The organism is Pseudoalteromonas sp. SR44-2 (assembly GCF_014163745.1).
Lineage (GTDB): Bacteria > Pseudomonadota > Gammaproteobacteria > Enterobacterales > Alteromonadaceae > Pseudoalteromonas > Pseudoalteromonas distincta.
The window spans coordinates 1-89,824 of sequence record NZ_JACJDW010000019.1; the positions used below are offsets into that span (position 1 = coordinate 1).

Sequence of the window (89,824 nt, forward strand, 5' to 3'; positions counted from 1 at the left end):
TTTATTCACTTATTAGGTTTGTTTTTATCGTTTGTGGTAATTGAGCTAACACTCTAAAGTTTAGTTGTCGGCAACAAGTACGACTTAATTAATTAGGAATATAATCATGAAATTTACGCTTTTAAAAACCATCGCTCTTGGCTCATTATTAACTTGCTCAGCTGCTGCAATGGCTAAACAAGGTGATTATAAACTAATGGTTATTGAAGACTCTGTAACTGCAGCGCCTGCATTTGAAAAATCATTTAATAGCTGTGCTTTAAATGTTGAATCAAGAAACTACGAAGAAGCAGAAGCTATTTGTACACAAGCAATTGCATTGCTTAAGCAAAGCCATGGTCCGCGTTTAAAAGTACGTGAACTTACATCGTTTGCATTAAGTAACCGTGGTGTAGCACGTATTAAGGCTCAAAAAGACACTGCTGGTATTTCTGATTTATATGAAGCAGTTCAAATTTCTAAAAACTCACTTGTAACACATAACTTAACTCGCGCTAAAAAAGAGTTATCTTTATAAGAATGCTTGTATAAAGCGCCTATAATTTAGCGAGAGTGTAAAAGCCCATATTAGGTAGCACCTAATATGGGCTTTTTTGTATGTTTGAATAACCGTAGTTACCTATAAACACACTTCTTTTAATAAAACAGTTTTACTGAATAATAGTGTTTTTAAAGGTGATTTTTAGAGCCTTACGTTATTAATTTATATTGGTAAGTACTTGTTACCTAAAACATAGATCTATAAATATAGAAATATAGGTAAAAATATAGTTTTTTAGCATGATTTAACTGTGCAGTAAAACGGGATTGTTTTATTTAAGTTGTTGTTTTTAATTGATAATAAAACCTAATGTCTTTGACTTTAGTCTGTTTTTATTTGAAAATCGAAGTAATATATATTTTATAGCATTGACGCCACGTGGGTGCTAATCACTGTTTTGTGATGAATAGCTAGATATGACTTTTGTTTTAATTTTTAGTCCCACCTCAATATTACTAAAAATTAAACAGGGAATAGAGTAGTTATTAACTTGCGCAATAAAAATAAAAAGCGCAAATAAAGGGATTTAAAAATGCAATTTAAACTAAAAAAAATAGCTGCCTTGTTATTCGGGGTAGGTATTAGCGTTTCTGTATTTGCCGAAGATATAGAACTATACGTAAACCATAATGTTGAAACCGACGAAAACCCTCGTGTACTTATTATTTTTGATACTTCAGGAAGTATGAAGACTAAGTTGCCTAATGGTGGACCTAGAAAAATCGATGCTGGTATAAGCGCAATGAGTCAGTTAGTTACCGATAATAGCTCTATCGATTTTGGTTTGATGCGTTTTAAAAATGATAATGGCGGCTATATTATGGCTGGCCTTGGATCTCCCCATTCTACAATTCTAAGCCAAATTTACAATTTACCAGCAGCTGGTAGTACCCCAGTTACAGAAACCCTATGGGAAGCCTACTTGTATTTAACAGGTCAGAAAGTGTACTACGGGCAAAACTCAAATGAGCGCGATTTTTCTGCTGAAACTGGTTCTCTATACTACGACAATAACTCTCGATACATATCACCATTTACCCAAGCAGTTGGTGCCGACGTACGTTGTGATAACTCAATCAATTTAATTTTGATGACTGACGGTGATCCTCAAAATGATACTAACCGAAACAATGATATCAAATCATTATACAAATCTACTTTTGGCTCAAACCCTACTAAAACAAGTAGTAGTTATTTAGCCGCTTTAGCTCAGATAATACATGGTACAAGAGATGTAGAGGTGGATTTGTACGACACTACGCCAGAGGTTGCCGATACCGGACGCGTTTTTACTATCGGTTTTGGTAGTGGCATGAGTACAAATGGTAAAAAGTTATTAGAAAAAACCGCTTTATTGGGCGGCGGCGAGTACTTACATGCAGATACATCCACTGAACTTTCTGAAGCGCTTAATAATACAATATCGAAAATACGCGAAGTTAACGATAGTTTTTCATCCCCTACGGTAGCTAGTAATAATGTTGACCAAACACGTAGCCGAGAGTCAATTTACTTTGCGATGTTTTACCCAGAAACTGGCGCACGTTGGAGCGGGAATTTAAAAAAGCTTAAAGTGTCTGGTGCAAATATAGTCGATTCAACTGATAAAATAGCCCTTGATGAAAATGGGTTAATTGATGAGAAAGCGCGAACATTTTGGTTGCCAACTAATAAGCCTGCAGATGGGAATTTAGTAGCTCAGGGTGGCGTAAATTTACTTTTATCAACTTTAGACCCCGATAGCCGTAAAATTTATATAGATAAAACGGGCAGTATTATTGATTTTACTTTTGATAAAGTACAAACCATTTTAAATTTAGCGACAAGTACAGTTACCGATCTTGCTCCTGATTTGATTCCTAATATTGGGTTAACTTTACAGGAAAGTGATATTAGCTGGGCACGAGGAATTGATGTTGATAATGAAGACGGTGATAACTCATCAGTAGATCAACGAATCAATATTTTTGGCGACCCTTTGCATTCAAAGCCGGTATCTATAGATTACGGCGATGGAAGTATTCATATACTCGTTGGTACTAATGCCGGCTTTTTACATATGTTCGAAGACAAAGGCGATACTGTTGAAGAAAAGTGGGCTTTTACACCTGCTGCCTTATTAAAAAATATTCCTGCTTTGCGTAGTAATCTTGCAAATACAAAAGTGTATGGCATGGATGGGCCTATAAGTGTGTTCTTTAATAATAAAGGCTCAAATAGCGAAGGGTTAAATGATGGTGTTATTAGAGCAAGTGATAATGATGAAGTGTGGGCATTTGCAGGCATGCGCAGAGGCGGTAAAAATTACTACGCGCTTGATATAAGTGACCCCAACGAACCTAAAAAGCTATGGAATAAGCCTATTGTTGGTGGCTCAGAAGAATTTAAATATTTAGCGCAAACATGGTCTAAACCTCAAATTGCATACATTAAAGCTTTTGGTGAGGATCCATTGCTAATATTTGGCGCAGGCTACGATACAAACAAAGATAATGCGATTAGAACAACAGATGAAACCGGGCTGGGTATTTACATTGTTAATGCTAAAACTGGCGAAAAGGTATGGGCGCTGACTCCAGATGAACATGGTTTTACCGGTGAGCACAGTATTGCAGCGGATGTAACTACGCTTGACTCAGATTACGACGGGTATATTGACCGAATTTATGCAACCGATACTGGCGGTAATATTTGGCGAGTAGATATTCCTAGTGACGATGAAGATGATATTACTCATTTTAAACTTGCGGAGCTTGGCAGTACATTAGCATCGCAAGACAGACGTTTTTTTTATAAACCGTTAGTTGCGAGAACGCTTTTTAGTAAAGTCACTAAAACCAATTATGGTGGTGAAATGATCACGACGCGTTTAGATACCCCGTACGACGCAATAGTAATAGGTAGCGGAAATCGTTCAAACCCACTAGCTACTAATGAGCAAGATCAGTTGTATATGATCCGTGATGAAAATACCGTAACAAAAATATTTACTGAATTTCCAGCCCCAATAGTGCCAGATGATTTAATGAAAATGAATGAAGACCCATTCGGTAATGCACTTGATGACGTAAATAAATTTGTTGATCTTGAAGTTGATTTAGCGGAATTTAAAGGGTGGCGATATGAATTAGGGACAGGCGAAAAATCCCTTGCTGCAGCAACCGTCGTTGGTGGGGTTGCTTACTTTACTTCCTTTACGCCTGCATCTTCATCATCAACACAAAACCAATGTTCGTTAACGGGGGGCGGTGGTTCGCTTTATGCTTTTCATTTGCATTATGGAACAAAGGTTTATGACGATGTGAAATTTGCAACAAGTAATGATGTACCAGATACACCGCAGCTATTTTTTGGGGAAGGCCCGTCGTGTGCAGATAATGATGCAGATGGTAAGTGCGATTGGGATGACGAAACGGATGTAACGCAAGTTAGTCAGTTTTATTTAATAGGCCCTGGCATTGAGGGTTCTGATAAGCCAATAAAAGCGATTGAAATACTTGGACCAAATTTAAATATTGAAGATGGAAAAGTTAAGCTAGTAAATGGCGCTGAACCAATTGGTTTTGGCTTCAAAACTCAACAAATGTATATTTATAAACGCGAAGAAAACGATAGTAATTAATATTTAAAACTAAGCTCAAAAATAAGCTTAAAAATAAGTAGTTATAAAACGGCTGCCCTAATCAGGTGGCTTTTTTATTAATATAAACCTACTTTTCGATGCTCAGTATAATTTCAGCTTTAAATTTATTCGTGATTATTTAATCTGTTTTTTGCTTGGGTTTAATGTAAAATCATCGGCTTAACAAATTTGTATCAATTTTTACAAGTGTTATTACTGATAAATATTCTAACCAATTTAAGTAGATCTTATGATTATTTATATTATTGGGCTAAGTTTACTTGTTATTATTTTATGCGTTGCACTTTATGTAATTTACAGCAACGTACATAAAAGTCGGGTAAGAAAATCCAAGGAATACAACGTACTGTTTGATAAAGACACGATAGTTGATGAACTAATCACTCAACTAACAGAAAAAAATCAAACACAAGAAAACCAAGATAAAACAGCTAAAGGTAAAGAAGAAATCCTTGCAACATTTGTTGAGTTACATCGCTCTGGTAGCTTTTGCGCACATTTGAGTGAACAGGAAATTATTTACTTTGTTAAAAAGAAATTAAACATGGAGAGTAATATAAATGGATAGCGAAAAAGCAGTCCCAGCAGTAAAAAGTGACTCATTTATGAGTCGATTTGGTCGTCGTAATGTAATTATAGTGTCATCAATTGTTGTTGTATTGGCAGTAATAGCAACCCTTACATCGCAAGTTGTTTCGTGGAATGAAGCAGATGAGCGTTTAGTACATCAATCAGCTTTTACAGGTAACTTAACCGTAATAAATCAAGCCGGCCCTTACTTAAAAGCATTTGGTAGTACATCCGCTTATAAAAAAGTAATTTCGATTAACTTTACGGGCGATGCCGGTGCAACAGCAAGCGCAATTGTACCGCTAATACCAATTCGATTTTTAGATACCACAACAGGTGGCGCACGAGGTGTCTCTCGTTTTAGATTACCAGGCAATGTACCAGCAGCAGAGTCGGGTGCTCTACGTGGTTTACTTAAAATACACGAAGAGTTTGGTTCACAAGAAACATTAATATCTAATTTATTAATGCGTGCAACCACCGAAAATGTAAAAGCGTCGGCGCGAATGATGTCGGTAGAGCAACATTACTCTGGTGGTAATGGTCAATTAAGCCAAGATTTTGCTGATCAATTAACCAACGGTATTTTTGTTACTGAACAAATTATTAGTACGGGTGAGCGCGATAAATCTGACGATTTAGGTAATTTAAGTAAACAGCAACGTGTCACTATTAATATTAAAATGGACGATGAAGGTAATTCGCTACGCAACGCTCCTATTTTAGGCGCATATGGTATTACAGTCGTTGATGCCAGCATTATTGATATTGATTATGAGAGCAAAGTAAATGCTCGCCTTGAAGCCCAAAAGCAAGCAGCTGCTGATGAAGCACTAGCGCGTCAAAACCTTAAAAAAGCTGAGCAACAAGCACGTACCGAAGTGGCTTTAGGTGAACAAGCAATTGCTAAGCAACGTGCTGAATCTGAAAAGCTAAAAATTAAAGAGCAAATTGATGCTGAACGAATTAAGGCCAATGCCATTATTTCTGCACAGCAACGAGTGGCTGTAAAAGCGGAGCTTGCAAAAGAGCAAGAAGAGATTTTAAAGCAACAACGTTTAGAAGCATTAGGTATGGATGTTTTAGCTGAGGCTCGTTTAAGAGCTAAGTCTGCTGCACTTGATCCAAAGTATGTATTTGATGAAACCCTAAAAGCAGAAGTTAAAATTCAAACTGCTTTATTTACAAGCTTAGGTAATAGCCGTTTAGTGCCTGAGATTGTAATAGGCGCAGGCCAAGGCGAGCAAAGTAATGGCTCTGAGTTTATGCGCTTATTAGCCGCCGATGCAGCATTGAGTCTTAAAAAGCGTTTAGAAAAAGAGAAAAAATAAACGATTAGTTAAGTATTGTACGAACAATAAAAACGTTGGCTGACTTACATCGGCCAGCGTTTTTTATTGCGTAAATTTTGTTATTGTATGGTGCGGTTTAGCTTGTAAAAACAAGCTTTTTAAATTATGAAATAAAAGAGTGAGCAGTACTTATGGATTCCAGTAATCAGTTTATTTTAGATTTAGGGCAAGAGCATATTACCATTCAGCGACGATATGAAGCGCTGGGAGCGTTTAACGATTTTTTGATTGCTGTGTGGTTTTTAATTGGCAGTTTTTTCTTTTTAAATGACTCATTAATAGAGAGTGGCACATGGCTGTTTATAGCGGGCAGTGCTCAATTGCTCATAAAACCTGTTTTGAAATTGATCAGCTTAGTACATGTTAGTCGGGTGTTTCATTCAAATAAAACACCATAAATACGACTCATGATGAGTTCAGTTATTATGGCTAATAATTTACCAGTATAAGTTATTTAAATATCAAGGATAGAGCATTGAAAGTACTTAAGTGGATTGCAATTGGAATAGCTATTTTATTAATAGTAGGCTTACTAATTCCCGAAAAAATAATGATTCCGGTACAAGGTGCCACAAGTAAAGATTGGAACCATAACACGTTTTGGTACGAGCCTTGGGGTAGGTCGGGTGTGCACAAAGGAATTGATATTTTTGGCACAAAAAATACCCCCGTAGTTGCCTCAACAAGCGGTATTGTTATATTTGCAGGTGAGTTAAGCCGAGGTGGTAAAGTGGTTGCGGTGCTTGGGCCTAAATGGCGCGTGCATTATTTTGCACATTTAAATGACTACTCGGTAAGTACAGGTGATGTAGTAAGCATAAACAGTCAAATTGGCTTACTGGGCGATACCGGAAATGCCGCAGGAAAACAGCCTCATGTGCATTATTCTATTTTATCGTTAGTGCCTATGCCGTGGCTTTTTACAACGCAAAACCAAGGGTGGAAGAAGATGTTTTTTTTGAGCCCACATAAAAAACTCACTGCTAAATAATAGTTTTAGCTGTTAAATCAAGATGTTTAACAGCTAGAATTAGTTAATAAGCAAGCGTGTATTTAAGCTAAAAATTAGCCTGCAACAGGTGTTTTACCCGCGCGAATATTTTTAATGCTTTTAATAAACATATAAATACAGGTAGTGATTAAACAGCCTGCTAAATAAAACACAATACCATTGGGTGCATCAGATAAATTTGCAGCAAGCATAGGGCCAAATACCGAACCAATACTGTAACTCAAAAGCATTACCTCAGTTGCTGAGACTATTTTTGCCATTGGTAATGAGTCGCACGCAAGTGTTATAGCAATCGGGTAAAGTGCAAAGCTGCATGCGCCTAGTATTAAGTAGCTTACTATTAATCCTGCTAAAGTGTTTGCTTGTAGTATACCCACAGCACCGGCTGCGCCTACTAAACAAAACATACCCATCAATAAGCTTTTTTCAAGCCGAGTAGATAAGTAACTCACAAGCGGCTGCACGACCATGCCGCCTAAAATAATAACCGCCATAAGTGTCCCTGTGTACTGAGTTTGATCAGCTTGTGCTGCAATATACACCGGCATTAAGCCGTAAATAGGGCCCAGTAATAAGCCCGATGCTAAGCATCCGAGCATAGCTGGGTGGCTTAGTGTTTTTATTTCTTTTAGTGGTAGTTTTTCAAGGTGCTGTTTTTCGGGCTGACCTTTAGTTATTAATAAAGGTGCCAAAATTGCTAAAAATAATAACGAGGCTACAAATAAATAAGGCGTTGAACCTTCGGTGCCAAGCGGCCCTATAGCAAGTTGACCTACGGCGCTGCCCCCATAAAGTGAGGTCATGTATAAACCCAAACGTTTAGCCCGCGACTTTGCTGTGTTGGTCATTAACAACCAAGACTCAACAACGACAAACACACCGGCAACAGCAACACCTGCTACAAATCGTGCAATTAACCAGTTAACGGTATTTGGCAGTGCAAGTTGTGCAAGCACGCTTGCTATTAATAAGCTTAAAAATAATATAAAGGCGAAGCGATGACCAATTTTTACCACAATGCGCTCTATTGTGGTTGCGCCAATAAGTAAGCCAAAGTAAAAAATGCTCGCAAGCCAAGGCGCTAGGTTTTCATCGAGTTTAAATGCGGGTAACGACAGCGGAATAAGGCTCATTAAAAAGCCTGATGCAATAGCAAAAAATGACAGCCCGATAACGGGTGCTAAAGGGTTATTAGAGGTGCTTGTGGCGGCTGATTCGGCCATTTGTGTTTATCGACTCTTGAAGGTAAATAACCACTGTTTTAAAGTTTGAGAGGTTACTTTAATAATAAAATTTGCGCGAATTTAGAGCCAAATTAAAAATAAGTAAAGTGATATTTTATTAAACAATATAAATAAACTTTAAAACGATCTATTTGGTAAATTATCGGATCTATTATGCTTTTTATTGTAGTTTTTTCGTGTGGATATTGTTTTATATTTGTGAGCATTTATGTCTGAATAGGGTTTTTTGAAATGCAAGCAGACAGGCACATATCGCATGCTGCACGTCACTTGTAAAGTTTACGCAGCAGCGCGTAGATCAATATTTAGATACGCAGTGGGTGCGTAACGAGTTACATAACTTAGATTTAAACTAGATTTAAATTCGGTTTAAAGTTAATTAATATCCGGTGTTGAGTCTCTTAAAATAAGCTTTGGCTGAAACACGTGCTTTACTGTTATGCCGCTTTTTTTGTAAATGTCTTTAAGCACTAAGTTAGCCGCAGCTCGGCCCATTTCGGGAACTGGGTTATCTATTGTAGTCAGTGTTGGGTAGAGATAATTGGTAAAAATTACGTTATCGAACCCAATAATGGCTAAATCTTTTGGCAGGTTAAAACCGTGTTCGCGGGCGTATTTCATAGCACCCGATGCCATTTCGTCATTGGCGCATACAAGCGCGGTTATTTGCGCTTTATTTTGAATAAAATGCCTTAAGCCGTCGCTTCCGCCGGTTTCTTTAAAGTCGCCTATGTAAAATAGCTTTTCGTCAAAGGTTAGGTTGTACTCTGCTAGGGCTTGTTTGTGACCTTTTAAACGGTTTGACGCGTCTTCTTTAAACTGCGGGCCTGCTATGTACGCAATGTTTTTATGGCCTTTGTTGATCATGGCTTTAGTGGCTAAGTAGCCGCCCATTACGTTGTCGAGGCTAATGCAGTTTTCTTCAATTTCTTTAACGTAGCGGCTCATTAAGTAAATCGGGGTTTTACCTTTACTTAACTCAATTAGGTACTCGTTTGATACAGCTTCTACGTGGGCAATAATAGCGTCGCAATTACGGCCTATTAAAAACTCAAAGCCGCTTTTTTCTTTTTTCTCGTCACTGTGCCCAGGCGTAATAATAACGTGTTTACCCGCTATACGAAGGTGCTCTTCAATGGCTGACATCATTTGACCAAAAAACGGACCATCCAACTCAGAAACTAAAATACCGACGCTGTTTGTAGTGCTAGATGCCAAAGAGCGTGCAATAGAACTTGGCTGATAGCCTAGCTCTTTCATTGCTTCTAATACCTTTTTTTTAGTTTTTTTGCTTACGTAGTCGTTGTCGTTAAGTACCCTTGAAACAGTTGATAAAGACACACCTGCCATTTCTGATACTTGATAAATTGTCGCCATTGATGTCCTAGCTTATATGTGTTTTTACTCGCGCTTTATAAAAATATAAAGCGCGAAGGGTCATTAAAAGTTAATTTACACATTACTGCGTCTAATTGCTAAGTCTTCTGTTATTTTTTGCGTCATCGCTGAGGTTAGTGGATAAATAAGCATCAATGCGGCGCCTAAAAAAGCAAATGCGGCAGGTATCCAGCTCATAAGTAACTGCATACCAGGTAAGGCTTGTGTAATTGTTAGCTCATCCATACCGTTATAGCCGTAGCCTGCAAGTACCACCAATACTAATGCACCGGCAAAACCACCACCTGTTTTTTGCACAAATGTACCCGCAGAATAAATAAGGCCTGTAGCGCGGCGTTTGTTTTTCCACTCTGAATAATCGGCTGAATCACCAAGCATACTAAAAAATAATGTTGGCATCATCGCGGCAAAAAATTCAGCAGCGCAACCAAAGGTAAATACAGCAACCAGGTTATCGCTAGGCACCCAGTAAAATGCAGTAGTGAGTATGCCACTTAGCATTAATGATGCAATAAATAGGTTTCGTTTACCCATAATTTCGGCCAGTTTACCTGTGGCAAGTGCGCCAAATATAGATACAACCAACAAAGCGATAAAGTATTGCCCAGCCATGAGTTCATTGGCTACGTGATACTTAAAGTAGTACGCAATTACACCGTATTTTATGCCATTAAACATCATGGTTAAAAAACCAATGCCGAGTAACACCAACCAAGGTTTGTTGGTCAGAAGATCAACCATGTCGCGCTGTGATCCCGTTAAGCTTTGCTTATCTTTATTGAGTAATTTTTTAATAACGAATGTCATTGCAGCCATAACAAGGGCAAAAAATACGCCGCTGTATAAATCGCGGTAATAAAAAAACAGGGTGGTAGCAAGCAAAGGTAGGATTATAAATGGCAGGCTTTTGGTTAAATCAAATAACTCTGATTTTAAATTCCCTTCATTTGAGGCATGCGGTGTTACACGCTCTTTGGTGGTCGCAAACGTTATAATCATTAAAATAATAAGTAAGCTGGCAAATAAGTACATAGTAAGCTGATAGCCTTTGGTGTTGTCGCCGCCACCAAAAAATGCCACTAGCTCAGGTAAAAAACCCATAACCAATAAGCCACCAGTAAACGCACCTGCAAACCTAAAACCAGAGAGCTTTGTGCGCTCTGTATCGTCTGGTGTCATTACGCCCATAAGTGCCGAGTAGGGCACATTACTTACGGTGTAAGCAAGCGTTAAACCTATATAAGTTACGTAGGCATAAATAAGTTTGTTGGTGGTGCTAAAGTCGGGTGTAGTAAAACACAACACCATAAACAAGCCCAAAAATGGTGCCGAGTAGAGTATCCATGGGCGAAATTTACCAAAGCGCGACTGCGTTCTATCGGCAATCATACCCATAATAATATCGGTTACGCCATCAGACAGCCTTACCACCAAAAACAACATGGCAGCAGCGGCTGCAGATATGCCAAATGTATCGGTGTAAAACACCGCTAAATAAGCAAGCGCGCCGCGCCATACTAAGTTAGCGCCGGCATCGCCCATGGCGTAACCGACTTTTTCGTATAAAGGGAGTTTGTTCACAGTGTGTGTTCTTATTGTTATAAGTCGATAAATTATCGGCTAGTTATTAGGTTACTGTACGCTTTACCGCTGGCTTTAACAGTTCGTTTTTGTGTATTGTAGTCTACGTGTACTATTCCAAAACGTTTTAAATATCCTTCAGCCCATTCAAAGTTATCCATTAGGCTCCACGCAAAGTAACCATCTACTTTTACGCCTTGCTCGGTTGCGTTATGCAGGGCATTTAAATGCTCGTGGTAATATTCAATACGGTCGTTATCTTTTACTTCACCGTCTTTAAATTCGTCAGCCATGGCTGCACCGTTTTCGGTAATATAAATAGGTGGTAGGGTGTATTTTTCGTTTAACGATACAAGTAATTCTGTAAGCGCTTTAGGGTAAATTTCCCAGCCAATATCGGTCATTGGCGCTTTATGTGGCAGCTCATAGTAAAAGTCGGAATCGCTTGCTTGATAATGCATGCGGGTATAAAAGTTAACCCCTAGGTAATCTAGCGGTTGAGCAATTATTTCCATGTCGCCATCTAAAATATCAGGGTGGTGGGCTTTAGGTAATTGCTTAATAATATCAGGGTATTTACCTTGCATTACAGGCTGCATGTACCATTGGTTTATATAGTCATCAGCAAATGCAGTGGCTTTTAAATCGTCTTCACTTTGGGTAACTGAGTAACAAGGCGTAAAGTTAAGTACAATACCGTTTAGTGTATTTGGGCTATTTTTAGCAAGTACTTGCATAGCCAAACCGTGACCCAGTAATAAGTGGTGCGCGGCTTTACGACCAAATTCGCGACCTAATATGCCAGGCGCATGTACGCCTATTTCGTAACCTAAGTAAGAGCTGCAAAACGGCTCGTTTAAGGTGGCGTAAGAGTGCACACGTTCCCCAAAAGCTTTGGTAATTAAATCTGTGTAATGTGCAAATTCGTAAGCGGTGTTACGGTTTAGCCAACCGCCTTCATCTTCAATATGTTGTGGTAAATCCCAGTGATACAGCGTTACAAAAGCTTTAATGTTACGGCGTTTTAATTCATCTAAAATGTCGGTATAAAACTTAACGCCTGTCGGGTTTAAGTGACCGCTTTTAGTCATTACACGCGGCCACGAAATAGAAAGTCTGTAAGCGTCTACACCTAATGATTCAATTAAGTTTATATCGTCTTTCCAGCGAGTGTAGTGCTCGCAAGCTACATCGCCATTTGAATTGTCGACTATTTTGCCTTCTTTACTGCAAAAGGTATCCCAAATACATGGCAAGCGATCAGCTGCGCCGCCTTCAATTTGAAATGAGGCCGTAGCTACACCATAAGTAAAATTTTTGGCTAAAAGTGGTGAGCCACTAGGTAAAGATAATTGTGTCATTAAGAGAAAACCTCTGCTTCTTTTTTGGTAAAGTTTGCTTTGTATAGAGCGTATATTAAATTCATTATTGGAAGCGCTTCCATATTTAATTTGATTAATCACTAAGTATGGTATTTAATAACTTTAAGGAAGCGCTTCCATATTTAGGTTAGTGGCTATTGTTAAACAGGTCAATAGTTAAATTTAAATAACAAATGGGCGCTCACAAAATCACACTGACACAACACAGGGCTATAAAAATGAAAAAAAGCTTAAACACTAACAGGTTACACATGCTTCCTATTTTAATAGGAGGATTGTGCGTTTTAAGTGGGTGTAATAAACAAGAGATTAACGCAAATAATAGCCAAGGCGCCGTAGCCAAAAAGGCTGAACATGAGCAAGGTAATTTATCACTTTGGCCAACCCTTAAAAGTAAGGTAGTTAAAACGCCCGAAATTGAAAATACAATTGCACAGTATTTAAAAACAATGACGCTTGAGCAAAAAGTAGCGCAAATGATCCAACCTGAAATTCGCGATATTAGTGTTGAAGATATGCGCAAATACGGTTTTGGTTCGTATTTAAATGGCGGTGGCTCGTTCCCGAATGCTAATAAGCATGCAACGCCTGCAGATTGGATAACACTTGCTGAGAGCATGTACCAAGCCTCGGTTGATGACTCAATTGATGGAAGTAAAATTCCAACCATGTGGGGCACTGATGCAGTACATGGCCATAATAATGTGATTGGGGCGACGTTATTTCCGCACAATATTGGTTTAGGTGCTGCTAATAACCCCGCATTAATTGAGCGCATTGCAGCAGCTACTGCAATAGAGGTAATGGCAACAGGCATAGATTGGGTGTTTGCACCGACTGTTGCGGTGGTGCGCGACGACCGATGGGGCAGAACGTACGAAGGCTACTCAGAAGACCCTGCAATTGTACGTGAGTATTCAGCCGCAATTGTAAACGGATTGCAAGGCAGAGCCGATGAAGACTTTTTAAGTGACAAACGCGTAATTAGTACCGTTAAGCACTTTTTAGGCGATGGCGGCACAGTAGATGGTGACGATCAAGGCGATAACATTGATAGCGAAGAGGTGTTATATAACATTCATGCGCAAGGTTATATAGGTGGCTTAACCGCAGGTAGTCAGTCGGTTATGGCATCGTTTAATAGCTGGAATGGTAAAAAAAATCACGGTAACAAATACTTACTTACCGATGTATTAAAAACAAAAATGGGTTTTGATGGCTTTGTTGTAGGAGATTGGAACGGACACGGACAAGTTGCAGGCTGTACAAATGAAAGTTGCCCACAGGCTGTTAATGCGGGGCTTGATATTTTTATGGCGCCAACGGGTGCTTGGAAGCCACTTTATGAAAATACAATTAAACAAGTAAAAGCGGGCACAATAACAATGGCGCGAATAGATGACGCCGTAGCACGTATTTTACGCGTTAAATTACGTGCAGGTTTATTTGATAAACCAAGTCCCACAAATCGAAAATATTCAGGTAAATTAAAACTAATAGGTGCGCCAGCACATCGCGATATTGCCCGCCAAGCGGTACAAGAGTCGTTAGTACTGCTTAAAAACAACAACCATTTATTACCGCTTAACCCATCAAGCAACATACTCATAGCAGGCGATGCGGCCGATAACATAGGCAAGCAATCGGGTGGTTGGAGTATTACGTGGCAGGGAACTAATAATCAAAATGCAGATTTCCCTGGGGCAACCTCTATTTATGCGGGGCTAAAAACGCAAATAGAGGCTGCTGGCGGTAACGCTATTTTAAGCCCAACGGGTGAATTTAATACCAAACCCGATGTAGCCATTGTTGTATTTGGTGAAGAACCATACGCAGAGGGACATGGCGATAAAGACAACCTTGAGTTTGAACGTAACAATAAGCGCTCTCTTAAAATATTAAAAACATTAAAGCAGCAAAATATACCGGTTGTTTCTGTGTTTATATCGGGCAGACCAATGTGGGTTAACAGCGAGCTTAACGCGTCAGATGCATTTGTAGCAGCATGGCTTCCTGGCACTGAAGGGCAAGGCATTGCTGATGTTTTATTAGCGGATGAAAATGGGAAGGTACAGTATGACTTTAAAGGTAAATTGTCGTTCTCGTGGCCTAAATCGCCACTACAAACCGCAGTAAATAAGGGCGATGCTAATTACTCACCATTATTACCCTATGGCTTTGGCTTAACGTATAAAGATGAAAGTACGCTTGCCAATAATCTAAATGAAGACTCAGGTGTTGATATTAGTAACCTTGCGCCGCTATCTATATTTAATGGCAGCTTTAAAACACCGTGGCGTTTGTTTTTAAATTCAAACAGCGAGCAGCACCAAGTAGCAAGTAATAGTGTAAAGCTTGGCGGTATTACTTATCGCACTGAAGACAAAGCGATTCAAGAAGATGCGATGCAATTTAATTTTGATGGCACAGCAGCCAGCTATATCGAAATTAATAGTAACTTTACCGAAGACAAAGTCGCCTACATTGAAGCAAATTCAGCCCTTAGCTTTAGCTATAAAGTAAACCAAATACCTAGCTCACAGACATACCTTGCAATGAAGTGCGAACAAGGCTGTGGCGGCGAGCTTGATATTACCCGTGATCTTGAAAATGCTGATTTAAATACATGGCAGACTATGAGTATAGATTTAACGTGTTTTGCTAAAAAGGGCGTTGATTTTGCCAGAGTAACCAGCCCTTTTATTATTAAAACGGCAGGCGAGCTTAACGTTTCAGTTGCAGATATTAGCTTTGAACCACAAGGGGCTGAAAGCGCCGTGGTTAAGTGTGAATAATAAAACGTAAAAGTTGTTGTGTGTACCCAAAGCCCTGAGGGCGTGTTGATCTTTGTGGATTGAAATTTGTTCAATCTAGGGGTAATTTAATCGCGGCGCGAGGTTTGTAACCTAGTGGGCTAAGTAAAAATCGAGCAACAAAGAGTAAATTGCCCCTAGGCAGAACCCTACGGGCAGCGCATGTTTGGCATTTATGCTACGTTATCGCCTATTTATGGGGAATAACCACACTACATAGGCTCTGCCTTGCCTAAAAACCAAACATACTGCTGCAAATTCAACCACCAAAGAACAACACGCCCTAATAAGGGCTTTTTTTTATGCTGGGCAATACTGCTCTAAAAACTCATGGTGGGGTGGTAATTGGCTGACGCGTTGCTCTATTTGTTGTTTAATACCGTGTAAAAAACGGGTGAGTTCTTCATCACTCATCATGCTGGCTATTAAGTGATGTTGATTAGGCTCAATACCTTGACCAAGCATAACTTGCACCCACGAGTCGACTCTAAAAATGTCGCCATCATCTAAAAATACACGGCCGGTTTGTTTAAACAAATCAATTTTATGCTGAAGTGTTTTTGGCACTTCCATGGCGCTACAGTGTTGCCAAAACTCACTGTCATCGCGATTAGTTACTTTGTAGTGCAGCACAATAAAGTCGCGAATATTTTCGATTTCGCTTTTAAGTTGTTTGTTGTATTCGTCAATGGCGTGATTGGTAATGCCATTAAACGGAAATAAACGCATAAAGCGAATAATACCCGACATAATTAAGTGAATGCTGGTGGACTCAAGTGGCTCTACAAAACCGCTAGCAAGGCCAAGCGCTAGGCAGTTTTTATTCCAGCCTTTTAAGCGGCGCCCTGTTTTAAATTTAATAATACGTGGCTCTGTAAGCGCCTCGCCCTCAATGTTACTTAATAAGAGCGCTTTGGCTTGCTCGTCATCCATATATTGGCTGCAATAAACTAATCCGTTGCCTACACGGTTTTGCAGCGGTATACGCCATTGCCAGCCGCTTTTGCGGGCAATAGATCGGGTAAGTGGTAATACGGTCTCGCTGGTTGATTTTGTTTGCACCGCAATGGCGCTATTACACGGTAGTAAATGCGACCAGTCTTCGTATCCAGTATGCAATGCTTGCTCTATTAATAAGCCTCTAAAGCCAGTGCAATCAATAAAAAAGTCGCCGTTAATGTGCTCGCCATTATTTAAAATCAATGATTCTATATGGCCCGTTTTAGGGTTTTTTACTACTTTTTGTATTTTACCTTCAATGCGTTTTACACCCAGTGGCTCTGAAAATTCACGTAAAAACTGCGCGTAACGCGTGGCATCCATATGGTAGGCATAGTTAATAGGGTTTTGCTGATTAAACGCAAACTTATCGGCTTTAGCCGCTTGCAGCTCGTAGCAGTAATCGCCAAATGGGTTGTTTATTCCAAGTGCTTTACCTTGCAGCCAAAAGTGATGAAATTCACCCGCCCAACATTCTTTGCCCGTTGCGCCAAATGAGTGAATATAATGCGTGTTTTCATCGCCCCAGTTTTCAAAGCTAATACCTAATTTAAAGCTGGCTTGAGTGGCTTTCATAAATGCTTGCTCGTTTATACCCAGCAATTTATGAAATGTACGAATAGGCGGAATTGTTGCTTCGCCAACACCTACAGTGCCAATATCGTCAGATTCAACAAGGGTTATGTTTATATTGTTACCAACTAGTTTAGCAAGTGCCGCTGCGGCCATCCAACCTGCAGTGCCGCCTCCAGCAATTACTACGTTTTTAACAGCGTTTGTTTTAGTCATTATGTGGCTGCCCATTATTTGATAAAAGATGATTTAAAAGCGCGCGATTACTTGGCAGTCCATTTAAGCACTGCGCTATTTTTTCGCGATTTTGCTGATAATAGTAATCCCCAGCGCGTGGGTCGTTAAATGTATTTTGTGCAGAGATTGTTTGTGTATTAAAGCCCATGCCATATAAAACGTATTGGTAACTGCTTGATGAAAACACTTCTTCGTTTTCAATAAAATCAAAGCGGCTAGGGGGCTGAAATTGCCAAAGTTTAAGTAAGTTTTGCAGGCGCTCGGGCGCGGTATTTAAATTACTAATATCTTGCCAATAAGGCGTGTCGTCGCGCTCGCTTAGCACATAATGAAGTTTTAAAAATTCAATAACGCGCTGCCAACGAGTGCTAAAACGCTCATTAAAACGCGTTTCAAGCTGGCTCATGTGAGTACGGTTTTGCGGTAGTTGCTCGCTTATCATGCTAATTGAAAGCTCAACCATAGCAAGAGCTGACGCTTCAAGTGGTTCTAAAAAGCCAGCTGACATACCCACGGCAACACAGTTTTTAATCCAAAATTTTTGCCTGTAACCAGGGCTGAATTTTAATACACGATAGGTAAGTTGCTCAGCTTGTTGCTCACTGGTACTTTTAGCTATGTAGCTTTTTAGTGTATTTGTTGCGCTTTCACCGCTTTGATATTTACTACTAAATACATAACCTGTGCCACGGCGTGTTGGCAGGGCTATATCCCAAATCCAGCCGTTACTTTGCGCTGTAGATAGCGTAGCAGAGGCAATTGGTTGATTGATGTGTGCATTAGGTATTTGCGCCGCAACAGCGCTGTTATTAAATAAAATATGATCTTGCGCTATAAACTCACTATTAAAATGATCACCAATTAAACGAGCACGAGAGCCTGAGCAATCTATAAATAAATCACCTGTTATATCGCCATTATTATTTGTTTTTAATGAAGCAATATAGCCATGTTCGTCGTTAATAACCTCGGTTACATCGTCAGTAATATGCGTAACATTTAGATTTTTAACACAGTGATTTTTTAAAAATTCAGCAAATTTACCTGCATCTAAATGATAGCCATAGTTGGTGACCGCTGCATATTCGGGTGTTTGTAATTGCTTTGGTGCAAGTGCTGCTTGGCATACAAAGCTTTGCATATTAACAACGTCGGCAAATTTTTGATCAGGTGCAATACGTTGCCAGCTGGCGTGTAAATTAGTGTGCTCGTAGCCTTGTGGATTCATAAAAGGGTGGTAGTAGTTTTCTCCTTCGCTGAGGTTGCGCCAATTTATAAATTTAGAACCTTGTTTAAATGACGCGTCGCACTGGGTTATAAAATCAATTTCTTTAATGCCAATGCGCTGCAGCGTGTTACGCATTGACGGCCATGTGCCTTCGCCCACACCCAATATAGGCACGTTTGCCGACTCCACTAACGTTACATTAAGGTGCGGGTGTTCGGCGGCTAATAAGCCTGCGCTTAGCCAGCCGGCAGTACCACCACCTAAAACGACTATTTTTGTTATTGGTTTGGTCATGAGTTAACACCCTAAAGTTGATAACAATTAAACTAGCATTAATACTGTTTTAAATACAAAAAAGCCGCTAGTAAAAACTAACGGCTTTACTTTGTATTACCTTTAGAAGTTGTAACGCATACCAATATTGTAACGTGCACCTAGCTGTTGTAGGTTCCACAATTGTGCTGACGTACGGCCATGTTCGCGGCTGTTTTGTTCAGTAATGTTAAGGCCTTCAACAAAAAACGATAGTTGTTCGCTGTAGTTGTACGCAACATTAAAGTCGATTTGATAATATTCTTCAGTAAAGCCAGGCTCGTTTACGTATCGAGCTGCGCTATTTAAAAACTTATCACGCCAGTTGTAAGCAATACGTGCTTGAAAATCATCGTTTTCGTACATTGCAATAAAGTTGGCTGTATCGCTTAAACCCACTAGTGCAAATTGTGTAGTAGTAGGGTCAGCGTTTACATCAAAGTCTATGTCGCCATTAACTGTGGTGTAGTTTGCTTGCACACCAAAACCGCTTTCACCAAAAAAGTGCTGAAAGGCAATTTCAAAACCATCAATAGTGGCATTTTTATTGTTGGTAGGTACTTGCGCTGTAAATTCTAGTAATGGATCGTCGCTGTTAGCAATTACATCGTAAGCGGCTTCAAACTCTTCGTAGGTCATAGAGTCAAAATCAACGCCATTTTCTGTTGCGGCAACCATTTGAAATAAGTTTGAATCGGTTAGGGCAAGTCCGCGAGATTCTAGCTCAGCAATGGCAGCTTGAGCACGAGGACCCGCTGTTGCATCGCGTAATCCGTAGTAGTTTTGCGTCATGGGTGTTAAACCAATAAAGTTTTCGATGTCTTTAGTGTAATAACCTACCGACACATAACTTGTTTCTGCAAAGTACCACTCAGCCGATACATCAATATTATCTGATTCAAGCGGCACTAAACCAGGATTACCCGTTGACGCTGTAGCCGGTGAAGAACCGGCTAAAAGAGTAGGGGCACCTGGTACACCAACAGTCGCTGCTGAACTTAAGTTATCGTAAGTTGGGCGAGCAATTGTTGTGCTATAAGAAAAACGCGCTTTTACGTTTTCAATTACTTCTATGTCAAAGTCAAAGCTTGGTAAAAAATGATCGTAGCTAGATTTAAGCGTGAAATCTTCTTTAGCCGAGCCAAAACGAACGTTAAAGTCGTTATTACCTTCCCACGCTACTGCGTTAGGTAAATCGATATTAGCCGTTGAGGTAATGTCGGTAGACTCTTGGCGCGCGCCAATTACAATGTTGTATGGCATATCGCCAATGTAGCCGTTGTAAGTAAATTGCACAAACGCTGCGGTTATATCTTCTTCAATGGTGCGGTTAGTTGCAAATGCGCCATCGGCTGCAAAGTTAAAGCCGTATTCTTCACCTGCCCAGTAACCAATTTGCGATGCGCTGCCGGTATAACCTTGGTTGTACGAGCCCGATGTATCGTAGTCGTCAAACTCAGCTAAAAAGTTTGTTGGGTTTAGGTAGCCATCAGGTAGTTCGCCTGGGTTTTCGATACCCCAGTTACCCATAGTATTACGTGTAAGTGATTGCAGTGAATGGCTTTCCATAGAGCGAGACTCTATACCAAAGTCAATTGCGCCGTTTTCAATTTCGTATTTACCATGGATTCTAAATTCTGTGATTTCAGATTCTTGGCGAGCAAAGTTAGAATCTAAAATAGACGTACCCACATCAGAGGCATCTAACGTGTTATTACAATTTAGGTTATCTCGGCGGCAATCATCAAAATCGATACTCATTGATGGAAGTTCGCGGCTAAAATCAACTTCTTGTGCGTTAACTACGTTTGCGCCCAAGCCTGCGTTTACCCAGCTGCCGTAAGGTGCATCTGGTTTGCTAGTGGCTTTTGAATTGTGCGCATCAAACATAAAGCTCAATTCTGAGTTGAAATAGTACTCAACGTTTAAACCAATAGAGTCGTTTTGGTTAACTTGGTTTAACTCTTGAAACGCTAAACCTAAATCGCGTGTTTGCTGATCGCGACGTTCTTCTCGGTAATAAATTGGGGTTTTTACCGTGTTATCGTCAAACGTTAGCGCGCTTTTGTAGTTATCCATCCAAATTGATTGCTCAGCACGGGCTTCGAATAAATCTTGCTTAGAATATGTGTAATCAAGCGTGGCTGTTAAATCGTCAATTGGGCTGTATTGCAGCGTTAATTGCGCGTTTGTACGAGTACGTTCTCTGTCGGCAATGGTGTAGCGCAAATCTGATGGCATTGAATAAAGCTGGCCAACGGCGGGTGCATTAGTTAAAACAATATCGTCTGCAGCTTGTGGGATTGTGCCGTCAAAAGCTGATGTATTCCATTGATTTACAAACGCACCTGTTGATGAGCTATCGCGCTGTTGCATGCTTGCCGTTAACGAGGCACCAAATTTAGCTTCACTGTCGGTCCAGCTAATTAAGCCCGAAAGCTCAGGTGTTATGTCATCACCAACGCGGTTTGTTGAGTCGTGCAATGCTTTTACGCCAATGCTTGAAACAAAGCCTGGATTGTCGAGCGGGCGAGCCGTATTAATATTAATTGTTGCGCCAATACCACCTGATGCAATGCTAGCTTTACCCGTTTTATATACTTCAACCGATTTAACGCTATCAGACGCTAAGTTTGCAAAGTCAAATGCACGAGAGCTGGGTGTACCACCGCCTGCAGGCAAAGATGCCGCCGGCATTGTACGCCCGTTTAGGGTTACCATATTGTAGTCGGGGCCAAAACCACGAACCGTTACTTTAGAGCCTTCACCATTTGAGCGATCAATCGACACACCCGTAATACGCTGTAGCGACTCGGCTAAGTTGGTATCTGGGAATTTACCAATATCTTCAGCTGATATTGCATCTACAACACCGGCGGCGTCGCGTTTTAAACGAGTCGACTCTTTAATACTGCTTTTAAAACCAGTAACTTGGATTACTTCAACATCTGTATTTGCTTCTTGTGCATATACAGGCAAAGAGATTGATGCACCTAAAATCAGAGATAGGCTGGTCGCTATCTTTGTTTTTCTTACAATATGGTTGGACATTCGGTTTCCCTCGCGCTTTTATCATTATTATTAACAGCTTGTATGGGGCTGTTATTGTGTAGTTATAAACATTGTCAAATGTGTGGAAGCGCTTCCAGAAAAATCTGTTCAACTAAATTTTGTGGAAGCGCTTCCAGAAATGCTAGTTTATATTTTGAATAGGGTCAACTGTTGTTTTAATAAAATGAGACTAAATTGTTTTTAAAATGTATGTTTTTTGGATTTAATTTTATTTAAATCATAAATTACAATCGGTTATAAAAATCCGTTTGCAATAGTGCTGTAACAACATTTTATTATAAGAAAACCAATTATTGATTAATTTAGTTATTTACACATTTTTATAAGGTGTTTAAATCAGCTTTTAATACTAGCTAAAATTAATAAATCGGCCGTTGGTCACTCAACAAAAAATAGGTACATTTGCTAACTTAGCGAAAATGCCGATGTAGTGATTATGTACAACGCAATTGATGAAAACGCATCAAGCGGCGGTTCTATCTCAGTTTATGAATCGGTCATTAAAAATCAACAGTTGTTTAAAAAATCGTTAATTAAATCACTAAAAAGTAACGTAGTTTTTGCAGAAGATGGTTTAAAAATAAACTTATAAAGTATTGCGCATAAGGTGTTGCGAGTCGCTAGTTTTATCGCTATTTTAAAGGCTCTCTCATAGATGGATTTTATTATGCGCATTAAATTTTTAGCGAGCTTTTATTCTTTCTTCTTGTTTGCTCTGTTTGGTTGTGAAGATCAAAGTATGGCAATTCAAGGCAGTCCTCAGCTAAATGATAATGTAAGTAACTCACCCTCTAATCTCAAAGTAAACACGCCTCCAGCAGCTCAAACAAACGAACCCGCTTTAGTGGTCGGTATGCTAGCAACACATTGTAAAAGTAATGAAGCAGCTTACATTAACGCAAAAATGCATAAAGTTGTTCGTAACCCAGATGAAAATACAGCCTATAAGTTAGAGCCTACCGATAAAGTGCTTTCTATTTGCGTTGCAAAAGATGACTCATCGCTTAGTTATCGATTTGGTAGAGTTAATGACATAGGGCTTGAAAAAGAAGCTACACCAGATGCACCATTTGGTAGTTACTACAGGCAAGTAGGGCGTATTGGCGAGAGTATTTTATTTTTTAGTAATGGCGAATTTCATTACTATATTATTAACTCAGGCGGTATGGGCAGTGGTGTAACCGTTAATGTTTATAAAAACGATGCATTAATAACTGAGCTGTTTTCGGGTAATGATCCTTACGATGATTTTGTTATAGCAACCGATTTAAATTTCCCTAAAAAATTGGTTATCGAAAAACAGCCATTTAATAAGCAAATGCAGTAAATAATGACTCCACAGCAGCAAAACGTAATAGAGCAAGGGCATTGGTTTAAAAACCGTAGCGCTTATTTAAAAAGCTTTTTACTAATGCAGGGCAAAACGCTCTCGCTAAAGGCTCAGCAATCATTATTTTTGCGAGGTGATAAGCACGATGGAATTTATGCAGTGCTTAGCGGCGTGGTGCGTATTAGTGGCGTAAGTAACGAAGGCAAAGAAGCCGTATTGAGCTTTATTGATTCATCACTGTGGTTTGGCGAAGTTACCTTGTTTGATGGTGGCCTGCGTACTCATGACGTATATGCACAAACTGATGTTGTGCTTTTTTACGTTCCCCAACGCGAGCTTGAACAGCTATTAAACGAACAGCCACAATATTGGCAAGAGTTTGGTTTATTGTTGGCACAAAAGTTACGCCTAATGTTTACCTCAATGGAAGATCACGCATTACTAAGCGCTGAGCAAAAAGTATGCAATCGACTTTTAATGCTCAGCGAGCATACAGAGCACTTAACACCACTTGTTTTATCTCAGCAGCAACTTGCTGATATGACCTACCTAACGCGCCAAACTATTAATCAAATACTGCAACAGCTTGTTAGCTTACAAGCTATTAGTTTGGGGTATCAACGCATAACTGTTTTAGATAAACAAAAGTTACAGGCGCGTGCTACACAAGCTTAAATAGAGACTTTTTTATTTAGTTGGAACCAAAATTGCTACAGATAATGTAACGCAATAATGGATTTGAGCTAATGACTACAATAACCTTTAAAAATCAATATAGTAACTATAACTCTCCTGCAGTAAATAAAGCGGCAGGACTAAGCGAAGTTGCGGCAACTAATACCCTCCCTAACGAAAAAACAAATGATGTTAAAGGCATTACCTCAGCCCTTAAAAAACCAACGTTTTTAGAAAGTGCTCAAGAAGCGCTGGTTTATCAGCGCTTAGGTGTAAATAAAAACAAAATAGACGAACTAAAAGCGACAATAGAAGAGCTCATTAATCAACAGCAAAGTGAGGGCGCAGACCCTGACGCAATTGCTGATAAAATTGAGGAGCTTCAAAAAATGCTCGAGCAAGAGTATCAAAAAGGGCGCGAGCGGACGGATATAAAAGGTGAGCATGAGCCGGGTAAAATAATTTCTGCATTTGTTTAATTTACAAAATGTCGGATACCTGACACTGTTGTTGTGTCTACTTTTGCTAAAGTAAGTTTTATATATAAAAATAAAGGCAAAACAATGAAAACACTTCAACAGCAACTTGGTAAATATGGTTTATATCATCGTTCTAAGCGTAATGTACTAACGCACTTTTTTGGTATTCCGCTCATTGTATTTGCGGCGTTGTGTTTACTTGCGCGTATTCAAATCCCCCTTGGTAGCGTAGCAATTGATGGCGCACAACTTTTTGTATTAGCGTCGGTTGTTTATTATTTTATGCTGAGCTTTTCGCTTGGCTTTATTATGGCCGTAATATTCACTTTACTCCTTGTTGGTGCTCAGCCTATTGCGGCATTGGCGTTTTGGCCGTGGTTGAGTATTGGCGTAGGTGTGTTTGTATTTGGCTGGGTACTGCAGTTTATTGGGCACTATTACGAAGGTAAAAAGCCGGCGTTTGTAGATGATTTAATTGGCTTAATTATTGGCCCTTTGTACGTAACCGTTGAACTACTATTTTTAATGGGCTTTTACAAAACATTAGAAGATGAAGTAAACGCAATAGCAGGCCCTACAAAGGCGTAAAATATATTACTAAGTACTTTAATAAAACCTAATAAATAACAATAAAAGGCAGATAACGCATGCAATATAATAATAAAACCGTGTGGATCACCGGCGCATCATCAGGTATTGGTAAAGAGCTTGCTATACAATTTGCCGAACTTGGAGCGCGCGTTATTTTATCGGCGCGCAATGTAGATAAACTAAACGATTTAAAAGCAACGCTTAAAGGCGAAGGGCACTTAGTTGTGCCGCTGGACTTAGCACAGCCAGAGCAGGTACTAAGTACAGTAACAGCAAAAATGAGCGAGCTTCCTGCAATAGATATTTTAATTAATAACGGCGGCGTATCGCAGCGCAGTTTATTTTTAGAAAACGATTTTAACGTGTATCGCCAATTAATGGAGGTTAATTACTTTGGCTTAATTGCACTTACTAAAGCTGTATTGCCTGCTATGGTGGCAAGGCGCAGTGGCTCAATTGTGTCTATTAGTAGTGTGGCGGGGAAAGTTGGTTCAAAATTTAGAACGGGTTACTCGGGTTCTAAATATGCGGTTGTTGGTTTTATGGATTGCCTACGTGCAGAAGTATCACAACATAATATTCATTGTTTAACAATTTGCCCAGGATCTATTAAAACAGCAATTGCGCATAACTCATTAAACGAGCAAGGCATAGCGCAAAATAAACCAGAAGAGTCGATAGAAAATGGCATGGATGTAAGTGTAGCGGCTTCAAAAATGATTCGTGCCATTAGCGATAAAAAAGACGAAGTGATTATTGGCAAAGGTTTAAGTGGTTGGGCGCCTACAATTAAGCGCTTTTTTCCTACTTTGTTTAATAGGCTAAGCGCAAAAACAAACTATAGGTAGCGTCGTTTATTTCAAAGGCGTAAAATGCCGTAAATTTGATCAATTTAGAAAAGGATTCTAAATGAAGTATTTATGGCTGAGCCTGTTTTTTATTGTATTAATTTGGTCTGGTATTAACCCAAAAGATCAATTTACATGGCTGCTTGAAGTTATCCCCGCAATTATTGGTTTAGTGCTGCTAGCAAGTACCTATAGCCACTTTAAACTTACCCCTATTTTATATACATTTATTTTAGCGCATTGCATAGTGCTGATGATTGGCGGGCATTACACCTACGCCGAAGTCCCTTTGTTCGATAACCTATTTGGTAGCGAGCGTAATAACTACGACAAAGTAGGGCACTTTTTTCAAGGGTTTGTACCTGCACTACTAGCACGCGAAATTTTACTGCGCAAAAAAGTAGTAAATGGTCGAGGCTGGTTAATCACCTTTGTTATTTCGGTATGTTTGGCATTTAGCGCCTTTTACGAATTAATAGAATGGTGGGTTGCAGTGTTAAGCGGCGAAAACGCAGAAGCGTTTTTAGGCACGCAAGGTTACGTGTGGGATACCCAATCAGATATGGGACTGGCGTTATTTGGGGCTATTTGCTCGCTATTAGTACTTTCAAAAGTACACGACAAACAGCTAAAAAACGTTAAAGATTATCTATAGGCTATAGGAACGTTCTATAGAAATGTTTATAAAAACATTGATAAAAAAGACTATTAACTTATGACCGCAAACACTAGTGATTACTCAATTAGCACAGACAAAAGCAAACTTAACTTTAATGTTATTTATAACTTTATTGCTAATAGCTATTGGGCCAAAGGGATTCCTAAAAGCGTGATGCAATCAGCTATTGATAACTCAATGTGCTTTGGTGTTTACAACGCTCATAACGAACAAGTTGGCTTTGCCCGAGTAGTGACCGATAAAGCAACCTTTGCCTATTTAGCCGATGTATTTATTACCCCAGATTTGCAAGGTAATGGTCTGAGTAAGTTACTTATTAAAACGATAGTAGAGCACCCTGAGCTGCAAGGGCTCAGGCGCTTTTTATTAGCAACTTCTGATGCACATGGCCTTTATGCGCAATACGGGTTTAAACCAATAGACAACCCCGCACTGCTAATGCAAATAAATCCTGAGAATGTGTATGATGAAAATAATCGTGAGACCTAATAAATGGGGGGAAGAGCAAATTCCGCCTAATGTTTTTGTTAGAGTACGCTATTACTCATTCCTCATTTTATCTATAAAGCACCTATGTTCCTGCACAACATCAGGCCGTCTTACATAATCATCAAGGGGCTGTTTTCTTCGCAGTTTATTTTTGATTTTACAGAATGAAAGCCACTCGTTTAATTTGAATTGCTCTCTCCATTGCATTTGCGTAGATTTGAGCTTTCCATTTCCAGCTCCAACTGGAGGAGTTGAGTCTGAAAATTTATTAAACATACTGTTTTGAGATATCAATTGGCATTTACTAAAAATATACTCTGATTGAGTAGTATCACGAAATACAATAAAAGAATCTCTACTTCTGAACTGTAAACCATTTAATATATCAATATCTGCTTTATCATTTACTTCGGTATAAGAGCAACCTTTTAGACCTAATTTATAAACATTATTATCATATAAACAAAGAGTGACAATTGGTGAAATGGGTAGAAACATTTGAACACCACGGTTTGTAATAGCGGTGTAATCCATTTTTTTGGAATCTCGCAAATACCAATTGTAATGTACAACCGGATGGTCAGAAATAACAAAGTCCGTATTTGTATTATTGATGATAAAATGCCACTCAAGATCATCAATTAAAGGCCAGTTCAAAGCGGCTTCAATAGTTTGCATTCGCAAAATATCTTTTGGATCATTAAGTTTAAACTTTACGCTCTTTATAATACTCTCTTCAAAGTTATTTAACTCTCCAATCTCTTTGAAAAGAACATCGAAAAATTTGTCGATATTCTCTAGCGAATCATTAAATGCTCTTGGGGTTCTATTTAGTTGCACCGTGATAAACCTAAGAACGTCTATTTTTGACTTTTTATTTAAGGGAACAGCTTGCTCTTCATGTTTAGGTGAGAACTGCTTTATAACTAATGAAGCTGGCCCCTCAACCTTATCCCGTAAAAAATGTTCTACCGAATTATCTTTATCATAAAAATAATTCTCAGCTAAAACACGGTTAACGCTAGTTGGAGGTCTTAGTTTCCCCCTAGCTGAATCATAAATATTAACCACTTCATTTGAAGACATAAAATTCTTCAATAAGAATTGAGGTACAAAATGCTGATTTTTAGTTTTTTTTGACATTTAAATACCCATTTATTAAATAGTGATTAAAACACGTGAACCAGAAAGTACTCTAACGAGACTGTAGAATAACTCCAGCAGCCAAATTCAATTAAAAAACGAGTTCCGGTAATTAAGTCTAAGCGTTTTTAAAGCATTAGGTAATGCATTTGGAACCTATAAAACAAGCTATTTTTCTTAAAAAAGAGTAATTCTACAGCCTCAACGCCCGCTTGAGCGGACAGAATTGTTGGTTATAACCTTGTGAGGAACGAACGATAGACAACTGTTTTTGTTCCGTTTAAAGTGCTTGTTAAGTGTTTTTGACACCATCACGTTTTTCAACTGCCTTTAGCGCTCCAGCAGGAAGAACATTATACAAATCGGCTATTTTTTTAGGTTGAGAGATCCTCACTTCTACAATGAAGTTAATCATTTCAAATAGGCTATGTGCAATATCTGGTTTATCGCTTATTTCTATTTCCCCTGGATGCACGGCATTATTCCCAACAACTCGACAATAATCTAATGCTTGCTGTACTTCCACGGGCAATCCTTTTGATACCAACGAGCCTATATCTTCGTTAATATTTTTACCTTTTTCACCTAACTCAGATAATAGCTTTTGAATAGCGAGTCTTAAAAGAGCTGCAGATGCTCGGGGCGACCTAGCAACAATATCTCTAGCCTCATTGTAATCATCTATACATGAATCAGGTAAATCTAAGTGAGGCGGTGGGACAGGAGCAGACGAAGGTACAATCATAATTTCGTTATACCAAAAACACTCCTTGTTACAGTGAGAACAAGTACTACAAGTAAAGTCTGTTCCTAGAGCTCGATTGTATTTATGGTTATACAAACTTGACCAATGTTGTTTTGCATAAACACTACAATGCAAACAATGGAACTGTTCTTGCTCGTAGGTTGGGGGATAATACTTGCTCATTTACAACTCCATTGTTGAGAAACACTTAACACTTTAGTATTTATGCAATACGCAGTTTGTGTTGCATAATCGCTTGTTGGACTGACGCGCTACCTGCTCGGTGTGTCAGAGTGTATTTTTTATGCTATGGACTTTACTTATAAAGAAAGGTTTTTTATGGCCTAACCGATATCTAGCCAATTTCATTGACGTGTATATTGTATCTAATCTATCCCTGCGTTACTCAGCGTTTATAATGTCCCTATTAAACCTAATATTTAACTGTTAAGCAATGATATTTTCACCACGCACAGTCGCTACTAGTCTGTGCAATTCAGCAGGTGAACTCATTGATTATATTCAGCAGGCTCGCCCGCTAACTCGTTCGCTCTGTTGTAAGAATTGCTGTTTCCGACGCTGATATACCAATAAATCGTAAGATACCAACCTTGTAAATCATTTAACAGCCACTAAAAAACGGTGGCGATAACGTAAGTAACCGCTTTAAGTACACTTGTTTGTGTAAGCATATTAAAAAAGGTGGTTTAGGGATGGTGGAAGCTGTAAAACGAGGTCATTAATTATTTAATGAACGTGCCTACCTTTTTTTAAAACAGGGCAGACACGATGTACTTATACCAATCGACTTAAATATTTAGCCTTTCTAGCGTGCTAAATAAAGCGTTAACGGCGTTATAAATTTCTCATGTAGAACAACTACATGTCGAAATTTATGCCTTGTTATCACTCTATTTATCCGTCACTATAAATGTCTAATAACTTAACACGATTGATATTATTTGGCTTTTTTAGCCTCTAGAGCTTCTATTTCACTCCAGATTTTTTCGGCTTCTGCACTTAACATTGCAAAGCTTTTAATGTCGCCTTTTCTTTGTGCCTGCATGCCTTGCTCTAGTTTTACGTCGTATTCTTGACGCAGTTTTTTTACGGGGTCAGGCTTTAAAAATGAAAACATTAGTATTCTCTTAATTTATTAAATTATATTTAATTAGTGTACGCATTAATGGGCTTAATAGTTCTTTGTTTGGTGAAAATGTTTACTTTTCGCTTTTAAAGCGCAGAGTAAACACGGTGTAATTATTAACGTACTGTGTGCTAGTTCTAGGCTAATGTTTACATTTCTGGCTCTAGGCGTTTAATACCTTGGCCATCAATACCTAAATAAATAAAACCATCACTGCCTTGGGCTAAGCTGCGTACTCTGCCTATTCCATCGAGTATTTTATATTGCTTAACAACCTTACCTTTTGAGAGCTCTAGTGCGCTAATGAATGCAAATTTCATTGATGCAAGTAATAGCTTACCTTTAAGCTTTGGGTATTTATCACTCGTTACATACAACATATCGGAAGGGGCAATTGAAGGAGTCCAATGTAATACGGGCGATTGCATGCCGTCTTTTTCTTTAAGGTCGGTAAACTTGGTACCGCTGTAGTTAACGCCATAGCTGACTAAAGGCCATCCGTAGTTAGCGCCTTTTTTTATTATGTTAAGTTCATCGCCGCCGCGTGGTCCGTGTTCGTGAGACCATAAAATATTATTTTGATTATCAAACCACATGCCTTGTGGATTACGGTGCCCATAAGACCATGCCGCATGTTTTGCATTTTTTTGTTTAACAAACGGATTGTCGCTTGGGATACGGCCATCATCGTGTAAGCGATAAATTTTACCGCCATCACGCGTGAGATCTTGCGGGTTTATGTCGCGCGAGCCGCGATCGCCAATTGAAAAATAAACATAACCTTCATTATCAAACACAATACGGCTGCCGTAGTGCTGGCCTTTGGTAGTATTATGCTCGCCTTTGTATAGCAATTGCTGATCAGACAGCTGCGTATGATCGCTATTTAGCTTGGCGCGCATTAAGGCGGTGTTACTTCCGCTTCCTTTGCCCTCACTACTTGAGTAACTAAAGTACAGCCATTGGTTTTGCTTACTATCGGTGTGTAGTGATAAATCAAGTAATCCACCTTGGCCATTAGCGTCAATGTCGGGAAGCCCTGAAACCTTAGTTAATTTAGTGGTATTTTTAGGTAATAAAAATAACGCTCCACTGCGCTCAGATATTAGTAAATCACCATTAGCTAAAGGCTCAATAGCCCAAGGTATAACTACACCTTCTGCCGCTGTTACTGCGTTAACGCTAAGGGATAAAGTATCGAGCTGCTTATAGTTTTTTACGTAATCGCTTTTTGCATGCGCGGGTGCGTTAGTAGCAAACATAGCAACGGCTAAGCCTGCACTTATTAGTTTAGGGAGTGGGTTATGTGACATTAAATTTATCATTATGGCTTCCAAAATTAATCCAATCTTACATAACCTTAACATGGCATAAATAAATTTGTTAAGCGTTGAGTTGAATGAAAAACACACACTTATATTTTTATACGAAGACCTTTTAACAGAAAATTGTTTTAGTAATTAGTGCTAATAAAAAATTGAATAATTACTCTATTGGGGTTGAAAACTAAAAATTTCAGCGTACACTTGTGCGCTGAAGTTTGGGCGTACACGTGTAAGTTCAAACGTTAAGTATTTTACGATCCAAGAGATTAATAGTGATGATAATTAAAGTATTAAACCAATTTTCAAAATGGTTTTTACACCATCAAAGTTTTGCAGGCTACATAGAGCCCGTAATGCAGGTGTTTAAACCTGCGTGGCGTGCAGGGCAGTTTAGAGCGCAAGTAGTTAATACGACGGTGCTTAATGGTGGCTTTTTAAGTGTGCAACTTAAGCCAAGCAAACAATGGCAGGCGCATACGTCAGGGCAGCATATAAGTTTAACGGTTGAAATTAATGGGCGATTATTAACACGCGTTTTTACCGTGGCCTCAAGCGCTCAGCAATTTAAAAATACAGGTTTAGTGCGTTTACTAATCAAAACAAATGCGCAAGGGCGCTTTACAGGCTTACTCAGCAGTGCATTAAAAGCGGGGTTGTGGTGCAATATTTCTGCGCCAAGCGGCGACTTTGTGTTTAAAAACACACACACGCCAGCCACTTTTATTGCAGGCGGGTCGGGTATAACACCTATGCTGGCTATGCTTGATGATTACTTAAGCCAAACTACGCAAAAAGTGTCGTTAGTGTATTACGCAAAAGCCACTGAGCATCAATGTGTTGATGAGCTAAGTGAGTTGGCAGCGCAATTTGAGCATTTTTCATTTTTATTATTAACGCGCGAGCAATCAAGCGATATAACCAGCAATATTAAGCCGTGGGAAAACCCAGACATTTACTGCTGTGGCCCTGCAGCATTTATGCAAACTGTGAGCGATTTTGCTAAAACGCATAAGCTAAATTACTACCAAGAAGCATTTGGTTTAGCGCTGCCTAGCATAAACGACGACAGCCAATTTAATGTAAAAATTAACGCCAGTGCCCATGTTGTATCGGGCAACGATGTTTTACTACCTCAGTTTGAAGAAAAAAAGCTACCCGTTAAACGTGGTTGCGGTATTGGTATTTGCCATCAATGCCAATGTATTAAGAAGTCAGGCGTGGTACGTAATTTAAAAACAGGTGAATTGAGTGACAACGGCGAGCAATTAATCCAACTGTGCGTAAGCCAACCTGTTAGTGATTTGGAGTTACAATTATGAAAAACATTAACTACGACATGCTCGCAAGCGAGCTAGATGCCATTAAAATGGACACCCTTGGCAAAGTAGGCCAACAAGATGCTGACTATATTCGCTCTGTTGTACGCAAGCAGCGAGTGTGTGAATGGAGCGGGCGAATTTTGCTAATGCTTGGTTTTATTCAGCCATTATTGTGGGTTGCAGGTGTGTTGCTATTAGCGCTTGCTAAAATTTTAGACAATATGGAAATTGGCCACAATGTAATGCATGGTCAATACGATTGGATGAACGACAAGCAACTTAACTCACAACATTATGAGTGGGACATAGCGTGCGACGGGCAAAGTTGGCATCGCGTTCATAACTTTGAACACCATACGTATACTAATATTATTGGTAAAGACAGAGACTTTGGTTATGGCTTGTTACGCCTGAGCGATGATTTTAAATGGCGTTTTAAAAATGTATGGCAGTTTTTTACGTATATTAATTTAAGTGTGTTATTTCAGTGGGGCGTGTCGTATCACGAGTTGGCTGCAGAGCGTGTTTTTATTGGTAAAAAGAAAGAAAACCGCGAAGGGCTCGTATCGCATTCAACACTAAAACATCGCTTTTTTAGTAAAGGTGCTCGCCAATTAATTAAAGATTATGCGATATTTCCGTTACTTGCAGGGCCTTTATTTTTATGGGTATTGGCGGGGAATTTAGTGGCAAATTTAATCCGTAATTTATGGACGTCGACCATAATATTTTGTGGTCACTTTACAGAAGAAACACAAACTTTTAAACAAGAAGACTGCGTAAACGAAACCCAAGGGCAGTGGTATTACCGCCAAGTACTGGGCTCGTCTAATATTAAAGGGTCGCATTGGTTTCATGTTTTAACGGGGCATTTGAGCTGCCAAATAGAGCATCACTTATTTCCAGATATGCCGTCTTCGCGCTATCAAGAAGTTGCACCTCAAGTACAAGCCGTTTTGAAAAAACACGGTATTGATTACCATACAGGTAGCTTTTTTAAACAGTATACCTCGGTGTTAAAACGTATTATTAGGTATTCGTTCAAGTAAATTATTTACCTTTAAGAATCGGCTAGTGCAACTGCATTAGCCGATTTTTTTGTTTATAGCACCCAATGCGGTTGATTAGTAAACAGCACTTGCAAAAATTTCTCATAGTTAATTAAAAAAGCCTTACTTTAGCTATGGTTAAATGGCGGGTGATTGTCATACAATGGAGGAAAATAGACCACACAAGAGAGATTAAAATGGCCGCATTTGGTACCGTGTTTATGCCGCAGATGATTCAAGCTCGTTTTTCTGATAATAAATGGAGCGAAAGCTCAATTGTCCCTTCCGATAAACTTGAACTTCATGCTGGTGCGCACGTTCTTCATTATTCAAGTACATGTTTTGAAGGCTTAAAAGCCTTTCGCCATGAAGATGGTTCTGTTTATCTTTTTAGAATGGATGCAAATATTGCACGCATGCAACAAAGCTCAGCGCTATTAAGCTTACCGAGTTTTGATGGCGATATGCTAAAAACGATGATTATCGATATTATGCGCGAATACGCAGATGAAACGCCATTACCACCGGGCTCTATGTATATTCGCCCAACTCATATTGGTACTGAGGCGGCAATTGGTAAAGCAGCTGCGCCATCAATGAGCTCGCTTTTATATACGTTACTATCGCCAGTAGGTGATTACTTTGCCGGTGGTGCAACTGCACTGCGCGTACTGCTTGAAGAAGATGGCATGCGCTGCGCCCCGCACATGGGAATGGTAAAAAGTGGTGGTAACTACGCCAGTGCTCTAGCACCTATTAGTGCTGCACGAACTAAGTATCAAGCAGATCAAATTTTATTTTGCCCAGGTGGCGACGTACAAGAAACCGGTGCTGCTAACTTTATTTTAATTGATGGCAACGAAATTATTACTAAAGCGCTTGATAGCACGTTTTTACATGGTGTAACGCGTAATAGTATTTTAACTATAGCCAAAGATTTAGGTATGACGGTAAGCGAGCGTAACTTTAGCGTTACTGAGCTACTAGAACGTGCTGCTAAACCAGGTACTGAAGCGGCGCTTTCGGGCACTGCAGCTGTACTAACTGCTGTGGGTACGTTTATTCATAACGACAAAGAATACAAAGTAGGTACTGGCGAGCCAGGCCCAACTACTGCGCGCCTTCGCCAAGCATTGAACGATATTCAATGGGGTAAAAGTGAAGACAAACACGGCTGGTTAACTAAAATCTAATTATAGATTTAATAGCAACTCGCATTAAAAAGCCACCTAATCGGTGGCTTTTGTGTGTTTGGTTACTTTAAGCTGTGCTTATTAAAACTTCATTTCTATTTTGCCGTACACGTAGCGTCCGTTAAATCCATACGCTGAGAAGCTAGAGTAAGCAAATAAACGCGAGAAGGTTGTTAAATCGTCAACATTTTCACGGGTTGCGTCTGGGTAAACATCAAAAATGTTATTAGCACCTACGCTCAGCGATACGTTGCTAGTAAGCGAATAGGCAACATCTAAGTCGGTTATCCATTTAGGTTTTAACACTTCGTTACGTTCTGGGTTATCTGAAGGGTCTTGAGTTTCTCCGTAACGTGTTGTTCTAAGCGTGGTACGAATATCATCGTTAGTCCATGTTGCACTTAAATTGTATTTATTACGCGGTGTACTTACTTCAAAACGACGTAGTTCGTTCCCAGAGAATAAGTTGTCTTGATCAAACCCTGCACCTTGTAGCTCTGCTGGTGGGTCAATTATATCGGTAACTTCATTTTTACCGTAGTTATAACCTAAGTTAAAGGCAACATCGCCGTAACCATCGGTTGCTACATTATAAGAAGCTACAACATCAACACCGCGCGTTTTACTGTCAATTGCGTTTAAGAAAAAACGACCTTGGTTAGCGCCTGTACCTTCAAGAAGTTGCTCAATAGCAGCGCCCGATAAGTTGTTTGATAGCACAATGCGGTCATCAATTAATATTTGGTAGTAATCAACCGATAAGCTGAAATTAAAGTCGGTAGACCATGTAAAACCAACACCGTAGTTTGTTGCTTCTTCAGCATCAAGACCAGGTGACCCAAGTGCTTTCGCTACATCGCTGCCCGGTGCGAACGTACCTGTTTCGGTTGGTTCGCCATCAACAAATACAGTGGCCACTGAGGTAAAGTATTGTTGCTGCAAAGAGGGAGCTCTAAAACCAGTAGATACAGAAGCGCGCAGCGCTAAGTCTTCAGTTAATGAATAACGAGTCGCAACTTTACCGTTAAGTGTATCGCCAAAGTCTGAGTAATCTTCATAACGGGCGGCAACCGCTAAATTCCAATCGTCGGTTAGGTAGGTTTCAAGGTCTATATACAAGCTCACGTTGTGGCGGCTATTGTCGCCCTCAGATTCGGGTGTAAATCCCGGAAATACTTGTGCGCCCGCTGCGCCAAATGGGCCATCAACAGGGTCGGTTACTGCGCCGCCTGGGCCAAATGAGCCTTGTGCATATGAAGCTTCTTCGCCTGCATCTATTTGGTATCCTTCGCGGCGATACTCAGCGCCTACAGCGACACTTACTGAGCTTTCTAAAAAGCTGACGTCTACTTCGCGGCTAAAATCAACGTTTAAGGTAAGTTGATCGTAAGTAAGGGTGCCGGCATCAAAGCTTGTTTGGCTAGTAGGGCCATAAGAGGTATTTAAGCTATTTATAACACCAAACTCGAATGCATCTTGACCATATACGGCCGATACATCGTAATTCCATTCACTTACAAAACCTTTAGCGCCAAGTGCCAGTGAAAAGTCATCTATATCTGAGGTGATAACAGGTAAAAAGCCATCAGGATAAACTTCTTCTATATTACGGCTATCGCTTGCACGGCGATAAAAACCGCCGCCTTCACCTTCGCGTTTGCTGTAAGAGCCAAACGAATATAAATCTACTTCGTTTGTTAATTGATACCCCGCGTTATAAAACACTGAAAAGTCTTCTACATCGCCATTACCAAAGTTATGGTTATATCGATTTACGGTAAGTTCACGTGGGTCGAGGGAGCCATCATCTAATCGTGCGTAGTTTTCGCGTTGGTCGTAGTCAGAGCGGTTAGTTGAATGGCGGTCGCGGTATTCTGTTGAGATGTTTAAAAAGCCATTATCGCCAAGCTCAAAACCCATATTACCTTGCAGCGTTAGTGTTTGGCCGTCTGTTAAAGAGCGATCGCCCCCTTCGGTAAAGGCTAAATTACCATCACTGCCTTCAGATACAGACTCAAGCTGTGGTACACCGTCCATTTCTGTTACGTTAGCACCATATATAGCCGCCACTGAGCCACCGCTGCTGGCACTTTTAAGCACAATATTAATAACACCGGCTATAGCATCAGAGCCATATTGGGCTGCTGCACCATCACGTAATACTTCAATGCGGTCGATAGCATTTGCTGGAATAGCATTTAAATCAACTGATGATGAACCACGACCCGTTGAGCCATTTAAGTTAAGTAATGCATTGCTATGGCGACGCTTACCATTAACAAGCACTAAAGTGTGATCAGGTGCTAAACCACGAAGTTGAGCAGGGCGTACATGGTCACTACCATCAGTAAGTGATGCTTGCGGGAAGTTAAAGCTAGGTAATAAATTGCTAAGTAGGGCATTCGTTTCAGTAAAGCCTGAGTTTTTAAGTGCATCTGCACCAATTATATCGATGGGTACTGCACTGTCTTCTACTGTACGGCCTAATCGGCGAGAGCCAATTACGCTTATTTGTTCGATGTTTTCTTCTGCTTTGGTGTCTTGCTCTGCAGCATTTACTGAGAGCGAACCAAGTAGCGCAGCTGATGCACTCATGGCGAGTAATATTTGTGGTACCGACTGCTGTAATTTAAATAACGGTTTTCTATTCATGCTGTATTTCCCCATACCCATTGAATTATTTTAGTTTTGAACAAAAAGATTAATACCAACCCGCAATAATACTTAATCATTTTTAGGGGCTAAACGTGCTGTTACCTGCGTTAAAAAATTCTCATTTAGAGCAACTAAATAGCGAATTTTTTGCCTAGCTATCAACACGTTTTTCCATCCTCAAAATAGATCACTTAATTAAGCGGATTGGTATAAACTTTTTTGTTACCTTGAACATATACTTAATTAACAAAGTCAGTCAATTGAATAACATTCAATTAATTTAGGTGTTTTTATAATTACATTTGATTGTTTTTTATAATGACCATTGTTTTAGTTATATAGCGAAGGTAATTGCTAAGTAATTGATGGATAGTGAATTATATTTAAAAATTAAATTTAACGTTTGGTTAACTGGTAAGATGAGGTTGATGGGGCTAATCAGTCACAAGTAGGAAGCCATTCTTATTGGGCTGGCAATAAATAGCTGTTAAGTTATAAATATTTTTTAAAATTTAAATTACAAAATAACCCATTAAATGTTAACCAAATTAACATTTAATGGGTGTACTATAAATTATGTACTACTTATTCGAACCTATACTTTAAAGCACGAAGCAATTTTGTTTTTATAAGTAATTGGTATAAAAAATAGTGCTAAAAATAGTGTTAAAATTTAATTTTTCCAATAAGTATGTCTTTAAACATTACCCAATCTCCCCACAAACTGTAAAAAGGGTGTTTAAAAGTAGCAGGGCGGTTTTTTTCAAAAAAGAAATGCCCGACCCACGCAAACCCATATCCAATAACAGGTAATAGCCACAATAAACTGTAGTGTTGTTTTAATAATGCTATTGCGATTACAGCAAGAACGAGGGTGCTTCCTATAAAATGTAAGCGGCGGCAAATCACGTTGCGATGCTCTTTTAAATAATAAGGGTAGAAGGCTTTAAAGCTTTTAAACGTGGGGTTTGTACTTTGCATAGTGTGCTCTTTTATTGTTTTTTATTTTATGAGGGTAGTGCTATTAAATCGTAAGTTTACATTTGTTTACAGCGATAAATGGCGCTTAACGCATCTAAATAGACAAAAGGGCTAAAAGTTAATAACTTAGTCGCACTATTAATAAATAAGAATGGAACTCAGGATGTTTAAACATACTCTAGCGTGTGCTGTAATTGTAGCGCTTAGCGGCTGTTCAGAGCCAACTAATACGGTAACTCAAGAAGAAGTAAAAGCACCTATGAAGCAAGTTAACGCAGTTATATACCCAGAAACAAAAAAAGGCGATGTAGTAGATACCTACTTTGAAGAAGCGGTTAGCGACCCATATCGTTGGCTTGAAGATGATATGAGCGACGAAACTGCCGATTGGGTTAAAACGCAAAACAATTTAACGTTTTCTTATTTAGAACAAATACCTTATCGCGATAAGTTAAAGCAGCGCCTTGAAAAACTAATGAATTACGAAAAAATAGGCCCTCCTTTTACTGAAGGTGATTACACCTATTTTTATAAAAACGATGGTCTGCAAAATCAATATGTTCTGTACCGCAGTAAAGATGGCGGCGACGTTGAAGTATTTTTAGATCCAAACAAGTTTAGTGACGATGGTACGACGTCTATGTCAGGTTTATCGTTTTCAAAAGATGGTTCATTGCTCGCATATCAAATATCTGAAGGTGGCAGCGATTGGCGTAAAATTATAGTTATTGATGCACATACTAAAGAGCAAGTTGAAGAAGCGCTTGTTGACGTTAAATTTAGTGGCATAGAGTGGCTTGGCAACGAAGGTTTTTATTATTCAAGTTACGAAAAACCTAAAGGCAGTGAACTTTCGGCTAAAACAGATCAGCATAAAGCGTATTACCATAAGTTAGGTACTGCACAATCTGAAGATAGTGTTGTATTTGGTGAAACTGATGAGCAAAAACATCGCTATGTAGGCGCGGATGTAACTCATGACGGCCGCTACCTACTTATTTCGGCTAGTACGTCTACTTCAGGCAATAAGCTGTTTATAAAGGACTTAACAAAAAAAAACAGTGAGTTTGTAACGGTTGTTGGAAATACTGATTCAGATACATCAGTGATTGATAACGAAGGCAGCAAGCTGTTTTTAGTTACTAATCTTAATGCACCGAACAAAAAAGTAGTGACGGTTGATGCAAGCAACCCGAGCCCAGAAAATTGGGTTGATTTAATTCCTGAAACCAAAAACGTACTAAACCTTACAAAAGGTGGCGATACCTTTTTTGCCAACTACATGGTTGACGCGATTTCGCAGATAAAACAGTACAACAAAAAAGGCGAGCTAATTCGCGAGATTACATTACCAGGCGTGGGTACTGCACGTGGTTTTGGCGGTAAAAAAGATCAAACAACGCTTTATTATTCGTTCACTAACTATAAAACACCAGGTACTACTTATACGTTTGACGTAACTACGGGGGAATCGGGTGTTTATCGTAAGTCGGCTATTGATTTTAATAGTGATGATTACACGTCTGAGCAAGTGTTTTACACCTCAAAAGACGGTACTAAAATACCGATGGTAATTACCTATAAAACAGGCATTAAGCTTGATGGTTCAAACCCTACAATTTTATACGGTTACGGTGGTTTTAATATTAGTTTAACGCCAAGCTTTAGCCCCGTTAATGCAGTATGGCTTGAGCAAGGTGGTGTGTACGCCGTTGCTAATATTCGCGGTGGTGGTGAGTACGGTAAAGACTGGCACAATGCAGGCACTAAATTGCAAAAGCAAAATGTGTTTGACGACTTTATTGCCGCAGCTGAGTACTTAAAAGATAAAAAGTACACGTCTAAAAAGCGCTTAGCACTTCGCGGTGGATCTAACGGTGGTTTGTTAGTTGGCGCAGTGATGACGCAGCGCCCAGACTTATTTCAAGTGGCTCTACCTGCTGTAGGCGTACTTGATATGCTGCGCTACCATACATTTACTGCGGGCGCTGGTTGGGCATACGACTACGGTACGAGCGAGCAAAGCAAAGAAATGTTTGAATACATTAAAGGTTATTCACCACTTCATAATGTAAAAGCAGGTGTTGAGTATCCAGCGACTATGATCACAACTGGCGATCATGATGACCGCGTTGTTCCTTCGCATTCGTTTAAGTTTGCCGCTGAGCTTCAAGCAAAGCAAACGGGTAATAATCCAACGCTTATTCGCATAGAAACCAATGCTGGGCATGGTGCAGGTACACCAACGAGTAAAACAATTGAGCAGTACGCTGATATATTTGGTTTTACGCTATATAACATGGGCGTAGAGTCGTTATAAAAGCGCTTTAACAAAATAGCTAACTTTAATAGTTGAGCAAAAAGGCCGAGTAAATTTAATTTACTCGGCCTTTCTAATGTTAGCAGTTAGCTACTGCATAGGTGAAAACAATCGTTGATACGTTTTATAGGCGTACTCGTCGGTCATGCCGCTCAAATAATCGCAAATTATACGCATCCCTTGGTTTTGCTTTTGCGCTTCTATGTATTGTGCTTGTGTTGTTTCGGGCAATAAACGCAGAGGGTCGCTAGCAAACGCGGTAAATAACTCTATTAGTAAGTTTTGCCCTTTAAATTCTATTTGTTGCATTTCGGGGTCACGTATTAAGCGTTGAAACACAAAATGCTTCAGTATTTGCAACACACTGTCGTATTGGGCATCTAATTTAGCGGTGTACTTTAAAATAGGGCATTCAAAGTTATCGTTTTGAATATCCAAATGTATATGAATAATAAAGGTATTAACCAGCTCACCTATGGCATCTTTTCGCTCATAATCATTTTTTGAAAACAAGCGCTGGGTCAGCGATTCAAGCATGGTGTTTAACCAGTCAAAGTTAAGTGCTTTTAAATGAGGTAAAGCATGAGTTTGCCAATCGTCTAATGTGAGTACGTGAGTTGCAATGGCATCTTCTAAGTCGTGTACCGCGTATGCTATATCGTCGGCATGCTCCATTATGGCGCTGTCGAGCGATTTATAGGTTGTTTTAGCGCGGTACTTATCAATTGCAGCGTGGTTGCCAAGCAACGTTTTATCGTTTTGACTCAGTGGTTCTACTATCCAATTGAATATGGTTGCATCGTCGTTGTATAACCCTTTGGCAGGTCGCCAATCATCAGCTTTAATAAATGCACGACCGGTTGTTGCGTCGGGAATGGTATGCCAAAGCGTATTAATAAACGCAGGGTATTTTATAAATCCTAATAGAGTACGACGAGTTAGGTTCATACCGTGCCCATTACTGTAAGGCTCAAGTTTTGCAACTATGCGCAGTGTTTGTGCGTTACCTTCAAAACCACCGTGATCGCGCATCATGTAATTTAGCGCTATTTCACCACCATGGCCAAAAGGCGGATGGCCAATATCGTGCGCCAAGCACAGTGTTTCGAGCAGTCCTGTTGATGGAAAATGCGTAAAGTCGCTATGTTGCGCTTTTAAATGGCGCAATATGCCGGTACCAATTTGCGACACTTCTAAAGAGTGAGTAAGGCGAGTGCGGTAAAAGTCGTTTAGGCCAATACCCATAATTTGGGTTTTAGCTTGCAAACGCCTAAATGCAGCTGCATGAATAATACGCGAACGATCGACCTGCCACGGCGAGCGGTTATCGTTAGGACGATGTTTATATTGCTCTATTATTCGGCTTTGCCATTGTTTATCCATACTGCTTACTCACACATAGTTAATATTATTAAACTTTGCTCAGTATACCCATGGACTTATAAATTGCGAATGAACAAATGCACTACATAGGCTCTGTTTTATCTAAAACCAAATACACTGCTGAAAATTCAACCGTAAAAGGTCATCAAACCCCAGTTATTCGCGTTTATAAAGTGGCTTAGGTATAATGCGCCTTCGTATGCTTGTGTATTAACCATGCATAGTTGTTGTTTCAAAGAGAGAATACATGCTAAAAACGATTTTTAAGCTTTTACTAACCGTGTTTTTTGTATGGGCGCTTGCATATCCGTTTATACAAAATGATGATGTTGAGCTAGATGAACAAACGTCAGAACAACCAAAAAAAGTGAAGAAAAAAGAAAAACCATTACATAATGTAAAACTGCCAAAGTTTTCAGAATTTAGTGATGTTAAAGAAAAAAAACATGCATTTTTTAGCTTTATTCGTCCGCACGTTGAAGCCGAAAACAAAAAAATATTACAGCAACGCGCTAAGCTTGAAATAGCACGCATGATGCTACAAAACGAATTACCTTTAGAAAAAAAGCAAAGCAAAGATATTGCAGCAATATTAAAGTCGTACGGCTTACCAACCACCATTGATACGCTAATACTTACGCAAGCACTACGCCGTGTTGATATAATTCCTAAAGAATTAGCGCTTATGCAAGCTGCAAATGAATCTGCGTGGGGCACATCGCGTTTTGCACGTATTGGCCTTAACTTTTTTGGTCAGTGGTGTTACACAAAAGGTTGTGGCATGGTACCAAAACGCCGTAATACTGGAGCTGCACACGAAGTTGCTGCGTTTAAATCGGTGAGAGCTGCTATAAACTCTTATTTTAAAAACATAAATACGCATCCTGCTTATAAAGATTTGCGCGCAATACGTGAAAACTTACGTCTTGAGCAAAAACCAATTTTAGCGACTGAACTTACACATGGTTTAATGTCTTACTCTGAGCGCGGTGAAGCGTATATAGAAGAGCTAAACACGATGATTAGCCAAAATAGAGCCTACTTTGATGAATAAATACATTTTTAATTGCACCAACGCCATTGCGTTAGTGCTGCTGGGCATGAGTGCATTTAATGTTAATGCAAGAGAATTTGTTATGTCGTATGACGGTTTTTATGACCGATTAAAAGTTGTTAACAAAGGCGACTTCCAATATGCGCGAGTTAATTTTTATATAAGTGATATAGCAACTAATGAAGCGTGTGCCATTAAAAGCGGCACTATTTTAACTGAAAGAAACGAGTACCCACTTAACTTCACCGATAAAGCACAGCTATTATTACCGTTCGATAAGCAACTTGATACAGATAAAGCTGTTATTGTGGTGCAGCCACAAAATCCAGATCATGACTGCCAATTAAAACTTCAAATAGAAGCAAACGAACTTGAAGATTTAACATTTTCAAAGCAGTCGTTATATACCATTAACGAAGAACTTGATGAGCTGTTAACTGATTTGTCGGGCTTTTTTGTAAGTAAATTAATGTGGTTTTTATTACCAGAGCAAAAGGGCGTGGCGGTTACATTTAAAAGCCCAATGCAATTTGATGATAAGGGCATAACGTGCGAAAAGTCTGTGTGTTATTTTGCAGTTAAAGATAACTGGGAAGATGATACCGCGTCACTTGGCGATATATCGCAGGTTATTAAAGTAACGCCTTGGATTGTTAAGTAGCTCACATATAAAAAGCGGCATTTAGCCGCTTTTTTGTACCAAAATTAGTATTCGCTTTTAGTCTTTATTTGATAAGTGGTGCAGATGAATCACGCTGCATTAAAGTAGGTTCAAAAAAGCGATTTATAACAAGGTTTTTATTTTGATAAACATCTTTAAGCACTAATTTAGCAGCCATTTCGCCCATTTTTCCGATCGGATTATCAATCGTCGTGAGTGTAGGGTACAGATAATTTGCAAAAATAACGTTATCAAATCCAACAATCGATAAATCGTTTGGTAAATTATAACCGTGCTCTCGAGCATATTTCATAGCACCGGAAGCCATTTCGTCATTGGCGCACACTAGTGCAGTAAAGCTAAGCTTTTCATCAATAAAATGTTTTAAGCCTTTACTACCACCGGTTTCGTTAAAGTCCCCAATGTAATAAAGCGCAGGATCAAATTTAATACCAGCCTCTGTGAGTGCTTGTTTATGACCCTCTAAGCGGTTAAAAGCATCGGCTTTAAACTGCGGACCTGCAATGTACGCTATTTGTGTATGGCCTTGATTTAATATCGATTTAGTGGCTAGGTAGCCACCTAATTGATTATCTAAACTGATACAGTTATCTTTTAATTGCTCTACGTAACGGCTCATTAAATAAACGGGCGTAGAGCCTTTACTTAGTTTTATTAGGTAGTCGTCTGAAACGGCTTCTACGTGCAAAATAATAGCATCGCAGCGTCTGCTAATTAAAAACTCAATGCCTTCTTGTTCTTTGTCTTCTTCACTGTGCCCGGTGGTAATAATAACGTGTTTACCCGCAGCACGAAGCTCCGACTCAATACCTGCCATCATTTGGGCAAAGAAAGGACCATGTAACTCAGACACTAAAATACCGACACTGTTAGTACAGTTAGAGGCTAAAGATTGCGCTATTGAATTAGGCTTGTAGCCAAGCTGCGCCATAGCATCAAGCACTTTTTGTTTGGTTTTATCGCTTACACGGGTATTTTTGTTCATCACGCGAGAAACGGTGGCTAACGATACGCCCGCAAGCTCTGAGACTTGATAAATTGTTGCCATGTTATTTGTTCACTCGCTTATCCTTAACTACTTCGGCTAAATAATACCTTAGAGTATATATCTTAACTAGCTGTTAGTTTAGATTGAATATTTTCAACAACCTGATTAGTCAGTGTATATTTTTTCATTATGTAGGCAACAAATAATGAGCCAAAAGCAGGTAGTACAGTGAATGACAGTAAAATACCGTGTTGAGTATCAATAGTTTGTACTACATCAGCCTGATAGCTATAAAAAGATAACAACCAGCCTGCAATTGCGCCGCCTACTGCCACGCCCATTTTAATAAAAAATATGACACCTGAATAAACTAAACCGGTAATGCGTACACCAGTTTTTTCATGCCCGTAATCTATAGTGTCGGCCATTTTTGCCCACAACAACGGGGTTGCCATATCTAAAAAGAATTTCCATAAAATAAAGGCTGTAAATGCGAGTACTAATTGATCTTCACTAATAAAGTAGCTAAATCCGCAAATAGCGGCAGCAATAACTTGTAAGCTTATATAGGCTTTTATTTTACAAAAGCGCTTTGCAAGCGGTTGAGCTAAAGCACACCCTAGCATGCTTGCTGCAACGCCTAGAGTCATAAAGAGGGTGATTAAATCGTCTCGACCTAAATAGTATTTTACGTAGTAAACAGCAAGCGTAAGCCTTAATACTTGACCGGTAAGTAAAAAGAACGCAGCTAAGCAAAGCGTTCGCCATTGATCGTTTTTAACTAATGCTTTAACACTTTGGGCAAAAGGAATGTTTTGCTCTTTTGGCTGTTGTATACGCTCTTTTGTGCCTAAAAAACAAACTAAAAACAGTACAAAGCCTAAAATGCTCATTGCAGTCATGGTGTATTGATAGCCCTTAGCTGCATCGCCTTGGCCAAAGTACTCAACCATTGGCATAGTACAACCCGCAACTATTACGCCGCCTAACATACCAAATACAAAGCGGTAAGACTGAATAGTCACGCGCTCTTTTACGTCGCTTGTAAGTACACCGCCCAATGCACAATAAGGAATATTGATAGCGGTGTAAGCCACCATAAGTAGTGTATAAGTAGTAAAGGCGTAAATTATTTTATCGGTGCCTTCTAAATGAGGCGTAGTAAACGCTAAAATACTAATAATGGCAAAAGGAAGCGAAAGCCACAGTAAATAGGGGCGAAAGTGCCCCCAGCGCGTATGTGTTTTGTCAGCAAGGTTGCCCATTAATGGGTCGGTTACGGCATCAAAAATACGTACTGCTAAAAACATAGTACCGACAACAGCGGGTGATAAACCCACTACGTCTGTGTAGTACAGCATTAAAAACATCATAACTGTTTGAAAAATAATATTACTGGCGGTGTCGCCTAAGCCATACGCTATTTTTTCTTTTACACTGACCATGATTATTTATCCCGCTTTATACTTGTTTTTAGTTATGGGTATGCTCTTATCTTTTAGAGATGAGTTCTTTATAAGCTAAGCCACTGTTTTTAATAGTGCGTTGCTGGGTTTTATAATCTACATACACAATACCAAAACGTTTTAAATAGCCTTCTGCCCATTCAAAGTTATCCATTAGGCTCCAAGCAAAGTAGCCATGTATAACAACACCTTGTTCAATTGCATTATGAACCGCGTTTAAATGAGTATTATAATAACTTAAACGGTCTAAGTCGTTAACTTCACCATTATTATACGTATCGGGCATTGCTGCACCATTTTCGGTTATATAAATAGGCGGTAAGGTGTATGTTTTATTAAGCGATACGAGCAGGTCGGTGAACGATTGCGGGTAAATTTCCCACCCCATATCAGTTAGCGGGCCTGTAGGCGCAATAGGCTCATAAATGTCAGTAGGGTGCGCTTTATAAACTTGGCGGGTATAAAAGTTAATACCTAAGTAATCAATAGATTGAGAAATTAGTTCCATATCGCCCTCAAGAATCTCAGGCTGATGGTTTAATGGTAATTGATTAATTATATCAGGATATTGGGCATCAATTATTGGTTTTATATACCACTGATTAAGATAGTCGTCTGCAAATGCAGTGGCTTTTAAGTCTTCATCACTTTGAGTAAGGCTATAACACGGCGTAAAGTTAAGCACTATGCCATTTAATGTATTAGGCGAGTTTTGCTTTAATACGCTCATAGCGAGTCCGTGGGCTAATAATAAATGGTGCGCTGCTTTACGGCCATATTCTTTACCCACTTTACCTGGGGCATGAATACCAATTTCGTAACCTAAAAACGCACTACAAAATGGTTCATTCAATGTGGCGTAAGAGTGAACGCGATCGCCAAAGGCTTTGGTAATTAAATTTACGTAATGTTCAAAAGCGTAAGCTGTTTGTCTGTTAAGCCAACCGCCTTCATCTTCAAGATGTTGCGGTAAATCCCAGTGGTACAAAGTAACAAAGGCTTTAATATTGCGACGTTTTAGCTCATCTAAAATATCAGTATAAAACTTCACGCCTACAGGATTTAACTTTGCGTCTTGTGTCATCACGCGCGGCCATGAAATAGAAAGCCTGTAAGCATCTACGCCAAGTGACTCAATAAGGTCTATATCATCACGCCAAAGGTTATAGTGATCGCACGCGGTATGACCGTCTGAGCAATCGACTATTTTATTGGGCGTATCGCAAAAAGTGTCCCAAATACATGGGAGACGATCTTGTGATCCGCCTTCTATTTGAAAAGAAGCTGTGGCCACACCGTATACAAAGTTTTTAGATAAAAGCGGTGAATGGGGTGGTAGTGATAATTTAGTCATTAATAACAAACCTTTTGTTAGTCATTTACAGAGAAATCAGCTCTGTGTTTTTGCTTAATTAATGCTGTATGAGGGTACAAAAAATAAAAAGTGTTGAAATATACAGCTTGTTCGTATTTAATTGCATATGAAAGCGCTTACATTTAAGGTTAGTGTTTATTAATTCTTAGGTCAACTCTTTAATGCTTCTGGATGGTTTAAAGACAGCTGAAAACTAAAACAGGGCAGCTTAAGAATAGATTTATAATAATAAAATACGGAGAACACATGGCAAGTTCAGCACCAGTGACAACACACACACAGTCGCAAAACCATCAGGATAAAAATTACAGTTTTGCATTAACTTCTCTAACAACATTATTTTTTATGTGGGGATTTATAACCTGCTTAAATGATATTTTAATCCCACACTTAAAAGCCGTATTTAACTTAACGTATGTACAAGCCATGTTGGTTCAGTTTTGCTTTTTTGGCGCTTACTTTTTAATGTCACTTCCAAGTGGTTATATAGTTAAAAAGGTGGGCTATAAAAAAGGGATTGTGATTGGATTATTAATTGCAGCAGCCGGGTGTATATTATTTTACCCAGCAGCGTCTTTACATAGTTACTCTGTATTTTTATTCGCTTTATTTGTACTTGCCAGCGGCATAACGTTATTGCAAGTATCTGCTAATCCTTACGTAAGTTTGTTGGGCTCACCAAAAACTGCATCGTCTCGACTTACGCTTACCCAAGCTTTTAATGCATTAGGTACTACTGTTGCGCCATCATTTGGTGCTCTGTTAATTCTAGACTCAGCGTCAGAAGCCTTTTTAACACCGGCTCAAAATGCAGAGTCAGTTCAACTTCCTTACCTCCTTTTAGCTGCAATGCTGATTTTACTAGCCGGTATTTTTGCTTGGCTTAAATTACCAGACATTATGAGCGAGCAAAAAGCAGAAGCCGAAAAATCAGAAGCAATTGAAGGCAGTGCTTGGCAGTATCGCCATCTTGTATTAGGTGCTGTGGGTATATTTATGTATGTAGGCGCCGAAGTGGCAATTGGTAGCTTTTTAGTAAGCTTTTTAGCACAAGAAAATATAGCAGGGCTAAAAGAGAATGTTGCAGCTCATTACATCACTTATTATTTTGGTGGTGCTATGGTTGGGCGTTTTATTGGTGCTGCTGTAATGCAAAAACTACCCGCTGGTAAAGTACTTGGCTTTAACGCAACCATGGCTATTATTTTAGTCATTATTGCCATGAGCACGTCGGGTCAATTAGCAATGTGGTCAATCCTATTGGTTGGTTTATTTAATTCTATTATGTTCCCAACTATTTTTAGTTTAGCGTTAAATGGACTTGGTAAGCATACCGCTCAAGGGTCTGGTATTTTGTGTTTGGCGATTGTAGGTGGTGCAATAGTGCCACTTTTACAAGGTGCGCTTGCTGATAGTGTGGGTGTTCAACTTTCGTATGTTTTACCTATTTTATGTTACATATTTATTGTTTTTTACGGCCTACGAGGCAGCAAACCAGTATTAGTGAAGGAGCCATCATAATGAAAACGACTTTTAAACTTAATGCATTAGCAATTGCAACGTTAGTAGGAAGTGTTACTGCACTAAGCGGATGTACTAACGAAAGCAATGTTGAAAAAGTAAATGTTGAAGCGCAATCAAAGCTTGAGAAAATTTGGCCAAAGCTTTCAATTGCAGTGAAAAAAGACCCTGCTATTGAAGCTCAAATTGTCACGTTTTTAGAAAATATGACGCTTGAGCAAAAAGTAGCGCAAATGATTCAACCAGAAATTCGTGATATTACCGTTGAAGACATGCGTAAATATGGTTTTGGCTCTTATCTTAATGGCGGTGGTGCTTTTCCTAATGGCGATAAGCATGCAACACCAGAGGATTGGGTTGCACTTGCAGAAAAAATGTATCAAGCATCTATTGATGACTCAGTGGATGGCAGCAAAATTCCGACTATGTGGGGCACCGATGCAGTACATGGTCATAATAACGTAATTGGCGCGACACTTTTTCCACATAATATTGGTTTAGGTGCGGCTAATAACCCCGATTTAATAGAGCAAATAGCGTCTATTACCGCAGTAGAAGTAATGGCTACGGGGATAGATTGGGTATTTGCACCCACTGTAGCAGTAGTACGAGACGACCGATGGGGCAGAACGTACGAAGGCTATTCTGAAGATCCAAAAATTGTTCACGATTACTCAGCAGCGATTGTAAATGGATTGCAAGGTAAAGCCGATGGCGACTTTTTAAGTGATAAGCGCGTTATTAGCACGGTTAAGCACTTTATTGGCGATGGCGGCACCGTTGATGGGGATGATCAGGGAAATAATATAGACAGCGAGCAATCGCTATTTGATATTCATGCTCAAGGTTACGTAGGTGGTTTGTCGGCGGGTAGTCAATCTGTTATGGCATCTTTTAATAGCTGGAATGGCGTTAAAAATCACGGCAATAAATACTTACTTACAGATGTATTAAAAACACGTATGGGTTTTGATGGTTTTGTAGTGGGTGATTGGAACGGCCATGGGCAAATTAAAGGCTGTACTAACGAAAGCTGCCCAGAAGCGGTAAATGCTGGCCTTGATATTTTTATGGTGCCAACAGGCGCGTGGAAGCCGCTATATGAAAATACAATTGCACAAGTAAAAGCAGGTAAAATAAGTATGAGCCGCATTGATGATGCGGTGGCACGTATATTACGCGTTAAGTTACGCGCTGGGTTATTTGATAAACCAAGTCCGGCTAAGCGTCTTTACTCGGGTAAAACAGAGCTTATTGGCGCTCAAGAGCATCGCGAAGTAGCACGTCAAGCTGTGCGCGAATCGCTTGTATTACTTAAAAATAAAAATAACCTATTACCTATCGCAGCTAATCAACGCGTACTTGTTGCTGGTGATGGTGCCGATAATATAGGCAAACAGTCTGGTGGTTGGAGTATTACGTGGCAAGGAACCAATAACAAAAATGCAGACTTCCCTGGAGCAACGTCAATTTACAAAGGGCTTGAAGAGCAAATATCTGCAGCAGGTGGAAGTGTTACTTTAAGTGCTGATGGTACTTTTGAACAGCGTCCTGATGTTGCCATTGTTGTATTTGGTGAAGAACCATACGCAGAAGGGCACGGCGATAAAGATAACCTTGAGTTTGAGCGCGGAAATAAAAAGTCATTAGCACTTTTAAGCTCGTTAAAAGAGCAAGGCATCCCTGTTGTATCTGTGTTTATTTCAGGTCGACCTATGTGGGTGAACAGCGAACTTAACGCATCTGATGCGTTTGTAGCTGCATGGTTACCAGGTACAGAAGGTGCGGGTATTGCTGATGTGTTATTAAAAGCGGCAGACGGCACCATCCAAAATAACTTTAAAGGTAAGCTATCGTTTTCTTGGCCTAAATCGGCGGTACAAACTGCGGTTAATAAAGGCGATGAAAATTACGACCCATTACTTCCTTATGGTTTTGGTTTAACGTATGGCGATAAAAACGTGCTAGCTGACGACCTTGATGAAGACTCTAAACTTGATAACTCAGGGCTTACGAGTATGGATATACTTGTTGGTGCACCTGTAGCACCATGGCGCTTATTGTTAAAATCGGGCGATGAGCTTTTAGATGTATCGAGTAGTACGCATGAATTTGGTGCAATTAAATACCGTACTGAGGACAAAACAGTACAAGAAGACGCGCGCCAATTTAACTTCAGCGGTGCAGAAAAAGCCAGTGCTGAAATAGTAACAAGCTTTGCAGAAGATACCATTGCCTACGTTGAAGCAAACAGTGTGATTAGCTTTGATATTAAATTAAACGAAGCACTCACGAGCGATGTAGCCCTTGCCATGACTTGTTCTGGTGAGTGTGGTGCAAGCATTGATTTAGCAAACGTCGTGGATAAAACTATTGAAAATAAATGGCAGTCAGTATCAATCGATTTAGGTTGTTTTGCTGATAAGGGTGTTAATTTTGCAAGCCTTACAAGCCCATTTAGCTTGCACAGCAATGGTAAAGCATCAATTTCTGTAGCTAATATTCAGTTTGTGCCAAATAAAGCGGACGAGGCTACGCTGTCTTGTAAGTAGTTTATTAACTTTATTGTGTGTATACCAAAGCCCTTCTAATGAAGGGCTTTTTTTATGGATAGGTGTTAGCTAGATAAAATATGGTAGTGTAAATATAGTTGTTTTTAATGCGCTTATAAGTCACTTAAAAGCAATTAACTTTTCGTGAGTAAGCTTTTTTCATCAAAGGTTACTACTTTGTCTCGGCCTGTTTCTTTAGCTAAGTAAAGGCGTTTATCGGCATAAGCGAGCAGCTCTTTTATAGTTGCATTCCCATTAATTGCATTACTTACCCCAGCGCTTACGGAAAGTTTTATATGCTGATTTTCATGATAAAAAGCTTGAGTGCTTATATTCTTTCTTAATAGCTCAGCATCACTTTTTGCTGCACTAAGGGTGTAATCAGGTAGTAAAATGGCAAATTCTTCTCCGCCAATTCTGGCACTAATACCTACATTTAAAAATTGCTCTTTAATAAAGTGAGATATCCACTTAATTGCGTGGTCGCCCGCTTCGTGACCAAACTGATCGTTTACACGTTTAAAAAAATCTATATCGAGCAAAATAACAGACACATTTTTGTCTATATTTTTAGGATCACTTAGTGCTTCTTTACTTTTTGTAAAAAAGCCACGGCGATTAAGTAATTGGCTTAAAGTATCGGTGTTAGCAAGGCTTGAAAGTGTATGCTCTGTATTAGAGGCCAGCAGGTATGGCAATATTAGTGCGCTACAAGTGGCCAAAATTAAATGGCTACTTAAGATAAGTTGCAGTGGCTCTATGTAGTTTGGCGAATTAGTACTAAAAATAGATATTGCCAACAGTGTTGTTTGTATAAGCATTAAAATGCTGTGAATTGAAAAACAAACTATCAGCGTTTTTTTTTGCAAAGTGGCTACAAAGTTCATCTGCTTAATAATATATGCGGAATATAGGTATAAAACCGAAATAATTAAGCTTGTCAGCATTTGCCCTGCAGGGTCTGAATATATGGGTAATAAAGCAACCCCCGTTAATCCAAGGAGACAATACAGAGGTTTTAAGTTTAGTGCCTTACTGTGCTTATATTTATTTAACCCAATAATAATTAACAATGGACTTAGTAATATAAAAATATCAGCCAAATAGTGAGTAATAAAAGGCGCGTCTATTACTAACTTTAAACAGGCAAGTAACTCGGCAAATGCAAAGGTAATGCACGCTAGGCCAAATAATAAAAATGATGTTTGTTTTTTAAAGTTATGTACGGATAAAAAAAACAAGCCTATTAATACGTTAAGAATAAAAGAGAGACTGATCACAGTAGGCAGGTGTAGCATTTAAGATTCTCTTTTATTAAAGATAGGCGTGGTTGGCGTGGAAAACGTGCTGATTATTATGTATTAATGTTTAAAGGTCAATATGGGTAAAAAGTAGTAATTTACCCATATATCTAATTTGAAAGGGATTTTAACTGAACGAATATTAACGCCCGCTAAACCAAGCTCTCTAAAGCCGATTTTATATCAGGATGATGAAAACGATAATTGTTAACGAGTGCCTTTTTAGGGACTACAAATTGCCCCGTTGTTAGTAAGTCTGACATTTCACCCATTAATAGTTTAAGTACTGGGGTTGGCATAGTGATAAATGCAGGTCGAGAGAGCGCCTCGCCTAAGCTTTTACTAAATTGAGCATTGCTTACAGGGTTGGGTGCTGTTGCGTTAACAGGGCCTGATATTTCTGGGTGTTTAATAATAAAGAGTATTAGCTGAATCATATCGTCGATGTGTATCCACGACATGCCTTGCTCGCCATTACCAATCGGGCCACCCAAGCATAATTTAAAAGCAGGCAACATTTTTCCAAGTGCACCTCCTTTTTTAGCTAAAACAATACCCGTTCGCAAAAGACATACTCTGGTTTGTTCTGATTGGGCGAGTAGTGCTGCATTTTCCCAGTCTTTACAAAGCTGGTGGCTAAATTCATCGTGTGGGCGTTCAAAAGTTTCATCAATAGGATTACTATTTTGTCGACCATAAAAACCAATTGCACTGCCAGATATAAAAGTATGCGGAGCAGTACTACAGGCTTTAATTGCTTCACTAATTTGCTGTGTAATATCAATACGACTGTTTCGTATTATTTGCTTTTGTTTGTCGCTCCAGCGTTTATTTACAATCGGCTCGCCAGCGAGATTAATAACGATATCAACAGTGTTAAAGTCAACATCACTAATGTCACTTACGGCTTTAACTTTGTGGCCTAATAATACGTTTGCTTTAGTTGGATTGCGGCTAAGTACAGTAACAGTATTATGATGAAGTAAAAAAGGGCATAAGTGCTTACCAATTAATCCGGTCGCGCCAGTTATAAATATATGCATTATTTATCCTTACAATAAAATAGAAGCAAGTGATTAAAAAACATACTCGCTAGCAAACAGCTTTGCAAATTTATACGTAAAACAGGCTTTTATGATCACTTCGTAATTATTTCATTTAATTACCTTTTGCCTTACACTGGGACGATATAGTTAATAAAAGGATTAATAAATTGGCAAGTTTAACTGGAGTAAATAAAAGCTTAATAGTTTTTGCTTCCTTAGTAGTGGTCCTCGCTGGAATAAAAGCCGCGAGTGTAATTATTATTCCGTTTATTTTGGCGGCATTTATTGCCATTATTTGTAATCCGCTTATCAAGTTTTTTGCGCGCTACAAAATTCCTAAAGGCATTGCTGTTATGTTGGTCGTGCTGATTATAGTTGGCTTAGGGGTAAGCCTTGGCGGGCTTGTAGGGCAATCTATCAACGATTTTTCTCAGCAGCTTCCTGAGTATAAAACACAACTTAAAGAAGAATTTGTGTGGCTGGTCGATTTAGCATCTCAATACAATATACTGATCAATAAAGATCAGTTAATTAATATGTTCGACCCTGGCAAAATGGTTGATGTGGCCACTAATATGCTCACTGGGTTAGGTGGCGTAATGGCAAACATGTTTTTAATTATTTTAACGGTTGTTTTTATGCTGTTTGAAGGGCCAATGTTGAGCAAGAAAATACATATGGCACTTGAAGACCCTGATAGTAAAATGAAGCAAATTGACCGCTTTTTAGAATCTATTAATTCATACTTGGCAATTAAAACGCTAGTAAGTTTAGGGACGGGTATTATTGCTGCGTTTTATTTATGGATTTTAGACGTTGACTACTTTGTGCTTTGGGGCGTTTTGGCATTTATGTTCAATTACATTCCAAATATAGGTTCAATTATTGCGGCTGTACCAGCTGTATTACTTGCCCTTATTACTCAAGGCCCATTAGTGGCAGGACTTGTTGCTGCAGGGTATTTAACAATAAATACGGTAATGGGTAATATTGTAGAGCCTAAATTTTTGGGTAAAGGGCTGGGTCTTTCAACGTTAGTGGTGTTTTTATCATTAATATTTTGGGGCTGGTTATTAGGTACTGTGGGTATGCTTTTATCTGTACCATTAACAATGATTGTAAAAATAGCCCTAGAAGCCAGTGCAGAAGGCAAGTGGGTTGCCACTTTACTGGGCAGTGGTGAAGACGTTACTAAAAATAACTAACATTTATAACCATCAAGGGCTGTAAAATTAAAACCCTTGATGGTTAAGTTATCAATAAATACAGGGCTATTAATTAATAAACGATTTAATAGCGTCATCCACTGCGTTTATTGCGCCTTCTAAATACCCTGCTTCTTGTTTTGCAAACTCACTCGCTACAAAATGAATATTGAGGTTACTTAATTGCTCTTCCAAGTTTGAAAAATCAAATTCTGGGTGCTGTGAAGGCTGAGTTTGATCGTCCCTATTAGCTACAAATTTATCCTCTGCCCAGTCTTTAATACAGTATCCGGTTGCCTTTTCAGCATCCTTACCATAAAAGTAGCTGAGCTGTTGGGCACAGGCTTGAATTAATTGCTCTTGAGTTACTTGGTTTCGTGATAAGTAGGGCACACCTATAAAGCCAAATAATGCGGCGTAATTACTATCCTCAGCACTGGCATCGTGAATTTCGACCATAGGGCCTACGCGGCTAAAGCATTGCCCAGATAAGTTTTTATCACGCCAAAATGCATGTTCAAAAGTAGCTATAAACTTGGCCTGTCCTGCCATCCATGTAGGTACACTACTGAGGCGGTTTATGAGTGTTGGAGTCGCCCATAGTTCAGGTGTTAAATGCGTTGTAACCATACGAGGAGGAATTGCTGAAATTAATTTGCCAGTAGTAAAGTGCTTTATATTGCCTAAGTGATTAACAGTAACTTGCCAGTTATTATCACCTTTTTTAAGCTCAGTGACATTGTGTTCTAATAGCACTGAATTAGGATTAAGCTGCTCATATAAGGCAGTTATTAAGGTATTCATGCTGTGTTTGAGTCTAAATAGTTGCATATCTTCAGCGCCTGCAATTTGTTGAGGTTGCTTGGAGTTAGGTGCTTGATATAACACATCACCTTTATGGTATTGCTCAAATATACTTAAGTTGAGTGACTTTATTAGCGCTTGAATTTTTGGTTGGTGGGGAAATATCCACGTAGGACCCAAATCAAAACTAACATCATTATTTATTGGTGATTGCGCGGAAAAAATTCGGCCACCTAATTGCGATTTAGCTTCTAATAATAAGTACTCAATATTAAGTTGTTGTAATTTATACGCACTGTATAAACCAGCAAGTCCGCCACCTATAATAATTACTGGTTTAGTCATCTGTTTACCCATTATTTTTTAGCAATCTACTAGTAGGTAGTTTGTTTTGATGTGAATAAATTGTCAAGTAAGCTAAAGGGAGTGAGTAAATAAACGTAACTAGTTTAGTGTGTTTAAGTTACGTCAAAATGGGTGTTTTAGTGATTCTGTAAATTGATTTATAAGCTCAATTTCACACTGTTTATAGCTAATGGCTGCGGTTGTCGCATCAGGAAGTTTTATTAAGTAACGCCATTGGCAGGCGCTCTCAAGGTACTTTTCGTTATTTTTAATGCTGCGCATGAATAACGGCAGTACTTGCGTATTGCCTGTGCTTTCTTGTGATTGAGTTAGCTCATATTTACGCTTTTGTATCCAACTACCTTGTGCTTGTTTTGCTTTATCAATTTGGCTATCTAGGCATTGAATATATCGCTTAGCTTCATCGGTTGTTGCTTTAGCGGTTAAAGCACATGCCTCATCTGCAAAGCTGTATTGGCTTGAAGCTAATAACACAATGGCAGTTAGTTGTAATAAATGGTTACTTTTTGTCATTGTAATTAAACTCTAAAATAAATTGAGCGCCGCCTAAGTTATCAGCTTCTGTAATGGTAAGTGTACCGCGATAGGACTTAACCAAGTCAGATACAATTGCCATCCCTACGCCGTGTCCGCTTTCGTATGTATCCAGACGAGTACCCCGTGTAAGTAGAGATTCACGTTTGTCCTCTGGTACGCCAGGGCCATCATCGCTAATTCCAATACACAAAGTTTTGCTTTGAATAACTTGTATTGCTACTTGTGAGCGACACGCTTTACAGGCGTTATCAATCAGGTTGCCAAGTAATTCCATTAAATCTGTTTGGTCACCTAAAAAGTAATCTTTTTCGGTTACGGTGCAGGTAAAAATAATATCTTTATCACGGTACACTTTTGCCATAGCACTGAGTATTGAATCGAGTACTGGCTTAATAGGTGTTTGTTTTTTCCAGGTGTCTGATGCACCGGTTGCAGCACGCTTTAATTGGTGCTCGATCATCACATTAATTCGGTCGAGTTGTTCTTGTGCATCGGCATCGTTTGCCAATGGACTTGATTTAAGTACCGCAAGCGGTGTTTTAAGTGCATGAGCAAGGTCGCTTAATGAGGCTCTGTAGCGCTCTTTTTGGCGTTGTTGCGACTCAAGTAGCAAGTTTAGGTCTGCTTTTATTGTTTGCAATTCTACAGGGTAGAGGCCTTTAATTTCTTGAATATCACCCGATTCAATTGCTTTTATTTCTTTATCGAGTCGTTGGAGTGGGCGAGCGCTCCAAATAAAACCAATCGCCATCAGGCCTGCAATTGCAATGCCCATTATAAACATCCAATCTACAAGGGTTTGCTTAAAGCCATCCATTAAACGAAGTAGAGCTTCATTGCGTTTAACTAATATAAAGCGAGCTTGTTCAGACTGGTCTATGTTATTTAAAATTACAGTCAGGCTAAGTTGCCAGTAAGCGGTGTTATTATACTCCACGCGCCTGAAATCGGCGGCACCGGCTTTGGTTTCTATTTGCTCTGGTACATAGTTTAAGTTTACAGCCGATTCTGAGTTCCAAACAGGAGCATCATCGCGGTAAATCATTGCGTAGGTATCTGAATTTAATCTGTTTAACTCAGGCGCTAAAATAGTGCTGGGCATAATAATACCATGCTCAGTAAAGTCGACTTCAGATATTAGCGAGTAAAGCTGTGCTTCGAGAGTTTTTTCAGTCGCATCAACAAGTGAAGCGTAATACGCTTTGCCAATTGAATAAAATAAGATAGGGAGCGCGACTAATAAAACAAAGACAAGGATAAATCCTTGCCTTATTTTTAACGATATTTGCGGTATTACCACTGGCTTTTAAGCCTGTAACCACGCCCACGTAGTGTCTCTACTGGGTTTAGCACACCATCAGGGTCAAGCTTTTTACGTAAACGTAGTACAAATACTTCAATTACGTTTGAATCAAGATCGAAATCTTGGTCGTAAATATGCTCAGTAAGTTCTGATTTAGAAATTACTTTTTGCGGATTTACCATTAAGTATTCAAGTACTTTATATTCGTAAGCTGTAAGGCTAAGCTCTTTATCATCAACCCATACTTGTTGTGAACGTGTATGAATTTTAATTGGGCCCGCAGTCATTTCTGGATTTGCTTTACCAGCACTGCGACGAATTAATGCATTACAACGTGCAATAAGTTCTTCAACATGAAATGGTTTGGTAAGGTAGTCATCAGCACCTGCATCTAAACCTTCTACTTTATCCTGCCAGCGATCGCGCGCTGTTAAGATTAAAATAGGAATAGTAATGCCTTGTGCTCGTGCTTTATTGATTAGCTCAATACCGTCTATTTTAGGTAAACCTAAATCAACTACGGCCATATCAAGCGGGTATTCTGTAATGTGGAAAAGACCTGCTTCACCATCGTGACATAAATCCACGCTGTAACGTTCTTTTTCTAAAGCATTACGTAGGTTATCTGCTAAATGTAAATCGTCTTCAATAACTAAAATTCGCATTTGTTAATCCTTTTTCACTTCGCCGGTTTTTTTATTTATATGTAAATCAACGACGTGGCCGTCAGATTTGAGTATTCGTACGGTATAAAAATCTGTTTTTTCGGTAATTTTTAAGGTCTTACCGCCTATTGTTTTCTTTGCAAGTATTACGGCTTTCTTTTTGTCCACCTCAGCATGAGATGCTTGGGCGGCCGTCGCTGCTTGAGCAAAGTTAGCTAAGCTAACACAAGCAATAAAACCGAGGCTTAATAATACGCGCATAATGGAAAACTCCTAGACCAGACCCACTTAGTTTAATGAACTAAGTTACTAAAATTCAAGTAAAAACGCTAAATTCGCTTTCATCTTGGTAATTTTAATTAAAATCTTGTGAACAAACCCTGAATTACAGTGCAACGCACGCTCTTAGGGTTTAATACACTTTTAAGCAGGGAATACTTTTTTGAAAGGTTTAACAACTGTATTTTCATAGATGCCAGCGGCAACGTAAGGGTCAGCTGCTGCCCATTCTCGAGCGGCTTCAATTGACTCAAACTCAGCAACAACTAATGAACCGGTAAAACCTGCTTCTTGAGGATCTTCACTATCGACTGCCGGAAATGGACCCGCGGTAAGTAAACGATTTTGAGAATCAAGCTCACTAAGGCGCGCTAAATGTGCAGGGCGTGCTGTTTTTCTGAGCTCTAAGCTATTTTCAACGTCTGTTGAATGAATCATGTACAACATAAGTAATCTCATAAAAATTGTTAAATTTGATTAACGCAATACTACCACAGCGTTGAAAATTGGTGAATTAAAAGCGTATTTACACAGGTTTACACATCGATTTTATTTTTACACTGTAATTGCTTGAAAATCTCTGTGTAACACTGGTAGAGTCGCTGAAATATACAAAATAATAAAAAGGTTTCAAGCATGAGCGAAAATAGAGAACGATTTAGTTCCCGTCTCGGATTCATATTAGCGGCGGCAGGTTCGGCTGTTGGTATTGGTAATTTAGTTGGCTTTCCGGTTTCTGCTACTAAAAATGGCGGCGGCGCATTTTTATTAATTTACGCTTTATTTGTCGTATTCATTTGTTTACCAGTCATGATGGCTGAAATGGCAATGGGTCGTAACGCTCAAAAAGATCCACTTGGTTCGTATAAGCTATTATCTAATAACGATAAAAAATGGAAGTTTGCAGGCTTTTTAGCCGTGCTTACGCCATTTATGATTGCTGTATTTTATATGGTAATTACTGTTTGGATTTTTGGCTATTTAACGCAAACAGGCCTAGGTAATTTAGATTTATTAGCAGATCCCGGCCACTTTGGTGTTTTTATCAATAGTTACACTGTGTTTGGTTATATGGCCGTTGTGGTTATTATGGTGAACTTAATTTTATTAGGCGGTGTTAAGCAGGGCATAGAAAAAGCCGCTAAGTTTTTAATGCCCGCCTTATTGGTTATGCTGCTTGCCCTCGTTATTTATGTATTAACGCTTGATAACGCAATGGCCGGTGTTAAATACTATATTATTCCTGATTTTTCTAAAATGAATGCAAGTGTCTTAAATGGCGCATTAAGCCAAGCGTTTTTCTCGCTATCTTTGGGCATGGGTATCTTAATGACTTACGCGTCGTATATTTCTAAAAAGGATGACATTGTAAGTAGCGCTAAAATGGTTGCTATTACTGACTCACTTGTTGCGTTTGTAGCTGGTTTAATGGTGCTACCGGCTATATTTAGTTTTGATCCAAATACAGACCCTGCTGCACTTTCTGACTCGTCTGTATCGATGATTTTTGTATACCTACCTAAAATCTTATTAGCACTGCAAAATGATATTGGCTATGTAGGTGCATCTATTGTTGCATTCTCGTTCTTCTTATTAGTCTTTTTTGCAGCAATTACCTCACTTGTTTCAATAGTAGAAGTCCCGACTGCAACCCTAAGTGACCGCAAAGGTATTAGCCGTAAAAAAGCATTGGGCATCCTTACACTTTCAACCGGCGTACTTACTATTTTATGTACAATGTCGTTTGGTATGATTGACAGCCTTACTTCGTTCACCAGTTATGGCGGCGTTAATAAGAGCTTTTTTGATATTATTGTTGATGTATTTTACGACACAATTTTACCGCTTAATGGGTTAATGGTGTGTTTGTTTGTAATGTACCGCTGGAAAAAAGCACGCTTAACACAAGAGCTAAGCTTAGGTTCGCCTAATTATGCGGGAAGCTTTATGGAAAAGTACGTTAACTTTTCACTTTCAACGTTTATTCCTGTTATTTTAGCTGTGATATTTATTAATACAGTGGCGACTAAGTTTTTCCACTTAAAAATATTTGGCTTTTAAATAGACCTCTTTAAAAGCTTATTGAATAATATAATGCCGCTCAGCTAAGCTCTGCGGCATTTTTTATGAGCGTTTCTACAGGTATCTGTTAAAAGGATTTAAAATGAATAAAATTATTATTGGGTTTGCTTTTGCTATTTCATCATTTGGCGCATTTGCACAAAGTGCTGATGGTTGGCCAGAAGGCGGTGCAATGCATACTGGCAATATTTATAATTTAGAGGGCAATAGATACAAAACTAAAATCAGTAAAATGATGGATGAAATTTACCCGCAACTAACTGATGATTACCAAGTTGATGCAGTTAAAGCACAAATAAAAGCATGGGAGCAGTATATAGACGCTACATGTAACGTTGTTGGCATAGCAACGGGGGCAGGTGGCTCTTGGCCCTCAACGTATAGTGTTAAATGCGAAAGAAGCCTAAGTTATGATAGATACTTTGCTACTAAAAACGCGCTGAAGTGCGTTAATAGATTAAGTAAGGAAGAGTTTGTAGGGCGTAGCGAAAAGTTAAATTGTTTAATTCAAACATTAAATATAAAAATATTTTAAGGTTTGCAGCGCTACAGCTAAATTATACAGTTAGCTGTAGCATTTTAGGCTTTATAGCAACTCAATACTTACTGTTGCGCCTTTTTCGATATTGCCGCTTTGCGCCGGAACTACAATTAAACAGTTAGCTTTACTAAGCGACGAAAGTACACCCGAGCCCTGTTTATTAAACGGGGCAACTACCAAGTCACCTTGTTCGTTAATTGTTGCAGTACCGCGCTGAAAGTCAGCTCTGCCAGGGCGCTTTTTAATGACGGATGTAGTAACAGCGTTAAAGCGCATTTTAGGGTTTACGTCACCAAGACCCGACAGCTTTTGCAGTGCAGGCTCTACTAACTGATTAAACGTAACAGCAGCCGACACAGGGTTACCTGGCAAGCCAAAAAAGTAACTGTTACTTAATTTACCAAAGGCAAAAGGTTTGCCTGGTTTCATGGCTATTTTCCAAAAGTGGATATTGCCAATTTCGTTGAGCACTTCTTTGGTAAAGTCGGCTTCACCAACCGATACACCGCCTGAGCTTATTACGGCATCGGCAAGTTCGTTCGCTTTTAAAAATGCATTAGTGATGAGTTCTTTGTCATCAGGGATTATTCCTAAATCAAGCACGTCTATATTTTTTTGTTGCAGCGCACTAATAATAACAGCGCGGTTGCTTTCAAAAATAGCGCCTTGCTTAAGAGGCTGACCAGGTTCTATTAGCTCATCGCCTGTAGAAAGCACGGCTATTTTTAGGGTTCTTACCACATCTATATTCGCAATTCCTAAAGATGCCAGTAATCCCACATCAACGGCTTTTAATTTATCGCCTGCTTTTAAAATAACGTCGTCTATAGCAATATCTTCGCCAGCAAAACGCACGTTTTCATTTAGCTCAGGTTGCGCAGTAAACGTAATTTTATCGCCATCAACCGAGGCGTTTTCTTGCATTACAACGCCGTTAGCGCCAGGTGCAATGGCGGCGCCGGTCATTATTCTTACGCATTGCCCTGGGGTAAGCGTTCCTTCAAAAACTTGACCTGCAAACACGCTGCCTACTTGTGTGTAGGTTAAGCTTTTATCTGAAATACACAGCGCATAGCCATCCATTGCTGAGTTGTTATGAGCGGGTACGTTTATAGTTGACTTAACATCGCTTGCTAAAACGCGATCAACACTTTGCATTATAGAAATGGTTTCAACGTCTTTAACAGGCGTTATTGTGCCAAGTATATTTTGTATTGCAGTTTCAATTGGTAATAAACCGGGTGCATTGCAAACATCGTTCATATATATTGCTTACTTAAATCATTTTATTTTGAAACAATACTTATAATGTCAAAGCTTTACAATACATGGTTGGGTTATTTTTTGTGTGTGATATGCATGCTTTCATGCAGCGTAAACGCAAAAGAAACGCTGCATGTAGCCGTAGCAAGTAATTTTAAAACTGTATTGGAAACCCTACTAAAAAAATCCCCATTACCTAATGTTGACGTGAAAATATCAGCCGCTTCTAGCGGTGTTTTATATTCGCAAATAGTGCATGGCGCGCCATTTGATGTGTTTTTATCGGCTGACGATTTTCGCCCGCAATCGCTTATTAAAGAAGGTTATGCCGAGCAAAGTAGTTTGATCACTTACGCGTTAGGCGAACTTGCTTTGTGGCAACCCAAAGCTGAAAAAGTAAATGATAAAGTAGCCATTGCTAATCCGCGTTTTTCACCATACGGACGTGCCTCAGAGCACTACGCGAATAACCATTTTAAAAAACCAATAAATTATGTTTACGGGAATAATATTACGCATGCGTTTCAGTTTGTGCAAAGTGGTAATGTAGGAGTAGGGCTGGTGGCTGTTTCATCACTAAAGGCGGCTTACCGTAACACGCAAGATCAAAAATATTTAGATTATACCGTGCTGCCTACCAATCAATATCCCGATATAATTCAACAAGGCGTTATTATTAGCTCGACTAAAAAGCATGCTAGCGCTAAGCAACTTATGCAATTTTTAATGATGGACGCTACGCAGCAGCAGTTAATTGAATTAGGTTACAGAATAAAGGACAACAATGCTTCAAAGTGATTTAACTGCGCTGTGGTTAACTATAAAACTTGCCTTTATAACCGCAGTACTCCTTCTTATTTTTTGTATTCCACTGGCATACAAGCTCGCTGGCTATAACGGTAAATTTAAACCATTTTTAGAGGCATTAATTGCAATGCCTTTAGTGCTACCGCCTACATTATTAGGGTTTTACTTACTTGTTTTATTTTCGCCTGATCACGCTTTTGGGCAGTTTTGGTTTTGGCTAACGGGTACGCAGCTTGCGTTTAGTTTTCAGGGCGTGGTTATCGGCTCGCTTTTTTATTCACTGCCTTTTGTAATGCAGCCGCTTGTGGCTGGGTTTAAACATATCAATCAAACCTATAACGAAGCTGCCATTGCGCTTGGGTTGAGTCCGTTTAAACGCTTTGTGCATTTAATTATCCCGCTTTTAAAACCCAGTATTGGTAGCGCGTTTGCTTTAGGTTTTGCGCATACATTGGGTGAATTTGGTTTGGTATTAATGATTGGCGGTAATATTCAGGGGCAAACACAGGTGGTGTCTATTGCGCTTTATGACCATGTTGAATCGTTAAATTATACGGCGGCGCATCAGCTTTCACTTATTTTACTGGCTATTTCGTTTGCCTGTTTAGTGCTGTTATTTAAGTTTAATAAAAGCATTGTAGGGGTTAAGCAATAACATGATTAAGTTAAGCCTTTTTAAAGCACTCAATAATTTTGATTTAGATATAAACCTTGAACTTGAGTCGTTTAATGTACTCGGTGTTTACGGGCCTTCAGGCTCTGGTAAGTCAACATTACTGCGTTGTATTAGTGGTTTAGAGCCTGCAAAAAGTGTTCATATTAATAATCAGCCAGTGCATGAGTTGCCAAGCGATAAACGCGGTATAACGCTTCAGTTGCAATCGTGCCCGTTGTTTCCTCATTTAGATGTGGCAGGTAATTTAGCGTTTACACAAAAACACTGCGGGAATAAACAAACCAGCTTAACGCTTCAATACGTTGTTAAAACACTTGAATTACAAGACTTACTAAATCGTGACGTACAAAGCTTATCGGGTGGCGAGCGCCAACGTGTAGTATTTGCGCGCACTTTGCTTGCCGGTCAGAAATTTATAATGCTTGATGAGCCTTTTAGTGCGCTTGATTGGTCATTGCGTTTTAAAACGCTCACTAAACTCAATGAGTTAGCCGTTAAGTTTAATATTAAATTTATAATAGTAAGTCACTCATTAAAAGAGCTGCTATTTTGCTGCGATATCCTTATTCAGCTTGATAAAGGTAAGGTGATAAACCAAGGTGCAAGTGCACACGTTGCAAAAGCTATTTATGCAAACGATAGGCAAACACCGCTGAGCTTAATTAATTACAATGTGGTTAAATTTGATGAAGACTATGGGCTATATCAACTGCAATTACAGCAAAGTGAGCAGCCGCTTTTTGTGCTTACTGCACTTGTAGATAGCAGTAATAAGCTAATTATAGAAAGTGAGCAAATGTCGTTTAGTGCGTTAAAGCCTGAGCAAACAACGCATAGCAATGTTTTAAAGTCGGTATTAACTCAGGCTGAGCTTATTAATAATAAATGGCAGTTAACGCTTAATGTAGATGGGCAAAAATTGTATTGCTTGGCATCAAGACGAGTGTGGGACAAAAACGACTTTAAAGTGGGCGATGTGCTTTATACAACAATCAGTAATCTAGAATAACTAAATGCTGCACACCGCACATTGACTGTTTTTAGCTATTTTAAAACGATTAAACTCCATGCTTAAACCATCCACCAGCAATAAGTGCTCGCTTAATCCGCTGGGTAAACCAGCAAGCATTTTTAGCGCTTCAGTAGCCTGAATACTGCCTATTAGCCCCACAATAGGAGAGAGCACACCGGATTCTGAGCAGCTTTGTGTTTGCTCGCTAAAAAACTGCGATAAGCAACCATAACAGTGGCTGTTTTCATCCATAGTAAAACAGGCGACTTGTCCTTCCATACGTATTGCAGAGCCTGACACCAGCGGAACTTTAGCCTTAAAACAGGCGCTATTAAGTGCATTGCGCGTTGTTAGGTTATCTGAGCAATCAATCACTATATCAATGTTATTAAATAATTGTTCTGTAGAGGTACTTGCACCAAAAAATGCCTCAATGGTGTTTATGTCTATTTCACTATTAAGTGCGCTGAGCTGTTTTTTAGCAGCACTGCATTTTGAGCTACCAATATCACTTTCTTTATACAGTATTTGCCTTTGCAGGTTGGTCACGTCTATTTCATCGTTATCAATTAAGGTAAGCGTGCCAACGCCAGATGCCGCTAAATATTGACTTACCGCACATCCAAGTCCACCCACACCAACAATTAAAGCATGCGATTGCCATAGTTTCTCTTGTCCGTCTATATCAAGCTGCGGCAGCATAATATGCCGAGAATAGCGCAGTTGCTGCTGATAAGTTAGCGGTGTTTTTTGCATTTTCAAACTTCTCATACTTTTTTTGAACAATACCAATTTGTTAAATCCTAGAGCAAGTAGTAACGCTTTTTATTTGCACTGTAACAGCCCATATCCCCTCACTCATATAGTGCAACTATAACGCATTAAAATAATAAATACATATAACTAGCTGAAATATATGGTTTTTAATTAGTGGCTCAGTAATTGCTGTGTTTGGTTAACTAAAATTTAACAAAGTTTGAGCTACTACTCATATAAAAGAGTGGGGCATTTATAAAACAATAATACGTTTACGAGGAAATAAACATGCAACCGAGTTCTGGATTTAACTTAATATCCTTTAAAGGAAAAATGAAAGTATTACATCTGAGTTGGATGGTCTTTTTTGTGTCATTTTTTGTATGGTTTAACCATGCTCCTTTATTGGGTGCAATTGCGGGCTCGCTTGGTATTACCATGGCACAAGTTAAAACATTACTAATTTTAAATGTAGCGTTAACTATTCCTGCCCGTGTTGTGGTGGGTATGCTGACCGATAAATTTGGTCCCCGGGTTGTTTATGCGGCGCTACTTATTACCTGTAGTATTCCGTGTTTTATGTTTGCTATGGCAACCACATTTGAACAAGCCGCTATAGCGCGTTTTGCGCTAGGCTTTATTGGTGCTGGCTTTGTTGTGGGCATTCGTATGGTGAGTGAATGGTTTCCTGCTAACGAGCTGGGCATAGCAGAAGGTATTTATGGCGGCTGGGGGAACTTTGGTTCAGCAGCAGCGGCTATGTTATTGCCAATTATTGCACTTATGTTTGGTGGCGAAGATGGTTGGCGTTACGCAGTAGGTTTAACGGGTGTATTAAGCGTTATATTTGGTATTATTTGGTACTTAAATGTAACCGATACACCAAAAGGCGGTACATACTTTAAGCCTAAAAAAGTAGGCGCAATGGAAGTAACCAGTAAAGGCGACTTTGTATTACTTCTTATTATGAAAATCCCTATGTATGGTGCACTAGCATTACTTACTTGGAAGCTTTCGCCAACCGGTGCTAACCTAATTTCGGCTAACTTTGTACTTGCCGTGTATGCTTTTTTAGTTCTACTTTATATTTACGAAGTGTATAAAACCTTTGATGTAAATGGTCATATTTTTAAAGAGCCTGTACCTGAGTCTCATCGTTATGAATTTAAGCAAGTAGCTGTTTTAAATATTCTATATTTTACAACTTTTGGTTCTGAGCTTGCGGTTGTCTCTATGTTACCGCTGTTTTTTATGGATGTATTTGCGCTTGATATGGTGTACGCGGGTATTTTAGCCTCTGCTTATGCATTTATGAATTTAGCATCTCGCCCTGGTGGCGGTTGGATTTCAGATAAATTAGGTCGTCGTATAACACTTATTGTACTTACGACGGGTCTTGCTGTTGGTTATTTTGTAATGGGCTTGGTTGATGCATCGTGGCCTTTATGGCTTGCTGTAGTAGCTGCTATGGCATGTTCGTTCTTTGTGCAAGCTGGTGAAGGCGCTGTATTTGCCGCAGTACCACTAATTAAGCGTCGTTTAACAGGGCAAATTGCAGGTATGACAGGCGCATACGGTAATGTTGGTGCAGTAGTTTACTTAACGGCATTATCACTTGTTGATTATCAAACCTTCTTTTTAATTATTGCGGGTAGTGCATTACTTGGCTTGGGCGCACTGTTTTTTATGAAAGAACCAGACGGACACATTACCGAAGTAAATGAAGACGGCACCGTTGAACTTATTTCAGTAACTTAAGGCATTATTGACTATGTTTGATGAAACAGTCCACGCTAAAGAGCTAAAAAATGAACTCAACGTTTCATTTGGCGGGCACAGTGCTAAAGGGTTAAAAGCAGAAAACCAAGATGCGTTTGCAGCTCTCAATACTAAAGCACAAGAAAAAGAGTCTAAAGGCGTTATTGCCTGCTTAGCCGATGGGTGTTCATCAGCAAAAAATGCTAAACAAGCGTCTCAACTTTCGGTTACTCATTTTATAAATGAGTATTTAAATACCCCCGAAAGTTGGGCGGTTAAAAAGTCAGTGTCGAAGGTGTTAGCAAGTTTAAATCAGTGGCTTTATTCGCAATCGGTTAATTACAATCACTTAGGTCAGCGTCAAGCCGATTGGATGACGACTTTTACAGCACTTATTTTAAAGTCGGCAACGGGTTATATATTTCACTTAGGTGATACGCGTATTACTCGCTTGCGAGGAAATAAAATAGAGGCAATAACACGGGATCACAAAGTAAACGATACGCTAACACGTGCACTTGGCGCACAACTTCATCAAGAAATAGATGTATACGAAGTTGACCTTAAAGCAGACGATATTTATATATTAACCTGCGATGGCGTACACGATGTGCTCCCAAGCAGCGACATAGCTAAATTAATTAATGAGCACGCTAATTTAGAGCCCACTAATTTAGAGCATGCAGCTAAAGCAATTACCGAACTTGCATTAGCGCGAGGCAGTGACGACAACGTAAGTTGTTTACTGGTAAAAGTAGAAAATATTGCCGAGCAAAAGTTAGATGAACTTTACCATTCGTTAACACGACGCAAAATTCCACCTGCGCTTAATGTTGGGCAAAAAATTGATGACTACACGGTTATTCGTAAATTGCATGCCAGTAGTCGCTCGCACATTTATTTAGTGCAACAAGCGCCCGATATACCGCCAGTTGTTTTAAAAGCACCTTCGGTTAATTTTGAAGACGATGTGCACTACCTTCAAGGCTTTATAAGAGAAGGCTGGGTAGGGCAACGCATAAACCATTTAAACGTGATGAAAGTACTGAGTACGCAATCGCAAAGTCGTTTTTTGTATCATATTTGTGAGTACATGGACGGGCAAACACTCAGTGATTGGAAGCACGACGTGCCGCACCCAGAAATAACCCAAGTACGCAGTATTATTGAACAAATAGTACATGCACTAAGGGCGTTTCAGCGACTCGATATGGTGCATCGCGATTTAAAACTCGATAATGTAATGATAGATGCGCACGGTAAAGTAACGCTAATAGATTACGGCACAGTAAGTGTTGCGGCTATGGACGAGTCGGTTAAACAAATTGCGGATGATTGCCCGCAAGGCACTGCCGACTACACCGCACCCGAGACACTTATTACTATGCACGCCGATTTTAAAAGTGATTTGTTTTCACTTGGCGTGATTGCATATGAGTTATTGTGCTCAAAATTGCCTTATAAACCACTGCCACTTAACCACGTAGCGCCAAAAGATTACAGCCATTGGCACTACACAAGTATTCGTAAATACAGAGCCGATATTCCGTTTTGGTTAGATCAAGCCCTTATGAAGGCGCTCGCCCCTAAACCTGAGCTCAGATACCAAGCTTTTTCTGAGTTTATAAACGATATCAACAAACCTAATCCTTATTTAGAAAGTACCGCTAATAAAAGTTCAATAATGAAACGCGATCCAGTTATGGTGTGGAAATGTATTTCGCTGTGTTTATTTATTGCTTTGGTATGTGTATTAATAATTAAAACTTAGAGAACTAAAATGCTTAACTATAAGAACAACTTACCTATTATTTTTATACTGGGTTGCTTCACTGCGCCTTCAATAAGCCAAGCTTCGCAAACTGATCTTGATTTTAGACTGCGTTTTGAAAGCGTTGATCAAAACAATGCCTTAAAAGATGCAAGCGGCTTAACACTTAGAACCCGCTTAACGCACCAAACAGATGAGGTGAATGGTTTTTCAGCCCTTATTGAAGTAGAAGACACCCGCAGCCTATTGGGCGTAGATGATTACAACAATACGGTGGGGAAAAATACTAATTACTCTGTTATTGCCGACCCAGAAAACACCGAGATAGACCAAGGTTTTGTTAAATATGCCCGCGATGGCCTATCGCTAAAAGTAGGGCGCCAAGTAATAGCCCTTGATGGGCAGCGTTTTGTTGGGCACGTAGGTTGGCGCCAAGACAGGCAAACCTTTGATGCAGCAACCATTAATTACGCACTTAATAACATAGATTTACAGTACAATTATTTAAATAAGCGTAACCGCATATTTGCTGACGATAAAGACATTAAATCGTCCGATCATCTAATTAATGCAAGCTTTAAAACAGACTACGGTAAAGTGGTTTTATACAGTTACTTATTAAGTGACGATGCACTACAAGACGACAGTTTAGACACTTATGGCGTTTCTTTTAACGGTAATAAAACCCTAAACGACATAAAATTTTATTACAAAGCGGAGTATGCAACGCAGTCTGCCTCAACAAGCGTGAGTGATTTTGATGCCGATTACTATGCACTTGAAGGCGCTGTCGATTTAAATGGGTTGGGTATAAAAACAGTAACATTAAAAGTTGGCATAGAGTCACTTGGCTCTGATAATGGCGATTACGGGTTTGCAACACCGCTTGCCACGTTACATAAATTTAATGGTTGGGCAGATACGTTTTTAAATACACCCGCACAAGGCTTGGACGACACTTACATAAGCTTAAACGGTAAAGCGTTTGACGGAAAATGGCTGGTGGCTTATCACAGTTTTGATGCTAATGAGCAATCAAATGGGGTTGACGATTTGGGCAGTGAACTAAACGTACAATACGTTAAACCTATTAATAAACAATATGCAGTAGGTGTTAAATACGCTGATTACTCAGCGGGCGATACTGCTGCTAATAAAGTCGATACTCAAAAATTGTGGGTATGGATGAGCGCTAAATTTTAACCCTCACTATCTTCTAAAATCCTCTTGTAATTTATAGCGACACAAGATGGTGCAGTTGCACCATCTTGTGGGGCTTTATGCTTTTCACCTCTGCACCAATGTAGGCAAGTTACTGATTTTAAATGCTTATATATTTGGCTTACATATTGCTATAACAATCCTATAACAAATTATTCGATGTTATCTTTAGTCAATCACTAAAGTAGATATCATTTTAAGGTGAGTAAATGCTAAGCAAGCAGCGTGTTGTAGTGGTAGGAAACGGAATGGTGGGGCACCATTTTGTGCAGCAGCTAGTTTCTCAAAATCAAGCTGATGAGCAATTTGAAATTACGGTACTTAGCGGTGAAGACCGTTTAGCGTATGACCGCGTGCAGCTATCGTCTTTTTTTAAAGGCAAAACCGCAGACGACCTCGCACTTACATGCAATAAAACCTATGACGATTGGCAAGTACGCTTTCATACTCATTCTAAAGTGGTTGATATAAATCGTGATACGCAAACTGTAACGACCGCTAAAGGGGAGTTGTTTGAATACGACAAACTTGTGCTTGCTACAGGTTCATTCCCATTTGTACCGCCTATACCGGGTAAAGATCGCGAGCATTGCCTTGTTTATCGCACCATTAACGATTTACACGGAATAAAAAATTCAGCCCACGGCAGCAAAGTAGGCGTGGTAATTGGTGGCGGTTTACTGGGGCTTGAAGCTGCAAACGCATTAAAGCAATTGGGTTTACATACTCACGTAATAGAATTTGCACCGCAACTTATGGGCGTACAAGTTGATGCGGGGGGCGGTCGGTTACTAAAAAACAAAATTACAGACTTGGGCGTTACTGTGCATACATCGGTAGCAACCGAGGAAATAGTAGAAGGTGAAAGTTGTCGTTACAAAATGTGTTTTAAGGGCGGTAAAACCCTTGAAACCGACATGATTGTATTTTCGGCAGGTATTCGCCCTTATGATAATTTAGCCCGCGAGTTTAATTTAGAGATAGGTGAGCGCGGCGGTATTGTAATTAATAATCACTGCCAAACGAGCGATAAAAACATATACGCTATTGGTGAATGTGCACTGTGGAATAATTTTATTTTTGGCTTAGTGGCACCTGGTTACGCCATGGCTAAAATAGCAGTTGGTCATATTTTACAAGATACGCAGCAAGGTACTTTACAAAGTACTGGCTTAGACAATAAAGCCGATGAATTTAGCGGTGCCGATATGAGCACTAAGCTTAAATTAATGGGTGTTGAAGTGGGCTCTATTGGCGATGCGCATGCACGCAGCGAAGGCGCAATAAGCTATTATTTTGAGGATCAATCCAATGGTATTTATAAAAAAGTAGTCACTAATTCACAAAGTAATAAGCTGATTGGCGCCGTGCTTGTTGGCGATACCAGCGATTACGATAATTTACTGCAATATCATTTAAACGACATTGAACTTACCACCGCTCCCGAAGCGCTCATTATGCCCCTCGCCGGCGACATAGCAGAGTTAAGCGCCGATGACTTGCCTGATGACGCCATTATTTGCGCTTGTCATAAAGTAACTAAACACACCATTGAACAAACAGTCGCTAAAGGCTGCATAGATTTGGCAAGTGTGCAGCAAAGCACCAAAGCCAGTACAGGCTGTGGAGGGTGTGAAAAACTCGTTCAAAACGTAATAAACAGCGCACTCGCTAAAGCAAGTAACACAATTAACGTAGTTACCCTTAATGAGCCTGTTAAACAGCCTGCATAAATTAAAGCACACTAAAAGAGAGCAGTATGGCAACCGCAAACACGTCACCAACTATAAATAAAACGAGTTTAAAACAAACAACATGTGCTTACTGTGGTGTAGGGTGCGGTGTTGATATTTCACTTTTTAATAATGTGCCAACCAAGCTTGAAGGCATGCGAGAGCATCCCGCAAACTTTGGTCGTTTATGTGTAAAAGGCACCCATTTGCTCGACACAACAGGCAGTGATAATCGCTTAACGTCGCCCCTTATTAATAATAAAGCAGCCACGTGGGATGAAGCAACTGACCACGTTGCCAATAAATTTAACGACATAATACAAAAGCACGGGCCTGATGCGGTGGCTTTTTATGTGTCAGGGCAGTTACTTACTGAAGATTACTACATCGCGAATAAATTAATGAAAGGCTACATAGGCTCAGGCAATATTGATACTAATTCACGCCTGTGTATGTCATCTGCTGTGGCAGGTTATAAACGCGCTTTTGGTGAAGACGTAGTGCCGTGTACCTATGAAGATTTAGAGCAAACTGAGTTACTTATATTAATTGGCTCAAATGCCGCATGGACGCATCCGGTTTTGTATCAGCGAATGGAGCGTGCAAAGCAGCTTAACCCAAATATGAAAGTGGTGGTTATTGATCCGCGTAAAACCGACACAGCTGAGCTTGCCGACACATTTTTAAATATAAAACCAGGCAGTGACGCCGCGCTTTATAACGGCTTGCTTAATTATTTAAATGAGCATAACCACCTCGACACGCAATTTATTGCTCAGCACACAAACGGCTTTGAAAGCGCATTGCAAGAGGCACAAAAATGGAGTTGTAAGGCAGTTAGCGATTTTTGCGATATAGCAATTGAGCAAGTCACTGAGTTTTACGCGCTATTTGCTAACAGCCCAAGCGCGATTAGCTTTTATTCAATGGGTATAAATCAATCAAGCTCGGGTGTAGATAAATGCAACGCCATTATTAATGCACATTTAGCCTCAGGTAAATTACTTAAACCAGGCAGCGGTCCGTTTTCGATTACTGGGCAGCCCAATGCGATGGGCGGGCGCGAAGTAGGTGGTTTGGCTAATCAGTTGGCGGCGCATTTAGATATTGAAAACGAAGCACATCAATCACTTGTACAACGCTTTTGGCTCTCGCCAACTATTGCTAAAAAAGCAGGCAGTAATGCTATTGATATGTTTGATGAAATAGCCGCAGGCAAAATAAAAGCAGTGTGGATAATGGCAACAAACCCAATGGTCAGCTTGCCCAATAACGCTGCTATTAAAAAGGCATTAGAGACCTGCGAGCTGGTGGTTGTATCTGACTGTATTGCAAAAAGTGATACGTTAAAGTTTGCCGATGTTGCTTTTCCATCAACCGGATGGGGCGAAAAAAACGGCACAGTAACCAACTCAGAGCGCAGAATATCAAGGCAGCGCCCGTTAGTAGCGCCTTATTCGGGAGCTAAAAATGATTGGCAAATTATGTGCGAAGTCGCTAAAAAAATGGGCTTTGAAGGGTTTGACTTTACAGATCCAAGTGGCATTTTTGAAGAATGGGCACAATTAACCGACTTTGAAAATAATGGCAGCCGATTATTAAACCTCTCTGGTTTAGTTGGGCTCACACAAAATCAGTATGATAATTTAAAACCCATTATGTGGCCTGTTGTTAAAAATCAGCCTTATATAAACGGTCAGGTTTTTACAGATAACCAATTTAGCACCGCTGATAAAAAGGCGCGTTTTATACCTATAACGCCGCAACTACCGGTGCAAAAAACATCAAGTGATTATCCGTTTGTAATGAACTCAGGACGTATACGCGACCAATGGCATACCATGAGCCGCACGGGTAAAAGCACTGCGCTTTCATCGCATATTACACGCCCGTATATTGAAATTAATCCGCTTGATGCCAGTAAATTAGCAATTAAACAAAACGATTTAATAAACGCGATTGCCCAAACAGGGCAGGTTACCGCGCATGCCAAAGTAACCGATTCGGTGCGAAAAGGTGAATGTTTTATGCCTATTCATTGGAATAAGCAATTTGCGTCATCAGCAACAGTAAGTGGGTTGTATCAATCGGTAGTTGACCCTCTATCTGGTCAGGCTGAGTGCAAACACGGCGCCGTTAATATAGTTAAAGCACCCTTTGTGCAATATATGCAGCTGTTTGCTAGAAACGAACTTGTTATAAACAGTGATTTTTGGCTTAAAGTTAATGCAAGTAATTGCTTTAATTACCAATTAGCGCTTAATGAGCCACAAAGTGATTTACTGTATTACTGCCAAACCTTAACCGGTTTACAAGGGCAGTGGTCGGCTATGAATACGGCAAAAGCCATGCATGTGCAGTGTATTCAAAACGATCAATTAGCGTTTGTTGGTGTTATTTCTAATGAACAAAAAGAAATATCACTTGAGTGGATAAACCATTTGTTTGCAGAGCCATTACTGACTTTTACACAGTTACAGTCTTTGCTTTATGCAACCCCCGATGAAGAATTTACCCAAGGCGTGCAAGTGTGTAGCTGCTTTAAAGTAAGAGAGCAGCCAATTATAAACGCCATTAAAAACGGTGCAAACACCGTCGAGCAATTGGGGTCTGAACTTAAATGTGGAACGAACTGTGGTTCGTGTAAAACACAATTAAGCCAATTAATAAAACAACATTACAAAGCAGGCTCTAGCAGCATTGATGTTGCGGTTGTAATGTAAAGAAAAAAAGGAAGCATATGCTTAATGATCAATTTGGTCGGCAGTTTAACTATTTGCGCCTCTCAATAACCGATGTATGTAATTTTAGTTGTAGTTATTGTTTACCAAACGGGTATCAGTGCGATACGCCGCGTAATTTTTTAAATAAAAACGAAATTAGCATGCTTGTAAATGCGTTTGCAGAGCTAGGTACCAAAAAAGTGCGCATTACAGGTGGCGAACCATGCTTGCGAAACGACGTAACCGATATTATAAAACTCTGTAAAAATACACCCGGCATAGAAAAAGTAGCCATTACTACCAACGGATTTAATTTATTAAATAAAATTGATGAATTTGCCGATGCAGGGCTTGATGCGCTTAATGTAAGTATTGATAGCTTAAATCCGAGTATGTTTAAACTCATAACAGGGCACGACAAACTTAACCTTATTTTAAAAGGGATTGAGCGCGCGGTAGAGCTGGGCATAAAAGATATAAAAATAAATGCGGTGCTTGCCAAGCAGTTTAATAAAAACCAATTGAAGGATTTTTTAGCGTGGGTAAAACACCACAAAGTTACAGTGCGCTTTATAGAATTAATGGAAACCGGTGACGGCGCAACCTTTTTTGAAGAAAATCACTTAAGTGGGCAAACGGTTAAAGCCCAGCTTTTAGCTCAAGGCTGGTTACAAGTCGTGAGAGGGAAATTAAATGGACCTGCAGAAGAATTTTGTCATCCTGATTACGATGGTCGTATTGGTTTAATAATGCCGTACAGTAAAGATTTTTGTAAAAGTTGTAATCGCTTAAGGGTGTCGGCGCTGGGTAAATTACACTTATGCTTGTTTGCCGAACAAGGTATAGATTTACGTGAACTACTAAACGAGGACGATACTGCAGCGACCGTAAAGGCAATTCGAGCCGCTATGGGCAATAAAGAAATAAGCCATGAGCTAGATAAACGCTTAACAGGTGCGACAACTCACTTAGCCATGTTAGGTGGTTAATATGGAAGTAAAAGCTAAGCGAGATTATACAGGCGTTGTGCTTGCTGGTGGTAAGTCATCAAGAATGGGCACAGACAAAGCCGATTTAGTTTTAAAAAATAAAACGCTATTGCACAATGCGTGTGATTTATTAAAAGACGCAGGTGCTAAAAACATACTAATAAGCCGCAACGTTACAAATCCAGTTAAATCATCGAGCCAATATTCACCGAGCGATTATCCTTCAGAAAAGTACGTTAAAGATATATACCCAAATAGTGGACCCCTTGGCGGAATTTATTCCACATTAATAGCCACTGAGCATGACTTACTTATTACTGCGGTAGATATGCCTCTACTTACGAGTAGTTTGTTAAGCACAATTGTGCTGGCTTCTCAGTCAAATAACGTACAAAGTGTGAGCAATCAATTAAATCAGTCACAAATACATGCTTGGCACTTTGAAAATGAACCACTACCGCTGTATATTCGTAATACAAGCAGTGTAAAAAATCATTTAAAACACATACTCACAAACGCTAACAGTCATAAATCAATAAAACAGTTTACCCAAAGCATTGGTGTGCAAACGCTTTTATGTAATAAAACGCATGCATTAATAAACACCAATACGCCGGCGCAATTTAAAGCTGTAAATGAGCATTTTGACCAAAGCATTAATCAATTAAGAAGAACATTATGAGCCACACAACTGAGTCACAAATAGCATTAAACATTGCCGTAATGACGGTAAGCGATACACGCGATGAAATTACCGATACTTCTGGTCATTACTTAATTAAAGCGCTAACTGAAGCTGGTCATCACTTAGCTGATAAAGACATAGTTAAAGATGACGTTTACCAAATGCGTGCAGTGGCATCGCAGTGGATAGCCGATGACACCATTCATGCTATTTTAGTGACTGGTGGTACAGGATTTACCGAACGTGATTCAACACCTGAGGCATTTGCGCCGCTGTTTGATAAAAGCGTAGACGGTTTTGGTGAGCTATTTAGACATATATCGTACGGTGAAATTGGTAACTCAACTATTCAATCTCGTGCATTGGCAGGACTTGCTAACAACACCGTTATTTTTTGTATGCCAGGCTCTACAGGCGCATGCAAAACAGCATGGACAGGCATTATAAAAGATCAACTTAACTCAATGCATAAACCGTGTAACTTTGTACCGCACATTACCATTGGTAAAAAGTGTGAATCGCGTGAGCAATAGTATGTTAAGCCACGTAGACGAAAACGGCCAAGCGAATATGGTTGATGTATCGCTCAAAGACGTAACCTTGCGCGATGCCTCAGCTGAAGCATTTATTAGCATGAGCAAGCTTGCCTTTGAACAAGTAATGCTTAATCAAAACAAAAAGGGTGATGTGTTAGGCGTGGCACGCATTGCAGGTATTCAAGGCGCAAAAAAATGCGCTGATTTAATTCCGCTTTGTCATCCGCTTGCACTTAGTAAAGTCGCTGTTGATTTTGAACTTGATGAAGCTAACAGCCAAATTAAAATAACCAGCTACTGCAAACTTGCCGGTAAAACTGGCGTAGAAATGGAAGCGTTAACGGCGGTATCTGTGGCTAGCCTTACTTTGTTTGATATGTGTAAAGCAGCCGACCCATTAATGGAAATTAGCGGCATGCGCGTTACTCAAAAAGCAGGGGGCAAAAATGGTAGTTGGCAGCGCGATTAATCCAAACAATGTCATATATAGCGCCGGAAAAGTAGAGTTATTGTTTTTTGGACAACTAAAAGAGCGGTTAAAGTGCAGTAAATTAAGCCTTGAGATTACGCAGCCGCTTACTATTTCAGAGCTTAAATTAAAATTAGTGAGCCAATACCCGCATTGGCAACCGTGGCTTGAGGAGCGTGAGCTACTTGCAGCGCTTAACCAAACTATGTCATCAAGCGATGAAATAGTGAAAGCAGGGGATGAGCTTGCCTTTTTCCCGCCGGTTACAGGTGGCTAATGAGCATACATATTCAAGTACAAACCGATGATTTTAATGTAGGTGACGAGTACAATACGCTTTGTAGTAATAATAAAAGTGATGGCGCTGTTGTCACCTTCACAGGTTTGGTAAGAGAGTTCAGCAGTGGTGATAACGTTATTGCACTTGAGCTTGAACACTACCCTGGTATGACCGAGCAACTGCTTCAATCTATTGCAGAGCAAGCACAAACTCGCTGGCAATTGGCGCGAATATGCATTATTCACCGCGTTGGTTACTTAGCACTTGGCGAGCAAATTGTATTTGTTGGCGTAACGTCCCGCCATCGCCAAGCCGCGTTCGAAGGCGCACAATTTATAATGGATTACTTAAAAAACCACGCCACGTTTTGGAAAAAAGAGCACTTTAAAGACTCATCAAACTGGGTTGAGTTTAAACAAAGTGACAAACAAGCGATGGGTAGGTGGGAGTCTTAATGAAAATAATCTCTACTAATATCTCTAAAATAAAAACGGTAGTGTATAACGGCAAAGAGGTTAAAACCGGTATTTTTAAAACGGCAACTAACGAACCTGTTGTTATTGAAAAGCTAAATATTATAGGGGATGAGCAAGCTGATTTAGTTAATCACGGCGGGGTTGATAAAGCGGTTTACGCGTTTTCGCACAATCATTATGATTATTGGAAACAAACCCTCGAGAATGATGATTTGGCAGTAGGTGCCTTTGGCGAAAACTTCACGATTTCTGACCTTGATGAAGCGAATATACACATAGGTGACCATATTCGAATTGGTACTGCATTACTTGAAGTAAGCCAGCCTCGTGTGCCTTGTTTTAAATTAGCTATCGCCCTTAATAATAAAAACAGCCTTAAACTGTTTACGCAGCATTACTGCACTGGCGTGTATTTTAGGGTACTAGAGCAGGGCGTTGCAAAAACGGGTGATAGTGTTGTTATCGAGAAGAAAGCCTCGCACGACATATCAGTAAAAAAACTGTTCCAGGCTTTTTTTGATAAAAAATATCCAGATTATGAAAGTGTATTATTAGCAGCACTCGAATTGCCGGAGCTTGCTCTTGAGTGGCAAACTAAAATTAAAAAGAAGCTTTGTATTAAAAATGAACTAAGTTAAGCGTAAATTGTTATTTATAGAGGAGCTAGTAAAAAAGATAAAACCTGCTATACCTAATGTGATAAATACTATAATTATTATAGTGTTATTAAAAAACTGTTGGGTTAGTAGCTAAAATAGGTGTCGTATATGAATATCTCCAGAAAAACTGATGCTTATTGTGATTTTAACAGCTGCAGAGGTAAGTATTACTGTTTACTCAGCTTTTGAAATAGCTAAAGGGGCCAAGTTTCACCAACTTAATTTTCTTCACTTAAAATATACTCATCAACTTACTAAGTCAGTTAAAAAAATAGAAAATGATCTCCCAATAGATATAAATACCATTGAGTCAGAGATATTGTTAATTAGGCAGCAACCAATTGACTGTATTGAAGAAATAAATCCATTAAATTATGCTGTTATGGAATTTATTAACACAGAGAAAACTTTAACAATTTGTGAAAAAGATATAGAAAATCAATTTTCTGTAAGTAGTGAATCACTTGCTCGCTCGAATATCAACCATCCAAACTTAAGACCTGAGGGCAAAATAATAAGCGATATAACTCTAAATATTTTAGGATCATGCTCAATAATCGATTCATTAAAAATATCATCAGATAGTTGCTCTTTAGCTACTGCTACTTCTGAACCTGATTTATATAGCTCGACAGCACGTTGAGGCAGATTAGCAACAATAGAAAATGAGCTCGCATCAAAAATGTTTAAAATTAGCTCAGCAATGTTTTCTATGTTTGTTTGAATGTCATTATCAAGAGAAGTTGTTAATTGCTGCTCATCTATAAATGATACACCTTCTATATAACTCTCTACATTGGGCATTCAAACTCCTACAACAGTATTAAATATGCCTCATTAAAATGAGATGCAACAAATGATTAACTTATTGTAGTTGATTATTTTGAATGCGTTGAATAATTTGCATTATAAATAGACTTCAAATTAGGGTTTTACCTTATTATAGTCAGCAGGTTATGAATCAATTTTAAAATAAGGCAAAACTCAATCTGGGTGTGAAATTTGTAACTTAATAAATAACTATTATTTAGGGTAGTGGTATTACTAAAGATCAACATGCCCAAGTAGAAACAGCATATTTAATCGCTCATTTGTACAATTGTTTGCGCTACGCTAAATAAGGTTTTATGCGTATCCATTGCTTGTTTTTGTAGCTGTTTATGGGCTTGCTCTTCGGTGAGCTTTAACTGCTCAATAAGTATGTACTTGGCTTGGTGAATGACCTTTTGCTCACTAATAACTTTTTTAGCGTCAAGTAACGCTTGGTTTATTTGTTTTATATGCTGGCTTTGCTCGATAATTAAATCATACATAGTTTTATTACTGTTGAGCTTATCGGCCGCTATATTTTGGTTTACTTCTGGCTCTGGTTGCTTAATGGCTAATTGGCCAAAAGTAGGGGCTATGTGTTGCTCTACCATATTGTTAAGTACTTGCTTATTTGTATTTAAACTACGTTGAGCACAGGCTATTTGCATTGCTGCGGTATCAATTAATTGATCTGCTATATTTTGCTCAATCTTGTGCATTATATCTATGCGCGTAGTGGTTACTTCGTACCATACTTCGCTTAGTTGCGAGAGCGGTTGAGCGTTCTCGTCATCGAGTTTTTGCAGTAAACTTCTAAGTTGGTCTACCTGATTATTCACCTGATGTGTTGTTAACGTGGCAAAGCATTTTAAAAGGTGCGCATCGGCGTACTCATTAAAAAAGTCAAAACTGTGGTTTTGCTCTTGTTCAAAATGCGCGAGTTGTTGTTTTTGCTCAGTGGTAAATTTACTCGCTGCAAATGCTTGTGCACCACAGGCGCGCTCTTGTCCTGCATACTCTTTACCTTGCATAAAGTTAAAAAAGGCAACTAATAAACGCGTTATTTTAGGATCGCTTGCGCCATCTGCTGCCTCTAAAATAATATTGAGTAAACTAGCAATTAACTGCGTGAACGACTGCGTAGCATGCACTGCACTAATGTTTTGTCGTGCTATTTGGTTGCGTAATTCGGGCAATGCGTCAAGTGTTTGCAGGCTATAGGTAATTAAATTAAATAACCGAGTATGACCAGTATCGGCGTTGTCGTTTATAAATGTTTGTTTAAGAGAATCATAAAATGCAGTTTGTGCGCTGCTGCTTAAAGGGATTTGTTCTTGTAATTGGGTTTTAAATCGCTCGCGATTTGAGGCCAAAAATATATTACTCATTGCACGTTCTTTTTGTAACTGATGTACAAAATCGCCTAATTTAGTAAGCGAGGCACAACTGTTTTGTAATTGCTTTAGCGCGTGTATTTCTTGATACTTAGCCGCTAATAAAAACTGTTTTGTGAGAGGATTGCTTGTCGCCATTGGTATTATTCCACACTTTTTTGTTTTTAAAGTGCAACCACTGTTCCAATCATTAATAAATTTCATCATTGAATTTAAAATCAAGCTAATACAATTGCTTAAAGTATTATTTTTATTTGTCACTGTGTTTCTATAATTTAACTTGCCATTACTTTTAACTTATTTGGTGCATTTAAGTATGTTATTGCACACAACTTGAACCCAAATAAAAACAAAAAAAGCGCCTACTCCTGGGGAGGTAGTAAGCGCGAAAAGTGCATTATTCATTTTACGTCATGCGTTAACATTTACACTGTTTAGTAACTCAGGACTAATAGCCATTTTATGATTTATTACTTCGCCAATCATAATTAGGGTAGGGCCTTGAAGGTTGTGTTTAGCATGCTCATTTACAATCAGTTCAAGCGTACTAGTAATTACTTTTTGCTTAGTGGTAGTGGCATTCTCTATTAGTGCAATGGGTGTATTACTTGGCCAGCCCACTGATTGCAAACCGCAGCTTAGCGTTTGTAAGCGCGAAAGCCCCATATAAACCACTAAAGTGGGGTTGTTGTTTGCAGGCATAAACGCGTAATTTTGCCAATGAGGTTGCTTATTAGGATCGGCAAACTGCGCAGTTAAAAATGTAACACTGCGTGCTACGTCCCTTGCAGTGAGCGGAATACCCGTATAAGCGGACGTAGCACAAGCCGTTGTCACACCCGGAACAATAGCAAAATTAATATTATGCTCACTAAGCGCATCGGCTTCTTCGTTAATACGTGCAAATATACTTGGATCGCCGCCTTTTAAACGCACTACGTTTAAGCCTTGTTGTGCGTATTTAACCAGTAGTTCGCAAATGTTAGCTTGGGTCATCGAATGTTTACCCGCACGTTTACCTACAAATACTCGCTGTGCTTTTTTAGGAAGCGTTTTTAATAAATCATCGCTTACTAACCAATCGTATAAAACAACATCGGCGGTATTAATTAAACGCTGCGCTTTAACCGTAATTAGCTCTGCGTCTCCTGGGCCCGCACCAATTATATAAACGTTGCCGCTTTTGACGCTGCGACTATTTGAGCTTGTTAGCTTAGTAACAAGCTTATTTAGCCACACGTTTTCAATACCCGAAAAATAAGACAGTACACTCATACTATTCCCCTAAGCCACAGCTGTTGTAACTTTTAGTTCAGAGCTTATAAATACACTGCCGTCTTCAATTTTTGCATTAAAAACCGGTAAGTGTATTGCTTCTGCTTCTAAACATTCGCCTGTTTCTAGGCAAAAGTGTTGCTTATATAAAGGCGATGCGACAACTAATTTACTGTCGATTGAGCCAATAATGCCACGCGACAATACATTGGCTTTGCCAATAGGGTCGTAGTTGCTAATGGCAAACACAGCCGTTGGGTTTTGCGGAATGTAAAAAATAGCCACTTGCTGATTATTAACTAATGCGCATACGCCGCTATTAGCCACTAGGTTGTCGATTGTTCCAATATTATGCCAAGACATCAGCTTGCTCCTCTTCAACTTCCATTACTGGAATACGGTTTTGTGTATTACGTTGCTCACGCTTTTCGGCTTCTGTAGCAGGGCGAATTTGGTTACGCTCTTGCACAAACAAAATGTTGTCGTCGGTTTCGGGGCTATTAACAAACTGGCGGAATCGTTTGGCAGCATCTGGGCTTTCAATGGCTTTTTTCCACTCACACGCATAGGTTTGTGTAATTAACTCCATTTGCGCTTCTAGCTCGTCGCAAATGCCTAAGCTGTCGTCAATGACTACGCTTTTAAGGTAGTCTAAACCGCCTTCAAGGTTTTCCATCCATACCGACGTACGCTGCAATTTGTCAGCCGTTTTAATGTAAAATATAATTACGCGGTCAATGTATTTAATAAGAGTAGGTGTGTCTAAATCGGTCGCAAATAAATCAGCATGGCGAGGGCGCATACCGCCATTACCACACACGTATAAGTTCCAGCCGTTTTCGGTGGCTATAATGCCAATATCTTTACTTTGTGCTTCGGCGCATTCGCGGGTACAACCCGATACCGCCATTTTAAATTTATGCGGTGCGCGTAACCCTTTGTAGCGGTTTTCTATTTCTATTGCGTGTCCAACGCTGTCTTGCACACCATAACGACACCACGTACTACCCACACACGACTTAACAGTTCTAAGAGACTTACCATAGGCATGACCGGTCTCAAATCCGGCTTCTATAAGTCGCTCCCAAATAACAGGAAGCTCTTCTAAGCGTGCACCAAATAAATCGATACGTTGACCGCCAGTGACTTTGCAGTACAGGTTAAAATCTTTGGCTACTTGTCCAATTACAATGAGTTTGTCGGGCGTTATTTCGCCGCCAGCAATACGCGGTACTACAGAGTACGAACCATCTTTTTGCATGTTTGCTAGGTACGTATCGTTAGTGTCTTGTAAGCCAACATGGGCGGGCTCTAAGATAAAGTCGTTCCATGTTGAGGCTAAAATAGAGCCAATGGCAGGTTTACATATTTCACAGCCATGACCGCTGCCGTGTTTAGTTAGTAAGTCATCAAAGCTTTTAATGCTTTCTACTTTTACCATATGCAGTAATTCTTGGCGTGAATACGCAAAGTGCTCACATACATGGTTGTTAACTTCAACACCACGGCTCGCTAATTCGTTATCAACAACTGATTTTAGTAACGCAGCACAACCGCCACAGCCGCTTGCTGCTTTAGTGCATGATTTTACCGAGGCTAAATCGCATGAGCCGCCATCAATCGCGCCTACAATGTCGCCTTTACTCACATTGTGACACGAACAAATAGTGGCTGTATCGGGTAGGGCACTGCCAGATAACGACGGCGCGCCGCCGCTGTCTGGTAAAATTAAACACTCAGGGTTTTCTGGTAAGTCCATGTCGTTAAGCATGTACTGCAGTAATGTATCGTAATCGCTGGTGTCGCCAACAAGTACAGCGCCCAGTAATTTATCGCCTTTTCCACTTAGTATGATTTTTTTATAACAGCCGCGAATAGCGTCTTGGTATATAAGTTCTTTACAGTCTGGCGTTTTTGCATGAGCGTCGCCAATTGAGCCTACTTCTACGCCTAACAGCTTAAGTTTTGTGCTCATATCAGCACCTAAAAACTCAAGCTCGCCGCCACTTAATTGGCTCGCTGCAACGCGCGCCATGTTGTAACCCGGTGCAACTAAACCAAATAGTTTTTTGTCCCACAAAGCACATTCGCCGATGGCTAAAATATCCGGATCTGATGTTTGGCATTGGTTATTAATAATAATACCGCCGCGCTCACCGAGTTCTAAATCAGCAATCTTACCTAGCTGATCGTACGGGCGAATACCGGCAGAGAACAAAATCAGATCTGTTTCTAAAAATGACTCATCCGAAAAATTCAATCTAAAGCGACTCGTTTCGCCTTTTACTATTTCACTGGTTGCCTTTGATGTGTGTACCGTTACGCCAAGTTCTTCTATTTTATTTTTTAGAAGCGTACCGCCTTGCCCATCAAGTTGAACAGCCATAAGCTGCGGCGCAAATTCAACTACGTGGGTATCAAGTCCTAGTTGCTTAATCGCATTTGCGGCTTCAAGCCCTAACAAACCACCGCCAATAACAACACCGCTTTTACTTACAGCGGCACTGGCTTTTATTTGTTCTAAATCTTCTAATGTGCGATACACCAAACAATGGGGTTGGTCGTTACCTTTTATAGGCGGCACAAACGGAAATGAACCTGTCGCGAGTACAAGCTTGTCGTACGGGTATTGCTCACCGGTTAATGTGGTCACTATTTTTGCTGATCTATCAATGTCTTCAACCCACTGGCTGGTATACACATTAATATTAAGTTGTTTATAGTTGTCGTGAGTGGTAAGTGCTAAATCGGCGGCTGTTTTGCCATCAAATACACTTGATAAATACACGCGATCGTATGCAAGATTTGCTTCTCCGCAAAGCACGGTAATGTCTGCGTTGGCATCGCTTTGGCGCATTTGCTCAACAAAGTGGTGTCCGACCATACCATTACCAATAATGAGTATTTTTTGCGAGGTTTGCATATGGCATTCCTTAAAGTGACGGTTTAAATACAAATAACAAAAAAGCCCGCCACAAATACGCATTATGCATAACTGTGTGCGGGCTTCTTTGCCGATGGTTGCTAATAGCTATAGTGCCAACAACCTAAATTTTTGCCATAAGTAAAACTGGCTTGTTAACAGAGTGTTTGCAAAAATATAGCCAGTTTTTTAAGTTATTGTTTAAATTATATTTAATGTTTTTTTAGAATGAGTGAAAAACCCGTTTTGATATATGTTGGTGCGCGCTTGGCACTAAGAGGGTGCAAGTATTGTCATTGTATTGTGCATTATCAGTCAATAAAACACCCATTATCATTCATTGTGTATTGAGTTAAATTTAGCCCATAAAATACGCACACGAATTACAAGCAAAATGATAAACACAAATTCAATAGATGATTCCCCTTTTCACGAAGGCGAGTTGGCAATACAAGACAAACTCGGTAAACGAAAAATAATGGCAACATTTAGCAAACGTGGCGTGCGCTCATTTATGCCAGAGCAGCATAGAAAGTTTGTGGCTCAAAAGGTTACGTCGTTTATTCAGTTTTTATTTGAAAAGTTTGAAGCTAGGCCAAAAACAAAAAGCCTAAAATCAGTTAAGTGATTTTAGGCTTTTGATACTGGTTTAAACTTATTTAAAATAGCTACTTACTTTAAAATAACCACAGGCACATCGCTGTTCTCGAGCATTTTAATGGTGTTACTGCCCACAAAAAACTGCCTTAGTTTAGAGTGCCCAAATGCACCCATTACAATTAGTTCTACATTATTTTGCTCTTTATATTGCATTAACGAGTCAAAAATATTGCCCTCTAAAAAGCTTGCCGACACTTCAAAGTCCATACTGATAAGCTTGTGCTGTGCGTTAACAAATTTTTCTTCAAGGTCTTTTTCGTTATTTTTAATACTCACTAAATGACAATGCAAACCATGTAATAAGCCGCCATCAATCACTTGTTGTAGCGCTTTGTCGGCTGTTTCGCGGCCGTCGTACGCAATCATAAATGATTTAGGTTGTTTAAATGTTTCAGGAATAAGCAAAATAGGTTGTGTTGCATTGCGCACTAAGGTTTCTATATGTGAGCCCAGCACCGCAAAGCTATTACTATGTCCAGCACCATTTTGGCCAATAACAATAAGGCGTGTATCGTCTTTTAAGTCTATAACGGTATCGAGCAAATCACCGTGGCGCTTAATTAGTTCAAAATTAGTAACACCTGCCGATTTAGCATGCTCACTTACTGAATTTAATAATTCGTCAGCCATTTTTAAACTTACTTTGCAGCGTTGTTCGTCAAGCTTAGTCATTTCATCAAGAAGTGTTGACTGTGCACCAAGCCCAATACTACCAGAGTAGTCGCCGATATTAGTTTGCTGCGTTTTTTCAATTGTATGCACAAAGCTAATTGGTTTATTTAGCTTTTTTGAAGCCCAAATAGCAGCGTCGGTTACATTTTTTGTAATGGCTGAGCCATCTACATAGGTAATTATTTTAGTCATTGCATTCTCCTTAATGTCCGCCAAGTAGTTTTTCGACTTCTTCAGGGTTGTTATGCACACCAAATTTATCAATTACAGTTTCGGTTGCGCTATTCATACCAATAATATTAACTGTTGCGCCTTCGCGTCTAAATTTAATAACCACCTTGTCGAGTGACGATACACCGGTTATATCCCAAAAATGTGCATGGGTTAAATCAATGACCACGTTAGAAACCGCATTTTTAAAATCGAACGATGAAATAAATTGCTCAGCTGAGGCAAAAAACACTTGGCCAACGACTTCATAGGTTATTTCATCGTTGCTTTCATCATGGTTAGCTTTAACCACCATAAAGCGACCAATTTTATTAGCAAAAAACAGCGTAGCTAACAACACACCAACTAAAACGCCAATGGCTAGGTTATGCGTGGCAACAACCACAATAACGGTGGAAATCATCACAACATTTGATGAAAGCGGGTTCTTTTTTAAATCCTTAACAGATGTCCACGAAAACGTACCAATCGATACCATAATCATTACCGCAACTAATGCTGCCATAGGAATTAAACGCAGCCATTCATCTAAAAACACCACCATGATGATTAAAAATAAACCTGCAATAAAGGTAGAAAGCCTGCCGCGACCGCCCGATTTAACATTAATGATTGATTGCCCAATCATAGCGCAACCCGCCATACCACCAAATAAGCCTGCGCCAATATTAGCAATACCTTGGCCCTTACATTCTTTATTACGATCGCTCGTTGTATCAGTTAAGTCATCAACAATAGTTGCGGTCATCATTGACTCAAGTAAGCCCACAACAGCAAGACCAATTGAATACGGTAATACAATTTGCAGTGTTTCGAGTGTTAGGGGGACATCGGGCCATAAAAATATAGGTAGAGTGTCTGGCAGTTCGCCCATGTCGCCAACGGTTCTTATATCAAGACCCAAAAATATTGAAATCAGTGTAATAACAACAATACACACTAAAGGAGAGGGAAGTATTTTGCCAATAGTTGGAATATATGGGAATAAGTAAATAATACCTAAGCCCGCTGCGGTCATCGCATAAACATGCCAAGTAACATTAGTCAGCTCAGGTAACTGCGCCATAAATATTAAAATCGCCAGCGCGTTTACAAACCCTGTTACAACAGAGCGCGATACAAAGCGCATTAATTCACCGAGCTTTAAAAAGCCTGCAAATATTTGTAGTACACCAGTGAGTAAGGTAGCAACCAGTAAGTACTCCAGACCATGATCTTTAACCAGCGTCACCATTAACAGTGCCATTGCACCGGTGGCCGCCGATATCATGCCAGGACGTCCGCCTACAAAGGCAATAATAACGGCGATACAAAATGAGGCGTATAAACCTACTTTTGGATCAACACCGGCAATAATAGAAAAAGCAATCGCTTCAGGTATTAGGGCAAGCGCCACAACAATACCAGCAAGCACATCGCCACGAACATTAGAGAGCCAATCTCTTTTTACGTGATCAAACATGTAATAAACCTAATTAGTTAGTTTCCCAAAGTATAGGGGAATATTTTATTTAAATAACAGTGATTCTCGCGCAGGCGGCGATTAAGGTTGCACGTAACGTGCTGATGAAAAAGGGGAGTGGTTGCCTAGGGCGGCGTAAGTTTCAAGAAAAAAGCTCCTTTTGATTAGTTTATATTAATAATGCGGACGAATTATAAGCATCACATATATATTAGCAATATGTTATTTGGCCTTAAAGACCAAACATTAATTTAATTATGCATTTGCTTATTTAAAACTCAAATGTAAAACCAAACTCTCTTAGTTTTTCGTATACGTTTATATCAAAACGGTACAAAGTAGCAGCTCGGTGAGCTACGTTGGTTTGTTTTTCTTTGCAGTTTATTAGGGTCTGTTGATCTTTCAAGGTTAAATTTGCAGCAGTCTGTTTGGTATTTAGGCAAGGCAGAGCCTATGTAGTGTGGTTATTCCCCATAAATGGGCGATAACGTAGCATTAATGCCAAACA

General features: G+C 39.5%; 76 protein-coding genes and 3 pseudogenes. 44 read left to right on the plus strand and 35 right to left on the minus strand.

Annotated elements, in window-relative coordinates; translation table 11 throughout:
• Positions 1 to 106 precede the first annotated feature (106 nt).
• The 6 genes from H5115_RS12545 (at position 107) to H5115_RS12570 (ending at position 7,097) form a co-directional block, all read left to right on the plus strand.
• On the plus strand, positions 107 to 517 hold the full coding sequence (locus tag H5115_RS12545; protein ID WP_024600637.1) for a hypothetical protein: 411 nt from the start codon (positions 107 to 109) through the stop codon (positions 515 to 517).
• A gap of 556 nt (positions 518 to 1,073) precedes the next feature.
• Positions 1,074 to 4,163 carry a PilC/PilY family type IV pilus protein gene (locus H5115_RS12550; protein ID WP_182755565.1) on the plus strand — a complete coding sequence of 1,030 codons (3,090 nt, stop codon included), beginning with the start codon at positions 1,074 to 1,076 and terminating at the stop codon, positions 4,161 to 4,163.
• A 250-nt stretch (positions 4,164 to 4,413) separates the two neighbouring features.
• On the plus strand, positions 4,414 to 4,752 hold the full coding sequence (locus H5115_RS12555; RefSeq protein WP_182673484.1) for a methanolan biosynthesis protein EpsI: 339 nt from the start codon (positions 4,414 to 4,416) through the stop codon (positions 4,750 to 4,752).
• A complete protein-coding gene (locus H5115_RS12560) occupies positions 4,745 to 6,085 on the plus strand; it encodes an SPFH domain-containing protein (protein WP_182755567.1) in 1,341 nt (446 codons plus the stop codon). Before H5115_RS12555 ends, H5115_RS12560 begins: the two co-directional genes overlap by 8 nt.
• A 152-nt stretch (positions 6,086 to 6,237) precedes the next feature.
• Positions 6,238 to 6,504: a YrhK family protein gene (locus tag H5115_RS12565; RefSeq protein ID WP_007375491.1), complete on the plus strand. Its 267-nt coding sequence runs from the start codon at positions 6,238 to 6,240 to the stop codon at positions 6,502 to 6,504.
• Positions 6,505 to 6,581: 77 nt separating this feature from the next.
• Entirely contained in the window at positions 6,582 to 7,097 is a 516-nt protein-coding gene (locus tag H5115_RS12570) for a M23 family metallopeptidase (protein ID WP_182681109.1), read from the plus strand.
• 74 nt (positions 7,098 to 7,171) lie between these two features.
• Here the strand turns inward: H5115_RS12570 and H5115_RS12575 are convergent, their stop codons facing one another.
• The gene (locus tag H5115_RS12575) at positions 7,172 to 8,341 is read right to left on the minus strand and encodes an MFS transporter (protein WP_182755569.1); all 1,170 of its coding nucleotides are present in this window, start codon (positions 8,339 to 8,341) and stop codon (positions 7,172 to 7,174) included.
• 243 nt (positions 8,342 to 8,584) lie between these two features.
• Between H5115_RS12575 and H5115_RS20235 the strand changes: the two are divergent.
• Positions 8,585 to 8,718, plus strand: a pseudogene (locus H5115_RS20235) (LysR family transcriptional regulator); the annotation flags it as partial.
• 19 nt (positions 8,719 to 8,737) lie between these two features.
• Here H5115_RS20235 and H5115_RS12580 read toward each other — a convergent pair.
• The 3 genes from H5115_RS12580 to H5115_RS12590 all read right to left on the minus strand — a co-directional run bounded on the left by H5115_RS12580 (position 8,738) and on the right by H5115_RS12590 (position 12,702).
• Positions 8,738 to 9,739, minus strand: coding sequence for a LacI family DNA-binding transcriptional regulator (locus H5115_RS12580; RefSeq protein ID WP_010553502.1), 1,002 nt, complete (start codon positions 9,737 to 9,739; stop codon positions 8,738 to 8,740).
• Positions 9,740 to 9,814: 75 nt separating this feature from the next.
• A complete protein-coding gene (locus H5115_RS12585) occupies positions 9,815 to 11,341 on the minus strand; it encodes an MFS transporter (protein WP_182673479.1) in 1,527 nt (508 codons plus the stop codon).
• Positions 11,342 to 11,373: 32 nt separating this feature from the next.
• Positions 11,374 to 12,702: a GH1 family beta-glucosidase gene (locus H5115_RS12590; protein ID WP_182755571.1), complete on the minus strand. Its 1,329-nt coding sequence runs from the start codon at positions 12,700 to 12,702 to the stop codon at positions 11,374 to 11,376.
• A gap of 239 nt (positions 12,703 to 12,941) precedes the next feature.
• On the opposite strand from H5115_RS12590, the gene H5115_RS12595 reads away from it, so the two are divergent.
• Positions 12,942 to 15,518: an exo 1,3/1,4-beta-D-glucan glucohydrolase gene (locus H5115_RS12595; RefSeq protein ID WP_182755573.1), complete on the plus strand. Its 2,577-nt coding sequence runs from the start codon at positions 12,942 to 12,944 to the stop codon at positions 15,516 to 15,518.
• A 318-nt stretch (positions 15,519 to 15,836) separates the two neighbouring features.
• On the opposite strand, the gene H5115_RS12600 is transcribed toward H5115_RS12595, so the two are convergent.
• The 3 genes from H5115_RS12600 to H5115_RS12610 all read right to left on the minus strand — a co-directional run bounded on the left by H5115_RS12600 (position 15,837) and on the right by H5115_RS12610 (position 21,936).
• A complete protein-coding gene (locus tag H5115_RS12600; protein WP_182755575.1) occupies positions 15,837 to 17,324 on the minus strand; it encodes a tryptophan halogenase family protein in 1,488 nt (495 codons plus the stop codon).
• Positions 17,317 to 18,867, minus strand: a complete 1,551-nt coding sequence (locus tag H5115_RS12605; RefSeq protein ID WP_182755577.1) for a tryptophan halogenase family protein — start codon at positions 18,865 to 18,867, stop codon at positions 17,317 to 17,319. The genes H5115_RS12600 and H5115_RS12605 overlap by 8 nt, the downstream gene beginning before the upstream one ends.
• Before the next feature lie 102 nt (positions 18,868 to 18,969).
• Entirely contained in the window at positions 18,970 to 21,936 is a 2,967-nt protein-coding gene (locus tag H5115_RS12610; protein ID WP_182197215.1) for a TonB-dependent receptor, read from the minus strand.
• Positions 21,937 to 22,393: 457 nt separating this feature from the next.
• Here H5115_RS12610 and H5115_RS12615 point away from each other — a divergent pair, with 457 nt between their 5' ends.
• The 8 genes from H5115_RS12615 (at position 22,394) to H5115_RS12650 (ending at position 27,048) form a co-directional block, all read left to right on the plus strand.
• The gene (locus tag H5115_RS12615) at positions 22,394 to 22,549 is read left to right on the plus strand and encodes a hypothetical protein (protein ID WP_259396394.1); all 156 of its coding nucleotides are present in this window, start codon (positions 22,394 to 22,396) and stop codon (positions 22,547 to 22,549) included.
• 75 nt (positions 22,550 to 22,624) lie between these two features.
• Positions 22,625 to 23,284 (plus strand): hypothetical protein, encoded by a 660-nt coding sequence (locus H5115_RS12620; protein ID WP_259396395.1) that lies wholly within the window; start codon positions 22,625 to 22,627, stop codon positions 23,282 to 23,284.
• 3 nt (positions 23,285 to 23,287) lie between these two features.
• Entirely contained in the window at positions 23,288 to 23,962 is a 675-nt protein-coding gene (locus H5115_RS12625) for a Crp/Fnr family transcriptional regulator (protein WP_182755580.1), read from the plus strand.
• Positions 23,963 to 24,033: 71 nt separating this feature from the next.
• The gene (locus H5115_RS12630; protein WP_182755582.1) at positions 24,034 to 24,441 is read left to right on the plus strand and encodes a hypothetical protein; all 408 of its coding nucleotides are present in this window, start codon (positions 24,034 to 24,036) and stop codon (positions 24,439 to 24,441) included.
• An 84-nt stretch (positions 24,442 to 24,525) separates the two neighbouring features.
• Complete coding sequence (locus tag H5115_RS12635; protein ID WP_182755584.1) at positions 24,526 to 25,029, plus strand: DUF962 domain-containing protein; 504 nt, start codon at positions 24,526 to 24,528, stop codon at positions 25,027 to 25,029.
• Between the two features lie 59 nt (positions 25,030 to 25,088).
• A complete protein-coding gene (locus tag H5115_RS12640) occupies positions 25,089 to 25,880 on the plus strand; it encodes an SDR family oxidoreductase (RefSeq protein ID WP_182755586.1) in 792 nt (263 codons plus the stop codon).
• 61 nt (positions 25,881 to 25,941) lie between these two features.
• Positions 25,942 to 26,535 carry a DUF2238 domain-containing protein gene (locus H5115_RS12645; protein WP_149604942.1) on the plus strand — a complete coding sequence of 198 codons (594 nt, stop codon included), beginning with the start codon at positions 25,942 to 25,944 and terminating at the stop codon, positions 26,533 to 26,535.
• A 60-nt stretch (positions 26,536 to 26,595) separates the two neighbouring features.
• Positions 26,596 to 27,048: a GNAT family N-acetyltransferase gene (locus H5115_RS12650; protein WP_182755588.1), complete on the plus strand. Its 453-nt coding sequence runs from the start codon at positions 26,596 to 26,598 to the stop codon at positions 27,046 to 27,048.
• Positions 27,049 to 27,099: 51 nt separating this feature from the next.
• Here the strand turns inward: H5115_RS12650 and H5115_RS12655 are convergent, their stop codons facing one another.
• From H5115_RS12655 to H5115_RS12670, 4 genes are all read right to left on the minus strand, one after another.
• The gene (locus H5115_RS12655; RefSeq protein WP_182755590.1) at positions 27,100 to 28,191 is read right to left on the minus strand and encodes a DUF4238 domain-containing protein; all 1,092 of its coding nucleotides are present in this window, start codon (positions 28,189 to 28,191) and stop codon (positions 27,100 to 27,102) included.
• A 292-nt stretch (positions 28,192 to 28,483) separates the two neighbouring features.
• Positions 28,484 to 28,936 (minus strand): DUF4145 domain-containing protein, encoded by a 453-nt coding sequence (locus H5115_RS12660; RefSeq protein ID WP_197099111.1) that lies wholly within the window; start codon positions 28,934 to 28,936, stop codon positions 28,484 to 28,486.
• 958 nt (positions 28,937 to 29,894) lie between these two features.
• Positions 29,895 to 30,074 carry a DUF6435 family protein gene (locus H5115_RS12665; protein ID WP_182755592.1) on the minus strand — a complete coding sequence of 60 codons (180 nt, stop codon included), beginning with the start codon at positions 30,072 to 30,074 and terminating at the stop codon, positions 29,895 to 29,897.
• 158 nt (positions 30,075 to 30,232) lie between these two features.
• The gene (locus H5115_RS12670) at positions 30,233 to 31,408 is read right to left on the minus strand and encodes a PQQ-dependent sugar dehydrogenase (RefSeq protein WP_182755594.1); all 1,176 of its coding nucleotides are present in this window, start codon (positions 31,406 to 31,408) and stop codon (positions 30,233 to 30,235) included.
• 275 nt (positions 31,409 to 31,683) lie between these two features.
• On the opposite strand from H5115_RS12670, the gene H5115_RS12675 reads away from it, so the two are divergent.
• From H5115_RS12675 to H5115_RS12685, 3 genes are all read left to right on the plus strand, one after another.
• Complete coding sequence (locus tag H5115_RS12675; RefSeq protein ID WP_182755648.1) at positions 31,684 to 32,727, plus strand: flavin reductase family protein; 1,044 nt, start codon at positions 31,684 to 31,686, stop codon at positions 32,725 to 32,727.
• Positions 32,724 to 33,776 (plus strand): acyl-CoA desaturase, encoded by a 1,053-nt coding sequence (locus H5115_RS12680; RefSeq protein WP_033028765.1) that lies wholly within the window; start codon positions 32,724 to 32,726, stop codon positions 33,774 to 33,776. The genes H5115_RS12675 and H5115_RS12680 overlap by 4 nt, the downstream gene beginning before the upstream one ends.
• Before the next feature lie 134 nt (positions 33,777 to 33,910).
• Entirely contained in the window at positions 33,911 to 34,969 is a 1,059-nt protein-coding gene (locus H5115_RS12685) for a branched-chain amino acid aminotransferase (protein ID WP_259396396.1), read from the plus strand.
• Positions 34,970 to 35,050: 81 nt separating this feature from the next.
• Here H5115_RS12685 and H5115_RS12690 read toward each other — a convergent pair whose 3' ends face one another.
• Complete coding sequence (locus tag H5115_RS12690) at positions 35,051 to 37,621, minus strand: TonB-dependent siderophore receptor (RefSeq protein ID WP_182755596.1); 2,571 nt, start codon at positions 37,619 to 37,621, stop codon at positions 35,051 to 35,053.
• Positions 37,622 to 38,290: 669 nt separating this feature from the next.
• Positions 38,291 to 38,605: a DUF962 domain-containing protein gene (locus H5115_RS12695; protein WP_182755598.1), complete on the minus strand. Its 315-nt coding sequence runs from the start codon at positions 38,603 to 38,605 to the stop codon at positions 38,291 to 38,293.
• Positions 38,606 to 38,768: 163 nt separating this feature from the next.
• Between H5115_RS12695 and H5115_RS12700 the strand changes: the two genes are divergently transcribed.
• Positions 38,769 to 40,925, plus strand: a complete 2,157-nt coding sequence (locus H5115_RS12700) for a prolyl oligopeptidase family protein (RefSeq protein ID WP_182755600.1) — start codon at positions 38,769 to 38,771, stop codon at positions 40,923 to 40,925.
• 90 nt (positions 40,926 to 41,015) lie between these two features.
• Here H5115_RS12700 and H5115_RS12705 read toward each other — a convergent pair whose 3' ends face one another.
• Positions 41,016 to 42,308 carry an anti-phage deoxyguanosine triphosphatase gene (locus H5115_RS12705; RefSeq protein WP_182681130.1) on the minus strand — a complete coding sequence of 431 codons (1,293 nt, stop codon included), beginning with the start codon at positions 42,306 to 42,308 and terminating at the stop codon, positions 41,016 to 41,018.
• Between the two features lie 247 nt (positions 42,309 to 42,555).
• On the opposite strand from H5115_RS12705, the gene H5115_RS12710 reads away from it, so the two are divergent.
• The gene (locus H5115_RS12710) at positions 42,556 to 43,362 is read left to right on the plus strand and encodes a glucosaminidase domain-containing protein (RefSeq protein WP_024606443.1); all 807 of its coding nucleotides are present in this window, start codon (positions 42,556 to 42,558) and stop codon (positions 43,360 to 43,362) included.
• Positions 43,355 to 44,023 (plus strand): DUF2987 domain-containing protein, encoded by a 669-nt coding sequence (locus H5115_RS12715; RefSeq protein ID WP_259396397.1) that lies wholly within the window; start codon positions 43,355 to 43,357, stop codon positions 44,021 to 44,023. Before H5115_RS12710 ends, H5115_RS12715 begins: the two co-directional genes overlap by 8 nt.
• A gap of 64 nt (positions 44,024 to 44,087) precedes the next feature.
• Here the strand turns inward: H5115_RS12715 and H5115_RS12720 are convergent, their stop codons facing one another.
• The 3 genes from H5115_RS12720 to H5115_RS12730 form a co-directional block, all read right to left on the minus strand.
• Entirely contained in the window at positions 44,088 to 45,092 is a 1,005-nt protein-coding gene (locus tag H5115_RS12720; RefSeq protein ID WP_182755602.1) for a LacI family DNA-binding transcriptional regulator, read from the minus strand.
• A gap of 62 nt (positions 45,093 to 45,154) precedes the next feature.
• Complete coding sequence (locus H5115_RS12725; RefSeq protein WP_182755604.1) at positions 45,155 to 46,477, minus strand: glycoside-pentoside-hexuronide (GPH):cation symporter; 1,323 nt, start codon at positions 46,475 to 46,477, stop codon at positions 45,155 to 45,157.
• A 46-nt stretch (positions 46,478 to 46,523) separates the two neighbouring features.
• Positions 46,524 to 47,852, minus strand: a complete 1,329-nt coding sequence (locus H5115_RS12730) for a GH1 family beta-glucosidase (RefSeq protein WP_182673457.1) — start codon at positions 47,850 to 47,852, stop codon at positions 46,524 to 46,526.
• A gap of 267 nt (positions 47,853 to 48,119) precedes the next feature.
• Here H5115_RS12730 and H5115_RS12735 point away from each other — a divergent pair, with 267 nt between their 5' ends.
• Together H5115_RS12735 and H5115_RS12740 are read left to right on the plus strand one after the other, a co-directional pair.
• A complete protein-coding gene (locus tag H5115_RS12735; protein ID WP_182755606.1) occupies positions 48,120 to 49,394 on the plus strand; it encodes a sugar MFS transporter in 1,275 nt (424 codons plus the stop codon).
• Positions 49,394 to 51,946, plus strand: coding sequence for an exo 1,3/1,4-beta-D-glucan glucohydrolase (locus tag H5115_RS12740; RefSeq protein ID WP_182755608.1), 2,553 nt, complete (start codon positions 49,394 to 49,396; stop codon positions 51,944 to 51,946). Before H5115_RS12735 ends, H5115_RS12740 begins: the two co-directional genes overlap by 1 nt.
• Positions 51,947 to 52,080: 134 nt before the next feature.
• On the opposite strand, the gene H5115_RS20240 is transcribed toward H5115_RS12740, so the two are convergent.
• Both H5115_RS20240 and H5115_RS12750 read right to left on the minus strand, forming a co-directional pair.
• Positions 52,081 to 52,767: a GGDEF domain-containing protein gene (locus tag H5115_RS20240; protein ID WP_259396398.1), complete on the minus strand. Its 687-nt coding sequence runs from the start codon at positions 52,765 to 52,767 to the stop codon at positions 52,081 to 52,083.
• A 632-nt stretch (positions 52,768 to 53,399) separates the two neighbouring features.
• Complete coding sequence (locus tag H5115_RS12750) at positions 53,400 to 54,290, minus strand: TIGR01777 family oxidoreductase (protein ID WP_002959795.1); 891 nt, start codon at positions 54,288 to 54,290, stop codon at positions 53,400 to 53,402.
• A 170-nt stretch (positions 54,291 to 54,460) separates the two neighbouring features.
• Here H5115_RS12750 and H5115_RS12755 point away from each other — a divergent pair, with 170 nt between their 5' ends.
• On the plus strand, positions 54,461 to 55,498 hold the full coding sequence (locus H5115_RS12755; RefSeq protein WP_024595420.1) for an AI-2E family transporter: 1,038 nt from the start codon (positions 54,461 to 54,463) through the stop codon (positions 55,496 to 55,498).
• Between the two features lie 69 nt (positions 55,499 to 55,567).
• On the opposite strand, the gene H5115_RS12760 is transcribed toward H5115_RS12755, so the two are convergent.
• From H5115_RS12760 to H5115_RS12785, 6 genes are all read right to left on the minus strand, one after another.
• Positions 55,568 to 56,647, minus strand: coding sequence for an FAD-dependent oxidoreductase (locus tag H5115_RS12760; RefSeq protein ID WP_182755612.1), 1,080 nt, complete (start codon positions 56,645 to 56,647; stop codon positions 55,568 to 55,570).
• 123 nt (positions 56,648 to 56,770) lie between these two features.
• A complete protein-coding gene (locus H5115_RS12765) occupies positions 56,771 to 57,181 on the minus strand; it encodes a hypothetical protein (RefSeq protein WP_182755614.1) in 411 nt (136 codons plus the stop codon).
• Positions 57,168 to 58,505: an ATP-binding protein gene (locus tag H5115_RS12770; RefSeq protein ID WP_182755616.1), complete on the minus strand. Its 1,338-nt coding sequence runs from the start codon at positions 58,503 to 58,505 to the stop codon at positions 57,168 to 57,170. The genes H5115_RS12765 and H5115_RS12770 overlap by 14 nt, the downstream gene beginning before the upstream one ends.
• Positions 58,499 to 59,173 carry a response regulator transcription factor gene (locus H5115_RS12775; RefSeq protein ID WP_002959806.1) on the minus strand — a complete coding sequence of 225 codons (675 nt, stop codon included), beginning with the start codon at positions 59,171 to 59,173 and terminating at the stop codon, positions 58,499 to 58,501. Before H5115_RS12775 ends, H5115_RS12770 begins: the two co-directional genes overlap by 7 nt.
• 3 nt (positions 59,174 to 59,176) lie before the next feature.
• Positions 59,177 to 59,434, minus strand: coding sequence for a PepSY domain-containing protein (locus H5115_RS12780; protein ID WP_182755617.1), 258 nt, complete (start codon positions 59,432 to 59,434; stop codon positions 59,177 to 59,179).
• 162 nt (positions 59,435 to 59,596) lie between these two features.
• Entirely contained in the window at positions 59,597 to 59,899 is a 303-nt protein-coding gene (locus tag H5115_RS12785; protein WP_182755619.1) for a YciI family protein, read from the minus strand.
• A gap of 189 nt (positions 59,900 to 60,088) precedes the next feature.
• On the opposite strand from H5115_RS12785, the gene H5115_RS12790 reads away from it, so the two are divergent.
• Positions 60,089 to 61,513: a sodium-dependent transporter gene (locus H5115_RS12790; protein ID WP_165744344.1), complete on the plus strand. Its 1,425-nt coding sequence runs from the start codon at positions 60,089 to 60,091 to the stop codon at positions 61,511 to 61,513.
• Positions 61,514 to 61,616: 103 nt separating this feature from the next.
• Entirely contained in the window at positions 61,617 to 62,069 is a 453-nt protein-coding gene (locus H5115_RS12795; RefSeq protein ID WP_039488107.1) for a hypothetical protein, read from the plus strand.
• Between the two features lie 51 nt (positions 62,070 to 62,120).
• On the opposite strand, the gene glp is transcribed toward H5115_RS12795, so the two are convergent.
• Positions 62,121 to 63,338 carry a gephyrin-like molybdotransferase Glp gene (gene glp, locus H5115_RS12800; RefSeq protein ID WP_182672210.1) on the minus strand — a complete coding sequence of 406 codons (1,218 nt, stop codon included), beginning with the start codon at positions 63,336 to 63,338 and terminating at the stop codon, positions 62,121 to 62,123.
• A 96-nt stretch (positions 63,339 to 63,434) separates the two neighbouring features.
• On the opposite strand from glp, the gene modA reads away from it, so the two are divergent.
• Genes modA through H5115_RS12815 form a run of 3 tightly spaced genes read left to right on the plus strand, consistent with a single transcriptional unit; the run spans position 63,435 to position 65,830 of the window.
• Positions 63,435 to 64,136: a molybdate ABC transporter substrate-binding protein gene (gene modA, locus H5115_RS12805; RefSeq protein ID WP_259396399.1), complete on the plus strand. Its 702-nt coding sequence runs from the start codon at positions 63,435 to 63,437 to the stop codon at positions 64,134 to 64,136.
• Positions 64,123 to 64,800: a molybdate ABC transporter permease subunit gene (gene modB / locus H5115_RS12810; protein WP_007375247.1), complete on the plus strand. Its 678-nt coding sequence runs from the start codon at positions 64,123 to 64,125 to the stop codon at positions 64,798 to 64,800. The genes modA and modB overlap by 14 nt, the downstream gene beginning before the upstream one ends.
• A 1-nt stretch (position 64,801) precedes the next feature.
• Positions 64,802 to 65,830 carry an ATP-binding cassette domain-containing protein gene (locus H5115_RS12815; RefSeq protein ID WP_182755623.1) on the plus strand — a complete coding sequence of 343 codons (1,029 nt, stop codon included), beginning with the start codon at positions 64,802 to 64,804 and terminating at the stop codon, positions 65,828 to 65,830.
• On the opposite strand, the gene moeB is transcribed toward H5115_RS12815, so the two are convergent.
• Positions 65,831 to 66,589: a molybdopterin-synthase adenylyltransferase MoeB gene (gene moeB / locus H5115_RS12820; RefSeq protein WP_182755625.1), complete on the minus strand. Its 759-nt coding sequence runs from the start codon at positions 66,587 to 66,589 to the stop codon at positions 65,831 to 65,833.
• 288 nt (positions 66,590 to 66,877) lie between these two features.
• On the opposite strand from moeB, the gene H5115_RS12825 reads away from it, so the two are divergent.
• The 13 genes and pseudogenes from H5115_RS12825 to H5115_RS20370 all read left to right on the plus strand — a co-directional run.
• Complete coding sequence (locus H5115_RS12825) at positions 66,878 to 68,347, plus strand: NarK family nitrate/nitrite MFS transporter (RefSeq protein ID WP_182755627.1); 1,470 nt, start codon at positions 66,878 to 66,880, stop codon at positions 68,345 to 68,347.
• 13 nt (positions 68,348 to 68,360) lie between these two features.
• Complete coding sequence (locus H5115_RS12830) at positions 68,361 to 70,118, plus strand: bifunctional protein-serine/threonine kinase/phosphatase (protein ID WP_182755629.1); 1,758 nt, start codon at positions 68,361 to 68,363, stop codon at positions 70,116 to 70,118.
• 9 nt (positions 70,119 to 70,127) lie between these two features.
• The gene (locus H5115_RS12835) at positions 70,128 to 71,321 is read left to right on the plus strand and encodes an alginate export family protein (protein WP_182755631.1); all 1,194 of its coding nucleotides are present in this window, start codon (positions 70,128 to 70,130) and stop codon (positions 71,319 to 71,321) included.
• Positions 71,322 to 71,548: 227 nt separating this feature from the next.
• Complete coding sequence (locus H5115_RS12840; RefSeq protein WP_182755634.1) at positions 71,549 to 73,072, plus strand: FAD-dependent oxidoreductase; 1,524 nt, start codon at positions 71,549 to 71,551, stop codon at positions 73,070 to 73,072.
• A gap of 26 nt (positions 73,073 to 73,098) precedes the next feature.
• Positions 73,099 to 75,795 carry a nitrate reductase gene (locus H5115_RS12845; RefSeq protein WP_182755636.1) on the plus strand — a complete coding sequence of 899 codons (2,697 nt, stop codon included), beginning with the start codon at positions 73,099 to 73,101 and terminating at the stop codon, positions 75,793 to 75,795.
• Between the two features lie 17 nt (positions 75,796 to 75,812).
• Positions 75,813 to 76,784, plus strand: coding sequence for a GTP 3',8-cyclase MoaA (gene moaA, locus H5115_RS12850; protein WP_182755637.1), 972 nt, complete (start codon positions 75,813 to 75,815; stop codon positions 76,782 to 76,784).
• A gap of 1 nt (position 76,785) precedes the next feature.
• Entirely contained in the window at positions 76,786 to 77,466 is a 681-nt protein-coding gene (locus H5115_RS12855; protein WP_182755638.1) for a molybdenum cofactor guanylyltransferase, read from the plus strand.
• The gene (gene moaB, locus H5115_RS12860; RefSeq protein ID WP_002959837.1) at positions 77,463 to 78,002 is read left to right on the plus strand and encodes a molybdenum cofactor biosynthesis protein B; all 540 of its coding nucleotides are present in this window, start codon (positions 77,463 to 77,465) and stop codon (positions 78,000 to 78,002) included. The genes H5115_RS12855 and moaB overlap by 4 nt, the downstream gene beginning before the upstream one ends.
• 1 nt (position 78,003) lies before the next feature.
• Positions 78,004 to 78,474 carry a cyclic pyranopterin monophosphate synthase MoaC gene (gene moaC / locus H5115_RS12865; protein WP_007375236.1) on the plus strand — a complete coding sequence of 157 codons (471 nt, stop codon included), beginning with the start codon at positions 78,004 to 78,006 and terminating at the stop codon, positions 78,472 to 78,474.
• The gene (locus H5115_RS12870; protein WP_182672199.1) at positions 78,452 to 78,751 is read left to right on the plus strand and encodes a MoaD/ThiS family protein; all 300 of its coding nucleotides are present in this window, start codon (positions 78,452 to 78,454) and stop codon (positions 78,749 to 78,751) included. Before moaC ends, H5115_RS12870 begins: the two co-directional genes overlap by 23 nt.
• Positions 78,751 to 79,209, plus strand: a complete 459-nt coding sequence (gene moaE, locus H5115_RS12875; RefSeq protein WP_182755640.1) for a molybdopterin synthase catalytic subunit MoaE — start codon at positions 78,751 to 78,753, stop codon at positions 79,207 to 79,209. Before H5115_RS12870 ends, moaE begins: the two co-directional genes overlap by 1 nt.
• Entirely contained in the window at positions 79,209 to 79,868 is a 660-nt protein-coding gene (locus tag H5115_RS12880) for an MOSC domain-containing protein (protein WP_182672197.1), read from the plus strand. Before moaE ends, H5115_RS12880 begins: the two co-directional genes overlap by 1 nt.
• 129 nt (positions 79,869 to 79,997) lie before the next feature.
• Positions 79,998 to 80,325, plus strand: a pseudogene (locus H5115_RS20370) (sensor histidine kinase); the annotation flags it as partial.
• A gap of 2 nt (positions 80,326 to 80,327) precedes the next feature.
• Here the strand turns inward: H5115_RS20370 and H5115_RS12885 are convergent.
• The 5 genes from H5115_RS12885 to nirB form a co-directional block, all read right to left on the minus strand.
• Positions 80,328 to 80,693 (minus strand): hypothetical protein, encoded by a 366-nt coding sequence (locus H5115_RS12885; protein ID WP_259396400.1) that lies wholly within the window; start codon positions 80,691 to 80,693, stop codon positions 80,328 to 80,330.
• A 275-nt stretch (positions 80,694 to 80,968) separates the two neighbouring features.
• On the minus strand, positions 80,969 to 82,231 hold the full coding sequence (locus H5115_RS12890; RefSeq protein WP_182755641.1) for a nitrate- and nitrite sensing domain-containing protein: 1,263 nt from the start codon (positions 82,229 to 82,231) through the stop codon (positions 80,969 to 80,971).
• Between the two features lie 273 nt (positions 82,232 to 82,504).
• Positions 82,505 to 83,368, minus strand: a complete 864-nt coding sequence (gene cobA, locus H5115_RS12895) for a uroporphyrinogen-III C-methyltransferase (RefSeq protein WP_182755643.1) — start codon at positions 83,366 to 83,368, stop codon at positions 82,505 to 82,507.
• A gap of 9 nt (positions 83,369 to 83,377) precedes the next feature.
• On the minus strand, positions 83,378 to 83,731 hold the full coding sequence (gene nirD / locus H5115_RS12900; RefSeq protein ID WP_182755645.1) for a nitrite reductase small subunit NirD: 354 nt from the start codon (positions 83,729 to 83,731) through the stop codon (positions 83,378 to 83,380).
• A complete protein-coding gene (nirB, locus tag H5115_RS12905) occupies positions 83,718 to 86,291 on the minus strand; it encodes a nitrite reductase large subunit NirB (protein ID WP_182755646.1) in 2,574 nt (857 codons plus the stop codon). Before nirB ends, nirD begins: the two co-directional genes overlap by 14 nt.
• A gap of 394 nt (positions 86,292 to 86,685) precedes the next feature.
• On the opposite strand from nirB, the gene H5115_RS12910 reads away from it, so the two are divergent.
• The gene (locus H5115_RS12910) at positions 86,686 to 86,919 is read left to right on the plus strand and encodes a hypothetical protein (RefSeq protein ID WP_182673548.1); all 234 of its coding nucleotides are present in this window, start codon (positions 86,686 to 86,688) and stop codon (positions 86,917 to 86,919) included.
• 44 nt (positions 86,920 to 86,963) lie between these two features.
• Here H5115_RS12910 and H5115_RS12915 read toward each other — a convergent pair whose 3' ends face one another.
• The 3 genes and pseudogenes from H5115_RS12915 to H5115_RS20245 all read right to left on the minus strand — a co-directional run.
• On the minus strand, positions 86,964 to 87,815 hold the full coding sequence (locus H5115_RS12915) for a universal stress protein (RefSeq protein WP_024596346.1): 852 nt from the start codon (positions 87,813 to 87,815) through the stop codon (positions 86,964 to 86,966).
• A gap of 10 nt (positions 87,816 to 87,825) precedes the next feature.
• Positions 87,826 to 89,316 (minus strand): SulP family inorganic anion transporter, encoded by a 1,491-nt coding sequence (locus H5115_RS12920; RefSeq protein WP_182673431.1) that lies wholly within the window; start codon positions 89,314 to 89,316, stop codon positions 87,826 to 87,828.
• A gap of 271 nt (positions 89,317 to 89,587) precedes the next feature.
• Positions 89,588 to 89,707, minus strand: a pseudogene (locus H5115_RS20245) (NUDIX hydrolase); the annotation flags it as partial.
• Between the last annotated feature and the right edge of the window lie 117 nt (positions 89,708 to 89,824).

Bases quoted from the DNA above. Each gene is read 5' to 3' on its own strand.
- H5115_RS12785 (WP_182755619.1), bottom strand. From the start codon at position 59,899: ATGTTGTACATGATTCATTCAACAGACGTTGAAAATAGCTTAGAGCTC.
- H5115_RS12670 (WP_182755594.1), bottom strand. From the start codon at position 31,408: ATGATAAATTTAATGTCACATAACCCACTCCCTAAACTAATAAGTGCA.
- H5115_RS12795 (WP_039488107.1), top strand. From the start codon at position 61,617: ATGAATAAAATTATTATTGGGTTTGCTTTTGCTATTTCATCATTTGGC.
- H5115_RS12600 (WP_182755575.1), bottom strand. From the start codon at position 17,324: ATGACTAAAACAAACGCTGTTAAAAACGTAGTAATTGCTGGAGGCGGC.
- H5115_RS12615 (WP_259396394.1), top strand. From the start codon at position 22,394: ATGTACAACGCAATTGATGAAAACGCATCAAGCGGCGGTTCTATCTCA.
- H5115_RS12685 (WP_259396396.1), top strand. From the start codon at position 33,911: ATGGTTAAATGGCGGGTGATTGTCATACAATGGAGGAAAATAGACCAC.
- H5115_RS12920 (WP_182673431.1), bottom strand. From the start codon at position 89,316: ATGTTTGATCACGTAAAAAGAGATTGGCTCTCTAATGTTCGTGGCGAT.
- H5115_RS12855 (WP_182755638.1), top strand. From the start codon at position 76,786: ATGGAAGTAAAAGCTAAGCGAGATTATACAGGCGTTGTGCTTGCTGGT.
- H5115_RS12840 (WP_182755634.1), top strand. From the start codon at position 71,549: ATGCTAAGCAAGCAGCGTGTTGTAGTGGTAGGAAACGGAATGGTGGGG.
- H5115_RS12720 (WP_182755602.1), bottom strand. From the start codon at position 45,092: ATGGCAACAATTTATCAAGTCTCAGAGCTTGCGGGCGTATCGTTAGCC.
- H5115_RS12760 (WP_182755612.1), bottom strand. From the start codon at position 56,647: ATGACTAAACCAGTAATTATTATAGGTGGCGGACTTGCTGGTTTATAC.
- H5115_RS12735 (WP_182755606.1), top strand. From the start codon at position 48,120: ATGGCAAGTTCAGCACCAGTGACAACACACACACAGTCGCAAAACCAT.
- H5115_RS12765 (WP_182755614.1), bottom strand. From the start codon at position 57,181: ATGACAAAAAGTAACCATTTATTACAACTAACTGCCATTGTGTTATTA.
- H5115_RS12700 (WP_182755600.1), top strand. From the start codon at position 38,769: ATGTTTAAACATACTCTAGCGTGTGCTGTAATTGTAGCGCTTAGCGGC.
- H5115_RS12610 (WP_182197215.1), bottom strand. From the start codon at position 21,936: ATGTCCAACCATATTGTAAGAAAAACAAAGATAGCGACCAGCCTATCT.
- H5115_RS12730 (WP_182673457.1), bottom strand. From the start codon at position 47,852: ATGACTAAATTATCACTACCACCCCATTCACCGCTTTTATCTAAAAAC.
- H5115_RS12740 (WP_182755608.1), top strand. From the start codon at position 49,394: ATGAAAACGACTTTTAAACTTAATGCATTAGCAATTGCAACGTTAGTA.
- H5115_RS12825 (WP_182755627.1), top strand. From the start codon at position 66,878: ATGCAACCGAGTTCTGGATTTAACTTAATATCCTTTAAAGGAAAAATG.
- H5115_RS12845 (WP_182755636.1), top strand. From the start codon at position 73,099: ATGGCAACCGCAAACACGTCACCAACTATAAATAAAACGAGTTTAAAA.
- H5115_RS12835 (WP_182755631.1), top strand. From the start codon at position 70,128: ATGCTTAACTATAAGAACAACTTACCTATTATTTTTATACTGGGTTGC.
- moaE (WP_182755640.1), top strand. From the start codon at position 78,751: ATGAGCATACATATTCAAGTACAAACCGATGATTTTAATGTAGGTGAC.
- H5115_RS12890 (WP_182755641.1), bottom strand. From the start codon at position 82,231: ATGGCGACAAGCAATCCTCTCACAAAACAGTTTTTATTAGCGGCTAAG.
- H5115_RS12555 (WP_182673484.1), top strand. From the start codon at position 4,414: ATGATTATTTATATTATTGGGCTAAGTTTACTTGTTATTATTTTATGC.
- moaA (WP_182755637.1), top strand. From the start codon at position 75,813: ATGCTTAATGATCAATTTGGTCGGCAGTTTAACTATTTGCGCCTCTCA.
- H5115_RS12815 (WP_182755623.1), top strand. From the start codon at position 64,802: ATGATTAAGTTAAGCCTTTTTAAAGCACTCAATAATTTTGATTTAGAT.
- H5115_RS12695 (WP_182755598.1), bottom strand. From the start codon at position 38,605: ATGCAAAGTACAAACCCCACGTTTAAAAGCTTTAAAGCCTTCTACCCT.
- H5115_RS12680 (WP_033028765.1), top strand. From the start codon at position 32,724: ATGAAAAACATTAACTACGACATGCTCGCAAGCGAGCTAGATGCCATT.
- H5115_RS12645 (WP_149604942.1), top strand. From the start codon at position 25,942: ATGAAGTATTTATGGCTGAGCCTGTTTTTTATTGTATTAATTTGGTCT.
- H5115_RS12660 (WP_197099111.1), bottom strand. From the start codon at position 28,936: ATGATTGTACCTTCGTCTGCTCCTGTCCCACCGCCTCACTTAGATTTA.
- H5115_RS12580 (WP_010553502.1), bottom strand. From the start codon at position 9,739: ATGGCGACAATTTATCAAGTATCAGAAATGGCAGGTGTGTCTTTATCA.
- H5115_RS12830 (WP_182755629.1), top strand. From the start codon at position 68,361: ATGTTTGATGAAACAGTCCACGCTAAAGAGCTAAAAAATGAACTCAAC.
- H5115_RS12725 (WP_182755604.1), bottom strand. From the start codon at position 46,477: ATGGTCAGTGTAAAAGAAAAAATAGCGTATGGCTTAGGCGACACCGCC.
- H5115_RS12790 (WP_165744344.1), top strand. From the start codon at position 60,089: ATGAGCGAAAATAGAGAACGATTTAGTTCCCGTCTCGGATTCATATTA.
- H5115_RS12650 (WP_182755588.1), top strand. From the start codon at position 26,596: ATGACCGCAAACACTAGTGATTACTCAATTAGCACAGACAAAAGCAAA.
- H5115_RS12915 (WP_024596346.1), bottom strand. From the start codon at position 87,815: ATGACTAAAATAATTACCTATGTAGATGGCTCAGCCATTACAAAAAAT.
- H5115_RS12625 (WP_182755580.1), top strand. From the start codon at position 23,288: ATGACTCCACAGCAGCAAAACGTAATAGAGCAAGGGCATTGGTTTAAA.
- H5115_RS12575 (WP_182755569.1), bottom strand. From the start codon at position 8,341: ATGGCCGAATCAGCCGCCACAAGCACCTCTAATAACCCTTTAGCACCC.
- H5115_RS12715 (WP_259396397.1), top strand. From the start codon at position 43,355: ATGAATAAATACATTTTTAATTGCACCAACGCCATTGCGTTAGTGCTG.
- H5115_RS12870 (WP_182672199.1), top strand. From the start codon at position 78,452: ATGGTAGTTGGCAGCGCGATTAATCCAAACAATGTCATATATAGCGCC.
- H5115_RS20240 (WP_259396398.1), bottom strand. From the start codon at position 52,767: ATGCTTATACAAACAACACTGTTGGCAATATCTATTTTTAGTACTAAT.
- H5115_RS12605 (WP_182755577.1), bottom strand. From the start codon at position 18,867: ATGACCAAACCAATAACAAAAATAGTCGTTTTAGGTGGTGGTACTGCC.
- moeB (WP_182755625.1), bottom strand. From the start codon at position 66,589: ATGCAAAAAACACCGCTAACTTATCAGCAGCAACTGCGCTATTCTCGG.
- H5115_RS12640 (WP_182755586.1), top strand. From the start codon at position 25,089: ATGCAATATAATAATAAAACCGTGTGGATCACCGGCGCATCATCAGGT.
- H5115_RS12550 (WP_182755565.1), top strand. From the start codon at position 1,074: ATGCAATTTAAACTAAAAAAAATAGCTGCCTTGTTATTCGGGGTAGGT.
- H5115_RS12595 (WP_182755573.1), top strand. From the start codon at position 12,942: ATGAAAAAAAGCTTAAACACTAACAGGTTACACATGCTTCCTATTTTA.
- H5115_RS12590 (WP_182755571.1), bottom strand. From the start codon at position 12,702: ATGACACAATTATCTTTACCTAGTGGCTCACCACTTTTAGCCAAAAAT.
- modB (WP_007375247.1), top strand. From the start codon at position 64,123: ATGCTTCAAAGTGATTTAACTGCGCTGTGGTTAACTATAAAACTTGCC.
- H5115_RS12910 (WP_182673548.1), top strand. From the start codon at position 86,686: ATGATAAACACAAATTCAATAGATGATTCCCCTTTTCACGAAGGCGAG.
- H5115_RS12620 (WP_259396395.1), top strand. From the start codon at position 22,625: ATGCGCATTAAATTTTTAGCGAGCTTTTATTCTTTCTTCTTGTTTGCT.
- H5115_RS12710 (WP_024606443.1), top strand. From the start codon at position 42,556: ATGCTAAAAACGATTTTTAAGCTTTTACTAACCGTGTTTTTTGTATGG.
- H5115_RS12560 (WP_182755567.1), top strand. From the start codon at position 4,745: ATGGATAGCGAAAAAGCAGTCCCAGCAGTAAAAAGTGACTCATTTATG.
- H5115_RS12885 (WP_259396400.1), bottom strand. From the start codon at position 80,693: ATGCCCAATGTAGAGAGTTATATAGAAGGTGTATCATTTATAGATGAG.
- H5115_RS12545 (WP_024600637.1), top strand. From the start codon at position 107: ATGAAATTTACGCTTTTAAAAACCATCGCTCTTGGCTCATTATTAACT.
- H5115_RS12880 (WP_182672197.1), top strand. From the start codon at position 79,209: ATGAAAATAATCTCTACTAATATCTCTAAAATAAAAACGGTAGTGTAT.
- nirD (WP_182755645.1), bottom strand. From the start codon at position 83,731: ATGTCTTGGCATAATATTGGAACAATCGACAACCTAGTGGCTAATAGC.
- H5115_RS12665 (WP_182755592.1), bottom strand. From the start codon at position 30,074: ATGTTTTCATTTTTAAAGCCTGACCCCGTAAAAAAACTGCGTCAAGAA.
- moaB (WP_002959837.1), top strand. From the start codon at position 77,463: ATGAGCCACACAACTGAGTCACAAATAGCATTAAACATTGCCGTAATG.
- H5115_RS12630 (WP_182755582.1), top strand. From the start codon at position 24,034: ATGACTACAATAACCTTTAAAAATCAATATAGTAACTATAACTCTCCT.
- glp (WP_182672210.1), bottom strand. From the start codon at position 63,338: ATGAACGATGTTTGCAATGCACCCGGTTTATTACCAATTGAAACTGCA.
- H5115_RS12635 (WP_182755584.1), top strand. From the start codon at position 24,526: ATGAAAACACTTCAACAGCAACTTGGTAAATATGGTTTATATCATCGT.
- H5115_RS12565 (WP_007375491.1), top strand. From the start codon at position 6,238: ATGGATTCCAGTAATCAGTTTATTTTAGATTTAGGGCAAGAGCATATT.
- H5115_RS12675 (WP_182755648.1), top strand. From the start codon at position 31,684: ATGATAATTAAAGTATTAAACCAATTTTCAAAATGGTTTTTACACCAT.
- nirB (WP_182755646.1), bottom strand. From the start codon at position 86,291: ATGCAAACCTCGCAAAAAATACTCATTATTGGTAATGGTATGGTCGGA.
- cobA (WP_182755643.1), bottom strand. From the start codon at position 83,368: ATGAGTGTACTGTCTTATTTTTCGGGTATTGAAAACGTGTGGCTAAAT.
- H5115_RS12780 (WP_182755617.1), bottom strand. From the start codon at position 59,434: ATGCGCGTATTATTAAGCCTCGGTTTTATTGCTTGTGTTAGCTTAGCT.
- H5115_RS12750 (WP_002959795.1), bottom strand. From the start codon at position 54,290: ATGCATATATTTATAACTGGCGCGACCGGATTAATTGGTAAGCACTTA.
- H5115_RS12690 (WP_182755596.1), bottom strand. From the start codon at position 37,621: ATGAATAGAAAACCGTTATTTAAATTACAGCAGTCGGTACCACAAATA.
- moaC (WP_007375236.1), top strand. From the start codon at position 78,004: ATGTTAAGCCACGTAGACGAAAACGGCCAAGCGAATATGGTTGATGTA.
- H5115_RS12655 (WP_182755590.1), bottom strand. From the start codon at position 28,191: ATGTCAAAAAAAACTAAAAATCAGCATTTTGTACCTCAATTCTTATTG.
- H5115_RS12775 (WP_002959806.1), bottom strand. From the start codon at position 59,173: ATGCGAATTTTAGTTATTGAAGACGATTTACATTTAGCAGATAACCTA.
- modA (WP_259396399.1), top strand. From the start codon at position 63,435: ATGCTTTCATGCAGCGTAAACGCAAAAGAAACGCTGCATGTAGCCGTA.
- H5115_RS12705 (WP_182681130.1), bottom strand. From the start codon at position 42,308: ATGGATAAACAATGGCAAAGCCGAATAATAGAGCAATATAAACATCGT.